The 115,343-nt window shown below is 41.3% G+C and carries 93 protein-coding genes and 2 tRNA genes (2 of these 95 running past the window's edge); 70 read left to right on the top strand and 25 right to left on the bottom strand.

From position 1 onward, the window contains the following. Both ACYIB7_RS00920 and ACYIB7_RS00915 read left to right on the top strand, forming a co-directional pair. A protein-coding gene (locus ACYIB7_RS00920) for an MBL fold metallo-hydrolase (RefSeq protein WP_103983292.1) crosses the window boundary here: on the top strand, positions 1-84 show its 3' end. 738 nt of this gene lie to the left of the window's left edge; only the last 84 of its 822 coding nucleotides appear in the window; its start codon lies beyond the left edge, outside the window; its stop codon occupies positions 82-84. A 233-nt stretch (positions 85-317) separates the two neighbouring features. After that, positions 318-2,645: a glycoside hydrolase family 20 protein gene (locus ACYIB7_RS00915; RefSeq protein ID WP_480337818.1), complete on the top strand. Its 2,328-nt coding sequence runs from the start codon at positions 318-320 to the stop codon at positions 2,643-2,645. Positions 2,646-2,709: 64 nt separating this feature from the next. On the opposite strand, the gene ACYIB7_RS00910 is transcribed toward ACYIB7_RS00915, so the two are convergent. Beyond that, entirely contained in the window at positions 2,710-3,630 is a 921-nt protein-coding gene (locus tag ACYIB7_RS00910) for a cation diffusion facilitator family transporter (RefSeq protein ID WP_103983362.1), read from the bottom strand. Positions 3,631-4,155: 525 nt separating this feature from the next. On the opposite strand from ACYIB7_RS00910, the gene ACYIB7_RS00905 reads away from it, so the two are divergent. Both ACYIB7_RS00905 and ACYIB7_RS00900 read left to right on the top strand, forming a co-directional pair. Continuing rightward, on the top strand, positions 4,156-4,851 hold the full coding sequence (locus ACYIB7_RS00905; protein ID WP_103983290.1) for a hemerythrin domain-containing protein: 696 nt from the start codon (positions 4,156-4,158) through the stop codon (positions 4,849-4,851). Positions 4,852-4,853: 2 nt separating this feature from the next. Further along, positions 4,854-5,456, top strand: coding sequence for a response regulator transcription factor (locus ACYIB7_RS00900; RefSeq protein ID WP_103983289.1), 603 nt, complete (start codon positions 4,854-4,856; stop codon positions 5,454-5,456). A gap of 54 nt (positions 5,457-5,510) precedes the next feature. Here ACYIB7_RS00900 and ACYIB7_RS00895 read toward each other — a convergent pair whose 3' ends face one another. The 3 genes from ACYIB7_RS00895 to ACYIB7_RS00885 all read right to left on the bottom strand — a co-directional run bounded on the left by ACYIB7_RS00895 (position 5,511) and on the right by ACYIB7_RS00885 (position 10,306). Then, positions 5,511-6,578: an NAD(P)H-dependent flavin oxidoreductase gene (locus tag ACYIB7_RS00895; protein ID WP_103983288.1), complete on the bottom strand. Its 1,068-nt coding sequence runs from the start codon at positions 6,576-6,578 to the stop codon at positions 5,511-5,513. Positions 6,579-6,691: 113 nt separating this feature from the next. After that, on the bottom strand, positions 6,692-7,510 hold the full coding sequence (locus ACYIB7_RS00890) for a PstS family phosphate ABC transporter substrate-binding protein (RefSeq protein ID WP_099463833.1): 819 nt from the start codon (positions 7,508-7,510) through the stop codon (positions 6,692-6,694). A gap of 132 nt (positions 7,511-7,642) precedes the next feature. Next, positions 7,643-10,306 (bottom strand): transglutaminase-like domain-containing protein, encoded by a 2,664-nt coding sequence (locus tag ACYIB7_RS00885; RefSeq protein WP_480337816.1) that lies wholly within the window; start codon positions 10,304-10,306, stop codon positions 7,643-7,645. 311 nt (positions 10,307-10,617) lie between these two features. Between ACYIB7_RS00885 and ACYIB7_RS00880 the strand changes: the two genes are divergently transcribed. The 4 genes from ACYIB7_RS00880 to ACYIB7_RS00865 all read left to right on the top strand — a co-directional run bounded on the left by ACYIB7_RS00880 (position 10,618) and on the right by ACYIB7_RS00865 (position 14,479). Then, positions 10,618-12,117, top strand: a complete 1,500-nt coding sequence (locus ACYIB7_RS00880) for a potassium/proton antiporter (protein WP_480337814.1) — start codon at positions 10,618-10,620, stop codon at positions 12,115-12,117. 109 nt (positions 12,118-12,226) lie between these two features. Then, positions 12,227-13,777, top strand: a complete 1,551-nt coding sequence (gene porX / locus ACYIB7_RS00875) for a T9SS response regulator signal transducer PorX (RefSeq protein ID WP_103983285.1) — start codon at positions 12,227-12,229, stop codon at positions 13,775-13,777. Positions 13,778-13,845: 68 nt separating this feature from the next. Beyond that, positions 13,846-14,265: a tRNA (adenosine(37)-N6)-threonylcarbamoyltransferase complex ATPase subunit type 1 TsaE gene (gene tsaE, locus ACYIB7_RS00870; protein ID WP_103983284.1), complete on the top strand. Its 420-nt coding sequence runs from the start codon at positions 13,846-13,848 to the stop codon at positions 14,263-14,265. Position 14,266: 1 nt separating this feature from the next. Next, positions 14,267-14,479 carry an immunity 17 family protein gene (locus tag ACYIB7_RS00865; RefSeq protein ID WP_103983283.1) on the top strand — a complete coding sequence of 71 codons (213 nt, stop codon included), beginning with the start codon at positions 14,267-14,269 and terminating at the stop codon, positions 14,477-14,479. Positions 14,480-14,674: 195 nt separating this feature from the next. Here ACYIB7_RS00865 and rnr read toward each other — a convergent pair whose 3' ends face one another. Both rnr and ACYIB7_RS00855 read right to left on the bottom strand, forming a co-directional pair. Continuing rightward, positions 14,675-16,858 carry a ribonuclease R gene (rnr, locus tag ACYIB7_RS00860; RefSeq protein WP_103983282.1) on the bottom strand — a complete coding sequence of 728 codons (2,184 nt, stop codon included), beginning with the start codon at positions 16,856-16,858 and terminating at the stop codon, positions 14,675-14,677. Between the two features lie 106 nt (positions 16,859-16,964). Further along, positions 16,965-17,876: an SMP-30/gluconolactonase/LRE family protein gene (locus ACYIB7_RS00855; RefSeq protein WP_480338494.1), complete on the bottom strand. Its 912-nt coding sequence runs from the start codon at positions 17,874-17,876 to the stop codon at positions 16,965-16,967. Positions 17,877-18,070: 194 nt separating this feature from the next. On the opposite strand from ACYIB7_RS00855, the gene ACYIB7_RS00850 reads away from it, so the two are divergent. The 12 genes from ACYIB7_RS00850 (at position 18,071) to ACYIB7_RS00795 (ending at position 30,973) form a co-directional block, all read left to right on the top strand. Beyond that, complete coding sequence (locus tag ACYIB7_RS00850) at positions 18,071-19,198, top strand: hypothetical protein (protein WP_099463841.1); 1,128 nt, start codon at positions 18,071-18,073, stop codon at positions 19,196-19,198. Between the two features lie 5 nt (positions 19,199-19,203). Beyond that, on the top strand, positions 19,204-21,069 hold the full coding sequence (locus ACYIB7_RS00845) for a DNA topoisomerase IV subunit B (RefSeq protein WP_480337812.1): 1,866 nt from the start codon (positions 19,204-19,206) through the stop codon (positions 21,067-21,069). Beyond that, positions 21,056-21,529 (top strand): pantetheine-phosphate adenylyltransferase, encoded by a 474-nt coding sequence (gene coaD, locus ACYIB7_RS00840; protein WP_099463843.1) that lies wholly within the window; start codon positions 21,056-21,058, stop codon positions 21,527-21,529. The genes ACYIB7_RS00845 and coaD overlap by 14 nt, the downstream gene beginning before the upstream one ends. A gap of 23 nt (positions 21,530-21,552) precedes the next feature. Further along, complete coding sequence (locus ACYIB7_RS00835; protein ID WP_103983360.1) at positions 21,553-23,139, top strand: S41 family peptidase; 1,587 nt, start codon at positions 21,553-21,555, stop codon at positions 23,137-23,139. Positions 23,140-23,144: 5 nt separating this feature from the next. Beyond that, positions 23,145-23,675, top strand: a complete 531-nt coding sequence (locus ACYIB7_RS00830) for a chromate transporter (RefSeq protein WP_103983281.1) — start codon at positions 23,145-23,147, stop codon at positions 23,673-23,675. A 3-nt stretch (positions 23,676-23,678) separates the two neighbouring features. Then, positions 23,679-24,230 (top strand): chromate transporter, encoded by a 552-nt coding sequence (locus ACYIB7_RS00825; RefSeq protein WP_103983280.1) that lies wholly within the window; start codon positions 23,679-23,681, stop codon positions 24,228-24,230. 166 nt (positions 24,231-24,396) lie between these two features. Beyond that, positions 24,397-25,716: a TolC family protein gene (locus tag ACYIB7_RS00820; protein WP_103983279.1), complete on the top strand. Its 1,320-nt coding sequence runs from the start codon at positions 24,397-24,399 to the stop codon at positions 25,714-25,716. 12 nt (positions 25,717-25,728) lie between these two features. Next, on the top strand, positions 25,729-26,946 hold the full coding sequence (locus ACYIB7_RS00815; protein ID WP_103983278.1) for an efflux RND transporter periplasmic adaptor subunit: 1,218 nt from the start codon (positions 25,729-25,731) through the stop codon (positions 26,944-26,946). A 4-nt stretch (positions 26,947-26,950) separates the two neighbouring features. After that, positions 26,951-27,691, top strand: a complete 741-nt coding sequence (locus tag ACYIB7_RS00810) for an ABC transporter ATP-binding protein (protein ID WP_480337809.1) — start codon at positions 26,951-26,953, stop codon at positions 27,689-27,691. Between the two features lie 12 nt (positions 27,692-27,703). After that, positions 27,704-28,924, top strand: coding sequence for an ABC transporter permease (locus tag ACYIB7_RS00805; protein ID WP_480337807.1), 1,221 nt, complete (start codon positions 27,704-27,706; stop codon positions 28,922-28,924). Between the two features lie 217 nt (positions 28,925-29,141). Continuing rightward, entirely contained in the window at positions 29,142-30,209 is a 1,068-nt protein-coding gene (locus tag ACYIB7_RS00800; RefSeq protein WP_103983275.1) for a sensor histidine kinase, read from the top strand. Beyond that, entirely contained in the window at positions 30,209-30,973 is a 765-nt protein-coding gene (locus tag ACYIB7_RS00795) for a LytR/AlgR family response regulator transcription factor (protein WP_103983274.1), read from the top strand. Before ACYIB7_RS00800 ends, ACYIB7_RS00795 begins: the two co-directional genes overlap by 1 nt. Before the next feature lie 503 nt (positions 30,974-31,476). Here ACYIB7_RS00795 and ACYIB7_RS00790 read toward each other — a convergent pair. From ACYIB7_RS00790 to dacB, 5 genes are all read right to left on the bottom strand, one after another. Then, the gene (locus ACYIB7_RS00790; RefSeq protein WP_480337806.1) at positions 31,477-32,622 is read right to left on the bottom strand and encodes a 6-bladed beta-propeller; all 1,146 of its coding nucleotides are present in this window, start codon (positions 32,620-32,622) and stop codon (positions 31,477-31,479) included. Positions 32,623-32,743: 121 nt separating this feature from the next. Then, positions 32,744-32,890, bottom strand: a complete 147-nt coding sequence (locus ACYIB7_RS00785; protein ID WP_480338493.1) for an NVEALA domain-containing protein — start codon at positions 32,888-32,890, stop codon at positions 32,744-32,746. Positions 32,891-32,976: 86 nt separating this feature from the next. Continuing rightward, entirely contained in the window at positions 32,977-33,531 is a 555-nt protein-coding gene (locus tag ACYIB7_RS00780; protein WP_480337804.1) for a hypothetical protein, read from the bottom strand. A gap of 333 nt (positions 33,532-33,864) precedes the next feature. Further along, positions 33,865-33,987, bottom strand: a complete 123-nt coding sequence (locus tag ACYIB7_RS00775) for a hypothetical protein (RefSeq protein WP_480338497.1) — start codon at positions 33,985-33,987, stop codon at positions 33,865-33,867. 376 nt (positions 33,988-34,363) lie between these two features. Next, positions 34,364-35,824 carry a D-alanyl-D-alanine carboxypeptidase/D-alanyl-D-alanine endopeptidase gene (gene dacB, locus ACYIB7_RS00770; RefSeq protein WP_103983272.1) on the bottom strand — a complete coding sequence of 487 codons (1,461 nt, stop codon included), beginning with the start codon at positions 35,822-35,824 and terminating at the stop codon, positions 34,364-34,366. Between the two features lie 50 nt (positions 35,825-35,874). On the opposite strand from dacB, the gene ACYIB7_RS00765 reads away from it, so the two are divergent. From ACYIB7_RS00765 to ACYIB7_RS00740, 6 genes are all read left to right on the top strand, one after another. Continuing rightward, positions 35,875-37,020 carry an AI-2E family transporter gene (locus ACYIB7_RS00765; protein WP_103983271.1) on the top strand — a complete coding sequence of 382 codons (1,146 nt, stop codon included), beginning with the start codon at positions 35,875-35,877 and terminating at the stop codon, positions 37,018-37,020. A gap of 78 nt (positions 37,021-37,098) precedes the next feature. Next, positions 37,099-37,171, top strand: a tRNA-Lys gene (locus ACYIB7_RS00760). Between the two features lie 117 nt (positions 37,172-37,288). After that, a complete protein-coding gene (locus tag ACYIB7_RS00755; protein ID WP_480337802.1) occupies positions 37,289-37,459 on the top strand; it encodes a Lin1244/Lin1753 domain-containing protein in 171 nt (56 codons plus the stop codon). Positions 37,460-37,581: 122 nt separating this feature from the next. Further along, on the top strand, positions 37,582-37,830 hold the full coding sequence (locus ACYIB7_RS00750) for a hypothetical protein (RefSeq protein WP_480337800.1): 249 nt from the start codon (positions 37,582-37,584) through the stop codon (positions 37,828-37,830). A 138-nt stretch (positions 37,831-37,968) separates the two neighbouring features. Then, positions 37,969-39,123: an acyltransferase family protein gene (locus ACYIB7_RS00745; protein ID WP_480337798.1), complete on the top strand. Its 1,155-nt coding sequence runs from the start codon at positions 37,969-37,971 to the stop codon at positions 39,121-39,123. Positions 39,124-39,267: 144 nt separating this feature from the next. Continuing rightward, positions 39,268-40,248: a linear amide C-N hydrolase gene (locus tag ACYIB7_RS00740; RefSeq protein WP_103983267.1), complete on the top strand. Its 981-nt coding sequence runs from the start codon at positions 39,268-39,270 to the stop codon at positions 40,246-40,248. A 135-nt stretch (positions 40,249-40,383) separates the two neighbouring features. Here ACYIB7_RS00740 and ACYIB7_RS00735 read toward each other — a convergent pair whose 3' ends face one another. The 4 genes from ACYIB7_RS00735 to ACYIB7_RS00720 all read right to left on the bottom strand — a co-directional run bounded on the left by ACYIB7_RS00735 (position 40,384) and on the right by ACYIB7_RS00720 (position 47,641). Further along, a complete protein-coding gene (locus ACYIB7_RS00735) occupies positions 40,384-41,403 on the bottom strand; it encodes an AI-2E family transporter (RefSeq protein ID WP_480337796.1) in 1,020 nt (339 codons plus the stop codon). A gap of 136 nt (positions 41,404-41,539) precedes the next feature. Then, positions 41,540-42,481: an outer membrane beta-barrel protein gene (locus tag ACYIB7_RS00730; RefSeq protein WP_480337795.1), complete on the bottom strand. Its 942-nt coding sequence runs from the start codon at positions 42,479-42,481 to the stop codon at positions 41,540-41,542. 18 nt (positions 42,482-42,499) lie between these two features. Continuing rightward, positions 42,500-45,709, bottom strand: a complete 3,210-nt coding sequence (locus tag ACYIB7_RS00725; RefSeq protein ID WP_480337794.1) for an InlB B-repeat-containing protein — start codon at positions 45,707-45,709, stop codon at positions 42,500-42,502. Between the two features lie 246 nt (positions 45,710-45,955). Beyond that, positions 45,956-47,641 (bottom strand): Na/Pi cotransporter family protein, encoded by a 1,686-nt coding sequence (locus tag ACYIB7_RS00720; RefSeq protein ID WP_103983263.1) that lies wholly within the window; start codon positions 47,639-47,641, stop codon positions 45,956-45,958. A gap of 82 nt (positions 47,642-47,723) precedes the next feature. On the opposite strand from ACYIB7_RS00720, the gene ACYIB7_RS00715 reads away from it, so the two are divergent. Beyond that, a complete protein-coding gene (locus ACYIB7_RS00715) occupies positions 47,724-49,391 on the top strand; it encodes a nucleoside kinase (protein WP_103983262.1) in 1,668 nt (555 codons plus the stop codon). An 80-nt stretch (positions 49,392-49,471) separates the two neighbouring features. On the opposite strand, the gene ACYIB7_RS00710 is transcribed toward ACYIB7_RS00715, so the two are convergent. Continuing rightward, complete coding sequence (locus ACYIB7_RS00710) at positions 49,472-51,019, bottom strand: ATP-binding protein (RefSeq protein WP_480337791.1); 1,548 nt, start codon at positions 51,017-51,019, stop codon at positions 49,472-49,474. 387 nt (positions 51,020-51,406) lie between these two features. Between ACYIB7_RS00710 and rpoN the strand changes: the two genes are divergently transcribed. The 11 genes from rpoN to ACYIB7_RS00655 all read left to right on the top strand — a co-directional run bounded on the left by rpoN (position 51,407) and on the right by ACYIB7_RS00655 (position 62,690). Next, complete coding sequence (gene rpoN / locus ACYIB7_RS00705; protein ID WP_480337789.1) at positions 51,407-52,861, top strand: RNA polymerase factor sigma-54; 1,455 nt, start codon at positions 51,407-51,409, stop codon at positions 52,859-52,861. A gap of 12 nt (positions 52,862-52,873) precedes the next feature. Beyond that, complete coding sequence (locus ACYIB7_RS00700) at positions 52,874-53,494, top strand: phosphatase PAP2 family protein (protein ID WP_103983259.1); 621 nt, start codon at positions 52,874-52,876, stop codon at positions 53,492-53,494. A 16-nt stretch (positions 53,495-53,510) separates the two neighbouring features. Continuing rightward, positions 53,511-53,891, top strand: a complete 381-nt coding sequence (gene gcvH, locus ACYIB7_RS00695) for a glycine cleavage system protein GcvH (protein ID WP_099463927.1) — start codon at positions 53,511-53,513, stop codon at positions 53,889-53,891. A gap of 6 nt (positions 53,892-53,897) precedes the next feature. Continuing rightward, a complete protein-coding gene (purE, locus tag ACYIB7_RS00690) occupies positions 53,898-54,404 on the top strand; it encodes a 5-(carboxyamino)imidazole ribonucleotide mutase (protein WP_099463928.1) in 507 nt (168 codons plus the stop codon). A 93-nt stretch (positions 54,405-54,497) separates the two neighbouring features. Next, positions 54,498-56,333 (top strand): 4-hydroxy-3-methylbut-2-en-1-yl diphosphate synthase, encoded by a 1,836-nt coding sequence (locus ACYIB7_RS00685; protein WP_103983258.1) that lies wholly within the window; start codon positions 54,498-54,500, stop codon positions 56,331-56,333. Between the two features lie 99 nt (positions 56,334-56,432). Continuing rightward, positions 56,433-56,867 (top strand): dUTP diphosphatase, encoded by a 435-nt coding sequence (gene dut / locus ACYIB7_RS00680; protein WP_480337786.1) that lies wholly within the window; start codon positions 56,433-56,435, stop codon positions 56,865-56,867. Between the two features lie 32 nt (positions 56,868-56,899). Then, positions 56,900-58,657: a tetratricopeptide repeat protein gene (locus ACYIB7_RS00675; protein ID WP_480337784.1), complete on the top strand. Its 1,758-nt coding sequence runs from the start codon at positions 56,900-56,902 to the stop codon at positions 58,655-58,657. Continuing rightward, a complete protein-coding gene (gene lolB1 / locus ACYIB7_RS00670; protein ID WP_103983256.1) occupies positions 58,654-59,505 on the top strand; it encodes a lipoprotein insertase outer membrane protein LolB1 in 852 nt (283 codons plus the stop codon). Before ACYIB7_RS00675 ends, lolB1 begins: the two co-directional genes overlap by 4 nt. A 6-nt stretch (positions 59,506-59,511) precedes the next feature. Then, complete coding sequence (locus tag ACYIB7_RS00665) at positions 59,512-60,816, top strand: murein hydrolase activator EnvC family protein (protein ID WP_103983255.1); 1,305 nt, start codon at positions 59,512-59,514, stop codon at positions 60,814-60,816. 15 nt (positions 60,817-60,831) lie between these two features. After that, a complete protein-coding gene (locus ACYIB7_RS00660; RefSeq protein ID WP_480337781.1) occupies positions 60,832-62,115 on the top strand; it encodes a lipopolysaccharide biosynthesis protein in 1,284 nt (427 codons plus the stop codon). Continuing rightward, on the top strand, positions 62,112-62,690 hold the full coding sequence (locus tag ACYIB7_RS00655; RefSeq protein ID WP_103983253.1) for an acyltransferase: 579 nt from the start codon (positions 62,112-62,114) through the stop codon (positions 62,688-62,690). Before ACYIB7_RS00660 ends, ACYIB7_RS00655 begins: the two co-directional genes overlap by 4 nt. Position 62,691: 1 nt before the next feature. Here ACYIB7_RS00655 and ACYIB7_RS00650 read toward each other — a convergent pair whose 3' ends face one another. Continuing rightward, positions 62,692-63,741: a M20 family metallo-hydrolase gene (locus ACYIB7_RS00650; protein WP_480338491.1), complete on the bottom strand. Its 1,050-nt coding sequence runs from the start codon at positions 63,739-63,741 to the stop codon at positions 62,692-62,694. 4 nt (positions 63,742-63,745) lie between these two features. Continuing rightward, positions 63,746-64,681 carry a riboflavin biosynthesis protein RibF gene (ribF, locus tag ACYIB7_RS00645; protein WP_480337779.1) on the bottom strand — a complete coding sequence of 312 codons (936 nt, stop codon included), beginning with the start codon at positions 64,679-64,681 and terminating at the stop codon, positions 63,746-63,748. A 135-nt stretch (positions 64,682-64,816) separates the two neighbouring features. Here ribF and ACYIB7_RS00640 point away from each other — a divergent pair, with 135 nt between their 5' ends. The 13 genes from ACYIB7_RS00640 (at position 64,817) to ACYIB7_RS00580 (ending at position 85,901) form a co-directional block, all read left to right on the top strand. Continuing rightward, positions 64,817-65,086: a hypothetical protein gene (locus ACYIB7_RS00640; protein WP_103983251.1), complete on the top strand. Its 270-nt coding sequence runs from the start codon at positions 64,817-64,819 to the stop codon at positions 65,084-65,086. Between the two features lie 342 nt (positions 65,087-65,428). Then, positions 65,429-66,652: a 3-phosphoshikimate 1-carboxyvinyltransferase gene (gene aroA / locus ACYIB7_RS00635; protein WP_480337777.1), complete on the top strand. Its 1,224-nt coding sequence runs from the start codon at positions 65,429-65,431 to the stop codon at positions 66,650-66,652. A gap of 13 nt (positions 66,653-66,665) precedes the next feature. Continuing rightward, the gene (locus tag ACYIB7_RS00630) at positions 66,666-67,091 is read left to right on the top strand and encodes a phospholipase (protein WP_103983249.1); all 426 of its coding nucleotides are present in this window, start codon (positions 66,666-66,668) and stop codon (positions 67,089-67,091) included. Positions 67,092-67,105: 14 nt separating this feature from the next. After that, positions 67,106-67,912 (top strand): metal ABC transporter permease, encoded by an 807-nt coding sequence (locus ACYIB7_RS00625; RefSeq protein ID WP_103983248.1) that lies wholly within the window; start codon positions 67,106-67,108, stop codon positions 67,910-67,912. Between the two features lie 49 nt (positions 67,913-67,961). Continuing rightward, a complete protein-coding gene (gene porW / locus ACYIB7_RS00620; RefSeq protein WP_480337774.1) occupies positions 67,962-71,471 on the top strand; it encodes a type IX secretion system periplasmic lipoprotein PorW/SprE in 3,510 nt (1,169 codons plus the stop codon). A gap of 79 nt (positions 71,472-71,550) precedes the next feature. Beyond that, positions 71,551-72,156: an RNA polymerase sigma factor gene (locus ACYIB7_RS00615; protein ID WP_480337772.1), complete on the top strand. Its 606-nt coding sequence runs from the start codon at positions 71,551-71,553 to the stop codon at positions 72,154-72,156. A 70-nt stretch (positions 72,157-72,226) separates the two neighbouring features. Further along, complete coding sequence (locus ACYIB7_RS00610; RefSeq protein WP_103983245.1) at positions 72,227-73,195, top strand: FecR family protein; 969 nt, start codon at positions 72,227-72,229, stop codon at positions 73,193-73,195. Between the two features lie 587 nt (positions 73,196-73,782). Beyond that, on the top strand, positions 73,783-77,262 hold the full coding sequence (locus ACYIB7_RS00605; protein ID WP_234999321.1) for a TonB-dependent receptor: 3,480 nt from the start codon (positions 73,783-73,785) through the stop codon (positions 77,260-77,262). Between the two features lie 43 nt (positions 77,263-77,305). Further along, a complete protein-coding gene (locus ACYIB7_RS00600) occupies positions 77,306-78,937 on the top strand; it encodes a RagB/SusD family nutrient uptake outer membrane protein (RefSeq protein WP_103983244.1) in 1,632 nt (543 codons plus the stop codon). 176 nt (positions 78,938-79,113) lie between these two features. Further along, positions 79,114-81,981: a GH92 family glycosyl hydrolase gene (locus ACYIB7_RS00595; RefSeq protein WP_480338490.1), complete on the top strand. Its 2,868-nt coding sequence runs from the start codon at positions 79,114-79,116 to the stop codon at positions 81,979-81,981. A gap of 116 nt (positions 81,982-82,097) precedes the next feature. Next, the gene (locus tag ACYIB7_RS00590; protein ID WP_103983356.1) at positions 82,098-83,243 is read left to right on the top strand and encodes an alkaline phosphatase; all 1,146 of its coding nucleotides are present in this window, start codon (positions 82,098-82,100) and stop codon (positions 83,241-83,243) included. A gap of 49 nt (positions 83,244-83,292) precedes the next feature. Further along, on the top strand, positions 83,293-84,921 hold the full coding sequence (locus ACYIB7_RS00585) for an MGH1-like glycoside hydrolase domain-containing protein (RefSeq protein WP_455628652.1): 1,629 nt from the start codon (positions 83,293-83,295) through the stop codon (positions 84,919-84,921). 2 nt (positions 84,922-84,923) lie between these two features. Beyond that, complete coding sequence (locus ACYIB7_RS00580) at positions 84,924-85,901, top strand: metallophosphoesterase (RefSeq protein ID WP_480337769.1); 978 nt, start codon at positions 84,924-84,926, stop codon at positions 85,899-85,901. 241 nt (positions 85,902-86,142) lie between these two features. Here the strand turns inward: ACYIB7_RS00580 and dusB are convergent, their stop codons facing one another. Next, on the bottom strand, positions 86,143-87,132 hold the full coding sequence (dusB, locus tag ACYIB7_RS00575; protein ID WP_103983240.1) for a tRNA dihydrouridine synthase DusB: 990 nt from the start codon (positions 87,130-87,132) through the stop codon (positions 86,143-86,145). Positions 87,133-87,227: 95 nt separating this feature from the next. Here dusB and ACYIB7_RS00570 point away from each other — a divergent pair, with 95 nt between their 5' ends. The 5 genes from ACYIB7_RS00570 (at position 87,228) to ACYIB7_RS00550 (ending at position 91,905) form a co-directional block, all read left to right on the top strand. Then, positions 87,228-88,337, top strand: coding sequence for an SGNH/GDSL hydrolase family protein (locus ACYIB7_RS00570; protein WP_103983239.1), 1,110 nt, complete (start codon positions 87,228-87,230; stop codon positions 88,335-88,337). Between the two features lie 57 nt (positions 88,338-88,394). Beyond that, positions 88,395-89,654: a peptidase U32 family protein gene (locus ACYIB7_RS00565; RefSeq protein WP_103983238.1), complete on the top strand. Its 1,260-nt coding sequence runs from the start codon at positions 88,395-88,397 to the stop codon at positions 89,652-89,654. Between the two features lies 1 nt (position 89,655). Then, positions 89,656-90,060, top strand: coding sequence for an acyl-CoA thioesterase (locus ACYIB7_RS00560; RefSeq protein ID WP_480337767.1), 405 nt, complete (start codon positions 89,656-89,658; stop codon positions 90,058-90,060). A gap of 3 nt (positions 90,061-90,063) precedes the next feature. Further along, positions 90,064-91,179 (top strand): DNA-processing protein DprA, encoded by a 1,116-nt coding sequence (dprA, locus tag ACYIB7_RS00555; RefSeq protein ID WP_103983236.1) that lies wholly within the window; start codon positions 90,064-90,066, stop codon positions 91,177-91,179. Positions 91,180-91,575: 396 nt separating this feature from the next. Next, the gene (locus tag ACYIB7_RS00550) at positions 91,576-91,905 is read left to right on the top strand and encodes a hypothetical protein (protein WP_480337765.1); all 330 of its coding nucleotides are present in this window, start codon (positions 91,576-91,578) and stop codon (positions 91,903-91,905) included. A 378-nt stretch (positions 91,906-92,283) separates the two neighbouring features. On the opposite strand, the gene ACYIB7_RS00545 is transcribed toward ACYIB7_RS00550, so the two are convergent. The 5 genes from ACYIB7_RS00545 to ACYIB7_RS00525 all read right to left on the bottom strand — a co-directional run bounded on the left by ACYIB7_RS00545 (position 92,284) and on the right by ACYIB7_RS00525 (position 98,345). Next, a tRNA-Leu gene (locus ACYIB7_RS00545) sits at positions 92,284-92,365 on the bottom strand. 97 nt (positions 92,366-92,462) lie between these two features. Continuing rightward, on the bottom strand, positions 92,463-93,488 hold the full coding sequence (locus tag ACYIB7_RS00540) for a S41 family peptidase (protein ID WP_480337763.1): 1,026 nt from the start codon (positions 93,486-93,488) through the stop codon (positions 92,463-92,465). Position 93,489: 1 nt separating this feature from the next. Beyond that, a complete protein-coding gene (locus tag ACYIB7_RS00535) occupies positions 93,490-94,362 on the bottom strand; it encodes a DUF3316 domain-containing protein (RefSeq protein ID WP_480337761.1) in 873 nt (290 codons plus the stop codon). A 3-nt stretch (positions 94,363-94,365) separates the two neighbouring features. After that, positions 94,366-97,098 carry a DNA gyrase/topoisomerase IV subunit A gene (locus ACYIB7_RS00530; protein WP_480337760.1) on the bottom strand — a complete coding sequence of 911 codons (2,733 nt, stop codon included), beginning with the start codon at positions 97,096-97,098 and terminating at the stop codon, positions 94,366-94,368. 440 nt (positions 97,099-97,538) lie between these two features. After that, on the bottom strand, positions 97,539-98,345 hold the full coding sequence (locus ACYIB7_RS00525) for a KilA-N domain-containing protein (protein WP_480337758.1): 807 nt from the start codon (positions 98,343-98,345) through the stop codon (positions 97,539-97,541). 297 nt (positions 98,346-98,642) lie between these two features. Here ACYIB7_RS00525 and ACYIB7_RS00520 point away from each other — a divergent pair, with 297 nt between their 5' ends. The 3 genes from ACYIB7_RS00520 (at position 98,643) to ACYIB7_RS00510 (ending at position 100,772) form a co-directional block, all read left to right on the top strand. Beyond that, positions 98,643-99,740, top strand: coding sequence for a BF3164 family lipoprotein (locus tag ACYIB7_RS00520; protein ID WP_103983230.1), 1,098 nt, complete (start codon positions 98,643-98,645; stop codon positions 99,738-99,740). 196 nt (positions 99,741-99,936) lie between these two features. Beyond that, positions 99,937-100,380, top strand: a complete 444-nt coding sequence (locus ACYIB7_RS00515; protein WP_099463954.1) for a cold-shock protein — start codon at positions 99,937-99,939, stop codon at positions 100,378-100,380. A gap of 26 nt (positions 100,381-100,406) precedes the next feature. Beyond that, positions 100,407-100,772, top strand: a complete 366-nt coding sequence (locus ACYIB7_RS00510) for an RNA recognition motif domain-containing protein (RefSeq protein ID WP_103983229.1) — start codon at positions 100,407-100,409, stop codon at positions 100,770-100,772. 56 nt (positions 100,773-100,828) lie between these two features. Here ACYIB7_RS00510 and ACYIB7_RS00505 read toward each other — a convergent pair whose 3' ends face one another. Next, positions 100,829-102,376, bottom strand: a complete 1,548-nt coding sequence (locus ACYIB7_RS00505) for an ADP-ribosylglycohydrolase family protein (protein ID WP_480337756.1) — start codon at positions 102,374-102,376, stop codon at positions 100,829-100,831. Positions 102,377-102,582: 206 nt separating this feature from the next. On the opposite strand from ACYIB7_RS00505, the gene ACYIB7_RS00500 reads away from it, so the two are divergent. The 11 genes from ACYIB7_RS00500 to porN all read left to right on the top strand — a co-directional run. Further along, positions 102,583-103,683, top strand: coding sequence for an efflux RND transporter periplasmic adaptor subunit (locus ACYIB7_RS00500; protein ID WP_103983227.1), 1,101 nt, complete (start codon positions 102,583-102,585; stop codon positions 103,681-103,683). A gap of 18 nt (positions 103,684-103,701) precedes the next feature. Further along, positions 103,702-106,764, top strand: coding sequence for an efflux RND transporter permease subunit (locus tag ACYIB7_RS00495; protein ID WP_103983226.1), 3,063 nt, complete (start codon positions 103,702-103,704; stop codon positions 106,762-106,764). After that, positions 106,761-108,101: a TolC family protein gene (locus tag ACYIB7_RS00490; protein WP_099463959.1), complete on the top strand. Its 1,341-nt coding sequence runs from the start codon at positions 106,761-106,763 to the stop codon at positions 108,099-108,101. Before ACYIB7_RS00495 ends, ACYIB7_RS00490 begins: the two co-directional genes overlap by 4 nt. 118 nt (positions 108,102-108,219) lie before the next feature. Next, positions 108,220-109,011, top strand: a complete 792-nt coding sequence (locus ACYIB7_RS00485) for an O-methyltransferase (protein ID WP_103983225.1) — start codon at positions 108,220-108,222, stop codon at positions 109,009-109,011. An 11-nt stretch (positions 109,012-109,022) separates the two neighbouring features. Beyond that, positions 109,023-109,586 carry a cob(I)yrinic acid a,c-diamide adenosyltransferase gene (locus ACYIB7_RS00480; RefSeq protein WP_103983224.1) on the top strand — a complete coding sequence of 188 codons (564 nt, stop codon included), beginning with the start codon at positions 109,023-109,025 and terminating at the stop codon, positions 109,584-109,586. Between the two features lie 71 nt (positions 109,587-109,657). Next, positions 109,658-109,879: a DUF2795 domain-containing protein gene (locus ACYIB7_RS00475; RefSeq protein WP_005633363.1), complete on the top strand. Its 222-nt coding sequence runs from the start codon at positions 109,658-109,660 to the stop codon at positions 109,877-109,879. Positions 109,880-110,032: 153 nt separating this feature from the next. Further along, positions 110,033-110,977, top strand: coding sequence for a PorP/SprF family type IX secretion system membrane protein (locus ACYIB7_RS00470; RefSeq protein ID WP_103983223.1), 945 nt, complete (start codon positions 110,033-110,035; stop codon positions 110,975-110,977). A gap of 3 nt (positions 110,978-110,980) precedes the next feature. Further along, positions 110,981-112,405, top strand: coding sequence for a T9SS ring complex lipoprotein PorK/GldK (gene porK, locus ACYIB7_RS00465; RefSeq protein ID WP_103983222.1), 1,425 nt, complete (start codon positions 110,981-110,983; stop codon positions 112,403-112,405). A 41-nt stretch (positions 112,406-112,446) separates the two neighbouring features. Beyond that, a complete protein-coding gene (porL, locus tag ACYIB7_RS00460) occupies positions 112,447-113,490 on the top strand; it encodes a type IX secretion system motor protein PorL/GldL (protein WP_234999320.1) in 1,044 nt (347 codons plus the stop codon). A gap of 29 nt (positions 113,491-113,519) precedes the next feature. After that, complete coding sequence (gene porM / locus ACYIB7_RS00455; RefSeq protein WP_103983221.1) at positions 113,520-115,088, top strand: type IX secretion system motor protein PorM/GldM; 1,569 nt, start codon at positions 113,520-113,522, stop codon at positions 115,086-115,088. Positions 115,089-115,092: 4 nt separating this feature from the next. Then, positions 115,093-115,343 carry the 5' portion of a type IX secretion system ring subunit PorN/GldN gene (gene porN, locus ACYIB7_RS00450; protein ID WP_103983220.1) on the top strand. The gene runs 838 nt beyond the window's last position, so only the first 251 of its 1,089 coding nucleotides appear in the window; the start codon lies at positions 115,093-115,095; its stop codon lies off the right edge, out of view.

Raw genomic sequence — 115,343 nt, 5'->3', positions numbered from 1 at the left:
ACCCTGGTCTTCTGTCATGACGCCTACCTGAAAATGGCACTTGTCCGCGCAGTAGGCAGCTTTTTCAAAGCTGTCCCGGTGTAAAACCCCTACAAAAGCATCACCGGAGCGGCTGCGAAGGGTTTGTATCCCTACGGAGGCACTGCCGGAACGGCTGGCATCGTTTTGTAGGCCTACGAAACCATTACAGGAGCAACGGCAACCATTTTGCAGCCCTACGGAACCTTCGCCGGAGCTCCGGTGATACCTCTGTAGGAAATCCGAAGGTTTTTTAGTAAGTTTGTCCTCACATTTCTTAAACTAAACAATATAAACACATGAACAAATTCAGCAAGTATGTATTGATACTGGCATCATGCGCAGGCATGGTGGCATGTTCAAACAACAAAACGATGAAGGGCAACTATGGAATCGTACCCTTGCCGCAAGAAGTGACAATAGCAGACGGCACACCTTTCATGCTATCCCCCTCTACCCGGATTGTTTATCCGGAAGGAAATGACAACATGGCCCGGAACGCCAAATTCCTTGCCGCTTACATTAATGAAGTTACGGGTTATGAGCTGCGCACCACGACACAAGCAACGTCCAAAGGAATCAACTTATCTGTAGATAGCAATATCCAGAATCCGGAAGGATATAAATTAGTTGTGTCCGCAGATGGCATTGAGATTGCCGGAGCTACCGAAGCCGGAGTATTCTATGGCATTCAGTCATTACGCAAATCTATCCCGGCAACGGCAAAAGGGGCGAATATCGAACTCCCGGCCGTTACAATCAACGACTATCCCCGTTTCAAATATCGTGGAATGATGCTGGATATAAGTCGTCATTTCTTCCCTGCAGATTCGGTAAAGAAGTATCTGGACATATTGGCCCTGCATAATATAAATACATTCCATTGGCATCTGACAGATGATCAGGGATGGCGTATTGAAATAAAAAAGTACCCTAAACTGACGGAAATAGGCTCGAAACGTTCGGAAACTGTGATCGGGCACAATTCCGGCAAGTATGACGGTCAGGAATATGGCGGCTTTTATACACAGGATCAAATACGCGACGTTATAAAATATGCACAAGAACGTTACATTACGATCATTCCTGAGATCGATATGCCGGGACACCAGCAGGCGGCTTTGGCTTCTTACCCCGAATTAGGCTGCACAGGCGGCCCGTATGAAGTATGGAAACAATGGGGTGTATCCGAAGATGTAATCTGTGCCGGAAACGAACAGTCCATGCAATTCCTTGAAGACGTACTGGCAGAAATAATAGACCTCTTCCCTTCCGAATATATACATGTGGGAGGCGATGAATGCCCGAAAGTCCGTTGGGAGAAATGCCCGAAATGCCAGGCGCGCATCAAAGCCGAAGGAATCAAGGGAGATAAAAAACATACGGCGGAAGAATATCTTCAGAGCTACGTTATCTCACGGATGGAAAAGTTTGTAGAAAGCAAAGGACGCCACATCATCGGCTGGGACGAAATACTGGAAGGCGGCCTGGCTCCGAATGCCACCGTAATGAGTTGGAGAGGCATGGCCGGAGGAGTGGAAGCAGCCAAGCAGAAACACAACGTTGTGATGGCTCCGAACACATTCGTATATTTTGATTATTACCAGTCTACCGATACGGAGAATGATCCTGAAGCCATTGGCGGATATCTTCCTTTAGAGAAAGTATATTCGTTTGAGCCTGTTCCTGCCGAACTTACTCCCGACGAACAAAAATATATTATCGGAGCCCAGGCTAACTTGTGGACAGAATACATACCTACTTTCTCGCAGGTAGAATACATGGTACTGCCCCGTATGGATGCATTGGCAGAAGTACAATGGACTGACCCTTCCAAGAAAGATTACCAGAGCTTCCTGCCTCGTGTAGCAAGAATGACGGAATTGTATGACCGCCTGGGTTACAACTATGCCAAACATATATTTGATGTAAATGCCGTACTTACCCCCAATACAGAAAAGGGCAGTTTAGAAATCAGCCTGCTTAAACTGGGAGAAGGTACCATTTATTACACGTTAGACGGTAGTACTCCAACAAGCAGCAGCATGAAGTATGAAGCACCTATCCAGATAACTAAGGATGCCGACTTTAAAGCTATTGTTATTCGTCCGAACGGTACGGAAAGCCGCATTTTCAATGAACAAATCCACTTCAACAAAGCAACCATGAAGCCTATCACGCTGAAGGAAGAACCAAGCAAAGGCTATTCTTTTAATGGTGCTCCGGCACTTGCAGACGGTCTGACAGGCAATGAGAACTACAAGACCGGCCATTGGTTAGGTTTTCAGGGAAAGGATGTAGATGCCGTGATCGACCTGAAAGAACCGGCCGAAATAAACAAAGTCACCTTTAATACAAATGTAGTAAAAGGAGACTGGATTATGGGCGCTGCCGGAGTTACGGTAAAGGTTTCCAATGACGGAACAAACTTCCGTGAAGTGGCAAGTAAAAAGATTCCCGAACTGACAAAAGAAGATAAGGATGGTATCTATCCGCAGGAAATCACTTTCGAACCGGTAACAGCCCGTTATGTGGAAGTTATTATCAACAGCAGCAAATTGCCTGCATGGCACGGTGGAGCCGGCAGCGATGCCTTCTTATTCGTTGACGAAATAGGTATTGACTAAATTCAGAAACATCCCGATGACTTTATAAAATCATCGGGATGTTTTTTTCAAATGATCCTTATCATTATTTATCTTCAACTAATGCACAATTAGAATCACAACATTTGTTGCCCGATGTTTCAAACTCCAATGTAACATGCGAAATGCCATTGTCGGCCAGGCTATGCTTAATTTCATGCTTTATATTTTCCATACAATCCGAACCTTCAATACGTATATGTCCGGTCAGGGCTATTTCCGTAGTGCTTATCGGCCAGATATGCAGGTGGTGTACGTTCTTTACTCCGGATACATCATAAATTATCGCTTCTATTTTTTTAATATCCATTCCCGGAGGAACTCCATCCAAGGCAAGACGGATACTGTCGCGCAAAAGCCCCCACGTAGAATACACTATAATAACAGCAATCAGTAATCCTATAACCGGATCAATCACATACCAGCCGGTATAGCTGATAATAATACCGGAAGCCACAACGCCAACCGATACCAAAGCATCGGCAGCCATATGCAAATAAGCCCCCTTTACATTCAGGTCTTTATCCTTATCTTTCATAAAAAGCCAGGCCGTCAAAGCATTAATAACAACACCAATACCGGCAACCCAGGCTATAGCCTCACCCTCCACTGGGCGGGGATGCATAAGTTTTCCTATACTCTCGGTAACAATGATACCGACAGCAACTAACAAAATAACCGCATTAAGTAACGAAACCAATACCGTACTCTTTTTATATCCATACGTATAACTGGAAGTTGGATGCACTCTGGCTAACCGGAATGCCAACATAGCAAGGATCAAGCTCGCAACATCTCCCAGGTTATGCCCTGCATCGGACAACAAACCTAATGAATTATACCAGAAACCTGCAAAGAACTCAGCAAATACAAATATGAGATTCAAGCTTATACCTATAACAAAAGCTTTGTTGAGTGAAGTTATCTCATGATTGTGGTCATGATTATGTTCGTGATGATGCCCCATAGCCATATATTTATTTAATTTTATAAATCCCCTTTATTATTAACAACAACCGTATGCAAAGCTATGTTTTTTTCTAACAAAAAAGAAGCCTTCCTTCACAGGGAGACTTCTTTTTTATGAAGAGGATAACCAATAAAAAACTCCTCTGTTCATACGGTGTTTAATCATCTTATATGCTTACTTTAAATATTAGCAACAGGTTCTGGTATAGCGATTATACTAATAGCCATCTTTTCATCTGACACTGCAAAGATAAGCTCGCCTAGAAAGAGATACAATACCTAGAACTGAGTAAATAAACTCCGCCGTTACCTATTAATAGTGATTTTAACGCATAAATCCCGGCAAACGGGTTCATAGGAGAATGATCAACAGTGCACCCGTGTCCGGCAAATAACAACCGATGCCAACAGGAAGCGGTTCCTCTTTCAATATTTTATATATCTAACTTTCCCCGATGATGGCGAAATGGGAATAATATTTTGTATCTTTGACTATTCAACCCCCAAAAGAGACAGAAAAATAATGTACAAAAAAGGAAAATACAGAGAAACTGATAAGATGAGCGATTTGATTTGCGAGAACTATCCCATGGTTCTCGTTATGAGTCGTTTTGGCATTGCCCTCGGTTTCGGAGAAAAAAATATCGGAGATGTTTGCCGGCAGAATAAGGTGGATACTTGTACTTTCTTAACCGTAGTAAATTTCCTCGTAGAAGACAGAAAAGGACTAATCACAGATATCGACAAATGTCTCTCTATAGAATCACTGATTGTCTATTTACACAACGCACATGATTATTTTCTCAATTTCCGCCTTCCGCACATCCGTCGTAAATTAGTTGACGCTATACAAGATTGCCCGGAAGATGTAGCATTTGTTATCCGTCAATTCTTCGACGGATATACAGAAGAGGTAAATAAACACATGTCATACGAAGAAAAAAACGTATTCCCCTATGTCCGTAATTTGCTGAAAGGAGAAAAAGACCCTAAGTATAACATTTCTATCTTTAAAAAACGGCATGACCAGATAGAAATGAAAATAACAGAATTGAAAAATATCCTGATCAAATATTATCCGGGAAAAGACAGTTACCTGCTGAATAGTGTATTATTCGATATATTTTCTACCGAACAAGATTTAGCAGCCCATAATCACGTAGAAGATTATTTATTCGTGCCAGCTATCCTGGCATTAGAAAAACAATTAAATTCATAACAATGAACTTTAATTTTAAAATTGCTATTGCAGAACCTTCTACAATTATCCGTTGTGGATTAGAAACTGTATTGCGGCAACTGCAAGGTTTTCATATTCAAATAATAGAGATATGTAACATGGAAAGCCTGCAGGAATCTTTAAGGATGCATAAACCGGAGTTATTGATTATAAATCCGGTGTTCCCCGGTTATTCGGGACTCCAGTCTATCAAAGACGGATGTGCCTGCCCCGGAATAAAATGTATCGCCTTAATATGCAGTGCAACCGATCCACAAATGATACGTCCCTACGACGACCAATTTGGCCTTTATGACAGTATAGACGAAATAAAGCACAAACTGGAACGCCTGTTGGCCGAAGAAATCCCGGACAATGCCGAGAATGAGGAACAACAGACATTAAGTACCCGCGAGAAAGAAATTGTTACTTGTGTGGTAAAAGGGATGACAAACCGGGAAATTGCAGACCGGCTATTCTTATCCACACATACAGTCATAACCCATCGCCGCAATATAGCACGCAAACTACAAATACATAGTGCCAGCGGTTTAACAATCTATGCTATCGTTAACAAGCTGGTTGAACTGAAAGATATACAGTAATAATATAGTATCAACAAAAAACGCCGTTGGCAGATTACTAACGGCGTTTTTTATTTACATTTTAGATTTCCATTCGTCTATTAATTCCGAAATCGTTTCCCGTACAGACATGATACGTCTTGCCCGCCAGGCATTACTGCCTGCAAATGCATAACCATTCTCGAAGTTTCCTTTGAATGCATTATACAAAGCCGTCACAATACAATAAGGACTACGCGATATATCACAAGTCTTGATACAATTAAACGGACATACTTTCGGCTGTTTTATTCCCTGCTTCACCTTCTCCAGGAAATTGCAGTGAATTGCCCGCCCCGGCATACCAACAGGGCTTTTAATGATCTCGATATCCTTCTCTTCAGCATGAATATAGCTTTCTTTGAAGGCCTCGGATGCATCACACTCCTTGGTGGTAACAAAACGTGTTCCTAACTGTACGCCTGACGCTCCAAGGTCTATCATGCGCTTAATGTCTTCACCCGTGTAAATGCCTCCCGCTGCAATTACAGGGATCTTCTTGTCATACTTCTGTTCGAAGTGTGAAACCTCAGCTACTACCTGCGGCAACAACTCTTCCAACGAAAAATGTTCGTCTTCCAACTGATTCTCCTTATATCCCAAATGTCCACCGGCTTTTGGGCCTTCCAAGACAACTGCATCAGGCAGGTAATCGTAATTGTTTTTCCATTTTTCGCAGATAATACGTACGGCACGTGCACTCGATACGATAGGTACCAGTTTCGTTACACTGTCTTTCTTCAAAAACGATGGCAAGTCCAAAGGTAATCCGGCACCACTGAATATGATGTCTACCTTCTCTGCAATACTCGTCTTTACCAGTTCTGCAAAATCGGAAAGAGCAACCATGACATTCACGCCGATAATTCCTTTAGCCCTCTCGCGGGCTTTACGGATTTCTTCGGCCAGGCCAAGATTACCGGCTTCTGTGTAATTTGGAGATAATTTTTTATATAAAAGACCGAGACCGGCGGCGGAAATTACACCGATCCCACCTTCATTTGCAACGGCTGAGGCTAAGCCGGAAAGAGAGATACCTACGCCCATTCCTCCTTGGATAATAGGAATGCGAGCCTTTAGGTCTCCGATTGTCAATGCTTTCATTAAATAGTTGTTTGTTTATAACGGTCGCAAAGGTAGAATAATATCCCAATATATGTGCAAAACAAACCAATATAAATGCACAAACCCGGCAAAGGTGTGCATTTTTTTTTCTTTTATTTCAACGGAATATATCCAACCTTCTTAACAAGCTCTTGTCCTTCAGCAGAAAGCACATAGTCAATAAAGGGTTTCACGTTAGCTTCATTCTTTACTTCATAGTAGTAAAAGAGCGGACGCACAACAGGATAAGTTTTATTCTTTGCATTCGCCATAGACGGCTCTGTAAATGTTTTCCCCGAATCATACGACACGTGAATAGGTTTAACATCCTTATTCAGATAGGCAAGCCCAACATAGCCAATGGCGCCTTTCGTTTGGCTCACACTCTGTATGATTGCACCGGTGGCAGGCATACTTAATATCCCATTCATGTAGTTCTTATTCTTCAGCACGCTTTCCTTAAAAAACTCGTATGTTCCTGAAGAAGTTTCACGCGAATAAGCCACTATTTTCATATCCGCCCCACCTACTTCTTTCCAGTTTTTAATCTTTCCGGTGAAGATACCTTCCAGTTGTTCACGTGTCAGATTAGAGACTTTATTAGAAGGATGTACCACAACAGCCAATGCGTCGTAAGCAATAACCACCTCTTTTGGTGTTTTACCGGACTTCTGCATTCTGACCTTTTCGTCGAACTTTATCTTACGGGACGCCATTGCAATATCTGTAGTTCCTTCCTGCAAAGCAGATATTCCCACGCCGGAGCCTCCCCCGGTTACCGTAATACTGGCTCCTTTATTCTTTTTCATAAAGTTTTCGGCTTCGGACTGTGTAACAGGCAGGCAAGTATCGCTACCTTTAATTTTCTGTGCAAATACATTTGTTACAAACATACAAGCTGCCATTGCAGCCAGAACAATCGTCTTTTTCATTTTCTGTGTCTAATTATTTTATGAGTACAAAATAATATCAACCATATTTCAGTAAAATGAAACAGATATTACAATTCTGTGAAGAATACGAATAATTAAGTAGTTAACTACTATAAGTTGAGCAAGCCCAACTTATAGTTTATGTATCACCTTCATCAATTGTTCGCCCAAACCGATCGTGTAACCCTGAGACACGAAAACCACACGGTTGAAAGTATCGGCTATGATAAAGATCGGCAGCGTATTGGATTGCGGCAATTTCATTGCACTTACAATTTCTTTCTGGATTGCATTGTCAATATCGATACCGTAGGTAATTGTATTGGGTAATTCGCCGAATTCCTTCGGATCAAAATTCTTATAACCTTTTTCATCAGGGAAAAGCAGAACCATACCGCGCCCCCACTCTTCCAATTCTTTCTTAACGGCAGCTATGTCACGCATTGCATGATTAGTAGGTTCCTGGCGAGCGCCTAAAATAGCCACAACATAATAACCACGGCCGGTAGTTGCCAAAATGTTTGTTTCTTCTCCATTATCAGCGCGTCGGAACTTATCTTCCGAATTAAAGTTTCCTATTACCTGGATTTCATCTTTATTTTCCCGCATTTCCAGTTTAATTGGTGTTGTTTCCCCCTCTTCTACTTTAAAGAAAGTCATCTCAGACAACACACTACCGTTTGCCATACGCGTTCCGGTAACCAGCACATAATCTCCTGTGTCCAGTGTCAACGGATTTTTCAGCAAAGCGCTCCAGGTATCTCCCGTGCCCATATCAGCACCATTTCCCGATTCAAAATTTAATGTCTGCAATTTACCATCAGGCAACACTTTTGCAATTGTGAAATGGCTGAAGTATTTCGGGTCTTGTAATGCCTTAATCGGAGCATAGGAAGTCACAACCTTACCTTGTCTGGCAGTAACCGGGGCAACAGCTTCAAAGTCTACATCTATCCATTGCCCATCTTTATTATATTGTACTTTACGGGCTACCGGTTCAATACGTGCCGGAATACCTAAACTACGCGACAAAGCGACAAAGAATATATCCCTTGAATTTATATCCGATACACGTGCCTTCCAGACTCCTATCGGCATGATAGAAATACGCTGCGCATTCAAATCATTATTTATCGTAATGCTATCTTTCACCCACCGGACCAACACCTGCGGATCATCCTTCGCCTGTTTTGCAAAGGCGGGATCTACATTTGCAGCAAAGAAACTCTTATACGGCGCAAGGAACTCTAGTGCTACACGCGGATTCATAACATATTCCGTAAACAGTTCGCTATCAGATTGCGGCGTATTGTTCAAATGGTCTGCCAATACGGAAGCAGGAGTATCACGGACATCTTTAGCCGAAATTACACCTAGCAAGGCAATAGCCTGAGCACGTTTATCGGACGGAGTTTCGCGAAGGAACTTCTCTATTTCGTTATAATTGCCACGGCTTGCCAACATATATTTGGCGGTCAGGTCTTCATCCGTGCCCAATTCTTTGGCAAGCGCCACAGCCTTGTCTACAGTATAGAATGTTTCTACATATTTATTACGGATGGCATCCTCTTCAAGCAAACGTTTTGCATTTGCTTCCTTTTGTTCGTCGGTTACACTGACAGGTATAGTACCGTCTACCGGCGGAACAATATCCAACACAGACGTATCGATTACATCACCCGGTACTTTATTTAATTGAATAGTTATACTGCCGTCTTTGCCAAAAGAGACTTTACTATATCCAAACTTACCGTCCTTGCTTGCCCAAACAAGCATGTCTCCCTTACCGGCTGAAAGCGAACATTTGCCATCGGCATCCGTCTTCTTACGTGCAACGGAGTAAAACTCGGCATAATTATATATCTTAAATTCCACCTCTGCACCCTGTACCGGTTTACCTTCCGTATCGGTTACGATAATCTCTGCCCTGGCAGACGGAGCATAGTTGTCTATTACATTGATTTCGGTATATCCGTCCGTACGTTCCATTACATCTTCCGGGCCATTATATTTGCCAAATACTTTCGTATGCATCAACATGCCACGGTAAGCAGGCCCGTTAAACCAGCCCATATTAAGGACAGGTTCCGGCTCGCATGCTCCCAGAAAATACCATTTGCCGTTTACCCATGCTTCTACCCACGCATGATTATCATCGGTATGCGCCCATCTGGGTGTATATACCTGACGTGCCGGGATGCCTACCGAGCGAAGAGCAGCCACGGTAAAAGTAGATTCTTCGCCACAACGCCCGTACGCTGTCCGTACCGAGGCCAACGGCGAACTTGTACGACCATCCGAAGGCGTATAGATAACCTTCTCATGACACCAATGATTTACTTCCAGCACGGCATCATAAAGAGAAAGTCCTTTTACGCGGTCTTTCAATTCTTCAAAAAAGACCGTGCGGCTATTATCCAGATTTTCATTGTTTATACGCACCGGCAAGACGAAATGACGGAATACCTGTTCCGGGATACTGTCTCCCCAAGGCATTTCCTTTTGTGCCTTGAAAGATGAGCGAATATTATCCAGATAGAAATCTCCGCTGTAATCAGTAATATCTCCGATCGGCATATAAGCATACATAAACGTAAGTGCTTCTTTTTCTTTCGGAGTCATTTGCTCATTGAATACTTCGAACAGATTGCCGTCCGGTAATGCAGCCTGCTTAGCCTGGAAATCTTTTTCCACTTCGGCCCTGTAAGCATTGTCTGTAATAAAGTGCTCTCGGCGGTTACAACTGGTTATCAGTAACAGAGCACATAGTAGTGTAAATAAATGTTTTTTGTTCATATAGCGATCGTATGTGCGTCAAAAATAGTGATTTTCTTCAAAACAGGAAAAACCCTACAGATAAAAAGGTTGTTAATATAATAGGAAAGATAAAGTTTATTAAATCCGTTATGCCGTTTTTTTAAGTATTTGATGCTATACTTTTACTAAATAGTTCCATATTTACAAATAAAAGTTAGATATACAGCAGATAATATAATAACAAAGAAGATTTGTCGGGTATAATTACTATTTTTGTTCTTCATTTTCCATTGAATACAAAGAGCTTATGCATCTGATAACAAGTAATAATATAATAAATCATTTAACCTATGTTTCATAACGGCGAAGAGGTATTGTTGACAGCCTCTATTATTTTGTTTTTAAGTATTTTTGCCGGTAAAGCCGGTTATCGTTTCGGACTTCCTGCGTTACTCTTGTTCCTGGGAGTAGGCATGCTGTTCGGAAGCGACGGCCTGGGTATACAGTTCAGCGACTCACATTTTGCACAATTCATCGGTATGCTGGCATTAAGTATTATCTTGTTTTCCGGCGGTATGGACACAAAGTTCTCCGAAGTCAAGCCAATTGCCTCACAAGGAATAGTGCTGGCTACTATAGGAGTTTTTGCAACCACCTTTATTACCGGCGGATTCATATATTGGTTATCAGGCTTTGCGTCCCAATACGTGTCGCTCACTTTCCCCGAATCGCTGCTGATGGCTGCCGTTATGTCATCTACCGACTCGGCTTCCGTCTTCTCCATATTACGAAGCAAAGGCGTACATCTGAAGCAAAAACTGCGCCCCACGCTGGAACTCGAAAGCGGAAGCAACGACCCCATGGCATACATGTTGACTCTTATATTGATAGCCTATATACAACAGGGGGACATGGATTTGATGGAAGCCGGTTTCTCGTTGGTCACCCAGTTGATTGTGGGCGGTATAGCCGGTTACCTGTTCGGGCGATTAGCCGTATATATTATTAACCGTATAAACATAGAAAACGAATCTTTGTATCCTATTATGATACTGGCAACAGCATTCCTGACTTTCTCTGCCACCACGCTTTGCAAAGGAAACGGCTATCTGGCAGTATACATTGCCGGATTAATCGTGGGCAATTCAAAGATAGTGCACAAGAAGAGTATCGGTACCTTCTTTGACGGTTTCGCCTGGTTATGGCAAATTGTAATGTTCTTAACGCTGGGATTGCTGGTAAACCCACACGAATTGCTACCGGTAGCAAGTATCGGGCTAACAGTTGGTATCTTTATGATTATTATAGCTCGCCCGGTCAGTGTGTTTCTATGCCTGCTTCCTTACAAGAACTTCGATCTGAGAGGAAAGCTATACATATCTTGGGTAGGATTACGCGGAGCAGTTCCTATCATCTTCGCCACTTACCCGTTGATTGCCGGGGTAGAACATGCCGGTTTGATATTCAATGTCGTGTTCTTTATCACCATCTTGTCTTTGCTAATCCAGGGAACTACCGTAACATTAGCTGCCAAATGGTTAAACCTGATAGCCGCTCCAATCAAAAAGGATGCATTTGGCATCGAACTTCCCGAGGATATAAAAAGTGCAATGAGCGAAATAGACATAACACCGGCCGTACTGCTGCATGGCAATAAGCTGATGGAGCTTACATTGCCCGACCATACTTTGGCAGTTATGGTAAAACGTGAAGGACGTTACTTTATTCCCAAAGGCAACACCGAGCTGAAAGAAAATGACAAATTACTGATGATTTCAGACAATGACGAAGCTTTACTGCAAGCATATAATGCTTTAGGTATTAAAGATTACACGATCAAGAAAAATTAATGAGCCTAAAAAACAGCGAAGAATATACAAAACAAAGTTCCCTTTCGTTATATTTTCAACAATTCGGTATAGATTTGTAGTTATATTACCAAACAGTAATAAATAAAATATGGCAGTAAAGAAAGATAAGGTACTTTGGGCAGACGATGAGATTGATTTGCTGAAACCGCATATCCTGTTCCTGCAGGACAAAGGATATGAAGTGATTCCCGTGATCAGTGGGCAAGATGCCATTGACTGTTGCAAGGAGCAATCCTTCGACATTATCTTTCTGGATGAAAATATGCCCGGCCTCACAGGTCTGGAAACACTTGCTTACATAAAAGAAATAGACCCGAACGTTCCGGTAGTCATGGTAACAAAAAGCGAAGAAGAAAGCATCATGAACCAGGCTATCGGAAATAAAATCGCCGATTACCTGATAAAGCCGGTCAATCCCAACCAGCTTCTTCTGTCTATTAAAAAGAATGTCCATAAAAATGTAATCATTTCAGAGACAACAACTGTAGGTTACCAGCAAGAATTCAGTCGCATAGGTATGCAAATAAATGATTCGCTCACTGCCGGCGAGTGGATGGAAGTATATAAAAAACTGGTATACTGGGAACTGGAACTGGAAAACAACCAGGTGCAAATGCAAGACATGCTCCGGATGCAGAAAGAAGAAGCCAACAATGCCTTCGGTAAGTTCATAAAACATAATTATACCGAATGGATACAAAATCCAGAGTCGCGGCCGCTAATGAGTCCCGACCTGTTTAAAAAGAAGGTATTTCCTATGTTGGATAACGAAGAGAAGGTGTTCTTTATCCTCATAGACAATTTCCGGTTGGATCAATGGCGTGTTGTAAAAGACTTGCTGACCGATTACTATACGATGGAAGAAAACCTTTATTACAGCATTCTTCCGACTGCAACCCAATATGCGCGAAATTCAATCTTTTCAGGCCTAATGCCGCTTCAAATAGAAAAAATGTTCCCCGATTTATGGGTAGATGAAGACAGCGAAGAAGGCAAGAATCTGAACGAAGCCCCTCTTATCAAGACTCAGATAGAACGCTTCCGCAAAAAATATACATTCTCATATAACAAAGTACACGATTCCCAATATGGCGAAAAGCTACTGGGAAACGTAAGTTCACTTACCCATAATCAACTGAATGTCGTGGTATTAAACTTTGTAGACATGCTATCACATGCTCGTACTGAAAACAAAATGATACGTGAACTGGCAGAAAGCGAAGCGGCCTACCGGAGCCTTACCAAATCATGGTTCCAGCATTCTTCCACTTTAGAATTATTTAAGCGGATCGCTACGAAAGGCTACAAAGTTATTGTAACAACCGACCACGGGACAATCCGGGTAGATAACCCGGTCAAAGTAGTAGGTGATAAAAATACCAACACCAACCTCCGCTATAAAGTAGGAAAGAATCTGAACTATAACCCGAAAGAAGTTTTTGAGATGCGCGATCCCGAAAAGTTCGGGCTACCCTCTCCTAATTTAAGCAGTAAATATATCTTTGCTACAGGGCAAAGTTTCTTTGCTTACCCTAATAATTACAACTACTATGTTTCTTATTATAAGAACACCTTCCAACACGGAGGGATTTCAATGGAAGAAATGATGGTACCGTTTATTATTATGGAACCGAAATAATTTTCGGGAACGGACAATTAATTACCTTTGCAGCCAGAATACATAACAAACATAATAAGATCATTTATATGAATACAATAAAGATCGATAACCTGGATACGATCCGCCAGGCTGCCAAAGAGTTTATTGCAGCTATGGACGACCGTACAGTTTTTGCCTTCTACGGAAAAATGGGAGCCGGTAAAACCACATTCATAAAAGCTATCTGCGAAGAACTGGGAGTGGAAGATGTAATCAACAGCCCCACATTTGCAATTATCAACGAATACCGTAGCGATGAAACAGGAGAACTGATTTATCATTTCGATTATTATCGTATCAACAAACTAAGCGAAGCCGAAGACATAGGAACGGAAGATTATTTCTATAGCGGAGCCCTCTGTTTTATAGAATGGCCTGAAAAGATAGAAGAATTATTGCCGGAAGATGTCGTTTCGGTGACAATCAGTGAGAATGCAGATGGTTCGCGCTCTGTAGAATGGAAATAATATGGAACCTTCCGAATACTTTATTCTTGCCTTATTCATTGCATTAGGCATATTCTCGATTATAGCCGCCGCTTTCAACTTCGATTGGTATTTCCAAACTAGTGGTGCAATGACATTTGTGAGGAAATTCGGACGTAAAGGAGCACGGATTTTCTACACAATTCTGGGACTGGCATTGATTGCCTGCGGAGTTACCGGATTACTTTATTGGTAAATACAAAAAAACTTATGAAATTAATAAACTGTTGTTCTTATTTTTCACGTATCTGTTGATTATCTTTATTACAGGCTGTAATAAAGATAATTCAGTAATAGAAGGTAATACTATCCCCGCAACAATCAAGAGGGACTGCTTCGCTATTCATGAAGCAGTCCCTTTCTTGTTTTCCTGATATAAGTCTTTCGACCTTTATTCCATTAATAAAAAATCCAGCTGTTTCCGTTCCAGGTTTGCTTGTGCCACCTTGATTGTGATCGAATCGCCTAATTGATATTTACGCTTCTTACGTCTACCGATCAGACAATAGTTCTTTTCATCAAACTCGTAGTAATCGTCGTCCAAATCGCGAATAGGAACAAGACCTTCACATTTATTTTCATTCAGCTCAACATATAATCCCCATTCGGTCACTCCGGAAATAACACCGTCGAATACCATGCCCAACTTATCACTCATAAACTCTACCTGTTTATATTTAATAGAAGCACGTTCCGCATTAGCAGCCACTTGTTCCATTTCAGAACAATGGTCGCAAAGTTCTTCATATTTGCTCTTTATTACGCTACGCCCGCCTGCCAGATAACGTTCCAGCAAACGATGTACCATCATATCCGGGTACCGGCGGATAGGAGATGTAAAATGAGTATAATAATCGAACGCCAGACCATAATGGCCAACATTATCCGTTGAGTATTTTGCTTTCTGCATTGCGCGGATGGCAACAGTCTCAATCAGGTTTTCTTCCGGTTTACCTTGCACCGAATCCAACAAGCTATTAATTCCTTTTGATATTTCGCCCTTATTTCCCTCTGTCTTCAACTTATATCCGAAACGGCGGATAAAACTGGCAAAGTTTTCCATTTTATTCGGATCGGGCAATTCATGAATACGGTAAACAAACGTCTTCTTAGCTTTGCCTCTAGGAGGACGGCCTATAAATTCGGCAACCGTACGGTTTGCCAGCAACATGAACTCTTCTATCAGCTTATTCGCTTCTTTTGATTCTTTAAAGTAAACACGGATCGGTTTGCCATTTTCGTCTATCTCAAACTTAACTTCATAACGATCGAAGTTTATGGCACCATTCTTAAAACGTTTTTCCCTCAACTTCTTGGCTAGTTCATTCAAAGCCAGAATCGCTTCTTTGCAATCACCTTCACCGGTTTCAATTACCTCCTGAGCTTCCTCATAGGCAAAACGCCGGTCACTTTTAATAACCGTACGGCAAATACGTGAGTTTTTCACTTCTGCATTCTCATCCAATTCAAAGATTGCAGAGAAGCAAAGTTTTTCTTCATCCGGACGAAGCGAACATATCTGATTACATAACCTTTCAGGCAACATAGGTATGGTACGATCTACCAGATAAACAGAAGTAGCCCTGTTTACAGCCTCTTTATCAATCAAGCTATCTTGTTTGACATAATACGTTACGTCAGCAATATGAACACCCACTTCCCAATTGCCATTTTCAAGACGTTGAGCAGAAAGAGCATCGTCAAAGTCTTTCGCATCTTTCGGGTCTATCGTAAAAGTCAATATATTACGGTAGTCTTCACGTTGCGCGATCTCTTCTTCAGAAACTTTATCAGGAATTTTATCTGCTGCCTTTTCTACACTCACAGGATATTTATACGGCAAACCGAATTCGGCCAAAATAGCATGCATTTCAGCTGTATTTTGTCCGGCAGCGCCTAATACATCAATTACTTCGCCCAACGGATTCTTAGCATTTTCCGGCCATTCAATAATACGCACTACAGCCTTATCTCCATTTTTCCCTCCGTTTAGCTTTTCTTTCGGAATGAAAATATCATTAGCCAGCGTTTTGTTTTCTGTAATAAGAAAAGCGAAACTGCCGGAAACTTGAAGTTTTCCAACATAAGTACGTTCCTTTGTTTCCAGTATTTCCACAACTTCGCCTTCAGGTTCAGCACCTTTTCGTTTAGCAAAAAGTTGCACTTTTACCTTATCTCCATCCATAGCATGACCGGAATTTCGTTCGGCTACAAATACCGGGCTTCCTCCGTCTTCGGGGATAAAAGAGTTTTTACCATTACTACGGCGCATAAATAAACCAACAGCAACAGTTCCCAGTCCATTCAACCGATAACGTCCACGATCAATTTCAGTAATAATATCTTCGGCTGCCAGATCATAAAGGATGTCTGCAACCTGCAACTTCTGTACCTGGCTTTCCAGTCCTATAATCTTACTTATTTGCTTGTAATTGAATGGTTCTTTCGGAGAAGATTGAAAAACAGAGATTGTGGCTTGTATCATAGCCTCTTTTCTCATTCGTTTGCTTTTTCCCTTGTCTTTCTTTTCCTTCTTTTCTTTGTTACCCTTCTTTCCGGATTTGTTCTTTGTCATAAATCTTCTAGTTTAAAAAGAGATAAGCAGATATCTCTTTTACAAAGTAAACAAATATAATTGATATCCTGTTTACGTTTAAATTAATTTGATAAAAAGACTTGTATCATTCATTAAAATAATTGGCCTGTATACCTTTTGCTCCTGGCTTACAATAGAAAAGACTTCCGCTTAACGGATATTTCTTCAATTCCTCGTCAGATAAACCCGAACGAGCCGTAGTAATATACAGTTCATCCATGCTTCTGCCTCCAAATGCACAAGAAGTAACATTTGGAGCCGGGACTTCCACTTTCGCCAACAAATCGCCTGTATACGGATTATAGCAATATACACCAAATCCTCCCCATTGGGCAACCCATAAATTATCTTCGCTATCTATAGTCATTCCATCAGGCAAGCCTTGCTCCGAAGGAATACTGACAGCAACGCCGTCATAAAGTATATCGCCATTACTAACGTCATACCGGTAACGCACTATTTTACGAGTCGGTGTATCGTTATAATACATATATTTTTTGTTTGCCGACCACACGATTCCATTGGAAATAGAAACTTTTGTAATTTTAGTTATTACCATTCCATCCGGAAGTACACAATATAATTTACCTGCCTGAGGGGTAGCATTCAGGCTCATGGTTCCAACCCATAAACGCCCTGCCGGGTCGCATTTTCCATCATTACAACGGATAGTACCATTTTCATCAGGGATCGAGGCAATTGAAGTAACAGACTGGTTACACAAATTTACACGGGCTATCTCATCCTGAAAAGCAACGATGACAGTACTGTCAGTCTCAGGAACAACTGTTGATATCATACGATCAAACGTCCGCACATTACAATCTTTTTTCGAAGGAAAATATTCATAAAGTGTTTTTCCTTCAATATCTACCCAAAACAAAGAACGGCGGTCCGGATGCCAGATTGATCCTTCGCCTGTCACAGCTTCAACTTCAAACACCTTCTCGGCAGTGAGAACTTTTGGGGCCTTAACACAAGAATTTCCTAAAAGCATAGTTGATGATGCTAATAAATTAAATAATAAAAACTTCATGTAATTGCTAACTATTTTTGGTTTTCTCTATACAAGGTATATATCATGTTCATACAAACATACGGTTTTAATCAACAACTTTAAAACCTAAGCGTCATTATTTATTTACACAATCAATTTATTTATGTAAATTTGCCAATCTAATTGAATGATGGATGAGCGTAATAATTAAAGAAGTAACCGGAAAGAAAGAACTTAAGAAGTTCGTTAAATTTAATATCGAGTTATATAAAGGGAATCCCTATCATGTGCCTGGCTTGATAGACGAAGAGATGGTTACATTAGATAAAAAAAAGAACCCGGCCTTTGAAGTTTGCGATGCAATATACTTTCTAGCCTATAAAGACGGTAAAATTGTTGGCCGTATTGCCGGAATGATAAACCACCCGAGCAACGAAGTCTGGGGACAGAAACGTGCACGCTTCGGTTTTGTGGATTTTATAGACGACAATGAAGTAGTTGACGCTCTGTTCGGAGCTGTAGAAAAATGGGCACGCGAGCAAGGCATGGAAGAAATTCACGGGCCAATGGGCTTTACAGATATGGATCACGAAGGCATGTTAATAGAAGGCTTCGACCAAATCGGCACAATGGCTACCATATACAACTATCCTTATTATCCTAAGCAGATAGAACGTATCGGATTCAAGAAAGATCAGGATTGGCACGAATTTAAAATCTATATTCCAGACGGTGTACCCGATAAACATTTGCGCATCGGAGAAATTGTAAAGCAGAAATATGGATTAAAAGTAATGAAATTTAAGAATGCCAAAGAAATTATGCCTTATACCAAACAGGTATTCCATACATTAAATGCTGCTTTTGCACCTTTATATGGTTTTGCTCCGCTCACGGAAAAACAAATCGATTATTATATAAACATGTATATCCCGATGCTCCGTTTTGACCTGGTTACTCTTATCATAAAAGAAGATGACAATTCAGTGGTCGGTTTCGGGATATCGTTACCCAACCTGTCAAAAGCATTGCAAAAAGCAAAAGGGCACATGTTTCCATTCGGATGGATCCATTTGCTGAAAGGGCTAAAAAGCAGACCTAAAGTAATAGACTTATACCTAACCGGAGTTTTGCCTGAATATCAAAGCAAAGGCGTAAACGCATTACTTTTTAATGATTTGATTCCGGTATACAAAAGCATAGGAGCTGTTTATGCAGAAAGTAATCCCGAACTGGAAACTAACAGCGCCGTACAAGCCCAATGGGATTACTTCAAACGTGAACATCACAAATCAAGAAGAGCATTTATAAAAAAGTTATAATCAATATGGACGAACTGAATTCAACTATACAACAACCAACAGAGTATAACGACGATGACATCAAGACACTGGATTGGATGGAACATATCCGCCGGCGTCCCGGTATGTATATCGGTAAATTGGGAGATGGAAGTTATGCAGACGATGGAATCTATGTATTGTTGAAGGAAGTACTAGATAACTCCATCGACGAATATATGATGGGTTACGGTAAGACCATTGAAGTTACTGTAGAAGAAGGTTCTGTTACCGTACGCGACTATGGACGAGGTGTTCCTCTCGGCAAGGTTGTCGATGTATCCAGTAAGATGAATACAGGCGCCAAGTACGATAGCAAAGCATTTAAGAAATCAGTAGGATTGAACGGTGTAGGTATCAAGGCTGTAAATGCATTAAGCAGCTATTTTCTAATCACCAGTTATCGTGACGGCGAATGCAAACGAGTGGAATACAGCAAGGCCATCATTACAGAAGAATCAGGTATACAGCCAACAGAGGAAGCAAACGGAACCATGGTTTACTTTATTCCTGATCGCGAAATCTTCAAAGACTATCAATATAAGGATGAGTTCATTGAAAGCCTATTAAAAAATTATGTTTTCCTAAACTCTGGCCTTACCATTACTTATAACGGAAAGAAGTTCCATTCACGCAACGGCCTGGTTGATCTGTTAAATGAAAACATGACAACAGACCCTTTATATCCGATCATCCATTTGACAGGAGAAGATATCGAATTGGTTATTACACACAGCAACCAATACGGCGAAGAATATTATTCATTTGTAAACGGACAACATACCACACAGGGCGGAACACATCTTTCAGCTTTCCGTGAAGCTGTAGGACGCGTTATTAAAGAATATTACAACAAAAATTTTGAATATTCGGATATCCGGGCCGGAATTGTGGCGGCAATCAGTATTAAGGTAGAAGAACCTGTATTTGAAAGCCAGACCAAAACAAAACTGGGTTCTAAAGATATGGGACCGGAAGGTCCGACAGTAGCCAAATTTATCGGAGACTTTATCAAAAAAGAACTGGACAACTACCTCCATAAGAATGCCGATATCTCAGAAGCTCTTTTACATAAAATACTTGAAGCAGAAAAAGAACGCAAAGCAATAGCCGGTGTAACCAAACTGGCACGTGAACGCGCCAAAAAAGCAAATTTGCATAACCGTAAATTGCGTGACTGCCGTATCCATTTAAACGACACAAAAGGAGAACGGACAGAAGAGAGCAGTATCTTTATCACAGAGGGAGATTCGGCCAGCGGTTCCATCACCAAAAGCCGTGATCCAAATCTTCAGGCAGTATTCAGTCTGCGTGGTAAGCCATTAAACAGTTATGGACTTACCAAAAAGATCGTTTACGAAAATGAAGAATTCAACCTGCTGCAAGCAGCTCTGAATATTGAGGACGGTCTGGAAGGATTACGTTATAACAAGGTGATTATTGCAACGGATGCCGATGTAGACGGTATGCACATCCGTTTGCTTCTGATTACTTTCTTCCTGCAATTTTTCCCTGATCTGATCAAGCGTAACCATGTATATATATTGCAGACACCACTTTTCCGCGTACGTAACAAGCAAAAAACATGGTACTGTTATAGCGAGGAAGAACGTTTGGCAGCCATACAGGCAGCAGGCAAAAATCCGGAAATTACCCGGTTCAAAGGATTAGGAGAAATTTCGCCGGACGAATTCAAACACTTTATAGGTAAAGATATTCGTCTCGATCCGGTAACCATGAAGAAAGAAGACTCCGTAAAAGAAATGCTTGAATTCTACATGGGCAAAAATACAATGGAACGACAAAATTTCATTATAGATAACCTTGTAATAGAAGAAGATGTTGTCAGTTGAAAATAAAAGAATAGCACTGTTTCCGGGGACGTTCGATCCTTTTACCATCGGACATCGGTCATTAGTAACCCGGGGACTGACGTTAGTGGACGAAATCATCATATCCATCGGTATAAATGATAAGAAACTAACCTATTTTTCACTTGAGAAAAGAATAGAGGCAATCCAAAACCTATACAAAAACGAACCAAGGGTAAAAGTTATGTCCTACAACTCACTGACAGTCGATTTTGCGCTTGAGGTAGGAGCCCATTTTATTCTGCGCGGTATCCGTACGGTAAACGACTTTGAATATGAAAAGACAATTGCCGACGTAAACCGTAAACTTACAGGAATCGAAACTTTTATCCTTTTTACCGAACCGGAACATACACATATCAGTTCTAGTATTGTACGTGAACTTTTACGATACGGAAAAGACATTTCCCTGTTTGTCCCTAAAGAAACAGAATTGTATTAATGAATCAGGAAATTAATAAACGAATGAAACAACTTATAGTATTGCTCTTGGCAGTCGTAACGTTTACTTCTGTCAAAGCCCAGCCGGTAAATCAAGATGCCCGCAAGTTATCCATGGCACTATATGCCATTTCCAATTTATATGTAGACCCCGTAAATGACAGTAAGCTGGTTGAAGATGCTATCAAAGGCATATTAGATAAACTAGACCCTCACTCAAACTACATGGATCCGGAGGAAACGAAAGAAATGAACGAACCTTTACAAGGGAACTTTGACGGTATCGGCATTCAGTTCAATATGCTGACAGATACATTATACGTCATCCAGGTAATTCCCGGCGGACCATCCGAAAAAGTAGGATTAATGGCCGGCGACCGTATCATTATGGTTGACGACACACTGATTGCCGGTGTAAACATGAAAACAACAGACATTATGAAACGTTTGCGCGGTCCCAAAGGAACGGAAGTAAATGTGAAAGTGCAGCGCAACAATAAACCGGAATTAATAGAATTTAAAATTACCAGAGGCAAAATTCCGGTATACAGTTTAGACGCGGCTTATATGGCAGACAAAAATACAGGTTATATCAAATTAAACCGCTTTGCCGCTTCTTCGGCTAATGAGTTTCGTGAAGCTTTGGAAAAGTTGAAGAAACAAGGCATGAAAAATATGATTCTGGACTTGCAAGGCAATGGCGGAGGCTATCTGAATATTGCAATCGATTTAGCTGATGAATTTTTGGGTAAAGATAAACTTATCGTCTATACCGAAGGCAGCAAACAATCACGTGAAGAAGCAAAATCCACCAACCGGGGAGGTTTCGAAGACGGACGTCTTGTTGTATTGGTAGACGAAGCGTCTGCTTCCGCCAGTGAAATTCTGTCAGGTGCTGTTCAGGATTGGGATCGCGGAGTAATTGTAGGCCGTCGTACTTTTGGTAAAGGATTAGTGCAAAAACCAATCCCCCTGCCCGATGGATCCATGATCCGCTTAACCGTTGCCCGCTATTACACACCAACCGGACGCTGTATTCAAAAACCTTACGAGAACGGAAAGATCGAAGAATACCAGCACGACCTGATAGACCGTTATAATCGTGGAGAGCTAATGAGTGCAGACAGTATTCACTTTCCCGATTCAATGAAGTATAACACATTAGTTAATAAACGCACGGTTTATGGCGGAGGCGGAATCATGCCCGATGTTTTCATTCCGGTAGATACGTCCCGTTACACAGACTATCACCGCAAACTGGTAGCATCCGGGTTAGTAAATCGGGTTGCGATGAATTTCCTGGATCATAATCGTGCAAAAATGACAAAGAAATATCATAAATTCCCACAATATAAGCAGGATTTCATCATCACGGATGATATCATGCAGGATCTCCTGAATATGGCAAAAGAAGAGAAGATCGAGTTCAACGAAGAGCAATATAACCGCTCCAAGCCGCTTATCATGCTTCAGATAAAAGCCCTTATTGCACGTGATCTATATGATATGGCTCAGTATTTCCAGATCATAAACGACGACAACGCAAGTTATCAGGAAGCCCTCCGCATCATTAACGATCCGGCTGCATATTCTACTATCCTGACAAAATAATTGCTATGTATTGGACGCTTTTTCTGACATTCGTTAAGATCGGGACATTTACTATCGGAGGCGGCTATGCTATGCTTCCGCTGATTCAGCGTGAAGTGGTAGACAAAGGATGGCTTTCGAAAGAAGATTTTATCGACCTATTCTCGGTAGCACAGTCTTTACCGGGCATATTTGCCGTAAATATCTCCATCTTCGTGGGATACAAACTAAAGAAGACTTTGGGAAGTATTGTATGTGCGCTGGGCACCATCCTCCCTTCCTTTTTTATCATCCTGGCAATTGCCCTGTTCTTTACCGGGGTTAAGGATAACGTATGGATAGAAAAAGCATTTAAGGGTTTACGTCCGGCTGTGGTAGCACTGATTGCGGTTCCATGCCTTACCACTGCCCGTTCCATCAAGCTAAGTTATGCACAGATGGTCATTCCAATCGGGGCGGCACTGTTAATATGGTTGGGTAATATGTCTCCTGTATGGATTATTCTGGCGGCTATCATTGGCGGGTTATATTACGGATTAAAAATAAAAAAGTATTGAGTTATGATTTGGTTGCAATTGTTTTACGTATATCTGAAAATCGGAATCTTTGGATTTGGCGGCGGATACGCTATGCTTTCCTTAATCCAATCGGATGTTGTAGACCAATACAAATGGATCTCATTACAGGAATTTACCGACATTGTAGCCATATCCCAGATGACTCCGGGGCCTATCGGCATCAACAGTGCCACCTACATAGGTTATACGGCTATCCATAATGCCGGTTATTCGCAAGGTATGAGTATATTGGGCTCCAGCCTGGCAACTTTTGCCGTGTGTTTACCTTCCTTTATATTGGTACTGATTATCTCTTACTTCTTTTCCAAATTCAAAAACAATAAATATGTGGCCGCCGCTTTTACAGGACTACGTCCGGCCACAGTAGGATTAATAGCAGCCGCAGCCCTGATGTTAATGAATAAAGAGAACTTTATAGACTATAAAAGTTTCCTTATCTTCGGAGCAGCTTTTCTTCTTACCTGGAAGTTTAAAGTCAACCCGATACTGATGATTTTACTTGCCGGTGCTGCAGGAATCGTACTTTATTGGTAAGAGAATACAACCAAGCTCCGGTAAAACTACAATGAACAAAACGACCTATTGTCGATAGATTTAACACATTTGTCTATACAAACCGCCTCTCCTTCTACTATAATTGTAAGAGGAAAAGCAGTTTTTTATTTTTGCTTTCGTAATACAGACAGAAAACGAAGGCATTATGAAACAATATTCATTCTTATTAGCATGTTTGTTTTTCCTCAGTACAGGAATGAAGGCACAGGATCAACCAGACAAATGGACACTCCGCGACTGCCTGAACTATGCCTTGGAACATAATATCCAGGTGAAGAAAAGCAAAGTGACCCACCTATCCGGTATAGAAGACACAAAACAGGCAAAAGCACAACTGTTTCCTTCGCTTAACGCATCCGTTACCCAGGGATATGTTAACTACCCTTCTTCCGATGCCATAAGCAATAACAGCTATACGGGAAACTACAGCGTCAATGCAAATTGGACTTTATTTGATGGCGGACGCCGTACCAGCAGCATCAAGCAACAACAGATACAAAATAAAGTAAACGAACTGAGCATTGAACAAAACGAAGACGACATCCAGATTTCACTTATCCAGACCTACATGCAAGTATTGTATGCAATGGATGCTGTCCGGATTAATGAAAATACGGTGGAAGTTTCCAAAGCACAACGCGACCGCGCCGAAGAACTCTTCAAAGCCGGTTCCATATCCCAGGTAGATTTTGCCCAGCTCGAAAGCCAATACAGTACAGACAAATACCAACTAGTAGTAGCCCAAACCAATCTGGATAATTACAAATTGCAACTAAAGCAATTACTGGAACTGGATATCAATGCAGACATTCATTTGGCTGCCCCGGATATCACCGAGAAAGAGATCATGTTTCCCCTACCCGATAAGCAAACAATCTACAATACATCATTGGCTGTAATGCCGGAAGTAAAAAGCAGCCAACTCTCTATAGGCATTGCCGAACTGGAAAAGACAAAGGCACGTGCCGGTTATCTTCCCTCATTATCGATGAATGCAGGCATAGGAACCGGACATCTGTCAGGTACCGATTACACCTTTGGCAGTCAGATGTGGAATAAGTTTAACGAAAGCATAGGTCTTACATTAAGTATTCCTATATTCAGCAACCGGGAGCACAAGACAGCCTACAACAAAGCAAAACTAGCTATCACAACCAGCCAGCTCGAACTGCTTAATACACAAAAAGCATTGTTGAAAACGGTTGAAGGTATTTACCTGGATGCAACTTCCTCGCAAAACCAATATTTATCCGCGTCGGAACGTCTTAAATATGTTTCGGAAAGTTACAAGCTGACCGAAGAACAATTCTTTCTCGGAATGAAAAACACGGTGGAACTGCTGACAGAGAAAAACAATTACCTAACCGCACAACAGGAAGTATTGCAATCCAAATATATGGCGGTAATGAGTATACAACTGTTGAATCTCTATCAGAAGAAACCAATTGATGTGGGAATGAAATAAAACAGATCAGATATGAACAAAAAGAGACTAATTATCGGTATTATCGTCATGTTGCTCATCATTGGAGGAGTCTATCTCTTTATGGGCAAATCATCAAAAGGCGGTATAAAACTGGAGACGGCCAAAGTGGGGCGTGGCTCCATTACCAATACGGTTACAGCCACAGGCGCCGTAGAACCGGTTACCGAAGTAGAAGTAGGTACACAGGTTTCGGGTATCATTGATAAATTGTATGCAGACTACAATGATGTAGTAAAAGCCGGACAGCTAATTGCCGAAATGGATAAGGTAAACCTGAAAGCAGAGCTGGCATCAGCACAGGCCGGGCTGGCAAGCAGCAAAACGGAATTCGAATATCAACAAAAGAACTATGCCCGCAGCAAAGTACTCTACGAAAAGAAGCTGATCAGTGATTCCGACTACGAAACTGCAACTTACAACTACGAGAAGGCAAAAGCTGCATACGACCAAAGCCAGGCAGCAATGGTAAAGGTTAACCGCAATCTGGAATACGCAACCATCACCAGCCCGATAGACGGCGTGATTATAGACCGTGCTGTTGAAGAAGGGCAAACCGTTGCCGCGGGCTTTGAAACACCAACCTTGTTCACCATCGCCGCCGACCTTACCAAGATGCAGGTAATAGCCGATGTAGACGAAGCTGATATAGGCAACGTACAAGACGGGCAACGTGTTAGTTTTACCGTCGATGCTTACCCTAACGACGTATTTGAAGGCAAAGTGAAACAGATACGTCTGGGCGACAGCAGCAATAGCAACACAAGTTCGACATCTTCTTCTTCCACTGTTGTAACTTATGAAGTCGTTATCACAGCCGACAATCCGGACTTGAAGCTAAAACCCCGACTGACAGCCAATGTTACGATTTACACAATGGAACAAGAAAACGTGCTGACTATCCCTACTAAAGCCCTTCGCTTCGTTCCTGACGAAAATATACTTACACCAATGGGCATTACAGTCACAGATATAAACAAGGAAACTCCCGCAGGGAAGCGTTTGATATGGGTCAAAGAAGGGCAGAAGCTGCAGCCTCGCACTGTTACCGTAGGCTCCACAAGCGGCAATCATATCGAGATAACAGAAGGATTGAAAGAGGGAGAAGAAATAATAGTAGACCTCGCTTCTGCCACTGTAACCCCGTCTCCCGAAATGGCAGAAAAGAGCCCGTTCATGCCAGGCCCTCCGGGAAGCAATAAAAAGAAATAAAGCAATGAAAGAGATCATCAAACTGGATAATATCAAACGCGACTTCCGGGTCGGCGACGAAACCGTACATGCCTTACGCGGCGTCTCCTTCACCATACACGAAGGCGAGTTCGTCACCATCATGGGAACCTCCGGATCAGGAAAAAGCACGTTGCTAAACACACTGGGTTGCCTCGACACACCTACGTCCGGCGAATACTATCTGGATGGTGTTTCTGTCAGGACGATGGGAAAGAATGCCCGTGCAACGTTGCGCAACCGTAAAATCGGCTTTGTCTTCCAAAGTTATAACCTGCTTCCGAAGACCACCGCAGTAGAAAATGTGGAACTACCCCTGATGTATAATCCGAATTACAGTGCCGCAAAAAGAAAAGAAAAGGCAGTCAACGCACTGATTGCCGTTGGCCTGGGTGATAGATTAGAGCATAAAAGCAACCAAATGTCAGGAGGGCAGATGCAACGTGTAGCCATCGCCCGTGCACTGGTAAATGATCCGGCGGTAATACTTGCCGATGAAGCAACAGGAAACCTGGACACGCGGACCAGTTTCGAAATATTGGTATTATTCCAGAAGCTGCATGCCGAAGGACGTACTATCATCTTCGTAACACATAATCCGGAAATATCCGGGTACAGTAGCCGCAACATCACGTTGCGGGACGGACACGTTACTTCCGACATGGTAAATACCAACGTACTGGACGCAGCAGAAGCGCTGGCACGATTACCAAAAAACGATGATTAAAATAAAGCAAAAATGAACGGGACAAACTTAATAAAGATAGCTCTCAGGGCACTTGCCAATAACAAAATGCGCGGATTCCTGACAATGCTCGGCATCATTATCGGCGTGGCATCCGTCATTACCATGCTCGCCATCGGGCAAGGCTCGAAGCGAAGCATACAGGCACAGATAAGCGAAATGGGATCTAATATGATAATGATCCACCCGGGAGCCGACATCCGGGGTGGCGTACGCCAGGATGCTTCCGCAATGGAGACTCTAAAGCTCAACGACTACGAAGACATAGTAAACGAAACACGTTTCGTTTCATACACTTCCCCAACGGTAAACAGTAGCGGACAAGCCATTTACGGAGCCAATAATGCCCCGACTACCGTTTATGGCGTCAGCCCCGATTATCTGTACATCCGCCGTTATAAGATACAAGACGGAGACATGTTTACCGAACAGGATATACAAACCGCAGCCAAGGTTTGTGTCGTAGGTAAAACCGTTGTAGACAATCTTTTCCCGGGAGGAGAAAATCCGGTAGGAAAAGTAATCAGATTTCAGAAACTACCTTTCCGCATCGTTGGAGTGCTGGAAAGCAAAGGATATAATAGCATGGGAATGGACCAGGATGATCTAATCTTAGCTCCATACACAACTATACAAAAGAAAGTTCTGGCCATTACCCATTTGCAGGGCATTACCTGTTCGGCCCTAAAAGAAGAATACACCGACCAGGCCATTGATGAGATAACGGAGATACTCCGCCGCAACCACAAGTTGAAAGAAGGTGCAGATGACGACTTTACAATCCGTAGCCAGCAGGAGCTGAGCACGATGTTGACAAGTACTACGGACATGATGACAGTGTTGTTGGCGGCTGTGGCGGGTATTTCGTTGCTCGTTGGTGGAATTGGCATTATGAATATTATGTACGTCAGCGTTACGGAACGCACCCGAGAGATCGGTCTCCGTATGAGTATCGGAGCCAAAGGCATCGATATACTGGCGCAATTCCTGATAGAATCCATACTTATAAGTGTAACTGGCGGTTTAATAGGCGTAGTATTGGGTGTCGGGGCAGCCCTTGTTGTTAACGGGGTTGCCCATTTCCCAATCTACATTCAGCCGTGGAGCGTGGTTCTTTCGTTCGCAGTTTGTACCGTAACCGGTGTATTCTTTGGATGGTATCCGGCCAAAAAAGCGGCGCAACTCGATCCGATTGAAGCCATACGTTACGAATAAGTTCCGGTTCCTTTAAGTATTATATAAAGAAGAAGTAGCCACTTTGTGCCAAGCAAATAATCGTTCTCCAGTCAGCGGACAACCGTTCGACGACCGCCGGACGACTGTTCTCCGGGCAGCGGACGATTGTCCGGCGGCCGTCGAACGGTTACTACTTACCGACAAAAACACGACCAGATACTATATAAAACAATAGCAATTAACTATCTTTGTTTTTATGAATGCAACAGAAAACATAGCAATACCGGCAAAGCCGCCCTACAAAGGAGTCGGACGTCTGATTCATATTGTAGCCTGGGGATTACTGTTCGGCCTCCCGTTCTTCTTCACCGGCAAGCAACAACAAGAATTGAACCTGCTAAACTATGTCCGTTCGGAAATAGTTCCGTTGTCGTTTATGCTTGTGTTCTACGTAAACTACCTGCTGCTGGTGAATCGTTTTTTGTTCTCAAAGCATCCGTGGCGTTTCTTTTCCAGCAACATACTGTTGATAGCTTTTACAATGGTTGCGGTGCACCTGGTCTTTCAGTTACTTCCTCCCCCGGAATGGCATCATCCCCGACCGGAACGTGAATGGCAGGACGTAGTAGGTTTCTTAGTCGTAAACGTCTTCCTCTACACATTGGTAGCCGGGCTGAGCGTTGCCATAAAAATGACCGGTGGATGGTACGAAATGGAATCTATGCGCAAAGAGCTGGAGGCAAGCCGCGCTGAAGCCGAGTTGCAGAACCTGAAAAGCCAGCTTAACCCGCACTTCCTTTTTAATACACTGAATAATATTTACAGTCTGATTGCCATTAGCCCCGAACGGGCACAAGGGGCCGTACACGACCTGAGCCGCCTGCTTCGTTACGTACTTTATGAAAGCAGCCAGCCACTTGTATCGCTTGAAAAAGATTTAGACTTCGTCCGCAACTATGTAGAGTTGATGCGCATCCGCCTGCCGGAACATGTCCAACTCAAAACAAATATCCAGGAAGATACAACAGGCGTATCAATAGCTCCGTTACTATTTATCTCTCCTATCGAGAACGCATTTAAGCATGGTGTAAGCAACAACAAGCCGTCTTTTATAGACATAGATATATATCAGGAAAAAGACCGCATTACCTGCACCATCCGCAACAGTTATTTTCCCAAAGATGCCACGCAAGACAAAAGCGGTTCGGGCATCGGGCTTCTCAATCTCCAACGCCGTTTGGAATTACTTTATCCCTCCCGTCATATCTTCACATACGGACGGGAAGGAGAAGTGTATAATTGTACGTTAGAATTGAAATTATAATGGAGTTAACTTGTGCCATAATAGATGATGAACCGTTGGCTGTAAGCCTGCTGGAAAGCTATGTATTGAAAACTCCTTTCCTGGAACTGCATGGTAAATACAATAGCGCCGTCAATGCGCTACCTGAGCTTAGCATCAAACCTGTCGACCTGTTATTCCTGGATATTCAGATGCCAGAGTTGAGCGGTATGGAGTTTTCACGAATATTGGGCACAGGCATCCGTATTATTTTCACAACAGCTTTTGAGCAATATGCAGTAGACAGCTACAAGGTTAATGCCCTCGACTATCTGCTGAAACCCATCAGTTACCCGGACTTCCTGAAGTCTGCAAATAAGGCGCTGCAATGGTATGAACTATTGCAAAGCAACGAACAGGCGGCAACCAAACCGGATAGCGAACATATACAAACAACCTCATCCGCACCTTCTTCCATCGAAAGCATTTTTGTCAAGACAGAATACAAGCTGGTACAGATAGAGCTACGCAAGATACTCTACATCGAAGGCCTGAAGGACTATATAAAGATATATGTTGAAGACGAGCCCCGTCCTGTCCTATCGTTAATGAGTATGAAGTCGATGGAAGAGATGTTGCCGGCAGATCATTTCATCCGCGTGCACCGTTCATTTATCGTACAACCCGAAAAGATAAAAATTATTGAGCGTAACCGCATCGTATTCGGCAAAGAATATATTCCCATCTCCGACAACTATAAACAGAAGTTTATGGAATTTCTGGGACAAAGATCGTTATTGCCTTAAAATCTGTATGTTTATAAATCTGCAAATATGTACTTTTGAAATGTTGCAGCTCCAAGATTCGATGGAAGTTGTTTCGACGGCTCAAAAGGTAGAGGGCATAGCTAATGCAAGATTTTTTATTAAACCGGAGGCTTGACCTTGCATTAACGTACATGCCCGACATTACCTTTGCCGGAAAAAGAAAATAACGGTGATTAGAAGATATGCAGCTGATACCTGGAAAGAAGAAACACCAGTATTTTAGCAAAAATTCAACTTACAAAAAACGTCTGTCCATTAGATATGGCAGACGTTTTTGCGTCATCATAGTTGGAGTAATTGGCAGTATTCTTTTCTCATTCAAGTTTTTCATGCAAATGGCACACACTTGGCTGTCTTACGTAAATATATGGGTTATCGTGTGAGGGTTATCTTTGCGACCGTTGGCGATGTGTTTCTGCACTTTCCAGCAGAAAAGCCACAAGTTTTTTTATTTAATGCCGGATTTTAATTTTTGTTTTCACCTATTGCTTGAGATCAAATATAAGAAGCAATGGATTATCTTTCTCTTCCGTAACATTGACTATTTCTTGAAATTTCCCAACAGATGGGTACTTTTTCTTCCATTCAACAACAGTAAATGCATCTAATGGGACAACAATGTGTTTATCTGCGTGATAAATAAAATCAAATACAGGAATTGTCAGACCTTTAAAATAGACATCATCTTTGATAACAGAAAAAGTATTGGATATCTTATTTTTAGAGTCAAATATTGTCAGTTTTTTATCATCTTGATAAAAACTGCTAAACATAAAAAATCGATCATACATAGCAAAGCCATAAGTACCATAAGCATAAGTCTTCTCATGTAGCTGATCAAAAAAATCTTTAACATCCCTATAACGTTTTTTTAAAAATGAAGAAGGTATATTCTTGCCTCTAAAATCAATATGGAAAAACGGCTTTACATTCCCTCCTTCTGATGATACATAAATCGTATCATTAATTGGCTGAAAAAAATAAATAGATTTTTGATATTGATAAAAGTTTTGATTAGCGAATATAAACAAATATTCTGCCTGGTTTTTATCAATGGGCAAATATGAAAAATCTTCCTGCCCATTTTTAAATCTACGCAACTTATGGCTGTCATTAATGCTACAATATAAAAAAAACGTATTATCTATAACCGGTGAAATTGCCTGTACATCATATTCCAAGTTACGTGTTGTTATACTCTTCCCGGAATGATCATAAATTTGTAATTTTCGCTGGTTTCTGTCCAAAACAATTATAGTTTTACCATCTACCACAAAATCCGTGATTACAGAATATTCACCAGGCCCATTACCGATTTTCTCAAAACAGGATAATAAATCTCCGTTTTCAGAAAAAATAAACATGGATTTTCCGTCGGAAATATAAATATGATCATTTTCATATTTAATTCTTTTGATTGTTCCCATGATAGTATCATTTGAGAGTTTAAGCATTCTGAAATTATTGAAATATTCAGACAGCTTCAATTCTGCATTTGATGTTATGTCCGCCTCTATGACTGGAATAGAATTATTCTGTTCAGGAGATTGGCAACTGAATAGGATAATCAAACAACACAATAAAAATAATTTTTTTTCACACCCGTATATAAGCTTATATATTTCCATAAGTACTAATAATTAAAATTTACATAATATTGGCAAATATACATTATTTACCAATATTATAATTGGGGTTCTTAATCCATTATCACCTCCTAACAATCAGGAGAACTAGTACAATGATTCCCTACCAATGGAGCACAACAATAGCCTCTCTCATCATTATATTGTGCCAAGGCTTTATTATTTTTTCTCCACTTTCGTTATTTGCAAGTGCTTCAATATTCTCCAAAACTAAATCAGAAATATTTTCCTTTTCTTCTCCTTGACTGATATTCCAACCCGCAGCTAAAGCAACAGTGGCGACTATAGTAATATAAACAATTTCTTTTTCATTCTTTTTCTGATTTGAGCTATTTCTTAGATATGTTTTCCTACAAGTGGTTTTAAAGCCTTAGCAAAATATTGTTCAACAGCAGGCATTATATCTTCCATATCCTTTTCAAACTCAATTGCATGCAATTTTAATCTAAGAGACAAATCCTTTGCCCAATGAAATAATTGCAGTCCTTGAGTAGTAGGAGTAATGAAATAACCTAAATGCTGTATGACTCTTCCATAAAACTGTTTCTTTACTTTTCCAACATATAGACAATTACTCGTTGCAAGAAAATTTTTCCTAATCTTAGGTACAGCTCTATGCCTATCCGTACCTTCATACATAGACAGAACAGATACAATCTCATTCCGATCTGTGTTTGAAACGATCTCAAACCAATATACAACGGGTCCTTTTATCTCTATTAATTCTTTAAACAGTTCATAATATTTATCCGATTTGGTAATGTCAGAATCTAAATAGTCATCTAATTCAGAACAATTAAAATCATAACTAAACTCTTTCACTCCATTTGTTTTGATATGTTCCAAACTTTTGATAGTCTGTTCAGTAAAATATTCTAAATTTTTATTCACGATTTCTCTTTTTATGGTTGATACGACAAAAATATGACATAATATTTAAGTATAAAAGGTATATTGTACTTTCTTCCGTAGTATGTTTGGTATTCGCATTTGTTTCACATTTTACAGGAGTTGAGTTATTCTTTAGTCACTTTGTAGCCTTTTTCTTTAAGGTACATTGCTACATAGTCATCATCTCCGACATCCTTAAGCACATCAAAAAGATAATCACTTACATATTTTGCTACTGCGTTCGCATTCGCGTAATTAATGTTTTAGAAATAAATTCCGACTTACCTGTTCTTCCTAAGCTTCTGAAAGCATCTTCTATTTTGCTCATACTCGTTATTTTTTAGAGTTTAAACGTTTATAAGAACCTGAAAGAACACCTCTTACCTCGCTACCTACTGCCCTAATCAAAACTCGTGTTCTTTGAGTCCAGCCAGAATGTTCTTTTAATGTTGTCATAATTTTGCGATTTTAGAGTTATACAATTATAGAAATCTGTATGTTTATAAATCTGCAAATATGTACTTTTGAAATGTTGCAGCTCCAAGATTCGATGGAAGTTGTTTCGACGGTTCAAAAGGTAGAGGGCATAGCTAATGCAAGATTTTTTATTAAGCCGGAGGCTTGACCTTGCATTAGCGTACATGCCCGACATTACCTTTGCCGGAAAAATAACAACGACAGAGAACGTCAAGGGACGTACAGCTAATGAGGAAGCCCGGTTAAGAACGAAAAGGAATAATTCAGCAACCAATGTTTTTTCCTATCTGCCGGCTGAAAGCCGATGCTTAAATTCTATATTAATGGTCGACCGGTTTTTCCGTGCGTCTGGAACTTAAAACAACTGCAACAGCAGCCGTTCCAGCTCTTTTGTCATTTGTCCCATATTACATGAATAGTTATTGGAGAAAACAGCAACCGCATACTTCTTTCCGCCTACGGTAATATAACCGGCATAGCTTCTAACACGGGTAATACCGCCACTTTTTAAACGTGATTTGCCTTGCAGCTTCGAGCCTTTTAAAAAATTGCGAACCGAACCTTCCAGACCAGGTTGCGGCAGAGAAGCAATAAATGCATCAGAAACACCCGACTTTGTGGCCATATATACCAACATATCCGTAATAAAACGGGCAGAAACTTTATCGGCCGGCGCTAATCCGCTACCGTCATACATCCACAGGGGAAACGTATCTATACCTTTCTTCTCCCAATATTCTTTTGCGACACGCACGCCTCGCTCAAAAGAAGAGATCACCTCATTTTTCTTCGGCTTATATTGCAAACCCACCGTTTTCAGCAGCGCATCAGCAAATAAGTTATGGCTTACGTGGTTTGTAACACTCGCTATTTCAGCCAAAGCCGGAGAATAAGTAGTCACAATCACAGTCTTTCCCGCATTGTCATTCCACCTGTCCTCTTCTTTCTCTATCCGGTAGCACGAAGGCGTACCCGAAACCATAATTCCTTCATTACCTAACACATCAGTCAGATATTGTGCCATGAACAAAGCAGGATCAGGAATATCGCCCTTCAACTGATAACGGTCTCTATTAGCCGGTAACACTCCATACAAATAACGTTCCGATGAAAACGGAGCACCAATAATATATGCACTATCAGATGACACAGGACTTGCCGTCATATAATTATGAAAACGGATATACGAAACATCGGGATCACTGTCAACCAACACTGGTTTACTGCCCGCCAATCCGGTTTTAAACGATAGCCTATACATATTATCAAATATTGAAATGCCGTAACTTCCGGGTGCATAATAATTACCCATATCCTCACGCAGCCATTTGATAGAAGAGCCTTCGGAATCAAAGATACTTTCGTCGGAAATAACAGCTCCTTCTATCTTGCGTATGCCGGCTTTATGAATAGCATTGACCCAGGTTGGAAGAAACGAATTGGCTTCTTGCCCGAAATGGGAAGATCCTAATGAAGGATCGCCGCTGCCTTTAATATATAAATTGCCTTTCAGCACACCGTTTTCAATAATGCCATCATATTCCAATGAAGTAGGAAAACGATAGTCTTCTCCTAAAATTTCAAGGGCAGTAGCCGTAGAAACTGTCTTCATCACAGAAGCAGGAGAAACCTGCCTGTCTTCTTCATAACTATGTACAATTTTCCCGTCCTGCAAATCCTTTACAACAAGAGAGAATGTCGCTCCCTTCATATACGGATTACGTAATAATTGTTTTACGGGTTGCGAAGTCTGTGCATTTGCAGGCCAACATAAGCAAATCAACAAGCAGAAGCCTAATATTTTAATGTGTATCATCTCAATCTATTTTACTTTACTATCTTTGTGGCAAAGATAAAAAATTAAATATGAACCCACTATTCGATAAACCGTTTACATTCGACAGAGTAGTGCGCATTCTGTTCAGCGTAGCAACCCTTGCCGGCATTATCTACCTGATCGCACTATTGCGTAATGCCTTATTGCCTTTCCTTATCGCCTGGCTACTTGCTTACCTGATGCAACCATTTGTCCGGTTTTTCCAATATAAAATGAAATTAAAAAGCCGTATACTAGCAATTATCGCAGTATTATTATCCACCATATTGATTATTGCATTAATGGGAATAATAGTAGTTCCATCTGTCACGCAAGAGATAAACCGGACGCTTGAACTCATGAAAGAACATAACGGTTATAATCATATACCTTTACTACCAAGTGCCTGGGTAGAATTTATAGACAAGCATGTCGACCCGGAACAGTTGGTACAGATAATGAGCAAAGAAAATATCGAAAATGCAATTAAACAAATTGCTCCCCAAATGTGGGTATTATTGACAAATACTTTTTCCGTCCTCTTCAGTATTACAATTATCTTTGTAATCTTCCTGTATTTTATATTCATTTTACTGGATTACGAACGCATTGCCAATGGATGGATTCATTTAATACCATCGCGTTACCGTCCATTCGTTCAAGACTTGGCCGAGGATGTAGAATATAGTATGAACCGCTACTTCCGCGGACAATCATTAATAGCGCTGTGCGTTGGGATCTTATTTGCTATCGGATTCAAAATCGTAGGATTTCCGCTGGCCGTAGTGTTAGGTTTGTTTATTGGATTCCTTAATCTGATTCCATACATGCAAGCAATCGGAATAATCCCCATGGTTTTGTTGAGCCTCCTTAAATCAGCAGAGACAGGGGAAAACTTCTGGATGATATTCGGTTCCGGCATTTTAGTTCTGGGAATCGTACAATGCATACAGGATTTATACCTTACCCCCCGTATCATGGGAAAAGCTATGGGAATGAATCCTGCCATTATTTTATTATCTTTATCTATTTGGGGAACCTTGCTCGGTTTTGTCGGACTAATTGTAGCCTTACCGCTTACCACCCTGTTTTTATCCTACTACAAACGTTTTATCCTCATGGAAGAAAGTAGTGTAATTGATAAAAAGAAAAAGAATCCAACAGCATCAGGCGAAAAAACAGAGCCTGAAAAGTAAAAAAAATGCGCATAGTGTTGCATATATAAAAAATTTCCCTACCTTTGCACCCGCATTACAGAAGTAACGCATTAGGATGATTCGCTAGCTCAGCAGGTAGAGCACATCCCTTTTAAGGATGGGGTCCTGGGTTCGAACCCCAGGCGGATCACTGAAAACAAAAGAGAAATCAAGCAAATCCCTGATAATCAGACATTATCAGGGATTTCTTTTTTTCTGGCAGGTAGCAGAAAATAGCCGTTTCAAGCATATTATCGGTGGATAAATCGTGGTAAAGAAATACGGTGCGGATGGGGTTATGCTTTATATCACGTTACTCTGCGACATTTATGCCAATAGTTATTACATAGAAGTTATGGACGATTATCTGTTCGATTTATCCGAGCAATTGGATATAGACAAACAAAAAAACGCTGGAATACCTTCTTTTTATGCTTGAAATAGACCTTTTTCATCAAGGGATATTCTCATCCAAGCACATTCTCACCTCTAAAACCATTCAGAAACGCTTTGTATTGACAAAATAGGAACGTACTATAAATCAGTCAATCGCAAAAAAAAATGAAAATAATTAATCCTGCAATAACCCCGATTATTACTGACAAAACCCTACAAAATAATGCTTTAAGTACACAAAGGAAAGGAAATAATGAGAGAGTAAACGCGCGCGAGAAATTGAAAATGTCGCAATGGCAAATGAGTCTGAAAATTTTGCCACGCAATGCGAACAATGGAAGACCGAGTTGCTTGCCGATGACGACTGGAAGGCTTCGGCTTGCCGCCAATCAACACTTGGCATTTGTTTTATAATGCCATGATCCCCGGTAAAGGGCACATACGGGCTAACAAATAGATATTTGCCGACCTTTTTTGCTTTTGAGTAAAAAATTTCGTTTTGCAAGCCGTATCTTTGTCGTCTGGAAATATTAATTAAATAACAAAAAACAAATGTCGAACATTTCTTCTGCAGCTTTTGCAGACACCAAAGCGCATTATGACCTTCTTGACGGATTTCGTGGCGTGGCGGCTCTTATGGTCATATGGTATCATATCTTTGAAGGCTACGCTTTTGCCGGAGGTACCATGATCGAGAGCTTCAACCACGGATATTTAGCCGTAGATTTTTTCTTTATCCTTTCAGGTTTTGTTATCGGTTACGCTTATGATGATCGCTGGGGCAAGAATCTTACAATGAAAGATTTCTTTAAACGTCGTTTGATACGTCTTCATCCTATGGTAATTATGGGAGCTGTCCTGGGCGTTATTACATTCTGCCTTCAAGGCAGTGTGCAATGGGACGGAACGCATGTTGCCATATCGATGATAATGTTATCTCTGCTTTGTACGATATTTTTTATTCCTGCAATGCCGGGGGTAGGTTACGAAGTCCGTGGAAATGGCGAAATGTTCCCGTTGAACGGACCTTGCTGGTCGTTGTTTTTTGAATATATAGGCAATATCCTTTATGCCTTATTTATCCGTCGCTTGTCAAACAAGGTGCTGACCGTACTTGTTGTATTGTCGGGAGTGGCATTGGCATCATTCGCCATTTTTGATGTCTCCGGTTATGGAAACATAGGAGTGGGTTGGACATTGGACGGCGTAAACTTTGTGGGCGGATTATTAAGGATGCTTTTCCCGTTCTCAATGGGTATGCTCCTGTCGCGCAATTTCAAGCCTTTTAAGTTGAGAGGAGCGTTCTGGATATGCACAATTATATTGATAGCCTTGTTCTCGGTGCCTTATCTGGGAGGAAAAGGAACGGTTTGTACAAACGGTATTTATGAAGCATTTTGTATAATTATAGCTTTCCCCATCCTCGTCTGGCTAGGAGCATCCGGAAGTACGACAGACAAGAAATCTGCAAAGATATGTAAATTCTTGGGGGATATATCTTATCCGCTCTATGTGATACATTATCCTTTTATGTATTTATTCTATGCGTGGTTGATCAAAAATCAGCTTTTCACTTTCGGCCAGACCTGGCAAGTCGCTTTGTGCGTTTACGCATGGAATATACTGATAGCATATCTATGCCTGAAATTCTATGATGAGCCTGTTCGGAAATATCTGACAAAACGTTTCTTAAACAAGAAACAATAACAGGGATAACTGCAACAGGAGGGCGCAGGGCGAGTTACCGGAAACAGCACTTCACTACTCCATGTACCCAGATTAAACTTTACTGATTTTCCATTGTTAATACACTAATAAAAGATTCACGGAAAATAGTAATAGTTCAAAATTATGTGTACAAGAGTAGTTTATTCAGGAACAAACGGGATGGTAGCAACCGGCCGGACAATGGATTGGAAGACAGAAATGCATAGCAATCTCTGGGTATTCCCCAAAGGAATGGAGCGTAACGGAGAGGCTGGAGCTAATTCCCTGAAATGGACTTCCAGATATGGCAGTGTGGTTACTTCAGCTTTCGAAATAGCAAGCACGGACGGAATGAACGAGAAAGGGTTGGTTGCCAATTTACTCTGGTTGCCCGAAACCAAATATCCGGTCAGAGATAAAAACAAACCGGGGCTTACCATAACGGCATGGGTACAATATATGCTGGATAATTTTGCAACTGTGGAAGAAGCGGTTTCTTTTATCAAGGAAGACACATTTCAGGTAGTATCGGATATGATGCCGGATGGTTCCCGCTTGGCCACACTACATCTGTCTGTTTCGGATGCAACAAGCGACTGTGCCATATTCGAGTATATAGATGGAAAACTAACCGTTTACCACAGTAAAGAATATAAAGTGATGACCAACTCGCCAACATATAATAAGCAGCTGGCTCTTAACGAATATTGGAAATCAATCGGAGGACTTAGCTTTTTACCGGGTACGAATCGTGCATCCGACCGCTTTGCAAGAGCCAGCTTTTATATAGATGCACTACCTAAAACGGACGATGAGAAAATAGTTATCGCCAGCATATTCAGTGTTATACGCAACGCCTCTGTGCCTTACGGCATATCCACCCCCCAAAGTCCGGAGATATCCACTACACAATGGAGAACAGTCTCTGAAAGCAAGAATCTTATTTACTTTTTTGAATCAAGCTTAACTCCCAATACTTTCTGGGTAAAGCTACGGGATTTAGACTTATCAGCAGGTGCTCCGGTGCTCAAATTGTCTATTGCCAACGGCGAAACTTACCACGGTAATGCCGCCAAGGAGTTCAAACCGACCCAACCTTTCAAATTTATGGGTGTACGTGATTAGCCCTTTTAGCAATACTCTCCTGGTTTTATAACATACAAAAAAGGCAAAACAATGACACAGGTTAAGATCAAACGGGTATATGAAGAACCGGTGCATAATCATGCACGTATATTACAAAGTTTTTTAGAGTCCGGATTATGAACTTTGCTTATTATCGAGATATTCTTTTTTAAAGAGATCAACACATAAAAAGAATATCGACAATAGTAACGGACCAAAAATAATACCCATAAATCCGAATAAAGATAGACCGATAACTACACCAAATATAGTAATCAACGGATGTGTGTCCGCCATTTTCTTCTGTAGAATAAAGCGGATCAGATTATCTACATTCGTAATTACTACAAGTGCATAGATTGTCAGCCCGATTGCATTAATCCAATCGCCTGTCAAAGCCATATAAACAACCAAAGGGAACCAAACCAATGCTGTTCCCACAATAGGGATGATAGTTGCTATACACGTGAGAAAACCAAACAGGACAGGATCAGATGTCTTGAATATAAAATAGCCGATCAATGCCACTAATCCCTGAATAATTGCCAACAAAGGAATGCCTATGGCATTGGAAGTTACTATCATATTGATTTCACTCAGTATGCTTGATTTATTCTTCGGGTTAAAAGGCAATATATCATATATATAGCTTTCCATTTTACGTCCTCCTATCAACATGAAATACAGGACAAAAAGCAATACAACAATATTTACCACAAAACTGCTGATACTCCCCATCAGCGCTTGTCCTATCTTAGGAAGTATTCCGGCTACCGACATCAGGTTCTCTTTATCCAATACATTAAACCCTGTTTTCTGCTGAATCAGATCAATTACATGTTGTGCATTACTTATCAATGCACCCGTATCTAAGTTGACATATTGTATTTTATTTATCAACAACCACACAGCCAGTGAGATCGGAATAAGAAAGCAAAGCACGGCTTCTCCCAACATCAGCAGAGCTACCCAACTATGGCGAAAACGCCTTTTTTCCGTCAAATACAACATCTGCTTCCGAACCAGAATATAAATTGTAACCGCACCAAGTAATCCGCCAAGAAAAGGCGTTATTTTCAAAAACAAGATAATGCCCAGAACAAGAATAATCGTAATAAGTGAGTATTGCCAGTATTGTTCTTTTATATTACTCATGATAATATTTCTTTTTATTATAAAAACAAATAAACAAACGGCAAAGTTTATCCACCGTATTAAAGGGAAGCGGCCGCCTCCAAAAGGAAACGACCGCTAATTGAGAAAGACTTACTAAATTGCGTCAATTATTGAGTTATAGTTTAAAGCGCAAACCAATCTTGGCTCCAAAAGAAACAAGGTTTACTTTATTCGTAAAATGAGTATTTAGCAAACCATCGTAAGAAATACCTTTCCCTACATTGTTATCAGCATCCGGATGATAGTTTTCAGGAGCCGTCAATAAAGATTTACTTTTCTTTTTCTTCAAATCATTAAATCCATAATCAAAATAACCGCCTAACAGCAAATCCATATTTTGGCCCAAGTCAACCATAAAGCCTAATTCCAATGAACCAGTCACGCTCATCTGTAATTTTGCATTCCCTTTCCCATTCAATACATTTTCCGGAGTTTCGGTTGTACCGAAGCCATGTTGCGGAACCGGCTGTAATCCCGGTGCACCGACATCTTCAGGAATATGAGCATAATATCCTGATACATTCAGCTTGGTTTCTTTGTTATCCAGAAATGAATATTTAGCCCGGATAGGGAATTGCAGTTTAACACCAAGTCCGGCGTACATTCCCCATCGTTGAGTTTCCCCAAACCGCGTCTGATACTTTCCCATAACCGGAATATCCAGAAAATAACCATATTGTTTCTCATCCCAGTTTGCCAGGCGGGCTCTCAACTCATAATCCTTCGGATTGCCGGATATATCATCATTGTCTATCTGCATTCCAAGACTGGAATAGTCATCTTTCGATATGGTTCCATTTGTATAAACCATCGTTTTAAAATGGGTAAAGCCCAGGCCGGACGCGATTCCCCAGTGTTCATCAAAGAAATAACTGTATTCCAGATTCATTCCATAACCCACTTTCGAATCGCGGTTCCCGTCAATGCCTTTCAATTTATAATTTAAAGAAGAACTACCGACATTGCCAGTCACCGAAATATAAGAACCACTTTCTTGTGCGGTAGCAGTAAATGCCATTACTGATATGGCAACAAACAGATAATATATTTTATTCATGATTTCCTGATTTAAATGTTATTTTACAATAAGTTTTTGCGTATATACCTTACCCGAATGCAGACGTATATGTACAATATAATTTCCGGATGGAACAGCTGCTACGATGTCCGTTCTCTGACCAGCAGATTTACCGGAATAAACCCGGCCGCCCGACATGTCATAAATATAGATCGGCACATTTGCCTGATTATCTTCCATACCGTTTATCTCAACTGTAATCGTTTCATACGGTTTTACCGGATTCGGATATACACGAACAGACGACGACTTTGTTTGTCCGTCAAAATAAACCGGGCAACTCTCATCGAAACTTCCATCCGGATAGTATGCACGCACAGAATAGCTTCCTCTCAAACCTTCCGTATCCGTATAATATATACCATTACCATAAGTAGATACCGGCATGCCGTCTTTATACCATTGAAACGATTTATACCGGCTATCCGTATTGGTAACATATAAAACATCATCCCACTTTATTTGTATTTGTAAAGCATTCTGAATGACGTAAACCGTATCACTATTTATATAACCGCAAGTTCCTGCCACCTGTACATAATATTCTCCTTTTGTTTCATTAGAAATCTCGGCTTCGTATACATTGCCGGTTGCTCCGGAAATCGGGCGTCCATTATGATACCATTGATAAGCCAGCCCGTGACCGGCCGCCGATACAGTCAGCTCAAAGACAGAGCCATTACATACAGATTCCACAGTCTGGGGATGTTCCAATATCTGTATACCTTCCAATACCTCAAATTCAAACGGATATTCTTCTATCAGTTGAGGATTCTCTTCACATTTAAGTTTCAAAACTCCCTGATAAAGCCCGTTCGGTACAGAAGCCAGAACTTCAAACACAAAATATCCAGCCGGCAGTAATATATATTCTTCCAGGTCTTTAAACCCTGCAGCCTTCGCATCTTCAGAAAAAGCAATAGCATAATGCATCGGATTATCGGTATAAAGCGTATTAAATTCACCCCTGACAACCTTCTCTGTCGGACAAACAGCTGCCAAATCCATCAATTCCACACCCGGCACAGGATCCGTTCCCGGTCCGGGAATATTTATCTCTTTCCACAAGGCTGTTAAAGAAACATTTTGTTCGGGCATAGTAAACGTATATCCGGCATGATAAACCCTGTTATCATCCGAACTATTCCATCCCTCAAACAAATAACCTCTTTTGGAAGGTTTGTCCTCTGCAACCGTATAAATCGTGCCTGCTTGTACCTGTTGGGATGCAGGTACAGTTCCGCCCGTATTTTCATTTCCATGATAAGATACCGTGTAGGTATTACCACCGTTCCAGAGAGCTTTCACTTTTACATTTTCCGCCACTTGGGTTGCAGGATTCCAGGGTGTATCGCTACCATCGTCTAAAACCCATCCTCCAAACGTATAAGTGTCGTGAACAGGATCAGCAGAAGGAGAAGTTACCGTTGCATCCGTATGAGTAATTTTAAAATACTTGCTTGTATTAACATTCACGTCCTGGGCATAATATTCCACACCGGTATAATTCAACGAAGGCAACCCGTTCCATCTGCCTCCATTTGCATCAAACCGGACCCAAAGTATTTCTACAGAACCTGCATCCGAAGAACCGTTTACCCTGGCATAACCTCTTTGATCAGCAGGTTGTGAAGGTGTTACAACAGAACCGTCAGCCAAACCAAAGATGCTTTCATTGTCATTCGGTAAAATAGGGATTGTTTGCAGTAATACATAATAACCGGTTGTATTGTCATTCGGATTTCCGGCATAAACGTTACTTTGGTTGTCTTGTAAAACCGGAGTCGAAGTTCCAAAGATATTCATGGTCGTAACATTATTTGCCAACGGTATACCATCGTCAATACCGATATTGCCTCCTAAATCATTAAGCACACCATGGCTTGTAATAGTAATATTCGCATAATCGCCCGGCATTATATCGTCGTTTTCATCCGTCACATAATTACCGGCCAGAATATTGTTTTCCATCGACAATTCCGGATAAACTTTATTCGAACCGGTATCATAATGATAAGCAATAGCGCCACCCCGTGAACCACCTAAAGCTGTCAGTTGAGGATTATTTTTCCCTGAGGCTTTATTCCCTACAAATGTATTATTCTTCAGATCGGCTTTCGTCTTTTTAGAAAACTGGATAGCTCCACCACCGGCATCTGTAGGAGGATTATTATTGGAAATTATGCCCTGTCCCCATGAGATATTACTATAAAATGTATTATTTGAGATCGTATTACTACTATTTGTGCCCCAGTTTTGTATCATCAGCGCACCGCCGTCATCATACGACTCATTAGACACAAATGTCGAATTTGTTAACGTAAAATTATGGTCACCATTATCTGAATATAACCCAATCGCACCAGCATCTGCCCAAGGGCCATAATTGGCGCCACCCGGATTCACTGTTTTATTTCCTTCAAAATAACAGGCATCAATTGTGAAATTGGCCGTTGGCGGATTTACGATATGAAAAGCGATGGCTCCGCCCAGATGCTTCGTACTGTTATACAAAAACACACTGTTCCGTATATCGACAACAGAACCGCTGCCACCTACTTTTACATTGATTGCACCTCCGCTGTAACCGGTACCATTAGAACTATTCCTGTTGAATGTGGAATAGTCCACATTCAAAGCCTTAATTCCTCCTTCAAAACACAAGGCTCCACCGGCCAATGGGCTATAGTTATACTCGAAAGTAGACTTTTCTATTTTCAGCCGGTTATTAAATGCTCCGTTTATAGCTCCATAATTACGTATATGGGTAAAATGAACATTACCGAAAGAAATCTCTCCGGTTCCGCTAGCTATTTCCACACCACCGCTTTCGGCAGGCGAAGGAGTTCCGGCATTCTCATCGTAATAACCTCTCAGTGTCAGATTACGGAATTCAATAAAACCATCACCTTTGGTTACCTTAAAATGTCGGCTACCCGGATTAGGTAAAAGCTCCAGATTATTTCCATCGATAACAATCCGGCTCGAATTGGTATTTGCCAGAGTTATTACATTATCTAACGTAGAAGGAAACTGGCTCGAAAGTGTAATTGTAACTGTTGTACCTCCTGCCGCATCAGCCACCGCATTTTCTAATTCGCTCTGAGAACTGACTTCTGTTTGTGCAAAAAGAGGTTTCCCTAAATTACCAAGCAGAATCAGAACAAAAAGCAAGAAATACTGTCTTTGGGTAAAAATTGACTTCATAAGCTACTGTTTTTATATATTGTTTATAATGCTTTTATCCCGGAACTCCGTCGGGCATAAAAATACAGCAGCGCATTTGGAAGAAGCAGGCTAAAAATGTGTATTTGCCTGGATTGACATTTCTATATCAGCCGAATATACTAAACATTTACACTTATTTTGAACAATTATATAAAAGCAGGGCTGCTTGTTGCAATAAATAGAACAAGCAGCCCTGTCTTCGTATCACTTTCCGTGTTTGGGAGATTATATTTTCTTATCTACAACGGCTTGCATTACATTAATCACATAATCACCCAGTTTCTCACTCTCGCTAACCATATCCATGTAATATACACCATCCTGATATTGATATTTCTTATTGTTAATGTCCTCAATATTGCGATTCTTCAACTGGTTGCGGTAATTGTTGATTTCATTTTCAATATTATAAGACGGGTTGATATCGTCATGTACCAGTTCCGGCTTATGCAAAACGATATTCATGCGTTCCAATGCTTTCGTCACGAGATCAAACATGTGATCCATATGTTTGTTCTGTTCATCAGAAAACTCGGAATTGAACTCATTTCTTCGCTTTATTGTACGGGAAAGATTGTTACACGCGTCGGCAATACTTTCTATTTCAGAAACAGCACGCAGCATGATACGGATTTCTTCTTTACTCTCGGAACTCAAACGGCCTTCGGAAACCTGCGTAAGATAGTTGGCAATCTCTACTTCCATCCGGTCACTGATATTTTCATATTTCTCCACCCGTCCGTACGTTTTAAGAAAAACTTCTTCATTTTTTTCATAAAACAACTCTTTCACCATGTTGAACATACGTGCCGTGCGTTCTGCAAACAACGTAATTTCTTTATGAGCCTGCAAAATGGAAAGTTCTGCCGTAGACAGCATGCCGCCGGTGATATAGCGCAGACGATATTCTTCATCTTCCGGTTTTCCTTTAATCAATGAACAAACTGTTTTCTCGATCAGACCAAGAAACCATATCATAATAAATGTATTACTGATATTAAATGCTGTATGGAATGCTGCCAGTTTAAACGAAACGGCAACAGCAGGATCAGTAATCTTCATAACATTAGTAACAAACCATGACACGGCACTCGTAAATGGATAGAACAAAACAAGCACCCATATCACCCCGAAGACATTAAAAACCAAATGGGCCAAAGCTGCCCTTCGCGCTTGTGTATTACCTGTTAAGGCCGCTAAGTTTGCAGTAATAGTAGTTCCTATATTTTCGCCTAATACCAAAGCTACGCCCAAATAATAGTCTATCCACCCGTTTGCACACATGATCAATGTAATTGCCATCGTAGCAGCCGAAGCCTGTACTATCATAGTCAGCACGGCACCGATAAACAAAAACAAAATAATGGAGAAGAAGCCCATATCCGTGTAGTTTTGCACAAAAGCCAGCATATCCGGATTCGCACCCAAATCGGGTGCATTTGCCTTCAAATCCTGAAGGCCCATAAACAAAAATGCAAAACCAAAAATAAATTCACCTAATGATTTGCGGGAACTTTTCCCGGAGAAGAAGAGCGGAAGCCCAAATGCGAGGAGAGGAAGTGCGAATGCTGCGATGTCTACTTTAAAGCCGAGTGCCGAAATAAGCCATGCTGTAACGGTTGTCCCGATGTTGGCGCCCATAATGACTCCGATTGATTGGGTAAGCGTTAATAACCCTGCATTTACAAAACTTACCACCATCACGGTAGTTGCCGATGAAGATTGAATCAATGCCGTTATCAGTACTCCAGTTAATACGCCCGTCACCCTGTTTGTGGTCATTGCGGTTAAAATCCTTCGCAAACTGTCACCTGCGAACTTCTGCAATCCTTCACTCATGATTTTCATTCCGAACAAAAACAAGGCCAGCGACCCTATCAGCCGGAGAAAATCAAAAAAAGAATAGTCCATTTAAAATTTGTTTAAGTGGATGTATATCCGATTAATATTCCTAACTTTAGGGGACAAAATTATAAATAATAACTGAGATACAATGTCTGAAACAATTACAATTTATTGTAAAAATAACAATGTTTACAAAGAAGTTCCCGTCGGATCTTCACTACTTGATATATATGCAGCCGTTGCTGCTCCGCTTCATTATCGTCCGATGAACGCACAAGTCAACAACCGGACAGAAGGATTGAATTTCAAATGCTGGAGACCAAAAGACATTGAATATGTCGATTATACGGAGCTTTCCGGATTGCGTACTTATGTACGTTCCTTATGCCATATTTTTTCAAAAGCAGTAAACGATGTTCTTCCTTGTGCCACGTTAAATCTGGAACATCCTATTTCCAAAGGTTATTACTGCGTTATTCACAACGGCAAGGATATAGATCAGGAGACGATAAACAAAATAAAGAAACGGATGCGTGAAATTATCGACGCCGACCTTCCTTTCCATCTTAAAACCGTACGTACCGTAGATGCCGCCGTATTGTTCCGCGAACGGGGAATGAATGACAAGGCACGTTTAATAGAAACAACCGGAATGTCGTACACTTCATATTACGAATTAGACGGATATATAAATTTCTTTTATGGTTGTCTGACTCCATCTACGGGTTATATAAACCTGTTTGACATTGTTCCTTATGCCGACGGTGTTTTACTCCGCATCCCCAAGCGGAGCAATCCCCTGGAACTGGAACCTGTCATCCCTCAGGACAAAATGTTCGAAGCATACAAAGAACATCTTACTTTACAACGTACTGTGGGTTTAAACAATGTAGGCGACCTGAACCTGGCCATTGAAAAGGGACTTTCACGCGAAATCATACTTGTTTCCGAAGCCATGCAAGAAAAGCAGGTGGCAAAGATAGCCGAAGAAATTGCCCACCGTTATAAAGACGGTGTACGTCTGGTTCTGATTTCAGGCCCGTCATCGTCAGGAAAGACAACTTTCTGCAAACGGCTGGAAGTACAACTTACCACCAACCTGCTGCATCCGGTAGGTATTTCTTTAGACGATTATTTCCTGAACCGGGAAGATACACCTAAAGACGAAACGGGCGATTACGACTTTGAGTCGCTTTACGCGCTCGATTTGCCTTATTTCAACAGTGATCTTAAGAAGCTGCTGGCCGGCGAAGAGATAGAACTACCCAGCTTTAACTTCGAAACCGGTTCACGTATTTATAAAGGGAAAAAATTGAAACTGCATGACAATTCCATACTTGTTATCGAAGGCATCCATGCTTTGAATCCGGAACTTACGGCGTTTATAGACGACAAATACAAATATCGTGTGTATGTTTCCGTCTTGACGTCTATTTCTTTAGATAATCATAACTGGATACCGACAACAGACAACCGGTTGCTTCGCCGTATCATCCGCGACTATCGTTTCCGTGGTTACTCGGCACAAGAAACCATTTCGAGATGGCCCAGCGTACGCCGCGGAGAAGACAAATGGATATTCCCTTACCAGGAAAATGCAGACGCCATGTTTAATAGTGCCATGCTATACGAACTGGCTGCACTCCGCCGCTTTGCCGAACCGATTTTATCGGAAGTCAAAGAGAGCGACCGCACAAATGCGGAAGCCTATAGATTGCTTCGCTTCTTGAGATACTTTAATTACATACCGGATGAAGAATTACCCGGAACCTCTTTATTGAGAGAATTTTTAGGCGGAGGAAGTTTCAGGTATTAATAACAAAAAAGGAGCTGTATCAAATTCGTATTCATGGAACACGGATGATACAACTCCTTTCTGCCAATATCTATTTTATTTTAAATCTGCAATGACAAAACGAACCGGCATCCTCTTTTATAATCCATATCAAGAGACAGGTTTCCATTCAGTTTATTAGCAACCAAAGCACATATAGGCAAGCCCAATCCATCACCATCTGCCAAATCCTTTGCTTCCATAAACGGCCTGAATATGCTTTCCCTACGCTCTGCAGGAATACCTGTTCCGCTGTCTGTCACTATAAAGTTACAGAGATGAGCGCCTTTTCTTTTAAACTCTAGTGTAATTTTACCCGAAGAAGTATTGATTGCAGCATTCCTCAATAAGTGCAACAAGATACGCTCTAATTGTACAGCGTTTGTTTTTACTTCCAAAGCAGGAGCATCCACTACCGTCTCCACTTCCGGCTGAACGTCGTCAACGATCTTATCCATTGTCTTCTTACAGAAGTTTCCCACATTGAAGGACTGTACTTCGTACGGTTCCATTAAAGAACCTTCCAGCGAAGAAAGTTCCTGAATGTTCAACCCGAATTGCCTCAAAGCATCTACACGGGATTTTATAGATACGGCTTGTTGCGACACTGTTGCCGGCAATTCGCCAACACAAACGCCAAGCATATCCAACGTTGGAGCCATTTGTTCGGAGATACTTTGTATAAACTTAGTCTGTTGTTCGTTATGTTCATTATTTATCTTAATAATATTCTTCAGTTTTTTAGTGAGTATCAAATAACGCAACAATATAAATATCAATAACAACAGTGCTGCAATCAATATTACAACAAATGTAGTAAGGCCAACTATCATATATTGTTTACCCGACAACTGGCTATCTTTTTCCTGTATTGTTTTCAGGCTCTCATCATATTTCATCTGCAATGCGCCCAACTTATCCTGCGCATTGAAGGCTTTTACCGAATCCGTCCAAACGATATACTTCTCGTAGGTTCGCTTCATCAACGGAGCATCGTTGGAATTCAAAGCTATATTAATCAGGCTTCTGTAGCAATCGCTCACCTTATCGTATTCTTTCTTTTCCCTGTATTGGCTGATAAGTTTTTGGAATGCTGCATCTCCCTGTTCATTTTTCCCTAAGGCATAATAGTAACTCGCTTTGGTATACAACAAGTCTTCGGCAAGCTTGCTGTTTTTGGACTGGTTCGCTAAATTATTCAGTTCGGCAAGCTGAAGTTCGGCCTGAGCCGCATTCTTAAGCTTCATATACATTTGCAACCGTTCTTTAGTGATCTGGAAACGCTCATCATAAAATACATTTTGCGATTTTTGTTCCTCTGTCTGCAATAATTGCGTCATTTGCCGGCAAAGTTCAAAAGCTTCCTTATAATAATTCTCACGGTAATAAAGAAAAGCACCTTTTGTTCCGCATTCAACCGCCTGTGCATATTTTCCCTGGTTTGCAAATGAATTATAAGCACGGATATAAAGGTAACGCGCCTTTGTATAATCTTTCTGCTCAAAACTGGTTTGAGCTTGTTTCATAAATTCGTTTCCTAAGTTTTCCTGAGCCTGAATATTTGTACAAAAACAAAATATAAAAGCAATAATAAAATAAGAGATCTTCATAATTGCAAATTTAATTTAAAGCAAATATACACAGTTCTGCAGACAATGCGCTCTTTCGAAGCGGAAAAATGAAAAAAAGATGCTAAACAGATAGTAAGTTGACAGTCGTCAACCATACGGTCGACAACCGTCAGCCAAGCGGTTGACAATTGTCGGCCGCTTGGCCGATAATTGTCAACTTACTTTTTCATCAAGAAAAACATTATAAATACAGGGTTATCGAATGGCCTCTGCCCGGTTTCAATTGCCATCAGTTCCAACCGACAAGCATGCGCTGTCTTAATTTTATAAAAGAGTTCACGAATCTTGCAGTAAAAACTTATATTTGCATGTTCTAAGTAATATATATGGGCGGATAATTTTCGTACATTTAGCATTTATAGATTTATGTTGAAGCAACAGTTACAACAAAAGTTACAACAAAAGCTTTCTCCTCAACAAATACAGTTGATCAGGCTTCTGGAACTTCCAGCCATTGAACTGGAAGAGCGAGTGAAGCATGAGCTGGAAGATAATCCGGCACTGGAAGAAGGACGCGAGCCTTTAGACGACTTTGAACGGACTGAAGAAGATAACGCCGAAGACATAATGCCGGTAGAAACAGACACGGATATTTCTCTTGGCGATTATCTGAGCGAAGATGATATACCGGACTACAAGCTCCGCGAAATGAGTGACAGGATAGAAAAAAAAGAAGATGTTCCTTTTTCGGCAAGCCAGTCATTAAACGAATTTTTACTGCAACAGCTCGGACTACGTGACTTAACGGAAAAACAACTGAAAATTGCAGAATATATTATAGGTAATATTGACGATGACGGATATTTGCGACGCGATCTGTCTGCTATTGCCGACGATTTGGTTTTTCAGGCAGGACAAGAAGTGGATGAAGGCGAAATAGGAATGGTTCTTTCCATCATTCAGGATTTTGAACCCGCAGGAGTAGGCGCCCGTAACCTGCAGGAATGCCTACTGATCCAATTGGACAAACGCGAACAAACGCCTGTCAATTCATTAGCAATACACATTCTGACCGAATACTTCGAAGAGTTTATCCGCAAGCATTACGATAAGATTCTACGCGGACTGGATATCGACGAAAACACACTTAAGAATGCAATTCACGAAATAACCATGCTGAATCCTAAACCGGGAAGCAGTTGGGGTGGTTCTATGGAAGTGGCCATGAGCCAGATCATACCCGATTTTCTGGTGGAAGCAAACAATGGCGAGCTGACCTTAAGCATGAATAACCGCGATATTCCCGATTTAAGAATTAATCGCGAATATGCCGAAATGTTTCAGGATTATGCAGGAAACAAAGCAAACCAAACGGCTAAAATGCGCGACGCCGTACAGTTCGTAAAACAAAAACTGGATTCCGCCCAATGGTTTATTGACGCCATTAAGCAACGTCAGGAAACTTTACAACGCACAATGGAAGCGATCATTCTGTTACAACGCGACTTTTTCCTGACAGGAGACGAAACATCCCTTCATCCGATGATACTGAAAGATGTGGCAGAACGTGCCGGATATGACATTTCCACGATTTCGCGGGTAAGCAACAGTAAATATGTACAAACAAACTTCGGCATTTACCCGCTTAAATATTTCTTCTCCGAATCGATGCAAACCGACAGTGGCGAAGAAATATCCACCCGCGAGGTAAAAAAGATCATGAAAGAACATATTGAGAACGAAGATAAACGCAAGCCCCTGACAGACGAAGAACTAGCCACTATCCTGAAAGAAAAAGGCTATGTAATAGCCCGCCGGACAATTGCAAAATACCGGGAACAACTGGATATACCGGTAGCCCGGCTCAGAAAAGAAATTTAATAAATAAACAACATGAGATTATTTGCTAATATAACATCCATCCTATTCCATCCGTTGCTTATGGTGACCTATGGGATCATATTGGCTCTTACCTACACCTACCTTGCCATATACCCGCTCCCTGTAAAGCTAACGATTTTAGGAGGTACATTTGTTTCTACGGCAATTATACCCGGTGTGTTTATTTGGCTGATGGTAAAAAACGGAGCAGCTGTCGACCTGGAACTTTCCGACCGCAAAGAACGCATTGTTCCTTACCTTATTTTCATAACTTCCATTATGGTCTGCACCTTCTTCCTCTATAAGATGATGATGCCATTCTGGATCCTGGCGCTTCTGATAGGCGTCTGTGTCTCACTGGTAATAGCCTTGAGCATTAATTTTTTCTGGAAAATAAGTGCGCATGCCATTGGCGTAGGCGGATTGTTGGGTGGTATTATGGGAGTTGCACGCATACACATGATAAATCCTTTCTGGGCTTTCATTGCCATATTGCTGATAGCCGGTTTGGTAGGTACATCACGTATCTTTTTACAAAGACATACACCTATGCAGGTATATGCAGGCTTTTGTCTGGGATTTATATGTACATTTGTAGCCTCGTTATTAAGTTATATCTATTTATTCATCTAATAAAAACACTAAAATTATGAATTTTCCTGCAGATTTAAAGTACACAAAAGACCATGAATGGATTCGTGTAGAAGGCGACGTTGCTTATGTTGGTATCACAGATTACGCACAAGGCGAATTGGGCGAAATCGTATATGTAGACATCACTACGGAAGGCGAAGAAGTTGCTAAAGAAGAAGTGTTCGGAACAATCGAAGCTGTTAAAACCGTATCGGACCTGTTTATGCCTGTTAGCGGCGAAGTATTGGAAATTAATGCTGAACTGGAAGACAAACCGGAATTGGTTAACGAAGATGCTTACGGTAAAGGTTGGTTGATCAAAATCTCTCTGAAAGACAAATCTGAAGTGAATGAACTGTTGTCTGCGGCAGATTATGAACAATTGATTGCAAAATAAGAGAATATGACACCTGTTGTAAGTATAATAATGGGCAGCACATCAGACCTGCCCGTTATGGAAAAAGCAGCCAAGTTGCTTGACGAAATGGAAATTCCATTCGAAATGCATGCACTGTCTGCCCACCGTACTCCGGCAGAAGTGGAGGCTTTTGCCAAAGGAGCCAAAAGCCGCGGCATTAAAGTGATTATCGCAGCAGCCGGCATGGCAGCCCATTTATGCGGCGTGATAGCATCCATGACGACATTGCCGGTTATCGGTGTACCTATCAACTCTTCGTTAGACGGTATGGATGCCCTATTGGCTATCGTACAGATGCCTCCGGGAATCCCTGTTGCAACCGTAGGAATTAACGGAGCACTTAACGCCGGTATCCTTGCAGTACAAATGCTTGCCGTAGGAGATGAACAACTCCAGGAAAAGCTTGTTGCATACAAAGAAGATTTGAAAAAGAAAATCGTGAAAGCAAATGAAGAATTAGCTCAGGTTTCCTTTAAATACAAAACTAATTAGTTGACTCTTGGCTAGTGACAGGTAAACACAAATACCGTTTGCGCACCTGTCACCTGCCAACTATCCCCTGTCAACTGAATTGTCAACTGAATTATGGATTATTTTAATTATACCCGGCGTAAATCGTCTGTTGTTCATATCGGAAACATTCCGATGGGAGGAAAAAATCCGATTCGCATCCAATCCATGGCAAATGTATCTACTATGGACACAGATGCATCAGTCAATCAAGCAATACGAATGATTGAAGCGGGTGCAGAATATATTCGTTTTACCGCACAAGGAGAACGGGAAGCACGCAATCTGGGAGAAATCCGTAAACAATTAAACGCACAAGGTTTCACCACTCCGTTGGTTGCTGATATACACTTCAATCCCAAAGCAGCCGATGCCGCTGCAGAAGAAGTAGAAAAAGTCCGCATTAACCCGGGCAATTACGTAGACAAAGTAAAAACTTTCAGTCATCTTGAATACACTGACGAGGAATATGCAGCCGAATTACAGAAAATCCGCGATCGCTTTGTTCCTTTCCTTAACATTTGCAAGAAACACGGAACCGCCATCCGCATTGGCGTAAATCACGGTTCGCTGTCCGATCGTATTATGAGCCGCTATGGCGATACACCCGAAGGCATGGTAGCCTCATGCATGGAATTTCTTCGTATTTGCAAAGACGAACATTTCCCGGATGTAGTTATATCAATTAAAGCATCCAACACTGTTGTGATGGTGAAGACCGTCCGTTTATTAGTACGGACGATGGAGCAGGAAGGCATGGCCTATCCTTTACATTTAGGAGTAACGGAAGCCGGAGACGGAGAAGATGGACGTATAAAAAGTGCCGTTGGTATAGGAGCTTTATTATCTGATGGTATCGGTGACACGATCCGGGTGTCATTAAGTGAAGATCCGGAAGCAGAGATACCTGTAGCCCGCAAACTGGTAGAACATATATTGGAACGCCGGGAGCACAAACCGATTGTAGGCACTTTATCCGCAGGTTATGATCCGGTAACCGCGACCCGCCGTAAAACCCGTGCCGTAGAAGGCATAGGAGGGAACTTCCCTCCTATTGTCATTTCCGACCGCAGTGATGGGAATTTTGAATTTGATCATTCTTCTTTACCTGACTACATATACATTGGCAAAGAGGATCCTGATAATCTGCCCGACAACTTCAAGCTGTTGGTAGATGCCCATTTCTGGAAAGAACGTCCGAATGCATTTCCTTTCTTTATTGCTTCCGAAGCAGAAGAACTGAAAGACTATGACGTACCCCTGAAGTTCATCCGCATAACGAACAGCGACCTGAACGAAAATCTGATCAAAACCCTCCAAAAAGACAAAACCGTAGTTGTAATTCTAAGTACTTATCATCGGAATGCGGTTGGTGCCGAACGTGCTGCCATGCATAAACTATTATCGGCCGGTTGCGACATTCCGGTTATACTGCACCGGGATTATCAGGAAACAGACACAGAAGCCTTGCAGTTAAAATCGGCTGCCGATTTCGGAACTTTATTATTAGACGGTTTCGGAGATGGCATCATGTTGCATAATGAAGGAACCAAGACCTCCGTTGCAGACAAATACATGTTTGGTATATTACAAGCTACCCGCTTGCGTATCAGCAAAACGGAATATATTTCCTGTCCGAGCTGCGGACGTACATTATACGACCTGCAAACAACAATAGCCCGTATCAAAGAGGCAACATCGCACCTGAAAGGTCTGAAGATCGGTATCATGGGCTGTATCGTAAACGGTCCTGGAGAAATGGCTGATGCCGATTACGGTTATGTTGGTGCCGGACGGGGACAAATCAGCCTATATAAAGGAAAAGAATGTATATTGAAAAACATTCCGGAAGAAGAAGCCGTAGAACGTTTGGTACAATTAATAAAAGATCATGGAGACTGGACGGATTAACCGACAGTTAATATTCCATACAGGAATCAAACATCTGTCAACCGTCGTTTGTCAACTGTCAACTTTTAAATATCTTTGTCAGTCAATAATTAAGAACTCATGGAAGTAAAAATAGTTAATAAATCCCATCATCCGCTGCCGGCATACGCAACACCGCTATCGGCAGGTATGGATATTCGTGCAAACTTGTCGGAACCTGTCGTGTTAAATCCGTTGGAACGTAAAATAATCCCTACCGGACTTTACATTTCGTTGCCGGAAGGATATGAAGCACAGATGCGTCCACGCAGCGGTTTGGCTATCAAACATGGCATTACCTTACTGAATGCACCGGGAACTATCGACGCCGATTATCGCGGAGAAATAGGTATTATTTTAGTAAACCTGTCAAATGTGCCATTCGAAATAAACGACGGAGAACGTATATGCCAGATGGTTATTGCCGCTCACAGCCATGTTGAATGGAAACCGGTAGAAGTATTGGACGATACCGAACGCGGTGCCGGAGGCTTCGGACATACCGGAAAACAATAAGAGAGTATCTCTTTTCGTGAACAAATAAAATTATGACATTGAAATCTCTGAAATATATTGCACTATTATTGTTGATGACCTGCTTCGTTCCGGTAAAGGCAACGAATGCCAAAGATATTGGTTCTTCTGTAGCTGCAAAGATAAGTGATGCCGACCGACGTAAATTTGATTACTTCTTCTACGAAGGGCTCAATTTAAAGAATGCCGGCAAATTTGATGCTGCCTACGATGCTTTTTATCATTGTTTGGAGCTTGACTCGACAGCAGCTCCGGTTCTTTACGAATTATCGTCTTTCTATGTACAATTAGACCGCCCTAATAAAGCTGTAGAGATGTTGAAACGGGCTGTAGCAAACAGTACGGACAACTACACTTATAAAATTGCCCTGGCAAGTGTTACCCGCAACTTAGGCATGTACGGAGAAGCAGCCGAAGAGTATGAAGAACTAATAAAAGAATATCCCGACAAGGCCGAATTATATTATTACCTGGCCGATGCTTATACCCAAAGCGGAGATATTGGTAAAGCAATCGATGCATACGACTCGCTAGAATCGATTATTGGTATGAACGAAGCTCTTTCCATGCAGAAGTATAAATTGTATAATCAACTGGAAAAGCAAGACGAAGCATTCAGGGAAGTAGAAAAACTGGCTGATAAGTATCCGATGGAAGCCCGTTATCAGATCATATTGGGAGACCTCCATCTGGAGAAGAAAGAAATGGAGAAAGCCCTGGCTTATTACCAAAAGGCACACGAAGTAGATCCGTTGAATCCGTATTATATCGTCTCCATGGCTAATTATTATGAGGCAACGGATAATAAAACAGCCGCAGAAGAACAAATACGGACAGCTCTTGTCAACGAAAAATTAGATGTAGAAACAAAAGTCAATATCCTGTCCCGCTACATCCTCAAACTACAACAAACAAAGCAGGGAACCGAAAGTGCAAACCAGCTATTCCAGACGCTACTGGAACAACATCCGGAAGATATAGATCTGAAGTTGATGTATGGTGGCCTGTTGCTGGCACAAGGAAAAAACGAAGAGGCTAAGTTTCAATTCCAACTGGTAACAGAAATGGAACCGGATAATGCCGGAGCCTGGCAACAACTTCTTAATCTGGCATTAAAATCGGAAGATATTCCGGAAGTAATGCGTATATGCAACAAGTGTATTGAACTATTTCCCCAATCGCCCGAGTATTATTTCTATCTGGGAATTGCCTATTATCAACAAGGAAAATACCAGGAGGCCCTAAATGCCTATTATACCGGACTGAATATTATCCCGAAAGAAAACCTGCCTTTGAAATCTGATTTCTACGGACAAATAGGTGATATCTATTATCAGATGAAGAAGATGGACCAGGCTTATAAAGCGTATGACGAAGCACTGAAATACAATGAAAACAATGTTGTTGTATTAAACAATTATAGCTATTTCCTTTCGTTAGAAAAGAAAGACCTGAAGAAAGCAGAACGAATGAGTGCTCTATGTATAAAACTGGAACCGGATAATGCAACTTATCTGGATACATACGCCTGGATTTTCTTTGTGCAGGGCAACTATACATTGGCAAAAATATATATAGAGAGTGCACTTGAGAAAGATAAAACAAAAAGTGCGGAACTGGTAGATCATTACGGTGACATCCTGTTTATGAACGGTGATAAAGAAAAAGCCATTGAACAATGGAAGAAAGCCAAAGAAATGGGAAAGAAAACAAAGATACTCGACCGTAAGATTGCCGAAGGTATTTATATTGAAGACAAAGATGCAAAATGAATAAATGGGAAAAGTTTAGAGGATTAGTTGTTTTTGCAGGGATAATAATGCTACTTTCTTTAGCCGGTTGTAAGTCGTCCAAGAAAGTAGGAACTGTAGAAAGCAGCGGCACCAAAGCGTACAATGAGTTTTTTGCATCCATGCAAGAACAGGAATTCAATTTCAACACACTTTCGGCACGTCTGAATGTAGACCTTAACCTGCCTGATAAGAATATGAGTTCGCGTGTTGATCTGAAAATGATTAAAGACAGCGTTTTTCAATTATCCGTACAACCTTTTCTTGGTATTGAAGTCTTTCGCATAGAACTAAGTATAGATAGTATTAAAGTCATTGACCGCATAAACAAACGTTTTGTAACGGAAAGCTATTCAGGTTTGAAAGGGCAAACTCCAATAGATTTTAATTTCTACAATTTGCAAGCACTTTTCACAAACCATTTGTTTTTGCCTGGACAGCAGGCTATTTCACCGAAGCAATACAATCATTTCAGGCTGAAACAAGAAAATGGGCTGGCTGAAGTCAAAACAAAAGATTCCATGGGACTGCTTTATACTTTTACTGCCGATGGAGAAGAAAAGCTTCTTGCCACCCACATCAGTGAACCATCCGACAAATACATGCTTCAATGGGATTATCAGGATTTCAGGTTAGCCGGAGACCAACCGTTCCCGATGCTCATGGACATACGATTACTGGAGAATAATCTTTCCAAAGGAAACATCAGAATCCATTTCTCCCGTATACAAACAGATATGCCGCTAAGTATGGATTTCAGCATCCCTGCAAAATATAAACGTATTACCTTTGCACAAATAATAAAAGCAATAAGTAATAACAGTAACTAAACGGATATGAAGCACTGTTGGATTGTCATATTTTTAATTCTTCTGGCTCCCGCTTATGCTCAAAAGTCTGATAAGGTCAGACAACTTGAAAAGCAGCGTAAGGAAGCACTGGCTGAAATTGAAACGACAAGCCAACTGTTGAATGAAACAAAACAGACGGCCAAAAACTCGCTGAATCGTCTTAACCTGCTGTCACAACAGATACTTTCCCGTAAAAAAGTAATCAGCATTTTAAACCAGGAAATTGACGCTATCAACGGGCAAATGAACAAAATGAACCGTGAAATAACTCAACTGGAAAGAGAATTAGGCAATAAAAGAGCCAACTATAGCAAATCTGCACAAAGCATATATAAACGGCATAGCTCGCAAGACAAACTTTTATTCATACTATCTGCCGATAACTTTGCACAATCTTTACGCCGCATGCGATATTTACGCGAATATGCCGACTGGCAGAAACGGCAGGCCAACGACATTATAGACAAGCAAAAAGTAATTAACCAGAAAAAGGTAGAGTTAGAGAAAACGCGATCTGCAAAACTAACCCTTCTAGGCACCCGCGAAGATGAGAACAAGAAGCTAGTATCGGAAGAATCGAGTCAGAAAGAAGAAATACAGCAACTAAATAAAAAACAAAAGAAGCTACAGGCAGAATTACGTAAAAAACAACGTCAGGCACAAGCTTTAAACCGTCAGATAGAACGACAAATTGCCGCCGAGATTGCGCGTGCAGAAGCTGAAGCCAAAGCGGCCCGTGAAAAAGCCGAACGCGAACGTCGTGCCCGTGAGAAAGCCGCCCCTGGCTCAAAATCTTCTTCAGAACCAATTCGCGAAGAACGTGTTGCCGATACAAAAGGTGGCTATGCCATGACGAAAGCGGAAAAGCAACTATCCGATAATTTTGCCAATAATCGCGGCAGACTGCCTTATCCGGTAACTGGTTCACATACAATTGTTGCTTCATTCGGCGAACAACAACATCAGGAACTGAAATATGTCCGTACAAGCAATAGCGGAATAGATATCCAGACCTCTCCGGGATCAGATGCCCGCGCGGTCTTCAACGGTGAAGTAACCCGCGTATTTGTAGTACCGGGATATAACAATTCCATTATCATACGCCACGGTAACTACCTGACTGTTTACAGTAACCTTAGTGAAGTATATGTGAAAGCCGGAGACCGAGTCTCTACCCGCCAGGCCATCGGGCGTATTTTCACCGATACGGAAGATGGAAACACAACAATCCTTCATTTCCAGCTTTGGAAAGAAAAGACAAAACTCAATCCGGCTCCGTGGTTGGATTAACAAACAGCCCGGCTTATGAATCCGCTCCCGAAAAATATCCAACAATGGACGGAAAACCCCGTCTTCCGTAATATATTACTCTTGTTCTCCGGTACAGGTCTGGCTCAGCTCATTCCCGTTATCATCCAATTATTTTTAGCACGTATTTATTCCAAAACGGAATTCGGAGAACTATCCGTATTTATGTCTGTCATTGGTATAGGAGGAGTGATTGCCACACTCAACTACGATTATGTTGTTGTCATCTCGCGCAAACAGGGAGAAGCACGTACAATGCTCTTCCTCTCTCTGCTTTCATCCATACTGATAAGCATATTCAGTTGCCTGATATTATATGTATTCAAGCCCTATTTCTCAGAGATATTGAATGTCTCGGACTATAGCATTTTATGGATGGCACCGCCTGTAATCCTTATCATGGGATGGATAAACGGCTTCACGAGTTGGTACAACCGGCTGGGAGCTTATAAAAAGATGGTAACCGGACAACTCACCCAAGGACTATCCATACCGATACTAAAGCTTCTGTTTGGTTATGTAGGTATATCTGCAGGATTGATCTGGGGAACATTCACCGGGTATATCTTTGCCGTTGCCTATTTTATTTACCTTTATCTCGCAGACGAAAACAAGCAAGGTCTATTCCGCTCCCTTTCATGGATCAAGATGAAGCTATATGCCTGGGAATACCGGGACTTTGCCATTTATGCCAGCATCGGAAATTTATTCAATGCATTTGCTTTACTGGGACTTCCGTTATTAATTACATTTTTCTATCCGCTTGAAGTAGCCGGACTATACTTTTTTGCCAATTCTATCATACGGCTACCAATAAACCTGCTATCCCTCGCCATTGGCAAAGTATACAAAAAAGAGGCCAGCGAAATGTACCAGAGGCGTCCGCACGAATTATACTCATTTACAATTCGTATTCAAAAGATGATATTATGTTTCGTACTTCCCCTGTTGGCATTCTTCTTCCTGTTCGGACCTCAACTGTTTTCATTCCTATTTGGAGCCAAGTGGATAGAATCCGGAGAGATGATCCGTTATTTTGCTATCTTTGTTCTGTTTAATGCGCTTTATTCACCCATAAGCTCAATAGCAGATATATTACGGCATCAAAAACTGCTTTTGTTCTTTAATGTTTCTCTTGTGATATGCCAGATAGCTATATTCGCAATAGGAGCAGGTCTGGAATTTAAGTATGTATTACTGGCAACTTCCGTCATCGGTGCATTGCATTATATCCTGATTGACATATACATGAAAAAGCAGATAAAAAAATACAGATTATGAAACAACTTCTCAAAAATATTTCCGAACCGGTTCTGCGTATTCTTATCCATTGGGCATATCCGCGTTTCGAACGCCAGGAAGGTTATACGTCTTATGCCCACATCTTCATACACTTCTTCCTGATGCAGAAAATAGTAGGTATCAACAGAAGTGTTCCCTGGCCTGTGCATTTCACCAGCCAGGTCATTGAATGGCAAAAAATAGAAAAAGGAATCTGCTGCGATCCGGGAGACTGCAAAGGTGTATATATTAATGCGCACGGTGGACTTAAGATCGGGAACAATGTAGAAATTGCACCTAACACGGTTATTTCTACCGTAAACCATCACAAGCGTGATTTCCGGAAGATCGGATATAAGAAAGGGATTACCATTGGCAACAACGTATGGATAGGTGCCAACTGCTCAATCCTGGCAGGTGTTACGATTGGTGACAATGTGGTTATAGGGGCCGGTTGTACAATAAGAGAAGATGTTCCATCTGACACCGTTGTTTCACAAACTGCGGAATCGCTGGTATATAAACCCCAGTCGGGCCCGCATGAATGGGATTATACAACAGCCAGACTTATGTAACCTATAAAGCCAGACCATCCAAAAGTCGGACGTAAGTATCTATTGCTTCCCGTATCTCCATCAATTCAATATACTCGTTTGCGGCATGCGAACGGGCAGAATTGCCCGGCCCTATCTTAACGGAAAGAAATGGCATCAACGCCTGGTCGCTCAGTGTGGGAGAGCCAAACGGTTCTTTTCCCATCATAACCGCCCGTTGTACAAACGGATGATCTAAAGGCGTACATGTAGAGTTCAAACGGAAACTACGGGCGTTTACCGTGCACGACACTTGCTCTTTTATTAACTCATAAGCTTTTTCATTCGGATAAAACTCGTTTGTCCGTACATCTACCGTAAACTCACAACGGTCGGGCACTACATTATGTTGCGTACCGGCATGAATGATAGTCACGCTCATCTTTACCGGACCCAGGAAATCGCTCTTTTCGGGAAACTGATATGTATTGAACCATCCAATATCTTTCATGGCAAGCGTAATGGCATTAACACCTTCATTACGTGCCGCATGTCCCGCCTTACCTGTACTAACACAGTCCAGTACCATCAACCCCTTTTCGGCTACCGCCGGTTGCATACCTGTAGGTTCGCCAACAATAGCAAAAGCTACGGGAGGAAGTTCTGTCAATACGCTTTCCAATCCGTTTTTCCCGGAAACTTCTTCTTCACAAGATGCAAGAAAGATCAGATTATACGGTTGCTCTTTACAGCACAACGTACGGAAAGCGGCATACAAAGACACCACACTTGCCCCGGCATCGTTGCTGCCTAAACCATACAGTTTATCTTCGTCGTCCACCTCGGGAACGAACGGATCTTTTGTCCAGCCCGAAGCCGGCTTTACCGTATCTATATGGGAATTCAACAATACAGTAGGGTTACCCGGATCGAAATTATTACCGATGATCCATAAATTATTACCCTTACGGCAGACTTTATCGCCATCTTTCGCCCATTTCTGTTGCAGAAAATCGGCAACCTCTGTTTCTTCCCGGCTGAAAGACGGACGGGAAATCATTCCTTTTAACGTATCTATTGCATCGTAAAACATGCCGCTACTCATTTTCATCCATTAATAACTGCTTTATCGTTACCCGGTCTACATCCAATTGCTCCTTTAAGGCTTCCAAAGATTCGAATTTCTCATCACCGCGTACAAACCGGATAAAAGAAACAATTATCTCATCGTTATATATATCGCCTGAGAAGTCGAAAATGTTTACTTCAAGAGTTATGTTCGTCCCATTATTCAAGGTAGGACGGCTACCGATATACAGCATACCTTCATAACGGAAACCTTTCAGATAAACATAAACAGCATATACGCCAATGCCAGGCAGTACCTTAAACGGTTCGTCCGACTCTATATTGGCTGTGGGAAACCCTAAAGTACGGCCTACCTTATAGCCACTCACAATATGCCCTTTTATCTGATAGGGATAAGTGAGCAAATAAGCTGCATCTTCTACATTGCCCTGTTCTATCAAATGCCGTATTTCCGACGAACTAACCGCCGTACGGCCAGCATCGTAAACCGTAGCCTGAATAACTTCTATACCGCATTCCTTACCATAAATAACATATTGTCCGAATCCATCCGTACGATCGTGTCCGAAACGATGATCGTAACCTATCAACAATGTATTGACATGCAATCGGCGGGCAAGTACTTTGTGAATAAATTCGGAAGCCGACAGGCGCGAAAGTTCAACTGTAAAGTCTAACACAATGCAATAATCAACTCCGGTAGTCTCCAACTGCTCCAGTTTTTCTTCGAAAGAATTCAGAAGCTTCGGCTGGTAATCTGAATGAAGCACAGCTCTCGGATGATCGGCAAAAGTAACTACGGCAGAAGGCAAGCCTTTCAACCGTGCCACTTGTTTCATTTCTTCTATCAGGAAACGATGTCCACGGTGAACCCCGTCAAAAAAACCGATTGTGGCAACCAAAGCCTGTCCCTTCAGTATTTCAAAATCTTTAACAACAACCATTCATCTATTACATTATCGTTACAACCAAGGGACAAACTTACATAAAATGTAAATATTAACAGGAAGCTTTAAAAGAAAAGTTTATCAAAACTCTTTGTTATGCCCGATGTTATATGATAAAAGGAGTAAATTACTATGAACGTTTGCAGAGTTGAAGATTATAAACAATTAATATTGTCGTACGATTCCTGTTTCAGTACATTTTATCCGGATCTGAACTTCTATTGTGATGATGAAATCTTCACCGTAAAAGGAATTATCCGGAAATATACAGACATTTCCGGCGTAGATTTAAACATGGACTATTTCATTATTGCTATGAAAAAAGAGTATCTCATCTGCTTACCCATATCGGAAACAGCAAAATATCAAATCAAAAACAACAACAGTCAGTTTAAAAACTAATTTACTGTATTCCTTACTATGGCATTGACTAAATTTCACCTCATGGCTTTTTATATCAAAGATACTATACTTTTATTCTTTTGACCCAGGTCAAAATTAATTTTGCCCAAGGTAAAAATCAATTATCAGCCAGGTAGAAATTAATTTTCAGCAATGACAAAAGAATAAATCCACCTGTACTTTTTACTAAATTATACCTTCTTTCATACCAGAGAAAGCTGAGCTCGCTGACAGACATCAGAAGTAGTTGTATAACAACGAATAAGCTAAATACTATACGGCCGGCAAATCATATATCAATTTAATTCCGTATTTTTGTATCTTGATTAATGAGGAAATAAAATGAATTACCAGATTAAAGCACCGGAGGTCAGACTTCAATCCTCCATACAGCTTCCCGCTTCTAAAAGCATCAGCAACAGAGCTTTGATTCTGAATGCTTTAAGCTATAGCCCATACGATATACAAAATCTTTCCGACTGCGATGATACGGAAGTGATGATAAAGGCGCTTAACTCCAATGAGAGCAACTTTGACATCAAAGCTGCCGGGACAGCTATGCGCTTCCTCACGGCTTTTCTCTCAAAGGTTGTTGGCGAGTGGACAATCACAGGGACGGAACGGATGAAAAACCGCCCCATTAAAATACTGGTGGACGCACTAAATTCTTTAGGGGCAAGGATAGAATATATGGAAAAAGAGGGATACCCACCCTTGCGGATATTCGGAAGTGCACTGCAAGGCGGCGAAATCTCATTAGCCGGCGGAGTAAGTTCGCAATATATATCGGCCTTGCTGATGATAGCACCTTTGATGGAAAACGGTTTGGTATTGCATCTGGAAGGTAATATCATTTCGCGTCCCTATATAAACCTTACCCTTAAATTAATGGAACAATTCGGTGTAAAAGCCGATTGGAACGGGCAGACAATAAAAGTACTTCCGCAAGAATACAAACCGGTACACTTTACTGTCGAATCCGATTGGAGCGCTGCTTCATACTGGTACGAGATCATGGCACTCTGTCCGAATGCGGAAATAGAACTGCTGGGATTATTCAAAAACAGCCTGCAAGGCGATTCAGCCGTAGCCAAACTGTTTGCACAACTGGGAGTAGGAACTACTTTTACGAACAAAGGCATTCTTTTACGCCACAACGGAAACGTTTGTAAGAAACTGGTACATGATTTCATAAATGAACCCGATCTGGCACAAACTTTTGTAGTAACCTGTGTGTTCCTTAATATACCTTTCCGTTTCACCGGATTGCAATCTCTGAAAATAAAAGAGACAGACCGGATAGAAGCCCTGAAGGTGGAATTAAAAAAACTAGGCTACGTACTTACGGACAGCAATAACAGTATACTTGAATGGAACGGAGAAAGATGCGAACCCGAAAGTAACCCGGTCATAGCAACATACGAAGATCACCGTATGGCGATGGCTTTTGCACCGGTAGCGCTGCTTCGACCTGTTTGTATAGCTAATCCGGAGGTAGTAAGCAAGAGTTATCCTTTGTACTGGAAAGATTTGGAACAGGCAGGATTTAGAATTACCGAAGATTAAGATTGAACGAAACATGTGGTACTTAATTATATTCATCAGCGTAGTATTTCTTGGAACCATAGCGGCCATTGCCAGCTATTTCAGGAATAAGAAACTACAAAGAATGCTCGAACGGGGTGAAATTACCGAAATACCGGAGCCCCAGGAAATACCGGAAGTATGTTGCGGGCAACATGAAACATGCGAACGCGACAGTCTGTTGGCGGCGGTAAGCAAAAAAATAGATTATTACGACGACGAAGAATTGGATCAATATATCGGAACAGAACCGGATGAATACAGTGATGAAGCAGTTAATGAATTCCGGGAAATACTATACACCCTGCAGGAGATTGAAGTGGCAGGCTGGCTACGGAGCTTGCAATTGAGAGGCGTCCAACTGCCGGATGCTTTGAAAGACGAAGCATTCTTAATTGTGGGAGAAAGAAGAACCCACTAACCGGAGGACTGACAATGGAATTATTTCAATACACCTTTTTTCAAAACGCTCTTACAGGCAGTTTACTGACAGCTATAGTTTGCGGCATTGTAGGCACTTATATCGTATCACGCCGTCTGGTATTTATAAGCGGAGGTATTACGCATGCCTCATTCGGAGGACTCGGACTAGGTTTTTACCTGGGTATGAATCCGATCCTTATGGCAATGGTATTTTCCATACTTTCAGCATTTGGTGTAGAATGGGTGAGCAAAACACAAAACGTACGCGAAGATTCGGCCATTGCCGGCATATGGTCTTTAGGAATGGCACTAGGGGTTATCTTCATTTTCCTTACACCGGGATATGCTCCCAACCTGTCGGCCTATCTTTTTGGAAACATACTAACGATTTCGATGACCGACATCATTTTAATAACTATCCTGGCAGTTATGCTGGTGATTGTGTTCCTGCTATTTTTCCATGAGATCATGTATGTGGCATTTGACAACGACTTTGCCATAACGCAGCGTCTGCCGGTAAAAACAATAGAATATACCATGATGTTTTTTATCGCCGTAACGATTGTCCTCTCCATCCGTCTGGTTGGAATCATGTTATTAATGAGCCTGCTTACTTTGCCTCAGATAACAGTAAATCTGATAACTTCGGATTTTAAAAAGATAATTTGGGGAAGTATTCTGGTAGGCTTTACGGGATGTGTGGCAGGCCTGATATTATCTTATTTCCTGAATGTTCCGTCGGGCGCATTCATTATCCTGGTATTGGTTGTATTGTTTTTAATTACAAAAGGCATTTTATTCTTCCTGCACAGACAATAAATAAAGAATAACAGAGTTTAATAATAGAATAAGAAGCGCAGGCTGATACGTGAAGAAAGGTTTCTACTATATAATAATACCGTTGCTTATATCCATACTCTGGTCTTGCAGTACAAAAAAGAATACCAGAGCAAACCGTTTTTACCATTCCCTCAACACACGATACAACATCTACTTTAACGGCAAAACCTCCTTCGATGAAGCCTTAAAAGCCCTGCAAGATGGTTACAAGGAGAATTATTCGGAGATGATTCTTATGTACCCTATCAGCGCCCAACCCAAAGATAAACAAACAACAGGAGGCCCTTTCGACCGGGCTATCGAAAAGAGTAACAAGGGCATAAAGCTTCATTCTATCAAAGCCAAACCGCCCAAGAAACCGGGATGGAGAAACAACCCTAAACAAAGGGCATGGCAAGAGCAAGAAGAATATAATCCGTTCCTCAAGAAATGTTGGCTGATGATGGGACAAGCCCAATTCTATAATGCAGACTTTTTGCAAGCGTCCGCCACTTTCTCATACATTGTCCGTCATTACGCTCAGGACGAAGAGGTTGTTGCCGAAGCACGCCTATGGCAGGCACGTTGCTATTCGGAAATGGGTTGGTTTTACGAATCGGAAGATATTTTGGGAAAACTGAATGCAAACGGTATTCCCAAGAAAGAACTAAACAGATACGCTGCTGTTTATGCAGACTATCTCATCAAGAATAATCAGTATGAAGATGCCATTCCTTACCTTAAAACAGCAATAAAAGCCGAAAAGAACCGCCGGCAAAAGACACGTATGAAATATCTGCTGGGACAATTATATGCCAACCAGTCCCTGGATGGCCTTGCCTACAATGCCTTCGGCAGTGTAATTAAGGCCAATCCTCCGTATGAATTGGAGTTTGCAGCACGTATCCGGCAGACAGAAGTTTTTACAGGCAACAATTACCTGAAGGTGATAAAGATGCTGCAACGCATGGCAAAAAGCCAGAAAAACAAAGACTATCTGGATCAGGTTTATTATGCACTTGGCAATGTATATCTAAGCCGTGAAGACACAACTAACGCTATCATCAATTATCAACAAGGTATTGACAAAAGTACCCTGAACGGTATTGACAAGGCTATTTGCCAGATAAAACTGGGAGATATCTACTTTAAACAACAAGATTACGTTAAAGCCCAGCCTTGTTTTAGCGGTGCCATGGCCGGTATACAGAAAGAATACAAAGATTATCCCCGTGTAGCCAAACTATCGGCAGTATTAGACGAACTGGTTGTACATATAGAAGCCGTACATTTACAGGACAGTCTGCAAGCACTAGCCAAAATGCCGGAGACAGAACGTTTCGCTGTTATCGATAAAATAATAGAAAAGGTCAAAAAAGAGGAAGAGGAGGCAAAAGCTCTTGCAGAAAAAGAAGCTTATCTGGCAGAACAACAATCAAAAGGCACAGGCATAGACCGGCCGGGAACAGAAACCGGAGGGATTGTTTTACCTACAACAGCAGGTGGTTCGGCATTTTATTTCTATAATCCTCAAACGGTTGCCCAGGGAAAGACCCAATTCCAGAGAAAATGGGGACGAAGAACATTGGAAGATGACTGGAGAAGACGAAAAAAGGCTCTTTCCACTTTCAATGAAAACATGAATGAAGAAAATACAACCAATCCAAACGATTCTACCCAATTGACAGGGCCTGACGGTACGCCGCTTAATCCGGAAGAAGCCGGGGAACCGGTTGTTGCATCGGATGACCCGAAAACGCGGGAATTTTATCTTCAACAGCTCCCGTTTACACAAGAAGACGTAGATGCTTCTAATCTGATTATTGCAGACGGCTTATACAATATGGCTATGATCTATAAAGATAAATTGGAAAATATACCTCTATCGGTAAAAGCCTTTGAAGAATTAGAACGCCGTTTCCCCCAAAACGACCATAGCCTGGAAAGTTATTATCAAATTTACCTGATGGCTCTCCGGGCAAACAACAGCACTTTAGCGGCAGAATATAAATCGAAATTGATTGCAAAGTTCCCGAAAAGCGACTATGCCATAGCTATTGCCGATCCTAACTACGAATACAACATTCGCATGATGGATACGGTACAAGATTCTATTTATCAGTACACATACAACAGGTATCTGGCCGAAGACACTATAACCGTGCGTAAAAATTATGAGAAAATGTCTCAGAAATATCCTTTGGCAAACCTGATGCCTAAATTCATGTTCTTAGACGCTTTATCATACGTACAGGCCGGTGATGCGGAAGGATTTAAACATGCGTTAAGGGCTTTAGTAGAAAAATACCCGGATGCAGACGTTACGGAGCTGGCAGGAGAAATGCTGAAAGGCGTATTGCGTGGCCGTACTATGGTTCAAGGCGGAATAAAAGGTATGACGTGGAACTTACGTTTCGGCGTTGGCGACGACGGAACATTATCTGCAACAGATTCCGCACGTACTTTCACTAACGAAACAATGACTCCATACCGGATGCTGTTAGTGTATCCTACAGGATCATTGGATAAGAATCAATTATTATTTGCCGTTGCAGCCTACAACTTTGCCAACTTCATGGTAAAAGAATTTGACTTGAATATAGAAGAAACTGGCCCTATCAGCATGTTAATGATTCGCGGCTTCATCAATTTCGATGAAATTCTTCAGTATTATAAAATGATATACGGCAAAGACGGTTATGGCAACGCCCTGAATAAGGAAGTAGCCATATTGCCTATCTCGGACGACAATTACGAAACATTAATGCGTGGTAAAACACTGGACGAATATGTCTCTTTCTTTGAAGAAAACTTTGGAGATAAAGCTCCGGAATTAGTAGCCCGCTGGAAAGCCCGCATCGAGGCTGCCGAAGAAGAACAAAGCAAGCCTGAGGAAGAAAAAGAAGAACCTATAACAAACGGACAACCTGTAGAAACAATACAGCCGGCCGATACAGCAAAGCAATACATACAAACAGAAAAACAACCGGTGTTGCAACAACCTGTAACGGAAGTAAAAGATACGGTTATGCCTGTGACAGAAGTTACTGTTTCGGATGACAAAGAGCAAAAAGACTCTATTTCCATTATACAAGCACCTGCCGAAGATCATGGATTGACATTGAAAGATATAGAAGAAATACGTAAGCGCGAGGCTGCCGAAGAAGAACAGCGGAAAGAAGAAGCACGCAAAGCTTTTGAAGAAGAGCAAAAGGCTCAGAAAGAACTTCAGGCCCAAAAAGAAAAGGAACGTGAAGAACTTCTGAAAAAACAAAAGGCCGAAGAAGAAGCTTTACTGAAAGCAAAAGCCGAGCAAGAAAAACAGTTGGAACGTGACCGGAAAGAAAAGGCGAAACAAGCCGAAGCGGACAAAAAAGCGAAACTGAAAGCACGTGAAGAATTGCGCAAAGAAAAAGAACGCGCATACAAAGAGCGTCTGAAACAGAAAGAGAAAGAACGCAAAGAAAAAGAACGTGAATATAAGAAGAAATTAAAAGCGAAAGAAAAAGCACGTAAAGAAGCTTTAAAAGCAAAAGAAGCCGCAGCACGTAAACGTTAAGCCATTCATTAAATGCAAAATATTGGTTTGTCCGCCCAAAAATAATATATTTGCAAAATAATGAATCGTACGAACGAAGATGACGGATGTATTATCATTAGTTGAAAGAATCAAAAATAGCGACCAACAAGCTTTTAATGAACTATACAAGTTGCATTATGTTTCTCTACGTTCTTACGCAATTCTATTAGTAGGTGAAGACGAAGCCGAAGATTTAGTACAGGATGTGTTCATCAACATTTGGTTACATAAAGACGGACTTGATAATACATTGTCCATCCGTGGTTATTTACTACGTTCTGTCTACAATTCCGCATTAAATATATTAAAGAAGAAAAGCCGCTCCAGTAATTATTGCTCTATCCATGAAAAAGAAATCGAAATGATAGGATATAACTATTATGATCCGGACGCTAATGATGTGATACGGAAATTATATAATAAAGAACTACATTCGGATATCCATACTGCAATAGAAAGTTTACCTAGCAAATGTAAGGAAGTATTTTCTTTAAGTTATCTGCAAGATATGCCCAGTAAAGAAATCAGTCAGATGCTCGGCATTTCCTTAAGCACGGTTGAAAACCATATATATTCGGCACTCAAGCAGTTACGGGAAAAGCTTATACAATATAAAATAAGCCAAATCCTTCTACTGCTACTTTATATTGTATCAAAAAAATAAAAAAATAATTTTCTAATAGGTGTTTTTACTATGACAATTGTATTTATTATGAATTGGATTTAGAATCGGAATGGACGAAACAACTATATATAGGTATTTATCTGGTTTAGCTACGGATAACGAGCAAAAAGCAATCCTGGAATGGATAAAAACTTCACCAGAAAACCAAGCTGCATTTTTTGATATAAAAGCAGTTTGGAATTCAAAGCATGTATTAAACAAAACAGAATATAACACAGATTATTCTTTAAAGCTATTAAACCAACGTATTAATAAAATTGCATCCTCAACCAAAGAAAAAAAGCTTTTTACTATTTTAAAATACTCTACCGGGGTTGCCGCTGCAATTTTATTATTAGCAGTTTCACTTCCTTTTCTGATTAAAAACCCTTCAGCAAAAAGAACAAGTCTGGTTCGTGTCTACACGAACCATTCAAACGATAACTCCATAAAAACCTTTTTTCTGGCTGATGGAACCGTCGTTTGGTTAGGAAGCAATTCTACCTTAACATGTCCTACCACTTTTGAAGGATCAACCAGAGAAGTACATCTTACAGGTGAAGCGTTCTTTGAAGTAACAAAAGATCCGGATCATCCGTTTATCGTCAAAGCAGGAGAAAACGAAATAAAAGTTTTAGGAACATCGTTCAGCGTATTCTCCCGCGAAGAGGATAATACTTTTGAGACCATTCTAATGAATGGCTCCATCCAGTTAGACAACAGAGATGGAGAAAAGTTAGCAATACTTCGCCCGGGACAGCAGGCACTATACTCAAAAACGAACAAATCCGTAGAAATAAATGAAGTAGATGCGAATGCTTTAACTTCGTGGAGATTTGGCCTGATCTCATTAACAAATGTCAGTATTTCCGAGATTCTTCGTTGTATTGAAAAAACATATAATGTAAATATAAAAATGGATATACGTTTTCTGGAAAATCGCATATACAACTTTTCTTTTAAACGTTCCAAAGGAGCACAAGAAGCATTGGATCAACTATCATATATTACTAAAATAAAAGCGGAAATCCTTCCTTAACCGATCTGCCAAATATAAATATTATATAATTCCAAAAAAAAAGAGTTTTCACTAGGTAGTTTTTCCCTGCTAATTGTATATATAAGTATCAGATAGAAAAACCATGTGACCATAAAACACACAAGCATTCCGTCTGAAATAGTTTTGTAACATTTTATTCATGTTTAGTTAATCCTCTTTCATGCTGAAAGAATTAAAAAAATAACGAAATTTGCGGCGATATTAACAAATACATATAGATTCGCAAAAGTTCATAAAGAACTGTGCATTTCATTGATTAGTCTATCGCTAAAAGGAGTTTGATATTTAAAATTAAGGACCTTTCAGAATAAAGGAAGAGCCGGACATGAGGAATTATTGTCACCTATTAACAATTAAGAAAGTAGATGAAGAGTTCAAAGTGTTAAAAACAAAAGAAAAAAAACGGAGTTCTTTATGAACTAAGGTTTAAAAATTTCTATAAATGCAAGCTAAACTAATTAATATAATGATAGCCTATGTGATGTAAATCTATGCTTACTTAAATGCAACTATGAATATTTTGTAAGAAAGTATGTATGTTAATCTTAAAAAAAACAGCAAAAAGTATGAAGAAAAGATTTTATGATTTTATCTCTATGAAACGGTTATGCGTAGGGATTTCATTGTGCTGTGCTGTTGCAGGTGCCCAGGCAACTCCAACATCCAGTGCATTTGAGCAACGGTTCAACGTTGAGATTTCACTCAACAACGCCACTCTAAAGAACGTAGTAAACGCTTTAAAAAAACAAACAGACGTTGTCTTCTCTTATGACACATCTCTAGAGTCTTTACATGTTAACAATGTATCTTTAAAAGCAGAAAACGAAGCCATTGAAGCGATTCTGGACCAAGCATTCCGTGGAACAGGAGTCAAGTACAAAATTGAAGATCGTATTGTAACTCTCTATTCCGGATCAGAGAAATCCTCTGTAAAAACAAATTCTACACAGCAAAAAACAAAAAAAGTTTCCGGTATCATAAAAGATGCAACCGGCGAACCCATCATCGGCGCTAACATTGTAGTAAAAGGTACTACAACCGGAGTCATTACCGGGCTTGATGGAGATTTCACTTTGGAAGTTCCTGAAAACGCCATATTAGAGATTAGCTATATCGGTTATTTAACACAGAATATTCCGGTAAGCGGTAAAAATTCATTCAACATCATTTTAACAGAAGATACTCAAAAGCTGGATGAGGTTGTTGTATTGGGCTATGGAGCAGGACAACGCAAACAGGATTTGTCTGCTTCTGTAGGCGTTTTGAGCAATACGGAAGACCTGGTTATCCGCCCTGTTAGCTCTACGGAAGGCATGTTGCAAGGACAACTGGCGGGTGTTACTGTTCAGTCTAATGGTGGAGACCCAACAACAGCCCCTTCTATCGTAATACGTGGACAAGGTTCGCAAAACGGAGATAACGTACTTTGGGTTGTTGACGGCGTTCCCGGAGCCCCTATCGCTTCCATGAATGATATCGAATCCATTGTTGTATTAAAGGATGCTGCCTCTGCTGCAATTTATGGTGCCCAATCCGGTGCCGGCGGTGTAATTCTGGTAACTACCAAAAAAGCAAAAGAAGGTGCAACGTCTTTGACTTATGACGCCACATTCGGTATCCGTAAAGCAAGCAATGTAATTAAACCGTTAAATGCGGAGGAACAGTTGGAAATGCGTACATTATCTTTTAAGAATGCCGGACTTTCATTGCCTACAGGATGGGACCCTGTTAAAAACCCATGGATTGCAACGACTCGTACCAACTGGATGGACGAAATTTTCCGTACTGCATTTTACCAGCGCCACAACGTAGCCCTGAATGTTGGTTCCGAAAATGCTTCAAACCGTGTTTCATTTGCTTACGACAATGACGAAGGTGTATTGATCAATACGTTCAACAAAAATCTTTCGCTACGCTATAATGGTAAATTCAAACTAAACAAATGGGTAACCATCAGCGAAGATCTTGTTTGGAAAAACAATGAAAATCGTACGAAAGATACAGAAAGCGCTTATACCGGCGTTGTTTTGGCTGCCATGTATATGCCTGCAAGTGCTACAGTTTACAATCCATTAGATGGAACTTACGGTGGTACAACAACCGAAGATCCTGCTTATATAGAAAAATATGGCTCCAACTTTGCCGATATCCATGGTGACGCTGTCAATCCGGTTCGTTTATTGAAAGCAGAAAACAGATACAACAGAACCAGTGATATCTGGAGCACCACCAGCTTGGAAATAGCGAACATTGTTACAGGACTAAAATTCGTAAGCCGTTTCACTTACAATTTAAAAAATAATCTTTACAAAAATTTCAGTCCGATCCGTGACGAAGTAGGTAAACCTGCATTATCAAACAGCTTGGACGAAACGACTTATCGTATGGATGCTTGGAAAACGGAGAATACCTTAACTTACGACAACACATTCAACGACAAGCATACAGTCGGCGTTTTATTATCTACTACTGCCGACCATTATGGTAAACGCAGTATTGAAATTAATGGCAAAGATTTATCAGACGAATCTCCTTATTTGCAATATTTGTCATATGCCAACTCTATCTCAGCAGTAGATGCTTTGGAAGGACCGGATGCCAACGTATCTTTGATTGCCCGTCTAGCTTATTCGTTTGACGACCGCTACTTCGCAACAGCTTCTTTCCGTCGCGACTATGCAGGCCGTCTGCCTAAAGATAATAACCACGGCGATTTCCCTGCTATAACAGCCGGATGGAAAATATCCAATGAATCTTTCTTCCCGAAGAATGATATTCTTAATCTTTTGAAAGTCCGTGCATCTTGGGGACGTGTTGGTAACCTGGGTTCTATCGGTTATAACTACAAATCGGCACTTCTGGCTAAGACTTCATGGCTGGAACAAGCTCAATACGGTGTGGAATCTAATAAGACTTGGGGTAACTTTGTTTACAATTCCAAAGCATTGAATCCGAACCTGACTTGGGAAACTTCTGAGCAATGGGACTTAGGTCTGGATATTGATATGTTCGATAACCGTTTGAGTATGGCATTCGACTACTTCGATAAACGTACGTTCAACCTGATCCAATCCCAGACAATGAACTGGCCGTCAACTATTGGTATCAATGCCATGTTGGTAAATCAGGGAGAAGTTCGTAACCGAGGCTTCGAAGCCCAGCTTAACTGGAATCAGCAAGTAAATAAAAACTGGTCATACTTCGTATCCGGAAACTTTTCATACTTGAAAAACTGGGTTTCCGACATTGGTGTAAAGAACGAAGACGGAACTCCGGGTGTTTGGACCGGAATCACAAAAAATGGCAGCGACTTTGACGGTAGCTTCCGTAACTTACCCTATATGTATCAGACAGCCGAAGGCGAACCTCTGGGTTCTTTCTATCTAATCAAGACCGGCGGTATTTTCCAAAGTGATGCTGAAGCTGCCGCTTATGTAGACAAAGACGGAAAACGTATTCAACCGGATGCTAAAGCAGGAGATTTGAAATTTATCGATTTCAATGGAGATGGTGTAATCAACGACAAAGACCGTCAGTATTGCGGAAGCGCAACACCTAAAACAACCTTCTCTTTCTCCGGAGGATTCACTTATAAGAAACTTTCTGTCAGTGCAATGTTCCAAGGCGTAGGTGGCGCACAAACATTATACGTAGGTAAATATATGGCTTTAAGTGATGTGGAAGGTAACTTCAACCGTTCGCAGGAGATCATGAATGCATGGAGCCCCTCTAATACAGGATCAGACATTCCTCGTTTGTCAAAAAACGACCCGAACAGCAACTTTAGCACTCCGTCTGACTGGTATTTGGAAAATTCCTCTTATCTACGTCTGAAAAACTTCACTGTATCTTATAATCTGGACGATGTTATCCGCAAATGCTCTCATTTGAAAGATCGTAAGAGCCTAATGACAGTTTACTTTAGTGGGGAAAATCTGTTCACGATTACCAACTATTCAGGTATGGACCCTGAATGCGGAGGCTGGGATGCTCTAAAATATCCGGTTTCACGTGTATTCTCTGTAGGTGTAAAATTGACTTACTAATCTGCTATTTTAAATCATGTTTAAATTAACAAAGTATCATAAGATGAAAAAATATATTACTGTATTAGCTTTGTCTGCATTGGTTTGTAGTTCTTGTAGTGATTTCCTCGATGTTCAGTCGGAAGGAGATGCAACTACAGATTCCTATTTTCTGAATGACCAGCAGGCAATAGATGCCATTGACGGATTATATGAAAGATTCCATCAGGAAGGTTGTTACGGCCGTGAATTATTTTGGGAACAAGGTGCTGCCTGTGATATCGTATGGGGACGTACACGTGGTTACAACACTTTAGCAACTCTTGCCTATACAGGAGACGAATCTCCTCTACGAGATGTTTTCAACCGTATGTATTCTACAATATCCCGCGCGAACTGGGTAATTCAGGAATTGGTAAAAAAAGAAAAAGGCACAACTTTAACCGCTATTGAAAAACGCAGTTTGGGTGAAGCTTATTTTAATCGCGGTTGGGCACATTTTCTGATGGCTTATCGTTATGGCACAAATGAGCAAGGCGTACCCTTCATCCGTTATGAAGATTTTGCAGGTGGTTATGACAACTCCATTCCTACTCAGCAAGCCACAGTCATGGATAATTACAAAATGATTATCGAGGATATGGATAAAGCGATCTCTCACCTTCCCAAATTTGAAGAATATGATGTAGACAACAGAGGTCGTGCACATCAGGCAGCTGCCGTTGCTTTCAAAGCAAAGACATATGCTTACTGGGCTACCTGGGATGAAACACAATGGAAAAATGTAATTGAAATGGTCAACTTGTTAGAAACGAACTATAATCGTGACTTGGCAAAATCTTTTGCAGAACCATTTTCCTCAGACTTCTCAGATTATTGGAATGCCGAATATCTTTGGACTATCCCAAGTATTGGTGGTGCACAACCGGGTGGTTCCGAATTTCCCGGTGTAATTCTAGAAAATAAAGGCTGGGGTAAATACAACGGTTGGGGACAAATAAAACCGTCTTACGACATTTATGAAGAAATGCTAAAAGACGGGAAAGGCAATGATCGTTTAGTTCGTTCTATATTGGAATACAACCAGGAATTCCCATACTTTGGAGAACCGCGTAAATTCTGGTCTACTTCCGATCTTGAAGCTGGCTTCATGGTCAACAAATATATGGATCCGTTCAAATATGCTGATCCTGTGGGTGAAGGTGCAGTAAGTGCTAACGGCGACTGGCCGACAGTACGCGTAAACTTCCCGATTATCCGTTTCGCAGAAATGCTATTGTTCCGTGCCGAAGCTTATTTAATGACCGGTCAGGCTGACAAAGCAACTGCTGATATCAACCGTATACGTCTGCGTTCTAACCTGCAGCCGCTTTCCGGTACCGCAACAATGAAAGATCTGTATCACGAACGTCGTTGCGAATTAGCATTCGAGTTCACAGATCACTTGTTTGACCTGAAACGTTGGCATCGTTCTGCCAACTCAGAAATCAAAGCTTTGGCACAAAAAGAGTTGAATGCACATCCACGTATTCGTAAATATGAAGATCGTGCTAATCCGGAATCTCCATTTACAATCGCTCCGTACGAAGATTACTTAAGCAAGAATACATACCAGGATTATATGATTGTATTCCCTTATCCGAGCGAACAGATTACCAAATCTAATGGTAAGTTAGTACAAAACAAAGGTTATTAATCTACCTCACTATCTAAAATAAATGCGGGCTGTTTCAGTATAAATATGAAACAGCCCGTTTTTTCCTCTGAAAAGAGATAAAATAAATAGGTAGTTTGGCCTCATTTATTGTATATTATATATAACATTAAATCAAACAACACATCACCATGAAAAAAGTATTTCATATTATGGATATGAAACTAAAACAAACATTTCTACTTACTGCCATTGCCATATTTACGGCATGCAGCCAAGCGCCAAAAAATCCAATTGATTATGTCGATCCTTTTATCGGAACCGGTTTCCATGGACATACTTATCCCGGAGCAACCGCCCCGTTCGGAGGAGTACAATTAAGTCCAGACACGCGTGTCGGCAACTGGGATGCCTGTTCAGGTTATCACTACAGCGACTCAACTCTTATCGGTTTTTCACATACCCATTTGAGTGGAACAGGCTGTATCGACTTAGGTGATATCCTTTTCCGCCCCTCTGTAAACACACCAATACCATTTTCACACAAAAACGAGGAAGCCACGCCCGGCTACTATCGCGTAGAATTACCTGCAGCAGGTGTTACTGCCGAATTAACAGCCACCCCGCACGTCGGCATCCACCGCTATACATACAAAAAAGATCCTTCTAATGCCAAACTAGTAATAGACCTAACCCACATGCTGGATAATGAACGTTTATACGAATATGATCTGACAAAAACCGGAGATAATGAAATTACCGGCATGCGTTGCACCGGCGGCTGGGTAGACAAACAATATGTCTATTTCGTTGCTTCTTTCTCTCATCCTCTGAAAGCCGAAGAGATAAGTGAAGGCGGAAAAATAATGACACTTACATTCGACCTGTCAGACAATGCACCCTTAGTTTGCAAAGTAGGCGTCTCCATAGTAAATGCCGATAATGCACGTGCCAATCTGGAAACCGAAACAGGAAACAAAGGATTTGACTTCAACGCCATCTGCCAATCAACCCAAGCCGAATGGGAAAAAGAACTGGATGCCATCACAATCGAAGGTGGCACCGACGCCCAAAAAACAAATTTCTACACTGCCCTTTATCATAGCAAAATAATACCTAACATTGTGAACGATGTAAATGGAGAGTACAGACGCCATGATATGACAATAGGCAAAATTCCTGCCGGGCACCACGAGTTCTCGACATTTTCTACCTGGGACACTTTCCGTGCATGGCATCCGATGATGACCCTGCTCGACACCGCTTTAGTGAACGACATGGTGGTTTCGCTTCTTAACATGTATGACGCTAGCGGAGAACTCCCGCTCTGGCCTCTTTCCGCCGGAGAAACAGGGACGATGATAGGTTACCATTCTGTCTCTATCATTGCAGATGCCTACATGAAAGGCATACGGGGTTATGATGTGGAGAAAGCTTTCGAGGCAATGAAAGTTTCCGCCGAAAAGAATAAAAAAGGAGCCGGTTATTATATTACCAACGGCTTTATCCCTTCCAATATCAAAAAAGAATCTGTTTCTTGCCTTTTAGAATTTGCTTATGACGATTGGTGCATTGCCCAAATGGCAAAAGATTTAGGAAAGACAGACGATTACAACACGTTTATCAACCGTTCGCAAAACTTCATCAATGTATTTGACGGAAGCACTAAGTTCTTCCGCGGCAAACGTGCCGACGGAAACTGGGAAGCACCCTTCAATCCCTTTGCTATCGGACGCTCGTACACCGAAGCCACCGCATGGCAATACCGTTTCTTCGCCCCTCACGATGTAAACGGAATAGTGCAGTTATTTGGCGGACGCGAAAACTTTATTGCAAATCTGGATAGTCTGTTTACCGTTTCATCAGAAGTTGAAGGAGAATTATCAGACGTTACCGGATTGATCGGACAATATGCACACGGCAACGAGCCTAGTCATCACATGGCTTACCTGTACTGTTATGTAGGCGAATCTTGGAAAACACAGGAATGGACACGCCGTTTACTGAACGAAATGTATCAACCCACTCCTGAAGGTATTATTGGGAACGAAGACTGTGGCCAGATGTCGGCCTGGTATATTCTGAGCAGCCTCGGATTTTATTCCGTATGTCCGGGATCTAACCAGTATGTGCTGACTTCTCCATTATTTGAGAAAGCAACCATAAAGCTGGGCAATGGCAAAACCCTGGTGGTTACCGCCAACGAGCCGAAGCGCAATAAATACATCACAAAGGTAATGCTGAACGGTGAAGAGATAAAAACATGCTTTATTACCTACGATCAATTAATGCAGGGCGGCCTGTTAGATTTCACATTAACGGCTACTCCCGACAAACATTGGGGAACACAGCCGGAAGATGCCCCCTACTCGTTCACTACTAAGCCAACCGTTTCCATTCCTTATATCTCGGAAGATCTGGATTTGTTTGAAGGGGAAATTAAAGCCCAATTAAAGTCCGCCACAACAGATGCGGTTATTCATTTTACATTGGATGGTACGGAACCAACCGAGCAGTCACCCATTTACTCCGCACCCATACAATTAAAAGAGTCTACGACCATCAAGGCAAAAGCCTATAAAGAAGGGTTCGAACCCAGCCGAACTTACACTATCACCGCCACAAAGTCGGTTCTTCGCCCGGCTTCTCCGGTAAATCCTTCACAACATGGCGTTTCTTACAAATATTATGAGGGAGAATATCAACTGGTTGCCGACCTGTTACGTTCCAAAGTGGTAGAAGCAAGCACGATGCCCGAGCCATCCATCAGAAATGCAAAACAAGAAGACCATTTCGGATATATTTTCGAAGGCTATTTATATATACCCGAAGACGGGATCTATGAATTTGCCACTCGTTCGGACGATGGCAGTGTGCTCCTGATCGACAAAGAAGAAGTAGTAAACAATGACACTTCGCATGCAGCCATTCAGGCCACAGGCCGTATTCCGTTGGCAAAAGGTTATCACCCCTTCACCCTTCTTTATTTTGAAGATTATGAAGGCGAACACCTGAGCTGGGGATGGAAAACACCCGGAGCGATGAAACTGGAAGCAATCCCGGCCAGTAATCTGTATGTCAGATAAAGCCGGAAAAGAGGAAAAAAGGATTGCCGGCCAACAAAACCTCCCCGCACACGTGCATGAGCATTTTGTCGGTTAAATTTGAAATAAAAGACACAAACGACATAAATAATTCAAGTATGAAAAGAAATGTATTCATTGCGATAATCGCATCTATCGTTGCCTTTGCGGTCATCATCCCGAACTGTAGGGCACAAAGCCGCCGCGACAAAGAACAGACTTACGTGTTGAAAACACCCTATGCTGTTGAAAAAATAACTCCGCCCCAGGGCAAAAAGATAAAGAACGTCATCCTGATGATTGGCGATGGAATGAGTTTGATGCACGTATACTCGGCATGGACAGCCAACCGCGGTCATCTATGGCTGGACAACTGTCAGACCGTAGGCTTGTCTAAGACCTATTGTGCCAATAAACTAATAACCGATTCGGGAGCCGGTGGAACAGCTCTGGCCACAGGACATAAGACAAACTATCATATGGTAGGTGTAGACCCCGAAGGACGTCCGCTGGAATCACTATGCAAATTAGCAAACAAAAAAGGACTATCCAGCGGCGTGGCCGTTACCTGCCGCTTGTGGGATGCAACCCCGGCCGACTTCTGTTGTCATAACACCGATCGTGACGCCGAAGCTGCCATCGTTACAGATTATGTAAACTGCGACGTAGATTATGTATTTGGTGGCGGATCAAAACTATTTGAAAATCGTGAAGACGGTCGCGACCTTTTCAAAGAATTACGCGACAAAGGATATCAAACCCCACGCAGTTGGGAAGAACTGGCAGGCATTCAAAAAGGCAAAGTATTCTGCGTAACCGACACAGTAGATACTCCGCTTCCTGCCGAACGCGGCGATTTGCTGGCACGTGCATCCATGAAGGCGATCGAATTATTGAATCAGAACCCTCAGGGCTTCTTTCTTATGATAGAAGGCTCTCAACTGGATGACTATGGACACTTCAACGATCTGGATCTGCTGATGCAGGAGACACACGACTTCGACCGCACCGTAGGCCGCGTAATGCAATGGGCTGCACAAGACGGCGAAACGCTGGTAGTAGTAACAGCCGACCACGAAACAGGAGGCCTTACCCTGGTTGACGGCGATCTGGACGAAGGCCGTATCGTATGCAAGTTCTCTACCGGAGGACATAGCGGTGTAATGGTTCCTGTCTATAGTTTCGGCCCCGGATGCGAAAACTTCACAGGAATTTTCGAAAACACAGATGTTATGAAGAAGATCAAAACCCTGATGGGACTCTAATATTATTCAGATTTGATTATATTTGTTCAAATTCTAAATACCGAAAAATATGACTACAAGACGAAATTTCCTGAAACAATCTCTTCTCGCCGCCAGTGCAACAGCTATTCCGGCAAGCAGCCTGCTGGCACAAAGCAAGACGGAAGAAGATATTCCCAAGTATCGCCTTCCTTACAAAAATACATATCTGAAAGAACCCCTGGTTACAGAGAACGAATATCGCATAGCCTCTCCCGAAACAACTGTACCGGGCTCGTTTGCAGAAGCAAAAAAAATACTACCAGAACCCATCTGGGACGGACATGCCAAAGAATTGGAAATGTACTGGAAAGCATGGGAAATAGGAGTGCGCAACATCAAAGCCCCCGAAGCCGGATCCGGATTCGTTTCCAGCTACATTGACACAGCCTACAACGGTAATATCTTTATGTGGGATTCCGCCTTCATCACGATGTTTGCCCGTTACGGCACACGTTTTTTCCCATTCCAGCGCACATTGGATAACTTCTACGCAAAACAGCATCCCGACGGATTTATCTGCCGCGAAATCAAATCGGACGGGGCCGATTGCTTCGAACGTTATGACCCTACCAGCACAGGCCCCAACATTCTGCCCTGGAGCGAAATGATTTATTACAAGCAATTCGGAGACACCGAACGCTTGCATAAGATATTCCCCGTACTCTGCGCCTACTACAAATGGCTCAAGCTGAACCATACCTGGCGTAACGGAACCTACTGGAGCAGCGGCTGGGGAACGGGAATGGATAACATGCCCCGCGTACAACCGGAATATAATATGATTTACAGCCACGGCCACATGATATGGCTGGATGCAACCTTGCAGCAATACTTCATAGCAGGTTTATTACTTGAAATGGGATTTTACTTGGAACGCTGGCAAGAAATTGAAGATTTTGAAGATGAACAGAAGATGCTGAAAGCCTATATCAACGAAAACTTATGGGATGATAAAGAAAAATGCCTGTTCGACCAATACCGCGACGGCTCCCTCTCATCCACAAAAGGTATCTATGCTTACTGGGCACTGCTTACCGATGTGCTTCCCAAAGAACGCCTGGACGCATTTGTTGCCGAACTGGATAACAAAGAAACCTTTAACCGCCCTCACCGTATACCTTCATTGGCAGCCAATAATGCAAAATACAAAGCCAACGGACGCTACTGGCAAGGCGGTGTATGGCCCGGAGCCACTTATATGGTGCTAACAGGACTGGCAGACAAAGGCTACCGTAAGATGGCTTACGACATCGCAACGAATCATTATAATAACGTATTCGGCGTTTATAAAAATACCGGAACATTCTGGGAATATTATGCACCCGAGACTATGGAACCGGGATTTATGGCACGCCCCGACTTTATTGGCTGGACAGGGCTACCCCCTATTGCCGTCTTGATCGAACATATCTTCGGCATCCGTTCCAATGTATATGATAAAAAGATGACCATTGATGTAAACTTAACAGAGAGCTACGGCATTAAACGCTATCCGTTCGGCACCGAAGGTCTGGTTGACGTTAAAGTGAAACCACGTACTTCTGCTACCCAGGAACCGCAAATCGAAATCAGCAGTAACACACCTTTCGAACTGACTGTTCTATGGGGAGATAAACAAAAAGTTATAAACATCAAAGAAGGAACACAAACTGTATGAACATGAAATATCTATTGATGACAGTCTTATCGGCCTTATGTATATCTTATTTGAATGCACAAGAACAAAAACCCGAACGAGACGTTACAGTCGTGATAGCCGGAGATTTGCATTTTGACTTTCCGCCGGAAACAGACCAATACTACCATGTAGTAACTATGAATCGTATCGAGAACAATTTTACTTTCCCCCAAAATGCAGCACCGGGTATTGCAGGAGAGAAGGTAAAAAAGCTGGACGGCGTTATTCTTGCCGGTGATATGTTCGACAAAGCCCGTCCCGAAATCCTGTCTCTTTACCGCCAACGTTACGAAACGGGTGATGGCGAAAAAACCATTCATTACACAGTCTATCCCGGTTTGGGCAACCATGACATCGATCCGGGTGTATCGGATAAAGTATTTGATAATCTAAAAGGACGTGCTTTCACGTTGCATTATATCGACTCTATCCTGAATGATAAACTGGCAAAAAAGGAAATCCTGAACCTGCATCCATCCAGCCGTAGTTATTCATGGAATATTGGTGATGTTCATTTTGTACAGGCACAACGCTTCTCCGGAGATACCGCCTATTGCGAAAGTAATCTGGACTGGCTTGCCAACGATCTCAAAACGTACGCTTCTAACGAAAATCCGGTCGTATACATCCAACATTACGGTGTAGACAAATGGGCAATCAAATGGTGGCCTCAACAGGAACGTGATCATTTGTTCGATATTTTGAATCAATACAATATAGCTGCATTTTTAGTAGGACATACCCATACGGCTTCCCTGCAACATTATCGCGGCTACCCAATCTATCAGGTAAACAATGCCTGGCCGGACAAAGACGGTAATGGCTCTTTTGCCGTACTACGCATCAAAGGAAATGCAGTTTCCATTGCTTCCTGCCGCTGGACAGATGATAAAGGAAATTTTAAAGTTGTAGCCCCGTATCAGAATGAAGTGTTACCATTAAACATTAAAAAGAAATAGTTACAGACTAACCCGTTATAAAAAAGCCGTACTGCAAAATTACAGTACGACTTTTTTATGCTTCCCAAAGAAACAGTCATCCCGACTCCCTCCTGCAAAGACTTGTTAACCTTAGATCTAAAATACTATGAAAAAAACTCGGTGCAAATATAAAATGATTTACATAAAAAACAATAGAAAATATATCATTTTATTGTAAAATCACTATATTTATATTTCATTTTGATATATATCAACAATTCTATTTGATGATTCCGAACTTCTCAGGTATAATATCCATAATTCCGAATAATTCTTCCACTGTTTCGGCACGCAACATAGCAACACGAGTTTGTTTAAAATCAGTAATTCCTTTGAATAAAGGAGTAGCAGCCAGATGACGGCGTATATGCAATATACCGCGGCGTTCGTCCAGACGCTCTACACTTTGCAACACTTGTTGTTTTAAAATATTTAAGTACCAACTGAAAGGTTCCTCCGGCAATAACTCTCCTGTATGAAGGAAATGTTTTACCTCTCTGAATATCCATGGACGACCAATACTTCCCCTGCCTATCATAACACCATCCACTCCATAAGTATCAAAACATTGTTTGCACCCTTCGGCAGAAGTAACATCTCCATTCCCAATAATAGGGATATTCATACGCGGGTTATTTTTCACTTCACCGATCAATGTCCAGTCCGCCTCTCCCGTATACATTTGCGCCCTCGTTCTCCCATGAATAGAAAGGGCGGCAATACCGCAATCCTGCAATTGTTCGGCAAGATCTACTATAATCTTATTGTCTGCATCCCACCCTAAACGTGTTTTGACAGTAACCGGAATATTGACCGCGTTTACTACTTCACGCGTAATTTGCAACATCAAAGGTATATTGCGTAACATACCCGCGCCGGCCCCCTTTCCTGCAACCTTTTTAACGGGACAACCAAAATTAATATCTAAAATATCCGGACGGGCAGCTTCACAAATACGGGCAGCTTCAACCATCGACTCCACATCTTTTCCATATATCTGAATAGCGACCGGCCGTTCATCTTCAGCAACCTGTAATTTCTGCTGCGTCTTATTTACGCTACGGATCAAGGCATCACTAGATACAAATTCCGTATAAACCATATCTGCTCCGAAACGTTTACACATTAACCGAAAAGATATATCCGTCACGTCTTCCATCGGGGCAAGAAATACCGGGCGTTCACCTAAATCAATAGTACCTATTTTCATATCTATATATAACTCTTCTTTTTACAATTGCAAAAATACAGCTTTTCCGGCAAGAATACGGTATATTTGCACGTCTAACATATTAAATCATACGTATGAAAAGAATTGATATTTTATTATTACTCCTATTAGGAAGTATTTTTTGTACAACTGAAGTTTATGCACAGCAAAGCACTTTTATTCCGGCCGACAACTCAAATATTCTATATACCGGTCGTGTCAGTTTCCAAAATCCCAAATCTCCGGCATTCACTTATCCTGGGGTACAAATCATAATAAACTTCGAAGGCACTTCCCTCTCTATGAGAGTAAAACCGCACAGCGGATATTTCACGGTAGAACTTGATGGTGGTAAACCTTTTAGAGTTACATCTATGGAAAACGACAGTATTCTTCCGATAGCCAGCCATCTTTCCAAGGGCAAACACAAAGCTGTAATCATGTTGGCCTACGAAGGAAGAGATTTCCGTCCTGAATTTCGCGGATTTTATCTGGATAAAGGGATGAAATTATTACCACCGCCAGCCCTGCCGGAAAAGAAAATCGAATTTATCGGAAACTCCATTACCTGCGGATACGGTATAGAAGCGGAAGCTGAGAGTCCTTTTGATTACAAGGATGAAAATTTTTATTATACCTACGGAGCAACAACAGCCCGGGCGTTTAACGCACAACATCTGGTTGTAGCAAAATCCGGTATCGGTGTATATCGCAATTATGGTGATTCGATAGAAGGCTCAGCCGGCACTTGTCTTCCTGATTTGTATTACCAAACACAATTCATGGACAGTACTGAAACATGGGACTTTTCCCGATATATACCAGATGTAATTTGCATCAATCTCGGAACAAACGACGTATCAAATAACACGTATGATACCGGCAAACTAAAAAATGCCTATGTTAATTTTATCCATGATCTCCGTAGTTATTATCCCAAAGCAAAGATCGTTCTTTTGAGCGGTGTTATGTTGAATGGCAAACCATTGAAAGACGTAAGAAATGCCATGGATCAAGCGCTTGCTAAACTTAAAACCGAAGGATACACCAATGTCTATCGTTTTGACATGACCCCGCAAGACGGTTCACTTGGCTATGGTTCCGGTTGGCATCCTTCAATGAAACAACATAAAAAAATGGCTAAAGAGCTTGTAGGCTTTCTCCAGACAATTACCGGCTGGGAAGTGGTACAGCCTGTCATGTAGGCAATTCCAAAAATAACGCGTATCTTTGTGAGGTAAATATTTAATTCAGAGAGAACATTGAACGAGAAAAATTTTGAAATAATGGCGCCGGTAGGTTCTTACGAATCTTTAATGGCGGCCATACAGGGAGGTGCCGATTCTATTTATTTCGGGATTGAGGGACTGAACATGCGTTCCCGCTCCTCCAACAATTTCACAACAGACGATTTACGCCGTATCGTCTCCATTTGTCGTGAACACGGAATCAAAAGTTACCTAACTGTAAACACTGTTATTTACGGAGAAGACATCCCTTTGATGCGCGAAATTATCGATGCAGCAAAGGCTGCCGGAATTTCCGCTATAATTGCGGCAGACGTAGCTGCAATGGATTATGCCAACAGTATCGGGCAGGAAGTACATTTATCCACTCAATTGAACATTTCCAACGTAGAAGCATTAAAATTTTATGCCCGTTTTGCAGATGTGGTAGTACTGGCACGTGAATTGAACTTGAAACAAGTAAGCGAAATATACAAACAGATCGTAGAACAACAGATCAAAGGTCCCAAAGGAGAATTGATCCGCATCGAAATGTTTGCTCACGGAGCCTTATGCATGGCCGTATCAGGTAAATGCTATTTAAGCCTGCACGAAATGAATGCTTCGGCCAACAGGGGAGCTTGTATGCAGATATGTCGTCGTGCTTATACAGTGAAAGATAAAGACAGCAATGTTGAGCTGGATATAGAGAATCAATACATCATGTCTCCAAAAGACTTAAAAACGATCCATTTTATGAATAAAATGATGGATGCCGGCGTACGAGTCTTTAAGATAGAAGGACGTGCCCGCGGACCGGAGTATGTGCGTATTGTTACCGAATGCTACAAAGAAGCCGTACAAGCCTATTGCAACGGTACTTTTAATGAAGAAAAGGTAGAAGAGTGGGATCAACGGCTAAAAAGTGTCTTTAACCGCGGTTTCTGGGACGGTTACTATTTAGGACAACGCTTGGGTGAATGGAGTAGTAAATATGGTTCGGGAGCCACTAAAAAGAAAGTATACTTAGCCAAAGGTATTAAATATTTCAGTGGATTGGGAGTTGCCGAATTTGAAATGGAATCAGGCAAATTGAATGTAGGAGACGAAATTCTGATTACCGGACCCACAACCGGGGCTGTCATGCAGACAATAAACGAAATCCGCGTCGACCTGAAACCGGTACCTGAAACCGTAAAAGGTGAACGTTTTTCATTCAAAGTCAATGAGAAAATACGTCCTTCCGACCGACTTTATAAAATGGAACCGAATATCATTACAAATGAACTGAAATAACATGAAAGAATATATTTTTAAACTGACAGATAAAGTGCGCGACTACGAATGTGACCTGCAGGGGGTTGTAAATAATTCCAATTACCAACATTATATGGAACATACACGTCATGAATTTCTGGAATCGCTGGGAGAAAACTTCGGTGCCATGCATGACAAAGGCATAGATGGTTTCGTATCGCGGGTAGAGATACAATACAAAACATCACTTAAAAGCGGTGACAGTTATATCTCCGGCCTGAATGTATACAAAAAAGGGGTAAAACTCGTATTCGAACAGGATATTTACCGGGCGTCAGACGGTGCCCTCGCAACTAAGGGCATTGTAGAATCTGTCATTGTACAAGATGGCAAATTAACCAGGGGAGAGTATTTCGACGAAATGCTGAAACGATTGAACAAGTAATACATGACAAACAAACTGATTTACCAAATAAGCCTGACTATGATAAACGGGGTGGGAGATATCCTGGCCCGTCATCTTTTAGAAACATTCGGAGATCCCGAGGCTATCTTTTCAGAGAAAAAACAAACATTGGAAAAAGTACCGGGCATAGGAACACTGTTAGCAGCAGAGATCAAACGTCCGGAGGTATTCCTAAAAGCCGAACAGGAACTGGCCTTTATAGAAAAGAATAATATCACCCCCTACTTCCTGACAGACAACGAATATCCGGAACGTTTGAAGCAATGCCCGGACGCTCCGGTTTTATTTTATTTTAAAGGAAATGCCAACTTAAACCAGAAGCATATCATCAGTATCGTGGGGACACGCCATTCAACTGACTACGGACGCGAATTAACAGCCGGATTAATCGATAAAATGGCAAGTCTTTTACCAGATACGCTAATTGTTAGCGGACTGGCCTACGGTATAGATATCTGTGCTCACAGAAATGCATTAAAGAATCAATTGGCAACGGTAGCTGTCCTCGCGCACGGACTAGATCGCATTTATCCCTCTATACATCGCAATACGGCAGTAGAGATGCTACCACAGGGTGGTCTTCTCACCGACTTTCCCAGCAAAACAGAACCAGACAAACCTAATTTTGTAAAGCGCAACCGGATTGTCGCTGGACTGGCGGATGCAACTATCGTTATCGAATCTGCCGACAAAGGAGGGTCTTTAATCACTGCCGATATTGCTTTTTCGTATGGCAGAGATGTTTTCACATTTCCCGGAAGAGTTACAGATACACATTCCAAAGGATGCCATTTGCTAGTCAAACAAAACAAAGCAGGTCTTATCACCTCTGCCGAAGACCTGATATCAGCCATGCGCTGGGATATACCTCAACAAAAACAATCCGGCGCTATACAAACCGAACTGTCCTTTCCCGAAAGGGAAGATTTCACCCAGATACAATCATTACTTAATGAAAAGAAAGAACTTCACATTAACCAGCTGGCACTTCATCTGGACATAGCAGTCCATCAATTATCCGGAATTTTATTTGAAATGGAAATGAATGGAATAATTAAAACACTGCCGGGCAATATCTATGCACTGGTTAAAAACTAAATAATCCGCCTTACAGGATATTTATTTGCAATCTCTGTAAGGCGATTATACCTATATAAAAAATTAAAGGTTGTCTCCCGACAACCCCTAACCAACTTTGTTAACCTTAAATCTAATACTATTATGAAAAAACCACATTGCAAATGTACATTCCAAAAACCTTTTTGTCAAGCATTTTCCGAATAATATATGTTAAGCCCCAAGGCCCCTATAGCCAAAAAGTGTTAGTCTGTATAAAACTACATACAATAGAACTAAAAACGTTTAAATTTAACATTTAAAATCAGCATTTCAAAGTAAAAAATGTACGTAAATTTATATCCGCAGTTTTAATATACTTCCCAAGATAAAAAGGTATGAAAGGTTACACAAAAAGAAGAATTCATCTTATTAGATGTGTTATTTGAAGATATACATTATAAAAATATCATAGAAACTCCTATCAATAGTGCATTGTTATTAATAGAAGGCTCCCCGAGATTGGTCAGAACACCAAATTTAGACAATATCCTTGGAGATAAATTAACAGCATTTGCACCAAAAACAACAGGAATTCCTTATATTAAGAATAATAATGAAATGGGAATGGAGATCATAAAACAAATGTATGACGTTGCATGTATATTTGATCATATTGAAAACATTAATACTGTCAGAAAAGTTTTTGATAATTTCTGTACTATCGAGCTTAAATATAGAAAAAACATACATACATACCAAATCTGACGTTTTAGATGATATTTTTTTCATTCACTATCTATAGGTCGCAAAGAACAAGTTATGGATTGTCAATGGGCAATCTTAGAAAGAGGGCTAAGATCTATTAAAAACTTCATTTTTCTGGAAGCCTCAATGACATAATTGCACAACAGTGCGCTGCCAAAGCTGCATATTTGTCAATGCTATTAAAACATGAGACTCATAATCCCCAAAAATATGATCACAAAGTTGATATGACCAGTTGGAAAATCAATCAATTTCCAAATCCCTATAGATTTGATAATCCGCATCATTCTGCTTTTTCGTATGTTTCAGGAAATAAAAAATCCCTGAAAATCAATAGATTTTCAGGGATTTGCAAGTTTTTTTTTCTTTTTCAAGAAGTGCGGCTGAAGGGACTCGAACCCCCACGCCGTGAAGCACCAGATCCTAAGTCTGGCGTGGCTACCAATTACACCACAGCCGCTTTTGATTGCGGTGCAAAGGTAATTCTTTTTTAATAATACACAAATATTTCAGACAAGTTTTTATGACAAAAGTAAAGTTTTACCATTTACACCTTTTTATTTGCCATTTGTCTGTTCTTTAAGGAAAGATATTGCAGACTCTATCAGAGTATCTTTGCCCCGCTGGATATCGCCCGAAGTCATCTGGACATTAATATCCGGATTAATGCCAAATTCTGTATTCTGCTTACTTGCATCGAGCATCGGAGAAGCAGAAAATCGGACACTCCACCCATTCGGAAGTTCAGAAGTAAATGGCAAGCCACTTCCACCTCCGGTTCTGTCTCCAATTACCGTAACATAAGGCATCAGCATCATTTTCTGCACAAAGTCATTTGCAGAACTAAAACAATGACGGTTTGTTAACACCACAGTAGGGCGTAACCAACGTACGTGATCCATCGTTGGAGATAAATAGATAGGATAAGGATCGGAAAAATCGGCATGGCCTTTCCCCGTTTTGTGCTGTATATATCCTGTCAGCATCCTTTCTTCCATAAAACGGGCAGCAATACGATCGGCATAAGTCAACGAACCTCCTCCATTATCCCGTACATCAAAAATGAGCCCCTTACAATCTTTAAAATACAAGAACATTTCATCCAGGTTAGCTTCACCTACCCCACTGGAAAAACTGCCATAATAAACATACCCGAATTCGTCATCTGCCAACCGGGTATATTTCAATCCGCCTGCAATTTTATAATTAGTGCCTAAATAACGGCTTTGTATATCTTTATAAAAATTCGGAGCATAATCTTCATACCAAGCCCAGTAACGGGACATATCAAAAGATGATATAAGGTTTGTATGTCCATCTTTCAGTTCGTTCAGCATACTTGCCAAAACATCAAACATGGTATACCGGCTCATTGTATCCGAAATCTGTACACGGTAACGTTCATGCACTTCATCCCAATCAATATCCTTATATTCAAAAAAACAATAGTTTTCATCCACTATCTTCCATAAAGCCTCAAAATTAGCTGTTGGAGATGAAACGTATTCATCTGCTTTTTCACATCCTGAAAACAGAATAACGGGCAAAAGCAAACCGTACAATATATAGTATCGTATTTTCATTCTAATAATAAGTACTCTTGTATGTGTGTTTATTGTTCATTGCGCGTTTACCTCCGAAAGCCACAAATTCCTTTACGAAACCGAGCATAAAAGTATGCGTTATAATATGACTGCTTATTTGATTTACTTCTGTCTGGTATCGACTATTCAAATACCCCATCCGAATTGTCAGACAGCCTACCGGAAAATCGGCAGTAATATAATGTTTCATAGCAAACTTATTATGGAAAGAATTGAAATGAACCATCCCCGAATTATTTCCTAACCCGAACATCTCATAATATGATTGGTTATAATGTGGTGCAAAAGAAATCCCTGCAAACGGCACCATCAGCTGGTAACGGAATGTGACAGGATAATTTCTGACCCGAAAATTATAAATTGCCATTCCGGACAGGTTCAAATCGATATCGGCTTTTGCCGATACCGGATTATTTGTGTTTCGTGTATTATAAATACATCCGGCCAATAAATTTCCGGCTCCTCCGGCCAATAATTTTAATCCGGGCACAAAAACGGGGAAATTATAATAATACCCTAAAGTATAATCCAAGAACAAAGCATAATCTATCGCACTTCCCGCCGGGTTAAGTGTCTTTCCACCATCCAGACTCACAATTTGTTGACGGGTTACCTTATAATTTGCCAGTTTGACTCTTTTCATGCGTTCATCCATGACACGCAAAGTCCAGCCAGTATAATTAACCTCGTTTCCCGGTGTCAGATACGTATCCATTAAATGCATTCGTCCCGCCCCGATCATCGTTCCTTCATTTACCGTCCAATAGTCCCCTTTTTCTTCCGACTGTGCCACCACAGGCAAAATCGCCACAAAAAGAAAATATCCCGTCAGCAAACCAATTATTCGTCTCATAGGCTATTTTTCAAATAAATTCATCTGTCCTGTAATTTCGTCCAGAATATCTGAATCGCTTTTTCCATCGGCTTCTTCATCCTGTCCATTTCCATTATTTTTCTCTTCATGATCTCCTTGTTCCTTAGACGAAATAAAACGTACCGGCTCCAGTTCATTAATAGTTTCCACTCCAAATGTTGTGATACGCTTTCCTTTCGCTTTAAATCCCTTCACCGCAATGAACTCTTCTGCATCCAGCACCAAAGGTTCACGGAAAGAATCCAAGCCGCCAAATATCACTTCAAAACGGGGATAAGCTTCATCTGTCAGAATAAACAAACGGTTTTTCGGATTTTCACCCAGGAAATTCTGTTTCCGGCTACCGGCTTCCAATTGAAACCGTTTCAGATAAGGATAATTCTGATCGGCATCATAAAGTGCTGCAGTCCAGACTTTATTAGAATCAAATTTTTCAATTATGAGGATATTGGTATCGTAATGATTACTCAGATCAAAATTTGTCGTATAGAAATCTCCATTTTGCAAAATTACTAAAATCAGGTCATCGCTCTGGAATTCGCCCAGTTCTTCTCCGCGCCCATCATAATTCAGACGTAAAACATCCCGGTCAAACCAGACCTGGCGGCCTCCCAAAGTAGAAGAACCTTTCTGTTTCAAAGAAATCTTATGTATATCTGCTTTTGTCAGGATATTACCCATCGAAGCACGTCCTTTAATGGCAATATCACTAAAATCCTTTTCAAACACAAGCAACTTCTGGCGAGGCTTAGGTTTCAGTATCACTTTAATTGTCTCTGCTTCTCCATTCGGATTAGCACTGAAATAAAGTACGCGCGAGCCTTCCGTACCTTTTGTTACATCATATTCTTTATCACGCGTAACACCTGTTACGGCAAAGCGTTTGATAAAATTACAACCAGCTTTGCCGTCACGATACACAACATTGTAAATCGTACGGTTATCATTACGTTTAAATACATTTACATATAAAATATCTTTGCCGACAAACATTTTATCGCTAACCTTCACCACTTTATAAGTGCCATTCCGGTAGAAAATTATAATATCGTCTATATCAGAACAGTTACAAATATATTCATCTTTCTTCAGCCCCATGCCTATAAATCCTTCGGCACGATTAATATATAATTTTTCGTTAGCTTCAACAACTTTGGTCGCTTCAATCGTATCGAAACTGCGCACCTCTGTCATACGCGGATAATTCTTGCCATATTTCTCTTTCAGCATAGCAAACCAATCGATAGTATACGCTACAATATTATTCAAATGATTAGTAATACGCGTTATCTCTTCCTTAATTTGGGCTATCAGGCTATCACATTTATCCGAGTTAAATTTCAGGATGCGTCCCATCTTGATTTCCATTAATTTCAGGATATCGTCACGGGTTACTTCCCTTATGAAATTTGGTTTAAACGGCTCCAGACGTAAGTCTATATGAGCTATTGCCGCATCCATATCTTTTGCCTCTTCAAATGCTTTATCTTTATAAATACGTTCTTCTATAAAAATTCGTTCCAAAGAAGCGAAAAATAATGCCTCTTCCTGCTCCACTTTCTGGATTTCCAGTTCGGTACGTAACAACACCAACGTGTTATCCGTTGAATGACGGAGCACATCGCTCACTGTCAAAAAATGAGGTTTTTCGTCCTTAATAATACAACAATTCGGCGAGATGCTAATTTCACAATCCGTAAATGCATAAAGTGCATCAATTGTCTTATCAGATGATACACCGGCTGCCAAATGTACCAGTATTTCCACATTCTTCGCCGTATTATCATCGACTTTCCGGATTTTAATTTTACCCTTATCGTTCGCCTTCAGGATCGATTCTATCAAAGTAGAGGTAGTACGCCCGTATGGTATTTCAGTAATGACAAGAGTCTTATTATCCAGTTTATTGATTTTGGCACGAACCTTTACAGATCCCCCCCTCTCTCCATCATTATATTTGGAAACATCGATATACCCTCCCGTCTGAAAATCAGGATAAAGAGCAAACCCTTCTCCTTTCAGGTAAGCAATCGAAGCATCTAAAAGTTCATTAAAATTATGTGGTAATATCTTAGAAGACAAACCTACCGCAATACCTTCCACTCCTTGTGCTAAAAGCAGGGGGTATTTAATCGGAAGCGTTACCGGTTCTTTATTACGTCCATCATACGAAAGTTGCCAGGTTGTAGTTTTCGGATTAAAAACTGTCTCCAAAGCAAATTTAGAAAGACGAGCTTCTATATAACGGGGAGCTGCAGCGCCATCTCCCGTTAAAATATTCCCCCAGTTACCCTGGCAATCTATCAGCAGATCTTTCTGCCCTAATTGTACCAACGCATCACCAATTGAAGCATCGCCATGCGGGTGAAATTGCATCGTATGTCCCACGATATTAGCCACTTTATTATATCGCCCGTCATCCAGGCGTTTCATGGAGTGAAGAATACGGCGTTGTACAGGCTTCAACCCATCATTGATATGCGGAACAGCACGTTCCAAAATAACATACGATGCATAATCCAGGAACCAATCCTGATACATACCCGATAAATGGTAGGTCACACGTCCCTCCGTCTTTGTAGGCACTCTATATTCCGAATGGGTTTCCTGGTTGGTTTCTTCTGCTGTATCCTGATTTCCGTCAGTTACCGGCTGGCTGTCCGTCTCTTCTAGCTCCTGTCTGTCTTCTTGTTCCGTAATATCTTCTGGTTTCATACAATCCTTTATAATAGGGTGTAAATATATAAAATATTACGGAAATAATAAAAACCGGAAGTTCCCCCATACAACATTTCCTTTTCAACGGTTTTACGATCCCTGCTTAATTGTATATTTTAAACCATCGGGATGTTTTTGGAAAATCATCCCGATGGTTTTATAAAATGATCCTGATGATTTAAAATAAACACATAGCGGAAATATAAATTTGAGCAAAGTGTAGCGAATTGGTTGAAACAGCGTTCGTTACGCTTTATTTTTCTATTGAGCAGAGCCAACGAAAAACAAACATGAGGCCAAACTACGCAAGAGTTCAGTTACCACCTCATTACCCCCCGTAACGGGTGCGGATTTCTTACTAAATGGTTATGTTTCTGTGATTTGCGTAATTTTGCATAGCTGTCGGTAACTCGCTGTAATATAGTTTTGTAACTTCTTTATTTCAACAGCTTACGATTTTGATTATCATTACTTTCCAATATGCTCATTTGATGGATAGCTATTTGGTTTAGTTTAACAAGACGTTCCCTTTGTGTCATATCATGTTCGATAAACACAGCATTTAGATTCTCCATATTCGACAAACAAATAAGTTCATTGATAGTAGCATAATCACGGATGTTTCCTTTCAGTTCGGGATTCGCTTCTCTCCATTGTTTTGCTGTCATACCAAACATCGCCACGTTCAGCACGTCAGCTTCATTGGCATAAATAATGCTTGCCTGTATCGGTGTGACTTCCATCGGAATAAGGTTTTGCTTTATGGCATCAGTATGTATGCGGTAGTTGATTTTCGACAATTCACGTTTCGCTGACCAACCGAGTAGCCTTTGTTCTTCTGTCTTTAGCCGCTGATACTCCTTAACAAGAAGTAATTGGAATTTAGGAGAAATCCACATACCAAAATGATATGCTATATCCCGATGTGCATATGTGCCACCGTAACGACCAGCCTTAGAACGAATGCCAATTGCACTGGTCCGTTCTATCCACGTTTTCACCGAAAGCACAAAATTGTTGCCTCCTGCCGCATTTTTAATTGTACCGAATTCGGTACAATTAAAATCGGGATTATACAACATTTCCCATTCGCCAAGATACTCGATAGTGCTTTTAAGGCTAAGCCAACGGAAAATAATATGCTCTTGCAGTTGGCTCCTTGCCATGTCTGTAAGGCTGATATAGTCTTCTTCATTGTACTTGACAACGCTAATATCTGTATTTTGAACGGTAATTTTTACCATTGTAATTGATGCATTGAGTTTCAATCACAAAGGTAGCTGTAATTTGTGAGGTTGCATTCTTTTTAATGGACTATCTACAAAGATAGGATGCAGTTTTTTGATAGTAGGCATTATTTTCCGAATAATTTTTGTAACTTTGTAAATACAAAGAGTTATTTGACAGCATAGCACTGAAAATCGCTGAAATTCGCACGGTTGCTAATTCGTTACCTCTATTTCTCAAATACTCCGTTAAATGTTTATTTCTCAAATAGTTGTATCAAACCTTTGAAAATCTAAAATAGTACAGCCCATCATATGAAAAAAACAAAAATAAAACACATTTCTGGTATTTCCCTTCTTTTTATTTCTGTATTTATATCAGGATGTACCCATGTACCCAATGAAACGATAAAGAACAATTCCTTTTCGGGAGAAATTATCAATATGGAAAATAAACCTGTTATTCAAACTCCTGTTTTAAAAGGATATCACATCCGTTTTAGGGAAGGTTACATAAAACCTGCAGGCCGCATATTTGTCAAAGGAGATACGTGCATTGTAGAAAATGCAGTAACTCAAAATGAACCTTACTTTTTAGCTTATTCATTGTCAGAGAAAAAGAGAATAGGCAAGTTCGGAATAATAGGAAACGGACCGAATGAAATGTTATATCCCGATTTTTCCGGTTTCAGAAACTGTCCCGGTTTTATTGGCGAAGTTTATGATAGTGGCATTTACAGGCATTTTTTGATCGACAATGATTTTAATATACACCTAGACTCTATCTGGACAAATATCGGAGAAACAATGAAACTTGTTTCTTCAGGCAATATGTCCTACATGGCTAAAAATGAGACAAGCGGAAATAGTTTATACTGTTACCATGCAGGGGATACGACAAAAACACGAATATATAATCTTGCGTTAGACCCTCAAGTACATGTATGGAGTGCCTATATAGGCAGTTTAGAAATTAATCCCGTGAGAAAGATATTAGTTTATGCTTACCAATATTTCCGGCAAATACATATCTTCAATTTAGAAACAAATACATGTACTATTATAAAGTATCCCGATCAGCATAAAAAACATAATGATATAAAAGACTGGCTGGATATAACCTCTGTATCATATTACTTAGATGTATCATTAGGAGAGCAATATATATATTGTCTATACAGTGGCAAAACTCCCAAAGATGTTATTGAAGATGATAAAAAAGACAATAAATTTTGTTTTTCAATAGAACAATATGACTATGATGGAAACTATATCCGGACTATACAAATCAATAAACGGACTCGCTATCTCTCGGTTGATGAATCCCGAAATAAACTATACGTTTTAAGTGTTTTCGATGATGAACCTCTATATGTATATGATTTACCACCTGTTAATACTCATAGAAAATGAATAATAATATAATCAAACAAAAATAAATCAAGAGTATTTAAGTGAATAACAAAATAATATCCATACCTTTGTAACATTGACAACCGGGTTTATTCTGAATCTTCTTTGTAAGTGTTTAATTCCGTTTTACTGTAACAGCGGATTTTCCATTATCAAAATTGACATCATTTGTATACCCCTTTAAACAAATTAATTAATGGCTAAAAGAATAACATCCGGGAAACGGGAAAGAGAAAAACTAAAACAAACCAAAAGAGAAGAAAAGCTAAAGAAAAAAGAAGAACGCCTCAATAAGGGCAGTCGTTCTTTTGAAGAAATGCTTGCTTACGTGGATGAAAACGGACTTATCCACTCTACCCCCCAGGATATTATGCCTAAAGAAGAAATTGACGCTTCCGAAATCCTTGTATCGGTTCCAAAGCAAACAGAGATAGAACAACCTACCGAATTTAATGGATTGGTAGAACATTTTAACAGCTCAAAAGGTTATGGTTTTATAATAGATACGGAAAGTAAAGAAAAATACTTCTTCCATATCTCTGCAGCTCCGGAAGAGATTGCAGAAGGCGACAAAGTGATATTTGAAATAGAACGTGGTACGCGAGGAATGAACGCCGTGCGAATCTCGATCATTAAATAAACAACAATTTTAATTTACAAAAGCAGATGAACATTTATGTTTCAAATTTAAGCTATGGCACAAGTAGTGACAGCTTACAGGATTTATTTTCACAGTACGGCGAAGTAACTTCAGCTAATATTATTACCGATAGAGAAACAGGGCGTTCACGCGGTTTCGGTTTCGTAGAAATGCCAGACGATAATGAAGGGCAAAAAGCTATTGAAGAGCTGAACGATACAAATTTTGAAGGCAAAACAATTTCAGTAAGCGTAGCACGTCCGAGAACAGAAAGACCTGCGGGCAGCGGATTCGGCGGCGGCCGCGGTGGTAATCGCGGTGGTTACGGAAATAACCGCGGTGGTGGTTATGGAAATAACAATCGCGATGATTATAGCCGTAGAAGATATTAATTCTTATTCATAACACAAAACGCCGTTCCGGAAAATCCGGAACGGCGTTTTCATTTCTATTGATAACGAACCGGTTCTTTCGGTTTATCCGAATACAGTACCAGATCATATACATTTATAGTTGCACCAGGCTGAGGATTTAACCACTTAAAAGAAACCTTATGCACACCCTTAGGGAGTTGATACTTATAAAAAAGATCTTCCCGGCGACGAATCATATCAGCCGGAAGCGGAGCCGTCTCTACCAATTCGCCATCAATATAAGTCTCTACCCGAGCTACATACTTAGGATCATTACTTGATACAGCGCCCGTAACCGCAAAACCGATTCCATCAAACTCAAATTCTTTCCAATCCTGCAGATTTTTATTAACTGATTCTTTTTTCACTGGATAATGACCAGCAAAACATTCCTCAAAAGCCACAGGTTCGGGTGTCTGACAATGTATAACTATTTCACCATCTTCTATTTTTCCACCATTCCGCTCTATCACTTGCAAAGCTTGATTATAACTTAGCTGATAAACTTTATTAAGAGAAATATCTGTATAAGCAAACGGCAAATCTTCTACTTCATATAAATTTTTCTTCCAATATTCTGGAATTTTACTATAACCTAACATCGTACCTAAAATTCCACCTGCCGAAGCCGGGTTACAGTCGGAATCAAAACCGCACCGGGTCGAAATTTCCAAAGTACGGGCATAATCTCCCTCACCATACAATAAACCGATCACAATATAAGCACTGTTTATGACAGCATCAATATTATAATAGTTAAACACACCATGAGGCGATCCTTTGTCATTATCCCACTTAATTTTACATTGAGCCCAAGCTTGTTTCCAATCGTCAGGATATTGTTTATGCCAACGGATTACATCCGTAATACATTGATAGAATGTACTTTCTTTCGGAATAATGTTGATTGCTTCATTTACCACCTGTTCAATATCATCATAAACGAATGCCAACGAATACATCGCCCCAACAAAAACACCTCCATACCAACCGTTCCCATAATTCATGATATGCCCTATCCGGTCACATATTCCGGCTGCAGTATTAGGCATCCCCGGCGACATTAAGCCTGAAAAATCTGCTTCAATCTGAAAATCGATATCATCAGCATGCGGATTGCACAACCAATGACCGGAAGCAGGAGGCATCGTTCCATTCAAAATATTATACCGTGCTGTTTGATTCGCAGCCCATAACATATAATCAGCATTTGCAAAAGCCATAGCAAAAGAATCGACCGGGGCATCCAACCCCAAACGATCAAATACCTGTACAAATGTCAGATCCATATATACGTCATCATAAAGCCCGGGAAAAGTATCGAAATAGCCTTTTATAGCACCATCAGGCCATAAGATATCCACATAATCGGGAATAAAGACGCCATTAAATTTAAACTCGGTTGGCCCGCCGAAAGTACAACCGATTGTTTGTCCGGCCCATCCTCCCTTTATCTTATCCAAAAGAGTCTCTTTACTCATTTTTTTCTCAATCCGGACAGGTTCCTTATTGCTTTTAACACACCCGATAAACAAAAGCAAGCCAATGCATGCGCAAAAGATGTTTAGTTGTTTTTTTTTCATAACAGTATTCATTTATTTGTAACAGCATAACAATGAGCTACAAAAATAAAACAAAAAAGTGTATTTTCACATACAGAAAACATAAACAAACAGGCAAAAAACAATATTAAGATTAAACCTTTTTACTTACAGCTCGTCTAAACTTCCAATCTGTTGCGTATCTTCGCAAAAACAATTGAGATTTACAGAAAAAGTAAGAAAAGATCATGACAAAAAGAGTTAAATGGAGTGTAACCAGTGCAATTATTTTGTTAATAATCGGGATGATTGTGTATCCTCAATTCAAAAGTAAATATATCGCATCTAAAGCCCAGAAAGATGTTACAATTTCCACACCGGGTGCAACTGCTCAAAAACGGATTCTGAATATTAATGCAGAAATCCTCAGATACCAAACGCTTACCGACAAGATATTAAGTACCGGCAGCACCTTGCCCGATGAAGAAGTAGATTTGGCTTTCGAGTCGTCCGGCAAAGTGGTAGCCATTTATTTTACTGAAGGAACCCATGTCAAAGCAGGTGACCTGCTGGCAAAAATAAACGACAAACCTCTGCAGGCTCAACTAAAAAAGCTCGAGGCTCAGGTTCCTTTGGCAAAAGACCGCGTATATCGCCAGCATACTTTACTTGAAAAAGATGCAGTAAGCCAAGAGGCGTATGAACAGGTTGCCACCGAATATGAAAAACTAATGGCCGATATAGAACTGGTAAAAGCCAATATCGCTCAAACCGAATTGCGCGCGCCGTTCGACGGTATTATCGGACTTCGTTCAGTCAGCGAAGGAGCCTACGTTACATCCTCCTCCTCCGTTATTGCCAAACTGACCAAAATATCTCCTTTAAAAATAGAATTTTCCATACCCGAAAGCTATGCCTCCGAAGTAAAAGACGGCTCCCAAATCGTGTTCCGTATGGAAAAAGATGGCCTGTTACACGATTACAAGGCTACTGTATATGCAGTAGAAAGTAAAGTAGACACAGACACCCGTACTTTACGGGTCAGGGCAACCTATCCTAATACCGGCGAATCGATATTGCCAGGACGTTATACCTCAGTAGAAATTACCCGGCGCGAAATTAAAAATGCCCTTGCTATTCCCAGTGAAGCTCTGATCCCGGAAATGGGAAAAGATATCGTTTATCTTTATAAAAACGGAGTTGCCGAGCCTGCAGAAGTAAAAATAGGATTACGTACGGAAGACCGTGTACAGATATTGAGCGGATTAACATCCGGAGATACATTAATCGTATCCGGAGTAATGCAGTTGCGTACAGGAATGAAGGTATCTATTGATAATCTAGATTAACAAAAGAATAGTAGTTTTATGGCCAATATATCTGAAACCAGTATTAACCGCCCGGTACTCTCCACAGTAATGATGCTTGTCATCTTACTGTTTGGTTTTATCGGCTACCGTTTTCTGGGTGTGCGTGAGTTCCCTAGCGTAGACCAACCCATTATTTCCGTAAATGTTTCCTATCCGGGAGCAAATGCCGATGTTATCATGAACCAGATAACCGAACCTTTGGAACAGAACATCAACGGTATTCCAGGTATCCGTTCGCTAAGTAGTGTCAGCAGTCAGGGTAGTTCCCGCATCACTGTAGAATTCGAACTTTCAGTAGACATGGAAACTGCTGCCAATGACGTCCGCGACAAAGTATCGCGTGCACAACGTTACCTGCCCCGCGATTGTGACCCTCCCACTGTGTCCAAAGCAGATGCGGATGCATCTCCCATTATGCAGATTGCCATACGAAGTAGCAAACGCTCTTTGATGGAGTTAAGCGAAATAGCAGAACTTACAGTAAAAGAGAGGTTGCAAACAATCGAAAATGTGAGTGCCGTAGACATCTGGGGACAAAAACGTTATTCGATGCGTCTTTGGCTGGATCCGATCAAAATGGCAGGATACGGCGTTACGCCGCTGGATATCAAAAATGCAGTAGACCAGGAAAACGTGGAACTTCCGTCCGGCAGTATTGAAGGGAATACAATGGAACTATCTATCCGTACCCTGGGATTAATGCATTCGGCCGAAGAATTCAATAATCTCATCATAAAAGAGAATGAAAATAGTATCGTACGTTTCAAAGACGTAGGCCGGGCAGAACTGGCTCCGGAGGATTTGCGCAGCTTGCTGAAAAAGAACGGTGAGCCGATGGTAATCGATGTTATTATCCCACAACCAGGAGCGAACCACATCGAAATTGCCGACGAAGCCTACAAACGTATTGAACAATTGAAAAAAGATCTGCCTGAAGACGTTACGGTAGAGATGATGTACGACAACACGCGTTTTATCCGTGCCTCCATCAATGAAGTTCAACAAACTATTTACGAAGCCTTCATCCTGGTAGTGTTAATCATCTTCCTATTTTTGCGTGACTGGCGTGTTACATTGGTTCCTGTAGTGGTTATCCCCGTATCACTGATTGGCGCTTTCTTTGTTATGTACATAGCGGGATTCTCCATAAACGTACTAACCATGTTGGCCGTCGTACTTTCGGTAGGGTTGGTAGTAGACGATGCTATCGTTGTTGCCGAAAACATCTATGTCCGTATAGAAAAAGGTATGTCACCCAAAGAAGCGGGTATAGAAGGCTCCAAAGAGATATTTTTTGCCGTTATTTCCACCACAATCACACTGATATCGGTATTCCTCCCCATCGTATTCATGGAAGGGATGACCGGGCGACTATTTAAGGAATTTAGCATTGTTATTGCCGGCTCTGTGGCTATATCTTCTTTTGTAGCCCTCACATTTACACCGATGCTAGCAACCAAGCTATTAAAAAAGCGTGAGAAAAAAAATTGGCTGTACAATAAGACCGAACCGTTTTTCGATGGCATGAACCGCATCTATTCGAAGTCTTTGAACGGATTCTTGAACCATAAGTTGTGGGCTATACCGATTGTTATTATTCTATCCGGCTCTATTGGTTATTTCTGGAAAAATATTCGTTCGGAGCTTTCTCCTTTGGAAGACCGCTCCATGATTTCCGTCAGCATGCGTGGCCCGGAAGGGGCTACATTCGAATTCATCCGCGATTATGCCGACCGTATCGAACAAATTGCCGACTCCGTCGCCCCCGAACGCCAGGCTGTTATGACCCGTTCATGGAATGGGGGAGGCTCTTTAAATCTCATCTTGCCGGATATAAAAGACCGTACTCGTTCGCAAATGGAGATTGCCGATGTACTGTCCGGAGAAGTCGGAAAAGAAACAAAAGCGCGTGCATTCGTACGGCAGCAATCTACTTTCGGCGGGCGTCGCGCCGGTATGCCCGTGCAATATGTACTACAAGCGCCTACCTTAGAAAAGTTGCAAGAACATCTACCAGCATTCATGCAAAAGGTGAATGAAAGTCCGGTTTTCCAGATGGCCGATGTAGACTTACGTTTCACTAAACCGGAAACGCGTATTATTATCGACCGCGATAAAGCTTCTTTGCTGGGAGTAAGTACGCGTAATATTGCGCAGACATTACAATATGCCCTGAGCGGCCAGCGAATGGGGTATTATTATATGAACGGAAAACAATATCAGATACTAGGCGAAATAAACCGTCAGCAACGAAATACACCTTTAGACCTGAAATCCATTTATGTACGTAGCAATAGCGGAGCTATGATTCAGCTTGACAACGTGGTTCGTTTGGAAGAAAACGTGGCGCCTCCGCAATTGTACCGGTATAACCGCTTTGTATCAGCCACTGTCTCCAGCGGATTGAACAAAGGATATACGATTGGTGACGGGTTGGATGAAATGGATCGGATCGCAGGCGAAACATTAGACGGAAGTTTCCGTACGGCTCTTTCGGGAGAATCCAAAGAATTCCGCGAAAGTTCTTCCAGCTTGATGTTTGCTTTAATTCTGGCTTTATTAATGATTTATCTGGTACTGGCAGCTCAGTTCGAGAGTTTCAAAGATCCGTTGGTCGTTATGTTCACAGTGCCTTTAGCCATTTCTGGAGCCCTGATATTTATGAGTTATTCTGGTATAACCATGAACATATTCAGCCAGATAGGTATTATTATGTTGATTGGTCTGGTGGCTAAAAACGGTATTCTTATCGTAGAATTTGCCAACCAACGGCAGGAAGCCGGGGCTAGTCTGCCCGAAGCTATCCGGGTAGCAGCAACGCAACGCTTACGCCCTATCCTTATGACCAGTGTCTCAACTATTCTTGGACTAGTTCCCCTGGTATATGCTACAGGCGAAGGAGCACAAGGACGTATAGCTATGGGGGTTGCAGTAGTAGGAGGTATGCTGGTTTCTACCTTACTTACTTTATTCATCGTGCCGGCCATGTATAGTTTTATTTCCACCGACCGGGAGAAAAACAACAAAGAACAGTTACCTGTTAACAATACTACAGTATGAAACGATTCTTTATAATATTATCATTTGTTTGTGCCATACCTACTATGTACGCACAACAGACATTCAGCCTGAAACAATGTATTGAAACCGGATTGGAACGAAATTATTCCATCCATATTATCCGTAACGAACAACAGATAAATAACAACAATGCAACTTTAGGAAATGCAGGTTACCTCCCTACGATAGATATGGACGGAGGATTCAGCGGATCGCTCAATAACAACAACAATAAACTTTCGGACGGCAGCACCGAAAAAAATAATGGTGTACATAACGAAACGGCCAATATTGGGCTAAACCTCAACTGGACTATTTTCGATGGGTTCGGCATCCAGGCAAATTACTCAAAATTGCAAGAACTGCAACGCATGGGAGAACTGAATACCCGAATGACTATTGAAGATTTTGTTGCCAATCTCTCAAGCGAATATTACAACCTGATACGGCAAAAGATTCGTTTAAACAATCTTCGCTCTACATTAGACCTATCACGTGAACGTTTGCGTATTGTGGAAGAACGCTATTTTATCGGCTCTATGTCACGGTTAGACTTACAACAGGCTAAAGTCGATTTCAACGCCGACAGTTCCAACGTCTTGAATCAACTGGAGGTAGTTCATACTTCACGTATCCGTCTGAATGAATTAATGGCCTTGCAAGATGTCGAGGAAGAAATACAGATAAAAGACTCATTAATTTATCCGAATCCTTTTTTAGATGAAGTGGAATTATGGAAAAACACTTTAGCTACCAATGCCTCCCTACTGATCGCACAAAAGAATAAAACATTATCCGAACTAGATTATAAGAAGATCAAAAGCCGTAATTATCCATACGTAAAAATGAATGCAGGATATGGTTATACGGCCAATTGGTATGAAGTAGGAACTACTGATTTACAAAAGCGTCTCGGACTGAATTACGGCCTAACGGTTGGCATTAATATTTTTGACGGTTTAAACCGCCGCAGGGAACAACGTAATGCCCGTATCCAGATAAAGAATCAGGAACTACGTACCCAGGAGCTGGAATTATCTTTACGGGCTAACCTGAGTAATTTCTGGATGGCTTACCAGAATAACCTTCAATTATGGAAACTGGAAAAAGAAAATCTGGTAGCAGCCCAGGAAAACTACCGGATTGCCATAGACCGCTATAAATTAGGCGAACTATCAGGAATAGAGCTTCGCGAAGCCCAAAACAGTTTATTGGAAGCGGAAGAGCGTCAGTCTATCGCCGAATATTCCACTAAGATATGTGAGATATCCTTACTACAACTTAGCGGACAGATTCTGAACTACATAGCACCCGATCCCGAAAAAGCCAGCGAATAAGAGAGTAACGATCCTGGCCATTTTATAAAAAAAGCTCTGGTGTTTTTATAAATCATCCCGATGACTAGGAAATGATCGGGAAGTTCGTACTTTTGCACTCAATCGACGAATTATTACAATGCAAATCATACCCAAAGCTAATACATGGAGAAAAGGACTGCTTCTGTATCGTGGCCTACGCTACAGGAAAGGTTTCGGGGTACACTCTCCTTTTGTGTTCAATCTGATAACCAAAGTTATCGAAGAGAAATGCCCATATTATAGCTTCTACGATATAGAACTCATCCGAAAACAGCTCTTATTTAAGGAAGAAATTGTTACTTACCCTGACAAACGGCAACAAGAAAAAATAAAAAGCCGCACCATCGCCCAGGTCGTGGAGCGCGAGGCCATAAAACCTAAACACGGAGCTCTGCTTTTCAGATTAACCAACCATTTTAAATCAGTAAATATATTACAGTTAGGCCCTGCCATGGGTTTATCTACATTATATCTTACCTCCTACGCCAACGGATTGAAATGCATTGCACTGGAAAACATTCCAGCATTTGCTTCCATTGCCCAATGGGTATTCGGCAAGGCTTCTCATAACACAATAGATCTTCGTACCGGTTCCTATAAAGAATTGCTTCCTCAGGCATTGAAAGATCTTGATAAATTAGATTTTGTATTTTTCAACACTTTGTATGAACAACAAAATAATATCTGGTTGTTTAATGAATGTATAAAACATATTCATAACGACACCGTTTTCGTATTTGAAGGTATTAAATCGAGCCGTAAAATGCGGAGCTTCTGGAATGAAATATGTGCACATCCCGAAGTAACGGTTACTATCGATCTGTATTCTTTAGGTATCGTTATCTTCAATAAGAAATTACACAAACGAAATTATATAGTATATTTTTAAATATATAGCATATGGAAAAGAGCATTATTTATACAGGTACAGGCGACAAAGGAACCACTTCACTGGTAGGAGGGCAACGCGTCTCAAAAGCGCATCAACGCATTGAAAGTTATGGAACGGTAGACGAATTAAACTCTTTTATCGGCCTGCTTATGTCTTCATTGGAAGACCAGAAAGACCTGGATTTCCTGTCATTCATCCAGCATAAACTGTTTACTATCGGCTCTTATTTGGCAACAGACCAGACCACCACCGAGCTAAAGATAGAAAGCCAGGTAACCCCGGAAAGCATCAAACGTATAGAAGATGAAATAGACCGGATAGATGGCGACCTGCCGAAGTTACGTAAATTTATCCTGCCGGGAGGATGCCGCTCTGCCGCATTAGCCCATGTATGCAGAACCGTTTGCCGTCGGGCAGAACGGCAAATTTACCGTTTGACAGAAACGGCTGAAGTAGAAGAACCTGTATTAATTTTTATAAACAGACTATCTGATTACCTGTATGTTCTGGCACGAAAGGAATGTATCAGAAATAATGGTAAAGAAATTATATGGGATTATACTTGCAAGTAAGAAATAATGTTTTATTTTTGCGCAAAATTTGAAAACCGGACTGCTACGGCAGTTATTAATACTTGACAGCTATGTATTGGACTTTAGAATTAGCTTCAAAACTGGAGGACGCACCCTGGCCAGCTACCAAGGATGAACTTATTGACTATGCACAACGTTCAGGCGCACCCCTGGAAGTAATCGAAAACTTGCAGGAAATGGAAGATGAAGGTGAAATTTACGAGTGTATGGAAGATATCTGGCCCGATTATCCAAGTAAAGAAGATTTCTTCTTCAATGAAGAAGAATATTAAGTCTGTTGATAGTTGACTATCGACAACTATTCAATAAAGATAAAACACGAGGTAGAGGCTTTCAGTCCCTGCCTCGTTCGTTTTTTCACGGGGAAATACAATTTATTGCATTTTTTGCAGTTACTATATACGTGTAGCCCCCTAAGAATGATTATGAAGAGAATTTTTCTGCTTATCATACTACTTTGTACCTGTACTAATATTGTACGGGCACAATATGACGCGCAGTTCAGCCAGTACTTCCGGGCCATGGGATATTACAATCCCGCCTATGCCGGTACGACTGAAGATCTTAATCTTTTCTCAATATATCGCCAGCAATGGTTGGGCATACACGGTGCTCCAGGCTCTTTTTTCGTATATGGGGATATGCCTCTTACCTTAGGGAAAACCAACCATGGAGTAGGCCTTTTAATATTTACCGAAAGTGTAGGTTTATTCCAAAACACCCACGTTTCAGGTCAGTATGCCTATAAGCGAAAACTATTCGGCGGAACTATCAGTGCCGGTATTCAGTTCGGTATCGTCAACCAGTCGTTCGACGGTACGAATGTATATATCCCAGAAAGCAATTTCCACCAACAAATAGACGGAGCTATTCCTACCACAAAAAGCCAGGCTATGGCTTTGGACATGAACTTCGGTCTGTACTACACCCATAAACACTTTTATGTAGGACTTGGAGCCTCGCACTTAACCGAGCCGGAGCTGCAGCTTGAAGAAAATTCCTATGTTTTTATCGGCAGAACGTTTAATTTGACCGGTGGATACAATATTCAGTTAAAGAATCCGTTGTATGAATTACAGCCGTCAGTATTCCTGTTGACTAACTTCCAAAGTTACCACACAGATATTACCGCCCGGTTGGTATATAATAAAATGTTTAATGGAGGTTTTTCCTGGCGTATAAACGAATCGGTGGCACTCCTTTTAGGAGCAACGATCGGACGCTTCGATGTAGGATACGCCTACGATTTCCCAACTACCATATTGGGAAAGGCTACCAGCGGAAGCCACGAAGTGATGGTGAAATACAGGTTGAAGTTGAATAAAACGAAAACAGGAAAAAACAAACACAAAAGTGTACGTATATTATAGTATATGAAGAAAGTATTATTAGTACTTATGGCAGTAGCCTTACTCTCCTCATGCGGAAAATCGCTAAGAGGCGGAGGCGGTGAAGTAACAGGTGTAAGAACGGTTGCCTTCAACGAACCGTCACCTTATGGAATGGTATTGATTAAAAGAGGTTCTTTTGAAATGGGACCGTCCGATAAAGATTCGTTATGGGGAACCACGCCTGAAACCAAAGGGGTTTCTTTCGACGCATTCTGGATGGATCAGACCGAAATAACCAACTCCAAATACCGTCAGTTCGTCTACTGGGTACGCGACTCCATTATTCGCGAACGTCTGGCCGACCCTGCTTACGGAGGCAACGATCTGTTCAAGATTACCGAAGACCGGTATGGCGAACCTGTAACTCCCCATCTGGACTGGAACCGTCCTATTCCTTGGAAGCGTCCTAACGAAGATGAGCTACGTGCCATTGAAAGCGTATACTACGTTAACCCCATTACCGGCGAAAAGAAACTGGATGAAAAGCTGATGAACTTCAAATATGAATGGTATGACTATACAGCAGCAGCCCTTCGTAAGAACCAGCTTGATCCGAATGCCCGCGTACGTAACACTGATATCAAGGTAGATCCGAACGAAGTGGTTATGATCTCAAAAGATACAGCCTACATCGATGACGAAGGAAACATTATCAACGAAACGATCACCCGTCCGTTGAGTGGCCCGTGGGACTTCCTACACACTCGAATAGTGAACATCTATCCTGATGAGACATGTTGGGTAAATGACTTCAACAATGCTTATAACGAGCCATACATGCGTATGTATTTCAACCACCCTGGATATGACGACTATCCTGTAGTAGGCGTTTCTTGGGAAATGGCAACCGCATTCTGTGTATGGCGCACCAACCTGTATAAAGAATCATTAAATTTACCGTCAGGACAAGCTATCGAGCCATTCCGCCTGCCAACCGAAGGCGAATGGGAATATGCAGCCCGTGTAGGTAAAAACGACCGCAAATTCCCTTGGATTGGCGATGGTTTACAAAGCAGCAAAGGATGTTTCTTAGGAAACTTCAAACCCGGCAAAGGTAATTATACAGAGGACGGACACCTGATTACTTCGCGTGTAGGTTCCTTCTCTCCGAACGAGTTTGGTTTGTACGATATGGCCGGCAACATAGCCGAATGGACTTCAACCTCTTATTCGGAATCAGGCCCGAGCCAAATGAGCGACTTGAATCCGGACTTGCGCTATAACGCAGCTAAGGAAGACCCTTATGCTATGAAGAAAAAAGTGGTACGCGGCGGTTCATGGAAAGATGTGTCACAATTTGTCCGCTCCGATATGCGCACATTCGAATACCAGAACGAAACCCGTTCGTACATCGGATTCCGTTGTGCACGCACACAGATCGGTTTCTCACGCTCCAAAGGCAAATAAATAAAATAAGGTTTATGAATCAATTAAGACAATAAAATACGATGGGAAAGTATAAAAGATACAAGAACAGATTGGAAATGTTCCTCTCCAGTGATAAAGGAAAACGCGTATTGAACTTCCTCTACAGTTGGGGGGCTTCTATCGTTATCCTGGGTGCCTTGTTTAAACTGTTGCACTTGCCGTATGCCAACCAGATATTGTTTGTGGCAATGATAACCGAATCTATTGTATTCTTTATCTCAGCCTTCGAGCATCCGTCAAAAGAATACCATTGGGAAGACGTATTCCCTGTACTGAAATCAAAAAACCCGATGGATCGCCCGGACTTTTCGAACACTACCATCGCAACCATGATAAATTCTACCGACAATATGGAAGACGACGACGACAGTGCTCCTTCCAAAATCAATATCTCGGCTACGGCTTCAAAAAGCGTATCCGGTCTGGGTGCATTGGACGTATCTGAAGAAGACACAAAGAATTTGTCCGAAAGCATCAAAAAGCTAAGCGGAGCCGCCGAGCAGATTTCCAAGATGGCAGAGCTTACCGAAGCTACCCAAAAATACCTGGAACAACTTTCGGGCATGTCCGACAACATGGAACGCTTCAGTCAGGTGACCAACTCGCTTACAAACGTTTCCGACACGCTGCTTAACTCATACAAAACAATCACAGACAATTCGGACGGTATCAACCAGAATTCACGCGGCTATGTGCAACAGATGGAACTGCTCAACCGTAACATCTCCGGCTTGAATACCATCTACGAAATACAGTTAAAGAGCATCAGTTCGCAAATCGAATCGATCGAACATATCAACGGCGGTTTGAACCGTATCCGCGACATGTATGACGGGTCAGTAGTAGACAGTTCCGTATTCCGCAACGAAACGGAAAAGATGACCCGCCAGTTGGCCGAACTAAACAATGTATACAGCCGCTTGTTGCAAGCAATGACCGTAAACATGGGAATGGGTGCCGCACAACCGGCTTATCCTCAACAAGGCTATCAACAGCCATACGGTTACCAGCCGCAGCAGCAACCCCCTTATACAAACAATCCCGGACAACAGTCCGCCAGATAACAACTCTTTTAATATAGAATAAGAATACAATGGCAGGAATATCAAATAATCCCAACTCGCCCCGTCAGCGCATGATCAACCTGATGTATCTGGTGTTCATCGCTATGATGGCACTCAACGTGTCGTCCGAGGTGCTCGACGGCTTCGAGCTGGTGGAAGGTAGCTTGCGAACCTCTATAGACAACACCTCACACCGCAACAAAATAGTGGCCGGTGAGATGGATACCTATTACCAGTCGAACCCTGAAAAGGTGCAAGTCTGGTACGAAAAGAGCAAACAGGTGCAACAAGCATCCGACAGCCTCTTTAACTACATACAAGACCTGAAAGTACGTATCGTGAAAGCAGCCGACGGCGAGAATGGCGATGTAAACAACATCAACTATAAAGACGATCTGGAAGCCCCTTCACGCATCATGCTGTCTCCTATAAACGGAGAAGGCAAGAAGCTGAGAACCTCAATAGACAATTACCGGGTTATGATGGGCAACATGATAGACGATACGGTAAAAACACGCATACTGGAAGCAAACCTCAGCACCACGCCGCCTCACAAGGCAGGTATCAACACCCGCACCTGGGAAGAGGCGCTTTTCGAAAACATGCCGGTAGCCGCCGCCGTTACACTGCTTACTAAAATACAAAGTGACGTACGCTATGCCGAAGGCGAAGTATTGTCCAATCTGCTGAGCAGTGTAGACGTAAAAGACTATCGCGTAAACCAGATCACCGCACAGGTTATCCCGCAAAGCCAGATCGTGATGCGCGGAAGCCAGTATAAAGCCAACATCGTACTATCGGCCGTAGACTCGACAAAGCGTCCTACCATATACGTAAACGGCAATGTGTTGCCGGAAGCAAATGAGGGCGTGTTCACCGTCAACACCGGCGCCACCGGAACATTCCCTATCAAGGGATATATTGAAATGCCCGGAGGAGACGGCAGTGTGATGCGTCGCGAGTTCGAAAGCGAATACTTCGTTACCGACCCGATGGCCAGTGTTGCTCCAATGCTGATGAACGTATTATATGCCGGAATAGCCAATCCCATCCGTATCGCCGTGCCCGGCGTACCGAGCGGTAATGTTACGGCCACCATGACCAACGGCACACTGACACGCAAGGGAGACCAGTGGGAAGCCCGCCCTTCAAAAGTAGGAACAGAAGCAATCATATCGGTAAACGCCCGCATGGCCGACGGCCGCAATGTAGAAATGGCAAAGACCTCTTTCCGTGTACGTGCCCTGCCCGATCCGCTGCCTTTCATCGAATACAAAGACCAGAACGGCAACATGCGCAAGTTCCGTGGCGGTATGATAGCCAAACGTAGCCTGGTAGAAGCCGACGGCATACAAGCAGCTATAGACGATGATCTGTTAAATGTAAAATATACGGTATTACGTTTCGAACTTACCTTCTTCGATTCGATGGGCAACGCCATCCCCGAAGTATCGCAAGGCACGAACTTCTCCGAACGGCAAAAAGATTATATCCGCCGTTTGAGCAAGGGCAAACGTTTCTACATTACCCGTGTAGTAGCCAAAGGCCCGGACGGTATCGAACGTACCATACCTACCATTGAAGTAATTGTAAACTAAAGATATGAAACGTTTTTATTACATACTCGCCCTTGTTGGCGCCCTGTTTATAAGCGGCACCCTGCAAGCCCAGGAAGAACAAGGCGGCGCTAATACGCAGCAAAGAAGAAGCCCCCGTGCCACCCGTGGTGAACGCGAGGTAAAAAAAGATAGCAACCTGCCCGAACTAACCGTCCGTGCCCAGGAAATGAATGAACGCATGACACAGGAGATAGGCAATGCCCCCTGGATGCGTGTTATCTACCGCCAGATAGA

Source organism: Parabacteroides sp. KHUB-03, from assembly GCF_056640975.1.
This window is presented reverse-complemented; position numbering and strand designations above follow the sequence as displayed.

What these genes read in the sequence shown, in the direction of transcription:
- porK (WP_103983222.1), top strand. Translation starts at nt 110,981, where the DNA reads ATGAAGAAAGTATTATTAGTACTTATGGCAGTAGCCTTACTCTCCTCA.
- ACYIB7_RS00610 (WP_103983245.1), top strand. Translation starts at nt 72,227, where the DNA reads ATGGACGAAACAACTATATATAGGTATTTATCTGGTTTAGCTACGGAT.
- dusB (WP_103983240.1), bottom strand. Translation starts at nt 87,132, where the DNA reads ATGAAAATAGGTACTATTGATTTAGGTGAACGCCCGGTATTTCTTGCC.
- porM (WP_103983221.1), top strand. Translation starts at nt 113,520, where the DNA reads ATGGCAGGAATATCAAATAATCCCAACTCGCCCCGTCAGCGCATGATC.
- ACYIB7_RS00600 (WP_103983244.1), top strand. Translation starts at nt 77,306, where the DNA reads ATGAAAAAATATATTACTGTATTAGCTTTGTCTGCATTGGTTTGTAGT.
- ACYIB7_RS00730 (WP_480337795.1), bottom strand. Translation starts at nt 42,481, where the DNA reads ATGAATAAAATATATTATCTGTTTGTTGCCATATCAGTAATGGCATTT.
- ACYIB7_RS00735 (WP_480337796.1), bottom strand. Translation starts at nt 41,403, where the DNA reads ATGAGTAATATAAAAGAACAATACTGGCAATACTCACTTATTACGATT.
- gcvH (WP_099463927.1), top strand. Translation starts at nt 53,511, where the DNA reads ATGAATTTTCCTGCAGATTTAAAGTACACAAAAGACCATGAATGGATT.
- ACYIB7_RS00805 (WP_480337807.1), top strand. Translation starts at nt 27,704, where the DNA reads ATGAACGGGACAAACTTAATAAAGATAGCTCTCAGGGCACTTGCCAAT.
- ACYIB7_RS00675 (WP_480337784.1), top strand. Translation starts at nt 56,900, where the DNA reads ATGACATTGAAATCTCTGAAATATATTGCACTATTATTGTTGATGACC.
- coaD (WP_099463843.1), top strand. Translation starts at nt 21,056, where the DNA reads ATGTTGTCAGTTGAAAATAAAAGAATAGCACTGTTTCCGGGGACGTTC.
- porL (WP_234999320.1), top strand. Translation starts at nt 112,447, where the DNA reads ATGGGAAAGTATAAAAGATACAAGAACAGATTGGAAATGTTCCTCTCC.
- ACYIB7_RS00795 (WP_103983274.1), top strand. Translation starts at nt 30,209, where the DNA reads ATGGAGTTAACTTGTGCCATAATAGATGATGAACCGTTGGCTGTAAGC.
- ACYIB7_RS00540 (WP_480337763.1), bottom strand. Translation starts at nt 93,488, where the DNA reads ATGAAAATACGATACTATATATTGTACGGTTTGCTTTTGCCCGTTATT.
- ACYIB7_RS00470 (WP_103983223.1), top strand. Translation starts at nt 110,033, where the DNA reads ATGAAGAGAATTTTTCTGCTTATCATACTACTTTGTACCTGTACTAAT.
- dprA (WP_103983236.1), top strand. Translation starts at nt 90,064, where the DNA reads ATGACAAACAAACTGATTTACCAAATAAGCCTGACTATGATAAACGGG.
- tsaE (WP_103983284.1), top strand. Translation starts at nt 13,846, where the DNA reads ATGAATACAATAAAGATCGATAACCTGGATACGATCCGCCAGGCTGCC.
- ACYIB7_RS00525 (WP_480337758.1), bottom strand. Translation starts at nt 98,345, where the DNA reads ATGGTAAAAATTACCGTTCAAAATACAGATATTAGCGTTGTCAAGTAC.
- ACYIB7_RS00685 (WP_103983258.1), top strand. Translation starts at nt 54,498, where the DNA reads ATGGATTATTTTAATTATACCCGGCGTAAATCGTCTGTTGTTCATATC.
- ACYIB7_RS00740 (WP_103983267.1), top strand. Translation starts at nt 39,268, where the DNA reads ATGTGTACAAGAGTAGTTTATTCAGGAACAAACGGGATGGTAGCAACC.
- ACYIB7_RS00905 (WP_103983290.1), top strand. Translation starts at nt 4,156, where the DNA reads ATGTACAAAAAAGGAAAATACAGAGAAACTGATAAGATGAGCGATTTG.
- ACYIB7_RS00480 (WP_103983224.1), top strand. Translation starts at nt 109,023, where the DNA reads ATGGAAAAGAGCATTATTTATACAGGTACAGGCGACAAAGGAACCACT.
- ACYIB7_RS00605 (WP_234999321.1), top strand. Translation starts at nt 73,783, where the DNA reads ATGAAGAAAAGATTTTATGATTTTATCTCTATGAAACGGTTATGCGTA.
- ACYIB7_RS00495 (WP_103983226.1), top strand. Translation starts at nt 103,702, where the DNA reads ATGGCCAATATATCTGAAACCAGTATTAACCGCCCGGTACTCTCCACA.
- dacB (WP_103983272.1), bottom strand. Translation starts at nt 35,824, where the DNA reads ATGATACACATTAAAATATTAGGCTTCTGCTTGTTGATTTGCTTATGT.
- ACYIB7_RS00830 (WP_103983281.1), top strand. Translation starts at nt 23,145, where the DNA reads ATGTATTGGACGCTTTTTCTGACATTCGTTAAGATCGGGACATTTACT.
- ACYIB7_RS00585 (WP_455628652.1), top strand. Translation starts at nt 83,293, where the DNA reads ATGACTACAAGACGAAATTTCCTGAAACAATCTCTTCTCGCCGCCAGT.
- ACYIB7_RS00900 (WP_103983289.1), top strand. Translation starts at nt 4,854, where the DNA reads ATGAACTTTAATTTTAAAATTGCTATTGCAGAACCTTCTACAATTATC.
- ACYIB7_RS00625 (WP_103983248.1), top strand. Translation starts at nt 67,106, where the DNA reads ATGGAATTATTTCAATACACCTTTTTTCAAAACGCTCTTACAGGCAGT.
- ACYIB7_RS00700 (WP_103983259.1), top strand. Translation starts at nt 52,874, where the DNA reads ATGAGATTATTTGCTAATATAACATCCATCCTATTCCATCCGTTGCTT.
- ACYIB7_RS00820 (WP_103983279.1), top strand. Translation starts at nt 24,397, where the DNA reads ATGAAACAATATTCATTCTTATTAGCATGTTTGTTTTTCCTCAGTACA.
- ACYIB7_RS00570 (WP_103983239.1), top strand. Translation starts at nt 87,228, where the DNA reads ATGAAAAGAATTGATATTTTATTATTACTCCTATTAGGAAGTATTTTT.
- ACYIB7_RS00485 (WP_103983225.1), top strand. Translation starts at nt 108,220, where the DNA reads ATGCAAATCATACCCAAAGCTAATACATGGAGAAAAGGACTGCTTCTG.
- ACYIB7_RS00500 (WP_103983227.1), top strand. Translation starts at nt 102,583, where the DNA reads ATGACAAAAAGAGTTAAATGGAGTGTAACCAGTGCAATTATTTTGTTA.
- lolB1 (WP_103983256.1), top strand. Translation starts at nt 58,654, where the DNA reads ATGAATAAATGGGAAAAGTTTAGAGGATTAGTTGTTTTTGCAGGGATA.
- ACYIB7_RS00910 (WP_103983362.1), bottom strand. Translation starts at nt 3,630, where the DNA reads ATGGGGCATCATCACGAACATAATCATGACCACAATCATGAGATAACT.
- ACYIB7_RS00885 (WP_480337816.1), bottom strand. Translation starts at nt 10,306, where the DNA reads ATGAACAAAAAACATTTATTTACACTACTATGTGCTCTGTTACTGATA.
- rpoN (WP_480337789.1), top strand. Translation starts at nt 51,407, where the DNA reads ATGTTGAAGCAACAGTTACAACAAAAGTTACAACAAAAGCTTTCTCCT.
- ACYIB7_RS00475 (WP_005633363.1), top strand. Translation starts at nt 109,658, where the DNA reads ATGTATTGGACTTTAGAATTAGCTTCAAAACTGGAGGACGCACCCTGG.
- ACYIB7_RS00800 (WP_103983275.1), top strand. Translation starts at nt 29,142, where the DNA reads ATGAATGCAACAGAAAACATAGCAATACCGGCAAAGCCGCCCTACAAA.
- ACYIB7_RS00815 (WP_103983278.1), top strand. Translation starts at nt 25,729, where the DNA reads ATGAACAAAAAGAGACTAATTATCGGTATTATCGTCATGTTGCTCATC.
- ACYIB7_RS00580 (WP_480337769.1), top strand. Translation starts at nt 84,924, where the DNA reads ATGAAATATCTATTGATGACAGTCTTATCGGCCTTATGTATATCTTAT.
- ACYIB7_RS00850 (WP_099463841.1), top strand. Translation starts at nt 18,071, where the DNA reads ATGAGCGTAATAATTAAAGAAGTAACCGGAAAGAAAGAACTTAAGAAG.
- ACYIB7_RS00560 (WP_480337767.1), top strand. Translation starts at nt 89,656, where the DNA reads ATGAAAGAATATATTTTTAAACTGACAGATAAAGTGCGCGACTACGAA.
- aroA (WP_480337777.1), top strand. Translation starts at nt 65,429, where the DNA reads ATGAATTACCAGATTAAAGCACCGGAGGTCAGACTTCAATCCTCCATA.
- ACYIB7_RS00665 (WP_103983255.1), top strand. Translation starts at nt 59,512, where the DNA reads ATGAAGCACTGTTGGATTGTCATATTTTTAATTCTTCTGGCTCCCGCT.
- ACYIB7_RS00775 (WP_480338497.1), bottom strand. Translation starts at nt 33,987, where the DNA reads ATGACAACATTAAAAGAACATTCTGGCTGGACTCAAAGAACACGAGTT.
- ACYIB7_RS00630 (WP_103983249.1), top strand. Translation starts at nt 66,666, where the DNA reads ATGTGGTACTTAATTATATTCATCAGCGTAGTATTTCTTGGAACCATA.
- ACYIB7_RS00535 (WP_480337761.1), bottom strand. Translation starts at nt 94,362, where the DNA reads ATGAGACGAATAATTGGTTTGCTGACGGGATATTTTCTTTTTGTGGCG.
- purE (WP_099463928.1), top strand. Translation starts at nt 53,898, where the DNA reads ATGACACCTGTTGTAAGTATAATAATGGGCAGCACATCAGACCTGCCC.
- ACYIB7_RS00515 (WP_099463954.1), top strand. Translation starts at nt 99,937, where the DNA reads ATGGCTAAAAGAATAACATCCGGGAAACGGGAAAGAGAAAAACTAAAA.
- ACYIB7_RS00650 (WP_480338491.1), bottom strand. Translation starts at nt 63,741, where the DNA reads ATGTTTTACGATGCAATAGATACGTTAAAAGGAATGATTTCCCGTCCG.
- ribF (WP_480337779.1), bottom strand. Translation starts at nt 64,681, where the DNA reads ATGGTTGTTGTTAAAGATTTTGAAATACTGAAGGGACAGGCTTTGGTT.
- ACYIB7_RS00490 (WP_099463959.1), top strand. Translation starts at nt 106,761, where the DNA reads ATGAAACGATTCTTTATAATATTATCATTTGTTTGTGCCATACCTACT.
- ACYIB7_RS00725 (WP_480337794.1), bottom strand. Translation starts at nt 45,709, where the DNA reads ATGAAGTCAATTTTTACCCAAAGACAGTATTTCTTGCTTTTTGTTCTG.
- ACYIB7_RS00855 (WP_480338494.1), bottom strand. Translation starts at nt 17,876, where the DNA reads ATGCTTTTAGGAAATTCTTGTGTTAAGGCCCCAAAAGTTCTCACTGCC.
- ACYIB7_RS00640 (WP_103983251.1), top strand. Translation starts at nt 64,817, where the DNA reads ATGAACGTTTGCAGAGTTGAAGATTATAAACAATTAATATTGTCGTAC.
- ACYIB7_RS00765 (WP_103983271.1), top strand. Translation starts at nt 35,875, where the DNA reads ATGAACCCACTATTCGATAAACCGTTTACATTCGACAGAGTAGTGCGC.
- ACYIB7_RS00825 (WP_103983280.1), top strand. Translation starts at nt 23,679, where the DNA reads ATGATTTGGTTGCAATTGTTTTACGTATATCTGAAAATCGGAATCTTT.
- rnr (WP_103983282.1), bottom strand. Translation starts at nt 16,858, where the DNA reads ATGACAAAGAACAAATCCGGAAAGAAGGGTAACAAAGAAAAGAAGGAA.
- ACYIB7_RS00655 (WP_103983253.1), top strand. Translation starts at nt 62,112, where the DNA reads ATGAAACAACTTCTCAAAAATATTTCCGAACCGGTTCTGCGTATTCTT.
- ACYIB7_RS00595 (WP_480338490.1), top strand. Translation starts at nt 79,114, where the DNA reads ATGAAACTAAAACAAACATTTCTACTTACTGCCATTGCCATATTTACG.
- ACYIB7_RS00710 (WP_480337791.1), bottom strand. Translation starts at nt 51,019, where the DNA reads ATGAAGATCTCTTATTTTATTATTGCTTTTATATTTTGTTTTTGTACA.
- ACYIB7_RS00520 (WP_103983230.1), top strand. Translation starts at nt 98,643, where the DNA reads ATGAAAAAAACAAAAATAAAACACATTTCTGGTATTTCCCTTCTTTTT.
- dut (WP_480337786.1), top strand. Translation starts at nt 56,433, where the DNA reads ATGGAAGTAAAAATAGTTAATAAATCCCATCATCCGCTGCCGGCATAC.
- ACYIB7_RS00505 (WP_480337756.1), bottom strand. Translation starts at nt 102,376, where the DNA reads ATGAAAAAAAAACAACTAAACATCTTTTGCGCATGCATTGGCTTGCTT.
- ACYIB7_RS00750 (WP_480337800.1), top strand. Translation starts at nt 37,582, where the DNA reads ATGAAAATAATTAATCCTGCAATAACCCCGATTATTACTGACAAAACC.
- ACYIB7_RS00530 (WP_480337760.1), bottom strand. Translation starts at nt 97,098, where the DNA reads ATGAAACCAGAAGATATTACGGAACAAGAAGACAGACAGGAGCTAGAA.
- ACYIB7_RS00715 (WP_103983262.1), top strand. Translation starts at nt 47,724, where the DNA reads ATGTCTGAAACAATTACAATTTATTGTAAAAATAACAATGTTTACAAA.
- ACYIB7_RS00880 (WP_480337814.1), top strand. Translation starts at nt 10,618, where the DNA reads ATGTTTCATAACGGCGAAGAGGTATTGTTGACAGCCTCTATTATTTTG.
- ACYIB7_RS00915 (WP_480337818.1), top strand. Translation starts at nt 318, where the DNA reads ATGAACAAATTCAGCAAGTATGTATTGATACTGGCATCATGCGCAGGC.
- ACYIB7_RS00895 (WP_103983288.1), bottom strand. Translation starts at nt 6,578, where the DNA reads ATGAAAGCATTGACAATCGGAGACCTAAAGGCTCGCATTCCTATTATC.
- ACYIB7_RS00590 (WP_103983356.1), top strand. Translation starts at nt 82,098, where the DNA reads ATGAAAAGAAATGTATTCATTGCGATAATCGCATCTATCGTTGCCTTT.
- ACYIB7_RS00890 (WP_099463833.1), bottom strand. Translation starts at nt 7,510, where the DNA reads ATGAAAAAGACGATTGTTCTGGCTGCAATGGCAGCTTGTATGTTTGTA.
- ACYIB7_RS00810 (WP_480337809.1), top strand. Translation starts at nt 26,951, where the DNA reads ATGAAAGAGATCATCAAACTGGATAATATCAAACGCGACTTCCGGGTC.
- ACYIB7_RS00790 (WP_480337806.1), bottom strand. Translation starts at nt 32,622, where the DNA reads ATGGAAATATATAAGCTTATATACGGGTGTGAAAAAAAATTATTTTTA.
- ACYIB7_RS00615 (WP_480337772.1), top strand. Translation starts at nt 71,551, where the DNA reads ATGACGGATGTATTATCATTAGTTGAAAGAATCAAAAATAGCGACCAA.
- ACYIB7_RS00745 (WP_480337798.1), top strand. Translation starts at nt 37,969, where the DNA reads ATGTCGAACATTTCTTCTGCAGCTTTTGCAGACACCAAAGCGCATTAT.
- ACYIB7_RS00660 (WP_480337781.1), top strand. Translation starts at nt 60,832, where the DNA reads ATGAATCCGCTCCCGAAAAATATCCAACAATGGACGGAAAACCCCGTC.
- ACYIB7_RS00510 (WP_103983229.1), top strand. Translation starts at nt 100,407, where the DNA reads ATGAACATTTATGTTTCAAATTTAAGCTATGGCACAAGTAGTGACAGC.
- ACYIB7_RS00845 (WP_480337812.1), top strand. Translation starts at nt 19,204, where the DNA reads ATGGACGAACTGAATTCAACTATACAACAACCAACAGAGTATAACGAC.
- ACYIB7_RS00720 (WP_103983263.1), bottom strand. Translation starts at nt 47,641, where the DNA reads ATGGACTATTCTTTTTTTGATTTTCTCCGGCTGATAGGGTCGCTGGCC.
- ACYIB7_RS00865 (WP_103983283.1), top strand. Translation starts at nt 14,267, where the DNA reads ATGGAACCTTCCGAATACTTTATTCTTGCCTTATTCATTGCATTAGGC.
- porX (WP_103983285.1), top strand. Translation starts at nt 12,227, where the DNA reads ATGGCAGTAAAGAAAGATAAGGTACTTTGGGCAGACGATGAGATTGAT.
- ACYIB7_RS00835 (WP_103983360.1), top strand. Translation starts at nt 21,553, where the DNA reads ATGAAACAACTTATAGTATTGCTCTTGGCAGTCGTAACGTTTACTTCT.